At 42.0% G+C, this 115343-nt stretch carries 104 protein-coding genes and 3 tRNA genes (1 of these 107 cut by a window edge); 44 read left to right on the top strand and 63 right to left on the bottom strand.

Annotated features, from left to right (window positions below; all coding sequences use genetic code 11):
* The 4 genes from NZ848_RS00985 to NZ848_RS00970 all read right to left on the bottom strand — a co-directional run.
* Positions 1-590, bottom strand: partial view of a PVC-type heme-binding CxxCH protein gene (locus NZ848_RS00985; RefSeq protein WP_259014005.1) — the beginning only. 2419 nt of this gene lie to the left of the window's left edge; the window shows 590 of its 3009 coding nt (coding positions 1-590); the start codon lies at positions 588-590; its stop codon lies beyond the left edge, outside the window.
* An 87-nt stretch (positions 591-677) separates the two neighbouring features.
* Positions 678-1787 carry a C40 family peptidase gene (locus NZ848_RS00980; RefSeq protein WP_259014004.1) on the bottom strand — a complete coding sequence of 370 codons (1110 nt, stop codon included), beginning with the start codon at positions 1785-1787 and terminating at the stop codon, positions 678-680.
* An 81-nt stretch (positions 1788-1868) separates the two neighbouring features.
* Positions 1869-2891 carry a thiamine-phosphate kinase gene (thiL, locus tag NZ848_RS00975; RefSeq protein WP_259014003.1) on the bottom strand — a complete coding sequence of 341 codons (1023 nt, stop codon included), beginning with the start codon at positions 2889-2891 and terminating at the stop codon, positions 1869-1871.
* Between the two features lie 97 nt (positions 2892-2988).
* Complete coding sequence (locus tag NZ848_RS00970; RefSeq protein WP_259014002.1) at positions 2989-3426, bottom strand: hypothetical protein; 438 nt, start codon at positions 3424-3426, stop codon at positions 2989-2991.
* 231 nt (positions 3427-3657) lie between these two features.
* Here NZ848_RS00970 and NZ848_RS00965 point away from each other — a divergent pair, with 231 nt between their 5' ends.
* Entirely contained in the window at positions 3658-3888 is a 231-nt protein-coding gene (locus NZ848_RS00965; RefSeq protein WP_101727488.1) for a cytochrome b5 domain-containing protein, read from the top strand.
* A gap of 72 nt (positions 3889-3960) precedes the next feature.
* Positions 3961-4206, top strand: coding sequence for a hypothetical protein (locus NZ848_RS00960; RefSeq protein ID WP_259014001.1), 246 nt, complete (start codon positions 3961-3963; stop codon positions 4204-4206).
* Positions 4207-4232: 26 nt separating this feature from the next.
* Here NZ848_RS00960 and NZ848_RS00955 read toward each other — a convergent pair whose 3' ends face one another.
* The gene (locus tag NZ848_RS00955) at positions 4233-5039 is read right to left on the bottom strand and encodes an MOSC domain-containing protein (RefSeq protein WP_259014000.1); all 807 of its coding nucleotides are present in this window, start codon (positions 5037-5039) and stop codon (positions 4233-4235) included.
* A 191-nt stretch (positions 5040-5230) separates the two neighbouring features.
* On the opposite strand from NZ848_RS00955, the gene NZ848_RS21490 reads away from it, so the two are divergent.
* Positions 5231-7234, top strand: a complete 2004-nt coding sequence (locus NZ848_RS21490; protein WP_309600815.1) for an OmpA family protein — start codon at positions 5231-5233, stop codon at positions 7232-7234.
* A 75-nt stretch (positions 7235-7309) separates the two neighbouring features.
* Here the strand turns inward: NZ848_RS21490 and NZ848_RS00945 are convergent, their stop codons facing one another.
* The 4 genes from NZ848_RS00945 to NZ848_RS00930 form a co-directional block, all read right to left on the bottom strand.
* A complete protein-coding gene (locus NZ848_RS00945; protein WP_259013999.1) occupies positions 7310-8365 on the bottom strand; it encodes a 3-oxoacyl-ACP synthase III family protein in 1056 nt (351 codons plus the stop codon).
* A 224-nt stretch (positions 8366-8589) separates the two neighbouring features.
* Positions 8590-9492 (bottom strand): DUF4349 domain-containing protein, encoded by a 903-nt coding sequence (locus NZ848_RS00940; RefSeq protein ID WP_259013998.1) that lies wholly within the window; start codon positions 9490-9492, stop codon positions 8590-8592.
* Between the two features lie 101 nt (positions 9493-9593).
* A complete protein-coding gene (locus NZ848_RS00935) occupies positions 9594-11159 on the bottom strand; it encodes a hypothetical protein (protein ID WP_259013997.1) in 1566 nt (521 codons plus the stop codon).
* A gap of 69 nt (positions 11160-11228) precedes the next feature.
* Positions 11229-12689, bottom strand: a complete 1461-nt coding sequence (locus NZ848_RS00930; RefSeq protein ID WP_259013996.1) for a TonB-dependent receptor — start codon at positions 12687-12689, stop codon at positions 11229-11231.
* Positions 12690-13070: 381 nt separating this feature from the next.
* On the opposite strand from NZ848_RS00930, the gene NZ848_RS00925 reads away from it, so the two are divergent.
* The 6 genes from NZ848_RS00925 to NZ848_RS00900 all read left to right on the top strand — a co-directional run bounded on the left by NZ848_RS00925 (position 13071) and on the right by NZ848_RS00900 (position 21525).
* Positions 13071-13379, top strand: a complete 309-nt coding sequence (locus tag NZ848_RS00925; protein ID WP_253533196.1) for a hypothetical protein — start codon at positions 13071-13073, stop codon at positions 13377-13379.
* 123 nt (positions 13380-13502) lie between these two features.
* On the top strand, positions 13503-14795 hold the full coding sequence (locus NZ848_RS00920) for a TolC family protein (protein WP_259013995.1): 1293 nt from the start codon (positions 13503-13505) through the stop codon (positions 14793-14795).
* A 34-nt stretch (positions 14796-14829) separates the two neighbouring features.
* Complete coding sequence (locus NZ848_RS00915) at positions 14830-15933, top strand: efflux RND transporter periplasmic adaptor subunit (RefSeq protein WP_259013994.1); 1104 nt, start codon at positions 14830-14832, stop codon at positions 15931-15933.
* 33 nt (positions 15934-15966) lie between these two features.
* The gene (locus tag NZ848_RS00910) at positions 15967-17256 is read left to right on the top strand and encodes a carbohydrate porin (RefSeq protein WP_259013993.1); all 1290 of its coding nucleotides are present in this window, start codon (positions 15967-15969) and stop codon (positions 17254-17256) included.
* Positions 17257-17322: 66 nt separating this feature from the next.
* On the top strand, positions 17323-20433 hold the full coding sequence (locus NZ848_RS00905) for an efflux RND transporter permease subunit (protein ID WP_259013992.1): 3111 nt from the start codon (positions 17323-17325) through the stop codon (positions 20431-20433).
* Between the two features lie 204 nt (positions 20434-20637).
* A complete protein-coding gene (locus NZ848_RS00900) occupies positions 20638-21525 on the top strand; it encodes a M23 family metallopeptidase (RefSeq protein WP_253533178.1) in 888 nt (295 codons plus the stop codon).
* A 127-nt stretch (positions 21526-21652) separates the two neighbouring features.
* Here the strand turns inward: NZ848_RS00900 and NZ848_RS00895 are convergent, their stop codons facing one another.
* Together NZ848_RS00895 and NZ848_RS00890 are read right to left on the bottom strand one after the other, a co-directional pair.
* A complete protein-coding gene (locus NZ848_RS00895) occupies positions 21653-22099 on the bottom strand; it encodes an RrF2 family transcriptional regulator (RefSeq protein WP_253533177.1) in 447 nt (148 codons plus the stop codon).
* A 139-nt stretch (positions 22100-22238) separates the two neighbouring features.
* The gene (locus NZ848_RS00890) at positions 22239-24683 is read right to left on the bottom strand and encodes a TonB-dependent receptor plug domain-containing protein (RefSeq protein ID WP_259013991.1); all 2445 of its coding nucleotides are present in this window, start codon (positions 24681-24683) and stop codon (positions 22239-22241) included.
* Between the two features lie 357 nt (positions 24684-25040).
* Between NZ848_RS00890 and NZ848_RS00885 the strand changes: the two genes are divergently transcribed.
* The 4 genes from NZ848_RS00885 to NZ848_RS00870 all read left to right on the top strand — a co-directional run bounded on the left by NZ848_RS00885 (position 25041) and on the right by NZ848_RS00870 (position 28574).
* The gene (locus tag NZ848_RS00885; RefSeq protein ID WP_259013990.1) at positions 25041-25403 is read left to right on the top strand and encodes an HPF/RaiA family ribosome-associated protein; all 363 of its coding nucleotides are present in this window, start codon (positions 25041-25043) and stop codon (positions 25401-25403) included.
* A 291-nt stretch (positions 25404-25694) separates the two neighbouring features.
* Complete coding sequence (locus NZ848_RS00880) at positions 25695-26858, top strand: glycosyltransferase family 87 protein (RefSeq protein ID WP_259013989.1); 1164 nt, start codon at positions 25695-25697, stop codon at positions 26856-26858.
* Entirely contained in the window at positions 26840-27799 is a 960-nt protein-coding gene (locus NZ848_RS00875; protein ID WP_253533172.1) for a glycosyltransferase family 2 protein, read from the top strand. The genes NZ848_RS00880 and NZ848_RS00875 overlap by 19 nt, the downstream gene beginning before the upstream one ends.
* Complete coding sequence (locus tag NZ848_RS00870; RefSeq protein WP_259013988.1) at positions 27774-28574, top strand: polysaccharide deacetylase family protein; 801 nt, start codon at positions 27774-27776, stop codon at positions 28572-28574. The genes NZ848_RS00875 and NZ848_RS00870 overlap by 26 nt, the downstream gene beginning before the upstream one ends.
* Positions 28575-28593: 19 nt before the next feature.
* Here the strand turns inward: NZ848_RS00870 and NZ848_RS00865 are convergent, their stop codons facing one another.
* Both NZ848_RS00865 and NZ848_RS00860 read right to left on the bottom strand, forming a co-directional pair.
* Positions 28594-29115, bottom strand: a complete 522-nt coding sequence (locus NZ848_RS00865) for an acyl-CoA thioesterase (protein WP_101727249.1) — start codon at positions 29113-29115, stop codon at positions 28594-28596.
* Positions 29116-29154: 39 nt separating this feature from the next.
* Positions 29155-29739 carry a TPMT family class I SAM-dependent methyltransferase gene (locus NZ848_RS00860; protein WP_259013987.1) on the bottom strand — a complete coding sequence of 195 codons (585 nt, stop codon included), beginning with the start codon at positions 29737-29739 and terminating at the stop codon, positions 29155-29157.
* Between the two features lie 41 nt (positions 29740-29780).
* Between NZ848_RS00860 and NZ848_RS00855 the strand changes: the two genes are divergently transcribed.
* Positions 29781-30311 (top strand): DinB family protein, encoded by a 531-nt coding sequence (locus NZ848_RS00855; protein ID WP_259013986.1) that lies wholly within the window; start codon positions 29781-29783, stop codon positions 30309-30311.
* Between the two features lie 118 nt (positions 30312-30429).
* Here the strand turns inward: NZ848_RS00855 and NZ848_RS00850 are convergent, their stop codons facing one another.
* The 7 genes from NZ848_RS00850 to NZ848_RS00820 form a co-directional block, all read right to left on the bottom strand.
* Positions 30430-31284 (bottom strand): pirin family protein, encoded by an 855-nt coding sequence (locus tag NZ848_RS00850; protein ID WP_259013985.1) that lies wholly within the window; start codon positions 31282-31284, stop codon positions 30430-30432.
* A gap of 32 nt (positions 31285-31316) precedes the next feature.
* Positions 31317-31883: an NADPH-dependent FMN reductase gene (locus NZ848_RS00845; RefSeq protein ID WP_253533162.1), complete on the bottom strand. Its 567-nt coding sequence runs from the start codon at positions 31881-31883 to the stop codon at positions 31317-31319.
* A gap of 26 nt (positions 31884-31909) precedes the next feature.
* Positions 31910-32626, bottom strand: coding sequence for a pirin family protein (locus NZ848_RS00840; protein WP_259013984.1), 717 nt, complete (start codon positions 32624-32626; stop codon positions 31910-31912).
* 86 nt (positions 32627-32712) lie between these two features.
* Complete coding sequence (locus tag NZ848_RS00835) at positions 32713-33384, bottom strand: DUF2461 domain-containing protein (RefSeq protein ID WP_259013983.1); 672 nt, start codon at positions 33382-33384, stop codon at positions 32713-32715.
* 58 nt (positions 33385-33442) lie between these two features.
* Entirely contained in the window at positions 33443-34426 is a 984-nt protein-coding gene (locus NZ848_RS00830; protein ID WP_259013982.1) for a 2-hydroxyacid dehydrogenase, read from the bottom strand.
* On the bottom strand, positions 34423-35295 hold the full coding sequence (locus NZ848_RS00825; protein ID WP_259013981.1) for a hypothetical protein: 873 nt from the start codon (positions 35293-35295) through the stop codon (positions 34423-34425). Before NZ848_RS00825 ends, NZ848_RS00830 begins: the two co-directional genes overlap by 4 nt.
* A gap of 51 nt (positions 35296-35346) precedes the next feature.
* On the bottom strand, positions 35347-36567 hold the full coding sequence (locus NZ848_RS00820; protein WP_259013980.1) for a hypothetical protein: 1221 nt from the start codon (positions 36565-36567) through the stop codon (positions 35347-35349).
* Between the two features lie 154 nt (positions 36568-36721).
* Between NZ848_RS00820 and NZ848_RS00815 the strand changes: the two genes are divergently transcribed.
* The gene (locus NZ848_RS00815; RefSeq protein WP_253533137.1) at positions 36722-37300 is read left to right on the top strand and encodes a thymidine kinase; all 579 of its coding nucleotides are present in this window, start codon (positions 36722-36724) and stop codon (positions 37298-37300) included.
* A 46-nt stretch (positions 37301-37346) separates the two neighbouring features.
* Positions 37347-37418: transfer RNA gene (locus NZ848_RS00810), tRNA-Arg, on the top strand.
* A 315-nt stretch (positions 37419-37733) separates the two neighbouring features.
* Here the strand turns inward: NZ848_RS00810 and NZ848_RS00805 are convergent.
* The 3 genes from NZ848_RS00805 to NZ848_RS00795 form a co-directional block, all read right to left on the bottom strand.
* Positions 37734-39386: a dipeptidase gene (locus tag NZ848_RS00805; protein WP_259013979.1), complete on the bottom strand. Its 1653-nt coding sequence runs from the start codon at positions 39384-39386 to the stop codon at positions 37734-37736.
* A 64-nt stretch (positions 39387-39450) separates the two neighbouring features.
* Positions 39451-40788, bottom strand: coding sequence for a phosphatidylserine decarboxylase family protein (locus tag NZ848_RS00800; RefSeq protein WP_253533133.1), 1338 nt, complete (start codon positions 40786-40788; stop codon positions 39451-39453).
* A gap of 610 nt (positions 40789-41398) precedes the next feature.
* Positions 41399-41785, bottom strand: coding sequence for a hypothetical protein (locus tag NZ848_RS00795; protein ID WP_253533131.1), 387 nt, complete (start codon positions 41783-41785; stop codon positions 41399-41401).
* A gap of 681 nt (positions 41786-42466) precedes the next feature.
* On the opposite strand from NZ848_RS00795, the gene NZ848_RS00790 reads away from it, so the two are divergent.
* The 3 genes from NZ848_RS00790 (at position 42467) to NZ848_RS00780 (ending at position 43792) form a co-directional block, all read left to right on the top strand.
* Entirely contained in the window at positions 42467-42787 is a 321-nt protein-coding gene (locus tag NZ848_RS00790; RefSeq protein ID WP_253533129.1) for an ArsR/SmtB family transcription factor, read from the top strand.
* Entirely contained in the window at positions 42784-43275 is a 492-nt protein-coding gene (locus tag NZ848_RS00785) for an SRPBCC family protein (protein WP_259013978.1), read from the top strand. Before NZ848_RS00790 ends, NZ848_RS00785 begins: the two co-directional genes overlap by 4 nt.
* A gap of 76 nt (positions 43276-43351) precedes the next feature.
* A complete protein-coding gene (locus NZ848_RS00780; RefSeq protein ID WP_253533125.1) occupies positions 43352-43792 on the top strand; it encodes a VOC family protein in 441 nt (146 codons plus the stop codon).
* A 238-nt stretch (positions 43793-44030) separates the two neighbouring features.
* Here NZ848_RS00780 and NZ848_RS00775 read toward each other — a convergent pair whose 3' ends face one another.
* Positions 44031-44417, bottom strand: coding sequence for a hypothetical protein (locus NZ848_RS00775; RefSeq protein WP_259013977.1), 387 nt, complete (start codon positions 44415-44417; stop codon positions 44031-44033).
* Positions 44418-44799: 382 nt separating this feature from the next.
* Entirely contained in the window at positions 44800-45474 is a 675-nt protein-coding gene (locus tag NZ848_RS00770; RefSeq protein ID WP_259013976.1) for a hypothetical protein, read from the bottom strand.
* A 217-nt stretch (positions 45475-45691) separates the two neighbouring features.
* Here NZ848_RS00770 and NZ848_RS00765 point away from each other — a divergent pair, with 217 nt between their 5' ends.
* The gene (locus NZ848_RS00765; protein ID WP_259013975.1) at positions 45692-46426 is read left to right on the top strand and encodes a polyphosphate polymerase domain-containing protein; all 735 of its coding nucleotides are present in this window, start codon (positions 45692-45694) and stop codon (positions 46424-46426) included.
* A gap of 67 nt (positions 46427-46493) precedes the next feature.
* On the top strand, positions 46494-47159 hold the full coding sequence (locus tag NZ848_RS00760) for a DUF4956 domain-containing protein (protein WP_253533117.1): 666 nt from the start codon (positions 46494-46496) through the stop codon (positions 47157-47159).
* Positions 47160-47165: 6 nt separating this feature from the next.
* Here NZ848_RS00760 and cysC read toward each other — a convergent pair whose 3' ends face one another.
* Positions 47166-47681, bottom strand: a complete 516-nt coding sequence (cysC, locus tag NZ848_RS00755) for an adenylyl-sulfate kinase (protein ID WP_259013974.1) — start codon at positions 47679-47681, stop codon at positions 47166-47168.
* Positions 47682-48270: 589 nt separating this feature from the next.
* Between cysC and NZ848_RS00750 the strand changes: the two genes are divergently transcribed.
* From NZ848_RS00750 to NZ848_RS00740, 3 genes are read left to right on the top strand one after another with little or no spacing between them, the layout of a single operon-like run.
* Positions 48271-49614, top strand: a complete 1344-nt coding sequence (locus tag NZ848_RS00750) for a glycosyltransferase (RefSeq protein ID WP_259013973.1) — start codon at positions 48271-48273, stop codon at positions 49612-49614.
* Positions 49598-50380 carry a sulfotransferase family protein gene (locus NZ848_RS00745; protein ID WP_259013972.1) on the top strand — a complete coding sequence of 261 codons (783 nt, stop codon included), beginning with the start codon at positions 49598-49600 and terminating at the stop codon, positions 50378-50380. Before NZ848_RS00750 ends, NZ848_RS00745 begins: the two co-directional genes overlap by 17 nt.
* On the top strand, positions 50367-51194 hold the full coding sequence (locus NZ848_RS00740) for a sulfotransferase domain-containing protein (RefSeq protein ID WP_259013971.1): 828 nt from the start codon (positions 50367-50369) through the stop codon (positions 51192-51194). The genes NZ848_RS00745 and NZ848_RS00740 overlap by 14 nt, the downstream gene beginning before the upstream one ends.
* Before the next feature lie 51 nt (positions 51195-51245).
* Here NZ848_RS00740 and NZ848_RS00735 read toward each other — a convergent pair whose 3' ends face one another.
* Positions 51246-51395 carry a hypothetical protein gene (locus tag NZ848_RS00735; RefSeq protein WP_259013970.1) on the bottom strand — a complete coding sequence of 50 codons (150 nt, stop codon included), beginning with the start codon at positions 51393-51395 and terminating at the stop codon, positions 51246-51248.
* A gap of 261 nt (positions 51396-51656) precedes the next feature.
* Positions 51657-51806 (bottom strand): hypothetical protein, encoded by a 150-nt coding sequence (locus tag NZ848_RS00730; RefSeq protein WP_259013969.1) that lies wholly within the window; start codon positions 51804-51806, stop codon positions 51657-51659.
* Positions 51807-51930: 124 nt separating this feature from the next.
* Between NZ848_RS00730 and NZ848_RS21545 the strand changes: the two genes are divergently transcribed.
* Positions 51931-52122: a sulfotransferase domain-containing protein gene (locus tag NZ848_RS21545; protein WP_390890841.1), complete on the top strand. Its 192-nt coding sequence runs from the start codon at positions 51931-51933 to the stop codon at positions 52120-52122.
* A gap of 210 nt (positions 52123-52332) precedes the next feature.
* On the opposite strand, the gene NZ848_RS00725 is transcribed toward NZ848_RS21545, so the two are convergent.
* The 4 genes from NZ848_RS00725 to NZ848_RS00710 form a co-directional block, all read right to left on the bottom strand.
* Positions 52333-52479: a hypothetical protein gene (locus NZ848_RS00725; protein WP_259013968.1), complete on the bottom strand. Its 147-nt coding sequence runs from the start codon at positions 52477-52479 to the stop codon at positions 52333-52335.
* 230 nt (positions 52480-52709) lie between these two features.
* A complete protein-coding gene (locus NZ848_RS00720) occupies positions 52710-53339 on the bottom strand; it encodes a hypothetical protein (protein ID WP_259013967.1) in 630 nt (209 codons plus the stop codon).
* A gap of 14 nt (positions 53340-53353) precedes the next feature.
* Entirely contained in the window at positions 53354-56020 is a 2667-nt protein-coding gene (locus tag NZ848_RS00715) for a hypothetical protein (RefSeq protein WP_259013966.1), read from the bottom strand.
* A gap of 48 nt (positions 56021-56068) precedes the next feature.
* On the bottom strand, positions 56069-57862 hold the full coding sequence (locus tag NZ848_RS00710; RefSeq protein WP_259013965.1) for a hypothetical protein: 1794 nt from the start codon (positions 57860-57862) through the stop codon (positions 56069-56071).
* Positions 57863-58464: 602 nt separating this feature from the next.
* Between NZ848_RS00710 and NZ848_RS00705 the strand changes: the two genes are divergently transcribed.
* A complete protein-coding gene (locus NZ848_RS00705; RefSeq protein ID WP_259013964.1) occupies positions 58465-58974 on the top strand; it encodes a DinB family protein in 510 nt (169 codons plus the stop codon).
* A 15-nt stretch (positions 58975-58989) separates the two neighbouring features.
* Here NZ848_RS00705 and NZ848_RS00700 read toward each other — a convergent pair whose 3' ends face one another.
* Together NZ848_RS00700 and exaC are read right to left on the bottom strand one after the other, a co-directional pair.
* Positions 58990-59340 carry a DUF779 domain-containing protein gene (locus NZ848_RS00700; RefSeq protein WP_259013963.1) on the bottom strand — a complete coding sequence of 117 codons (351 nt, stop codon included), beginning with the start codon at positions 59338-59340 and terminating at the stop codon, positions 58990-58992.
* Between the two features lie 55 nt (positions 59341-59395).
* The gene (gene exaC, locus NZ848_RS00695; RefSeq protein WP_259013962.1) at positions 59396-60919 is read right to left on the bottom strand and encodes an acetaldehyde dehydrogenase ExaC; all 1524 of its coding nucleotides are present in this window, start codon (positions 60917-60919) and stop codon (positions 59396-59398) included.
* Between the two features lie 181 nt (positions 60920-61100).
* Here exaC and NZ848_RS00690 point away from each other — a divergent pair, with 181 nt between their 5' ends.
* Positions 61101-62012, top strand: a complete 912-nt coding sequence (locus NZ848_RS00690; protein WP_259013961.1) for an AraC family transcriptional regulator — start codon at positions 61101-61103, stop codon at positions 62010-62012.
* 79 nt (positions 62013-62091) lie between these two features.
* On the opposite strand, the gene NZ848_RS00685 is transcribed toward NZ848_RS00690, so the two are convergent.
* From NZ848_RS00685 to NZ848_RS00670, 4 genes are all read right to left on the bottom strand, one after another.
* A complete protein-coding gene (locus tag NZ848_RS00685; RefSeq protein WP_101727218.1) occupies positions 62092-62574 on the bottom strand; it encodes a universal stress protein in 483 nt (160 codons plus the stop codon).
* A 110-nt stretch (positions 62575-62684) separates the two neighbouring features.
* Positions 62685-64061: a HAMP domain-containing sensor histidine kinase gene (locus NZ848_RS00680; protein WP_259013960.1), complete on the bottom strand. Its 1377-nt coding sequence runs from the start codon at positions 64059-64061 to the stop codon at positions 62685-62687.
* A complete protein-coding gene (locus tag NZ848_RS00675) occupies positions 64058-64753 on the bottom strand; it encodes a response regulator transcription factor (RefSeq protein ID WP_253533085.1) in 696 nt (231 codons plus the stop codon). The genes NZ848_RS00680 and NZ848_RS00675 overlap by 4 nt, the downstream gene beginning before the upstream one ends.
* A 163-nt stretch (positions 64754-64916) precedes the next feature.
* Positions 64917-65315, bottom strand: a complete 399-nt coding sequence (locus NZ848_RS00670) for a hypothetical protein (RefSeq protein WP_259013959.1) — start codon at positions 65313-65315, stop codon at positions 64917-64919.
* Positions 65316-65530: 215 nt separating this feature from the next.
* Here NZ848_RS00670 and NZ848_RS00665 point away from each other — a divergent pair, with 215 nt between their 5' ends.
* From NZ848_RS00665 to NZ848_RS00655, 3 genes are all read left to right on the top strand, one after another.
* Positions 65531-65719, top strand: a complete 189-nt coding sequence (locus tag NZ848_RS00665) for a hypothetical protein (protein ID WP_253533081.1) — start codon at positions 65531-65533, stop codon at positions 65717-65719.
* A 159-nt stretch (positions 65720-65878) separates the two neighbouring features.
* Positions 65879-66712: a UDP-2,3-diacylglucosamine diphosphatase gene (locus NZ848_RS00660; RefSeq protein ID WP_259013958.1), complete on the top strand. Its 834-nt coding sequence runs from the start codon at positions 65879-65881 to the stop codon at positions 66710-66712.
* The gene (locus tag NZ848_RS00655) at positions 66709-67893 is read left to right on the top strand and encodes a glycosyltransferase family protein (protein ID WP_259013957.1); all 1185 of its coding nucleotides are present in this window, start codon (positions 66709-66711) and stop codon (positions 67891-67893) included. Before NZ848_RS00660 ends, NZ848_RS00655 begins: the two co-directional genes overlap by 4 nt.
* A gap of 99 nt (positions 67894-67992) precedes the next feature.
* On the opposite strand, the gene NZ848_RS00650 is transcribed toward NZ848_RS00655, so the two are convergent.
* The 4 genes from NZ848_RS00650 to NZ848_RS00635 all read right to left on the bottom strand — a co-directional run bounded on the left by NZ848_RS00650 (position 67993) and on the right by NZ848_RS00635 (position 74648).
* On the bottom strand, positions 67993-69060 hold the full coding sequence (locus NZ848_RS00650; RefSeq protein ID WP_259013956.1) for an alkaline phosphatase family protein: 1068 nt from the start codon (positions 69058-69060) through the stop codon (positions 67993-67995).
* Positions 69061-69125: 65 nt separating this feature from the next.
* Complete coding sequence (locus NZ848_RS00645) at positions 69126-69698, bottom strand: phosphonate degradation HD-domain oxygenase (protein WP_101726629.1); 573 nt, start codon at positions 69696-69698, stop codon at positions 69126-69128.
* Between the two features lie 77 nt (positions 69699-69775).
* Positions 69776-71368, bottom strand: a complete 1593-nt coding sequence (locus NZ848_RS00640) for a SusD/RagB family nutrient-binding outer membrane lipoprotein (RefSeq protein WP_259013955.1) — start codon at positions 71366-71368, stop codon at positions 69776-69778.
* Positions 71369-71438: 70 nt separating this feature from the next.
* Entirely contained in the window at positions 71439-74648 is a 3210-nt protein-coding gene (locus tag NZ848_RS00635; RefSeq protein ID WP_390890840.1) for a SusC/RagA family TonB-linked outer membrane protein, read from the bottom strand.
* A gap of 444 nt (positions 74649-75092) precedes the next feature.
* On the opposite strand from NZ848_RS00635, the gene NZ848_RS00630 reads away from it, so the two are divergent.
* The gene (locus tag NZ848_RS00630; protein WP_259013954.1) at positions 75093-75896 is read left to right on the top strand and encodes a protein-glutamine glutaminase family protein; all 804 of its coding nucleotides are present in this window, start codon (positions 75093-75095) and stop codon (positions 75894-75896) included.
* Here NZ848_RS00630 and NZ848_RS00625 read toward each other — a convergent pair.
* From NZ848_RS00625 to NZ848_RS00610, 4 genes are all read right to left on the bottom strand, one after another.
* Positions 75886-76971: a phytase gene (locus NZ848_RS00625; RefSeq protein WP_259013953.1), complete on the bottom strand. Its 1086-nt coding sequence runs from the start codon at positions 76969-76971 to the stop codon at positions 75886-75888. The genes NZ848_RS00630 and NZ848_RS00625 overlap by 11 nt on opposite strands.
* A gap of 61 nt (positions 76972-77032) precedes the next feature.
* Positions 77033-78289: a right-handed parallel beta-helix repeat-containing protein gene (locus NZ848_RS00620; protein WP_259013952.1), complete on the bottom strand. Its 1257-nt coding sequence runs from the start codon at positions 78287-78289 to the stop codon at positions 77033-77035.
* A 28-nt stretch (positions 78290-78317) separates the two neighbouring features.
* On the bottom strand, positions 78318-81056 hold the full coding sequence (locus tag NZ848_RS00615; protein WP_259013951.1) for a TonB-dependent receptor: 2739 nt from the start codon (positions 81054-81056) through the stop codon (positions 78318-78320).
* A 223-nt stretch (positions 81057-81279) separates the two neighbouring features.
* Positions 81280-81774, bottom strand: a complete 495-nt coding sequence (locus tag NZ848_RS00610; protein ID WP_253533063.1) for a YMGG-like glycine zipper-containing protein — start codon at positions 81772-81774, stop codon at positions 81280-81282.
* A 450-nt stretch (positions 81775-82224) separates the two neighbouring features.
* Between NZ848_RS00610 and NZ848_RS00605 the strand changes: the two genes are divergently transcribed.
* The 3 genes from NZ848_RS00605 to NZ848_RS00595 all read left to right on the top strand — a co-directional run bounded on the left by NZ848_RS00605 (position 82225) and on the right by NZ848_RS00595 (position 84790).
* The gene (locus NZ848_RS00605) at positions 82225-82965 is read left to right on the top strand and encodes an HAD family hydrolase (RefSeq protein ID WP_259013950.1); all 741 of its coding nucleotides are present in this window, start codon (positions 82225-82227) and stop codon (positions 82963-82965) included.
* Positions 82966-84108 (top strand): TIGR03364 family FAD-dependent oxidoreductase, encoded by a 1143-nt coding sequence (locus NZ848_RS00600; RefSeq protein WP_259013949.1) that lies wholly within the window; start codon positions 82966-82968, stop codon positions 84106-84108.
* Between the two features lie 199 nt (positions 84109-84307).
* On the top strand, positions 84308-84790 hold the full coding sequence (locus NZ848_RS00595; protein WP_253533057.1) for a DUF4494 domain-containing protein: 483 nt from the start codon (positions 84308-84310) through the stop codon (positions 84788-84790).
* A 61-nt stretch (positions 84791-84851) separates the two neighbouring features.
* Here the strand turns inward: NZ848_RS00595 and NZ848_RS00590 are convergent, their stop codons facing one another.
* Positions 84852-86147, bottom strand: coding sequence for a DUF5690 family protein (locus tag NZ848_RS00590; protein WP_390890839.1), 1296 nt, complete (start codon positions 86145-86147; stop codon positions 84852-84854).
* Between the two features lie 222 nt (positions 86148-86369).
* Between NZ848_RS00590 and NZ848_RS00585 the strand changes: the two genes are divergently transcribed.
* Both NZ848_RS00585 and NZ848_RS00580 read left to right on the top strand, forming a co-directional pair.
* Positions 86370-87482 carry an AI-2E family transporter gene (locus NZ848_RS00585; protein ID WP_259013948.1) on the top strand — a complete coding sequence of 371 codons (1113 nt, stop codon included), beginning with the start codon at positions 86370-86372 and terminating at the stop codon, positions 87480-87482.
* A 130-nt stretch (positions 87483-87612) separates the two neighbouring features.
* The gene (locus NZ848_RS00580) at positions 87613-88851 is read left to right on the top strand and encodes a hypothetical protein (RefSeq protein ID WP_253533051.1); all 1239 of its coding nucleotides are present in this window, start codon (positions 87613-87615) and stop codon (positions 88849-88851) included.
* A 144-nt stretch (positions 88852-88995) separates the two neighbouring features.
* On the opposite strand, the gene NZ848_RS00575 is transcribed toward NZ848_RS00580, so the two are convergent.
* From NZ848_RS00575 to NZ848_RS00565, 3 genes are all read right to left on the bottom strand, one after another.
* Entirely contained in the window at positions 88996-89544 is a 549-nt protein-coding gene (locus NZ848_RS00575; RefSeq protein ID WP_259013947.1) for a hypothetical protein, read from the bottom strand.
* A gap of 69 nt (positions 89545-89613) precedes the next feature.
* Entirely contained in the window at positions 89614-91374 is a 1761-nt protein-coding gene (locus NZ848_RS00570; protein WP_259013946.1) for an Ig-like domain repeat protein, read from the bottom strand.
* Between the two features lie 66 nt (positions 91375-91440).
* A complete protein-coding gene (locus NZ848_RS00565) occupies positions 91441-94251 on the bottom strand; it encodes a TonB-dependent receptor (RefSeq protein ID WP_259013945.1) in 2811 nt (936 codons plus the stop codon).
* A gap of 246 nt (positions 94252-94497) precedes the next feature.
* On the opposite strand from NZ848_RS00565, the gene NZ848_RS00560 reads away from it, so the two are divergent.
* Positions 94498-95205: a thioredoxin domain-containing protein gene (locus NZ848_RS00560; protein ID WP_259013944.1), complete on the top strand. Its 708-nt coding sequence runs from the start codon at positions 94498-94500 to the stop codon at positions 95203-95205.
* A gap of 43 nt (positions 95206-95248) precedes the next feature.
* Here the strand turns inward: NZ848_RS00560 and NZ848_RS00555 are convergent, their stop codons facing one another.
* The 5 genes from NZ848_RS00555 to NZ848_RS00535 form a co-directional block, all read right to left on the bottom strand.
* On the bottom strand, positions 95249-97642 hold the full coding sequence (locus NZ848_RS00555; RefSeq protein WP_259013943.1) for a PA14 domain-containing protein: 2394 nt from the start codon (positions 97640-97642) through the stop codon (positions 95249-95251).
* Positions 97643-97650: 8 nt separating this feature from the next.
* Entirely contained in the window at positions 97651-99159 is a 1509-nt protein-coding gene (locus NZ848_RS00550; protein ID WP_259013942.1) for a DUF1501 domain-containing protein, read from the bottom strand.
* A 7-nt stretch (positions 99160-99166) separates the two neighbouring features.
* Complete coding sequence (locus NZ848_RS00545; protein ID WP_259013941.1) at positions 99167-101077, bottom strand: DUF1800 domain-containing protein; 1911 nt, start codon at positions 101075-101077, stop codon at positions 99167-99169.
* Positions 101078-101474: 397 nt separating this feature from the next.
* Positions 101475-102542 (bottom strand): M48 family metallopeptidase, encoded by a 1068-nt coding sequence (locus NZ848_RS00540; RefSeq protein ID WP_259013940.1) that lies wholly within the window; start codon positions 102540-102542, stop codon positions 101475-101477.
* Positions 102543-102564: 22 nt separating this feature from the next.
* A complete protein-coding gene (locus tag NZ848_RS00535; RefSeq protein WP_259013939.1) occupies positions 102565-103539 on the bottom strand; it encodes a KpsF/GutQ family sugar-phosphate isomerase in 975 nt (324 codons plus the stop codon).
* Positions 103540-104024: 485 nt separating this feature from the next.
* On the opposite strand from NZ848_RS00535, the gene NZ848_RS00530 reads away from it, so the two are divergent.
* Together NZ848_RS00530 and NZ848_RS00525 are read left to right on the top strand one after the other, a co-directional pair.
* On the top strand, positions 104025-106406 hold the full coding sequence (locus tag NZ848_RS00530) for a RecQ family ATP-dependent DNA helicase (RefSeq protein WP_259013938.1): 2382 nt from the start codon (positions 104025-104027) through the stop codon (positions 106404-106406).
* 245 nt (positions 106407-106651) lie between these two features.
* Positions 106652-106987, top strand: coding sequence for an RNA recognition motif domain-containing protein (locus NZ848_RS00525; RefSeq protein WP_101726651.1), 336 nt, complete (start codon positions 106652-106654; stop codon positions 106985-106987).
* A 145-nt stretch (positions 106988-107132) separates the two neighbouring features.
* Here the strand turns inward: NZ848_RS00525 and NZ848_RS00520 are convergent, their stop codons facing one another.
* The 6 genes from NZ848_RS00520 to NZ848_RS00495 form a co-directional block, all read right to left on the bottom strand.
* The gene (locus tag NZ848_RS00520; protein ID WP_259013937.1) at positions 107133-107762 is read right to left on the bottom strand and encodes a 3-keto-disaccharide hydrolase; all 630 of its coding nucleotides are present in this window, start codon (positions 107760-107762) and stop codon (positions 107133-107135) included.
* 160 nt (positions 107763-107922) lie between these two features.
* Entirely contained in the window at positions 107923-109299 is a 1377-nt protein-coding gene (locus NZ848_RS00515) for an L-serine ammonia-lyase (protein WP_259013936.1), read from the bottom strand.
* Positions 109300-109368: 69 nt separating this feature from the next.
* Positions 109369-109761: a hypothetical protein gene (locus tag NZ848_RS00510; RefSeq protein WP_253533027.1), complete on the bottom strand. Its 393-nt coding sequence runs from the start codon at positions 109759-109761 to the stop codon at positions 109369-109371.
* Between the two features lie 4 nt (positions 109762-109765).
* Entirely contained in the window at positions 109766-110176 is a 411-nt protein-coding gene (locus tag NZ848_RS00505) for a VOC family protein (RefSeq protein WP_101726655.1), read from the bottom strand.
* A 46-nt stretch (positions 110177-110222) separates the two neighbouring features.
* The gene (locus tag NZ848_RS00500; RefSeq protein WP_253533023.1) at positions 110223-110672 is read right to left on the bottom strand and encodes a helix-turn-helix domain-containing protein; all 450 of its coding nucleotides are present in this window, start codon (positions 110670-110672) and stop codon (positions 110223-110225) included.
* 18 nt (positions 110673-110690) lie between these two features.
* Entirely contained in the window at positions 110691-111116 is a 426-nt protein-coding gene (locus NZ848_RS00495; protein WP_259013935.1) for a DsrE family protein, read from the bottom strand.
* A 337-nt stretch (positions 111117-111453) separates the two neighbouring features.
* On the opposite strand from NZ848_RS00495, the gene NZ848_RS00490 reads away from it, so the two are divergent.
* The gene (locus NZ848_RS00490; RefSeq protein WP_259013934.1) at positions 111454-111921 is read left to right on the top strand and encodes a redoxin domain-containing protein; all 468 of its coding nucleotides are present in this window, start codon (positions 111454-111456) and stop codon (positions 111919-111921) included.
* A gap of 65 nt (positions 111922-111986) precedes the next feature.
* On the opposite strand, the gene NZ848_RS00485 is transcribed toward NZ848_RS00490, so the two are convergent.
* The gene (locus NZ848_RS00485; RefSeq protein WP_253533011.1) at positions 111987-112325 is read right to left on the bottom strand and encodes a phage holin family protein; all 339 of its coding nucleotides are present in this window, start codon (positions 112323-112325) and stop codon (positions 111987-111989) included.
* 72 nt (positions 112326-112397) lie between these two features.
* Positions 112398-113018: a bifunctional phosphoribosyl-AMP cyclohydrolase/phosphoribosyl-ATP diphosphatase HisIE gene (gene hisIE, locus NZ848_RS00480; RefSeq protein ID WP_101726660.1), complete on the bottom strand. Its 621-nt coding sequence runs from the start codon at positions 113016-113018 to the stop codon at positions 112398-112400.
* 253 nt (positions 113019-113271) lie between these two features.
* Between hisIE and NZ848_RS00475 the strand changes: the two genes are divergently transcribed.
* The 4 genes from NZ848_RS00475 to NZ848_RS00460 all read left to right on the top strand — a co-directional run bounded on the left by NZ848_RS00475 (position 113272) and on the right by NZ848_RS00460 (position 115227).
* Positions 113272-113344: transfer RNA gene (locus NZ848_RS00475), tRNA-Gly, on the top strand.
* 72 nt (positions 113345-113416) lie between these two features.
* Positions 113417-113502, top strand: a tRNA-Leu gene (locus tag NZ848_RS00470).
* A 302-nt stretch (positions 113503-113804) separates the two neighbouring features.
* Positions 113805-114731 (top strand): RHS repeat-associated core domain-containing protein, encoded by a 927-nt coding sequence (locus NZ848_RS00465; RefSeq protein WP_259013933.1) that lies wholly within the window; start codon positions 113805-113807, stop codon positions 114729-114731.
* Positions 114732-114870: 139 nt separating this feature from the next.
* Positions 114871-115227, top strand: coding sequence for a hypothetical protein (locus NZ848_RS00460; RefSeq protein WP_259013932.1), 357 nt, complete (start codon positions 114871-114873; stop codon positions 115225-115227).
* Positions 115228-115343: the final 116 nt, after the last annotated feature.

Here is a 115343-nt window from a genome sequence, read left to right as displayed (position 1 = left end):
CCTCCATTAAAGTACAACTTACCATCAGGCCCGAACGTAAAGGCATGAATGGCGTGGTCGTGCTGTACCCCTTTCAGGTTAGTAAAAATCACTTCCTTTTTATCTGCCTTGTCGTCTCCGTTTTCATCGGTGAACAAAAACACATTAGGGCTGCAAGACACAATTACTTTATTGCCCAAAACAGATACGCCTAAAGCCGAGTTAATCTCTTCACCCTGATAAAACACAGTGGTTTTATCAGCTTTTCCATCTTTATCTGTATCTTCCAGAATCAAAATTCTGTCGCCCTTTTTGTTATATGGATTCTTAGGATTTAGCTGATTGCGGTAATTGTAGCCTTCGCAAATCCAGACCCTGCCTTTGGCGTCAATATCCATGTTGGTGGGGTTCATCATCATTGGCTCAGAGGCAAAAAGTGTTACCTCCAGCTCAGGGTCGGCCAGCTTTACGCCATCCAGTGCATATTGCACTTTCCGTTTATCTTCTTCTGTCAGTTTGGCATATTCTTCGTCTGAGAGTTTCCCTGAGTCTTGCCTAAAGGCAACTGATAACAATAGAACAGTGATAGAAAAAATGATTGATTTTTTCATTGCAGGTAAATACATTGTTAAAGGCTTTGAATAGATACTTTAAAAGTACGGAATTGGTGTCAATCTGACAAATAAAATGTACGAGGACTAATTTTTGAGAGAAACGATACCTTTGTCAGTTCCCAGACCCAGGATACGCCTGGCACGCAGATAACGTGCCGCATTACCGGCATCATAGCGAGTACTTTCTTTATCAAAACTACTGATGCGCACCATACCCGAAGAATGTATAAACTCATTGTTGCCTATCCACATACCTACGTGCACTACTCTTTCGGGTTTATCGGCAGTAGATTTTTCACCAAAAAACAGCAGGTCGCCTACCTGTAGGTTTTCAAAGGCTACTTCTTCGCCTACAAAGGCCTGCTGAGAGGCATCTCTTGGCAGCAGAATGCCATTGGTCTGAAAAACCATGCGCATATAACCGCTGCAATCTACACCTTTCCATGAGGTACCACCCCACAGATACGGCAGGCCCATCATGCGGTAAGCAGTTTTTGTTAATGACTCAGGGCTTGGTGAAGTTATTTTCTTCCATTCCTGATAAGAGACTGCCTCGTGTTTCAGCACAAATCCTTTGCGTGCATCCGGATACGCCACCTCAAAATAATTGGCCAGGGTGTCTTTTACGGTTAGCAGGTTGCCCCAGGTAAGGTCAGAAACCGTTTGAGTGTTTTCATCTGCCTCGGTGAACGCAAAGCCGAATGGCTTGGCAAACATCAGTTTTGGTTTACTACTATATACTTCTATATCTGTTTTAACGAATCGCTTAATGGTAGTACCTTCTACCCAGCCAATGTAGTTATCGGGCGTTTGTACCAGATACCAGTAACGGTCTTTATCAAGCACTTTAAGTGTAGTACCCAGCAGGGCCTGTGTTGCCAACTCGGCTGCTTCCTTGGGTTGCGTGCGGATATTAGCCACCGATACATTTACAATTGCATATATTTTATCTTCCAGTTCTTTTACATCAGGCAAAAGCTTTACTTCGTCAATCAGCTCGAAGCCATTATTTTTCAACCTGCCCAGCAATTCTTTTTTGGCAAGGGGCAAATTGGTCTTGCCTCTCAGTTTGTTGCTATCCAGCTCAACCTGAAAAACAGCTACGCGTTTATCAGGGGCATATTTTTTCTTTACCTGCTCAATTATAGCCGGTACTGTTGGATGCGCAAGGGGGGCTTGCGCTACCTGCGCCATAAGAACAGGGCTCAGGCAAAGAAAAACAAGTAAAAAGGTAAGTTTGCGAAAAGTTTTCAGGTTGCAATACATGTTCTATGACTATTGTAAGTGATTCCACCCCTGGGCTGTGATACCCACTTTTGAGCCGCTGTTCAGTACCAGTTCTACGGCCTTGCTTTCTGTCATGTAGCCAATAGGCGTTATATCTGTTACATTCTTGATTTTATCAAAGTCAGACTGTTTGATGGTAAACAGCAGCTGGTAGTCTTCTCCTCCGTTTAAGGCCGCCGTAACCGGGCTCAGCTTAAACTCGGTTGCCGTTAGCATGGTAATATCTTCAATGGGTAGTTTCTCTTCAAAAATAAGCGCCCCAACGCCCGATTGTGTGCTTAGGTGGATAATTTCAGAGGCCAACCCGTCTGATATATCAATCATAGAAGTAGGTACTACACCTGCTTCAGCCAGCTCATGCACAATGTCTGTTCTGGCTTCGGGTTTCAGTTGTTTACCCACCAGATACGATTTCTCTTCCAGGTCTGGCTGCATACCCGGGTTAGCCAGAAAAACCTGTTTTTCTCTTTCCAAAATCTGCAACCCAAAGTAAGCAGCGCCTAAATCGCCGGTTACGCACAAAATATCATTCGGTTTTGCTCCGCTTCTGTAAGCTACCTTGTCTTTATCTACAAAACCGGTTACGGTAACAGAAATAACAAGGCCCGAGCGTGACGAGGTGGTATCGCCTCCTATTAAATCAACCTGATAGTCCTCACAGGCAAATTTAATGCCTTCATAAATTTCATCAACTGCCTCTACCGACATACGATTGCTCAACCCTACACTTACAGTTATTTGTTTGGCAATGCCATTCATGGCGGCAATGTCAGACACATTCACTGCTACTGATTTATACCCTAAATGGCGAAGCGGAACATAGGCCAGGTCAAAATGCACCCCTTCCAGCAACATATCTGTCGAAACAAGCATGTATCGATCGCCCGTGTCAATCACTGCTGCGTCATCACCAATCCCTAATACAGACTCAGGGTTTTGCAAACTGAATTTTGTTTTTATGCGGTCAATCAAACCAAACTCTCCTAATGTATTCAACTCTGTTCTTTCCATGCTATTTGCTGTTTTGGCAAAACCTTTTCACTATTTTTTCACAAAGATAAAAAAAGGTGGACTTCGCAGCCCACCTTCCTTCAAAAATCAATCCCTTTTATTGCGTTACAAGGGTATATGTATTTATGGTGCCACCGGTCTTTGCACTGGCCGATGTGCGCGTCAATATCAATTGGGTATCGGTAATTGAGTCAATTGTAAACTCAATTGTTCCGCTTGTACCTGTCGGAGCAGGGTTCAGGTTTTTCAAAATCAGCTTGGTGTCGCCCACTACTTCATACTGACCCGAAAAAGCGTTTCCGTCGAACTCAATATAAGTAACCGTTGGAGAAGACAATAACCTTAACTGAAAGCCCGAGTAGCCGGGTCTTGTGTTACTGGCAGCACCCTTACTATACACAATGGCGCTTCCTTCCTTTACTGTACTGGCAGACCAGTTTTTCTTGATTTTCTCGCTTACCGGTACAACTTTGTCTCCACCACAAGAAAAAATAAAGAAACTACAAGCAAATAAAAGAATGGCAATTTTTTTCATAGAGTAAATTTTTGAATTTGTTTTTCAACCTTTTTTAATCAACATCATTTTGCCCTGAGAGCAACAGCAAATATGGCTTAAATATAAACCAAAAAAAATTCTTGTTAATAAAATAGACGTAATTTTTAAGCTATTGGTTGTAGATAAATTTTAACTGATATGAATTAATCTGTTTTAAGTTGCCTGCATTCATAAATCTTTACGAACTTTGTAAAAAAAATTGTATTAATCTTGAAAGAATACACCAGAGGCCAGCTGGCGCTTCGCAACGGGCAGGATAAAGAAGAAATATGGGTAGCTTACCAGTCGGTTATTTATGATGTGACGGAATCAAGACTATGGCGGAACGGGAAGCACTATGAACACTGGGCTGGCCAGGACCTGACCGACGAGCTAAAAGACGCGCCGCATACCGAAGCCGTTTTTATGAAGTTTAAAGCCATAGGCAAGCTCATTCAGTAATTACGCGTTAATTCCATTCAAAATCACGCATTCGCTCATTCACTAATTCACTAATTCACTCATTAGTTTAATATGAAACTCATAGAATCAATTATACTTTTTGCGAGTCTTGCTTTTTTGGTCATGTTTGTAGACCAGGCACTTTATAAAAAAGTAGCGCTTAAAGACAGTTACTTTTTTCTGATGTTTTCGGTAGCCGGTTTTTTGTACTACACCTACCAGAGAGGCCTCAGAAAAATAAAAGAAAAAAAGGAAGCGGAGGCTAAAAAGAAAGACGACAAGCCAAAGAGTATTGAAAAACGCTTAAGAAAAAAATAAGCAGGTGGGGGTCACCTGCCTTTGTGCTATGCTTCGGGTAATATTTCATCGCCAATGCGAATCTTTCCTTTTTCAATTACCAGTATATTCTGCCCGAAGAGAATCTTGTTGCCATTGCGCCGGTATTGGTTCAGCGTTTTTAAAGGTTCCTTGCCTTTTTCTGCCGTTTCAGGGTTAATTGTGGTTAATACGCAACGGGCGCATGGTTTTACACCTGCCAGCCTGGCGTTTCCTAAAGAGAAAAACCTGAGGTTATCTTCTTCGTGCGGCTCTCCGCCACTGAAAACCAGATTAGGACGAAAGCGTTTCATTCCTATCGGCTCGTCCAGCTTTCCGTTCAGTAAATCTAAACTTGCCTGCCCTACTAACAATAGCGGGTAGGCGTCGGCAAAGCTGGTGTGTTCTTCATGCGTAATTGAGTATTTAGGGTCTGTAGGGCGTATGGAATCATCAGGCTGATAATACAGATATGTTTCATTACCCAGCACTTCAGTAAACCAGACATCGGCTTCATTGCTTACCCTTACGGCTTTTACGGTATCATCCCAGATAGTTATCATACGGGTATCGTCAGTCTGCGGTGTAAAAGGCACTTTTAATGGAGCAATTGCTAACTTCCGATGGCTTACCCGCAGGCCGTCGGCCTCAATGGCCACATCAATCAATGCCATTTGTTCGTTTTCACGTTGAGTTCTGAACACATTATCACCGTCAGCCAACACCCATCGGCGGTCATACTGCAGGCCGCGGTCTTCGACCTGAGCTTCCTGAAGTGAAATACCCCCCAGTGATTTAATAGGGTAAATGTTTATTTCGGTTAATATTTTTGCCATCTTTACTTATATTTTTACTGACACAACATTTCGGGTTCAAAAACGTTTGTGTTATTAGGTCAAACATCTAAATTGAAGAAAAATTTACGGCATTAAAGCCCCGTAATTTTGACAAGATTGACTTACAAAACAAACTTAGAGCTACAATCTATAAAATTGTGGGCAAGTATGTTAGCCCAACCATTTAAATGATGAAAAAAATACGCTATATCATTACCTTTCTGCTCCTTTCGAACGGTGTTTTTGCGCAACTTCAGACTTATAAAAGAGGCCTGGCAAGTTTTGATAAAGGCCAGTACGACCTAGCCATCAAAGACCTGTCAAAGGTAACCAATATTGCTGAAAGTGAAAAAGCCAACCTGAACTACAAAATTGCAGAGGCTTATCGTTTGTCGAACCGCTGGGTAGAGGCCATTCCGTATTACGAAAAGGCCTTTGAAGCCAAACTGATGATACCCGAAGCTCACTTTCATTATGCATTTGCCCTGAAAGCAGCCGGAAAATATGAACAGGCCCTAAAAGAGCTGCAACAATTTATAGATGCCAAAAGCACCATAAAAGCCTATAACGAAAAAGCCTACAGAGAGGTAAACTCGCTCAGGCTGATAGGCGAACTGAAACAAAAACAGACAGATATAACTTTTAGCAATTTGTCTGCAATCAACACTGCCGGGGCTGAGTTTTCTCCGGTTGTGCTGGGCGATGAACTGATTTTTACTGCGTCGCGCAAAAGCAAAACGTATTCTAACGGCCTGCCTTATGTAGGTTTATACAAATCAAGATTTGCCCGAACCATGGAAGAAATGAGCAAACCTGAGAAATTCAGCAATGCCATTTTTGACGAAGAACGCAACGAAGGCACCCCAGCCTTTTCGCCTGACGGTAAAACCATGATTTACGCCCGGGGCAATACCGGCAAAAGAAAAGACTTTTCTCCAGACATGGATTTATACATATCGCGCTATGTAAATGGCACCGGATGGACAGAACCCAGTTATGTGAGCGCTTCTGACTCGGCCAGTTGGGATGGTTCTCCGGCTTTCTCGCGCGACGGCAAAACTATTTACTTTGCCTCTAACCGTCCCGGTGGATTTGGGGGTATTGACCTTTACAGAGTTAATATGGATGCTTCTGGCCGTTTTGGGAATCCGGTGAATATGGGCAAGGAAATCAATACCGCAGGCGACGAAATGTTTCCTTACGTATCTGAAGACGGAAAACTGTACTTTGCATCTGACGGACACCCAGGCCTTGGCAAATTAGACCTTTTTGTGGCTATTCGCTCAGGCGGTAAAATTACTGTTGAAAACATGGGGCTCCCTTATAATTCAAATATGGATGATTTCGGGCTGGTAATGCGTAAAAACGGCGATGTATTCTTTAGTTCAAACCGGGCTGGAGGCAAAGGCGATGACGATATTTACTACTACGAAGCACCCAAACAAACCGAACTGGCAGATGCAACGCCTTTGATTCCGAGGTCAACACCAGATAGCTTGTCGAAACCTCTGGAAATAAAAACCGTGAGGTACTTCCTGGCAGGTACTATTTATACCAAAAATGCCAACAATCAAAATGTACCGCTTGACTCGGCAACGGTAAAGATTCTTGCTACCGGACAAGATGAGCCATTAAAAGAAATCATTACGCAGAAAGACGGCAAGTTTGGCCCGATAGCAGTGCAGGAAGACAACGACTACGTAATATTGGGTAGCAAGAAAAACTACCTGGCCAAAAGAGAAGACTTCTCAATGTATGGCCGTACCATACCGCAGTCGCTATTAACAAAAGCCATTACGGATACTACTTTCTTTACCTCGCTCAATCTGGAAGAAATTACTTTAGACAAGACGTTCAGGGTTGAGAATATTTACTACGACCTTGATAAATGGGATATCAGACCGGATGCGGCACTTGAACTGAATAAACTTGTGCAGATACTGGTAGACAACCCTACCATTAAGATAGAGCTAGGTTCTCATACCGATGCTCGTGCTACCGAGATATATAACCTGCGCCTGTCGCAAAGACGTGCCGAGTCTGCGGTTAATTATATCGTTTCCAAAGGTATAGACAGGGCGCGTATTACAGCCAAAGGTTATGGAGAAAGCGAACTGCTTATCAGAAACGCCAAAACCGAAGACGAGCACCAGACCAACCGCCGAACCGAGTTTAAGATTATTGAAATTGAATAGTATTTATACCAGATAAAACAAAAGACCCCGAATTTCTGCCCGGGGTCTTTTGTTTTATAAGCATTTCAGAAACTTTTACCAGCGAATCAGAGCAGACCCCCATGTAAATCCACTACCAAATGCAGCCAGACAAACCAGGTCTCCGTCTTTTACTTTGCCTGCTTCCCAGGCCTCACAAAGGGCAATCGGAATAGAAGCCGCTGTGGTGTTACCGTATTTCATGATATTATTAAATACTTTTTCGTCTGGCAGTTGCAGGGTTTTCTGAACAAACTGTGCGATACGTAAATTGGCCTGATGCGGCACCAGCATATCAATATCGGTTGGTTTAAGACCTACTTTGTTGAGGGCCTCCATGATTACCTCCGGAAACTTGGTAACTGCTGTTTTAAACACCAGCTGACCATTCATATTCGGGTAATAGGTTTTGTTCTCAATCAGGTTTTCGTACACGAAAATTTCGCCATACAGCGCATCAGGAAAACCGAACTTCTCTTTACCCAGATGATACCCGCCATGGCTACCCGGGCTTATCAGTGCCAGTTCTTCAGCATAAGTGCCATCAGAATGCAAATGGGTTGTTAATATACCTTTGCCCTCTTCTGTAGTTGGTTGTAATAATACAGCACCAGCGCCATCACCAAAAAGAACGGCCACATTTCGCCCACGGGTTGTGAAATCCAACCCCATTGAGTGCATCTCAGACCCAACCACCAGCACATTTTTATACATTCCGGTTTTAATGAACTGGTCGGCTACTGACAAAGAATAGATAAACCCTGAACACTGGTTGCGGATATCAATAGCGCCCATTTCTTTGTGTGCAATACCCAGTTCTCTTTGCAGCAACACACCGCAACCCGGGAAATAATAGTCGGGGCTTAGCGTGGCAAAAACAATAAAATCTATCTCTTCGGGTTTTATGCCTGCTCTTTCGCAGGCTATTCTGGCGGCATTGGCACCCATAGTGGTGGGTGTTTCTTCATGCTTTTTTCCGTATCTTCTTTCTTTAATACCCGAACGCTCTTGTATCCATTCATCCGTAGTATCCATTACTTTCATCAGGTCAGCATTTGTTACCACCTGCTCAGGCACGTAAAATCCTATACCTGCTATTTTCGAATTTACCATATTTGTTGCTTTTTGAATCCTGCCACGAAATTACAAGAAAAACTCACAAATGTTCAAGATATTCTTAGAATAGTACTTGACCGTTTTTAGATTTGCTTTTTATTGTTTATATTAATACTCACTTACCCAAATGCTTCATTGCCCGGCTGCTAACATCAATATGCTGCTAGGTATCTGAAACCTACACCGATAATTATATTTTCTGCCTAATTTAAAGTCATTACCTATGGGCGTTCAGCATAGCCTGTTTTTCTGGTTCGCAGAAGCCAGATCATTCCTACAGCTACCAGAATAAATACCCAGAGTTTCATGAGAAGAACTATTGCATCCTCCAGGAAAACCCATCCTGTCATTAGTGAATTTTGGATACGAACCCAAAAACCCGTTCTGTAGGTATCCATTCTTTGGTTGTTTTCAACCATTGTTTTATCAAGAAAAGCAGGCTGGTAAAGATGAATAGTAATAGTGCTTAAATTGACCTGCTCTTGTATTCCAAGCTTTTTTAGTTTGCTCTCATCTGCACTCATCTGATGAGCCAACAGCGTTTCTTCCGCCTCTACTGCTGTCTCTATGTCACCTTTCCGATTCTGATGAACCTTTATGCTCCGCGCTACAAACTTTCCATGTCTTATCGCTGCCAACTCACTCGATAAGATTCTTAAACTTACTTCTTCTGCCTCTATAGTACGGTGGTTTATATAAAGTATCATACCATTCAGGTCTTTCAGAAGGCTCTGCAAATTCCTATTAGGTATCCTGAGGGTAATATTATTTGTAATATTTACCGAACTAATTTCCATTAAAGAATCCGGACTTATGATAATTGTTTTCTTATCTTCTACCTCTGATTGCATGTGAGCGTAACTCACGAACCCATTATACTTAAGAGCCAGCTCTTCAATTTGCTCTGACGATTTCCGCACATCTTTTACCTTAAAATCTAAATCAACCTTTCGGATGAATTGAGACCGCAACAGGGAATCTTGTTTTTCTGGAGCGATTTCGGAGCCACCTGATAAATCAGGTTCTTCTGTTTTTGAATCGATGTCTCCCTGTCTGGCGCAAGCCATAAAAAAGCAGCCTATTGCTCCCAATAGCGCTGCTTTATGGTTAATGGTAAATCGCATGATTTCTGAAGTTTTTGATTATAACTCAAAAACGTACACGATTTAAACTAATTGCAAAATTTTAAGATTTTTTTAAGAATTATTTAAGACAAATTTAAGAATCAAGGTTTCGTCTGTTCTTCCGGATTAAAATCTTTAAATGTTTTCTTGATATTAGTGTCAGTTGGCTTGTTTTTAGGCTCCCATGACGCATCAAGGTCAAGCACCACCAACCCTTTCAGGTTCATGGTACTCATGAAATCATCAACTTTTCTGATGAAATCGGGCCCTCTGCGAGACGATTTCAAAGAGAAGTCACGTGCAAAGATATCTCCCTTGGTCTGAATCTCATTCTTTTTCTCAATTACGTAATTCAGCCTGTCTATCAGGTCTTTCATTGATTTACCAATTACCTCGGTTGCCTCCAGTGTACCAATAGTTAACACGGTAGTACCACCTAAAGTAGATGCCAGTCTTTGCTGTTCCGGTTGATCTTTGGGTATCAGAAAAGACGACAGGCTAGTAGTAGCACCCAACGATGCCGTTACAATAGACCTGTTCTTCTTACCTTTTTTAGCTTTAATATACAATTTCTTCAACTCGGCTTCTTTCTCTCTCAGTTGCTCCATCAGTTCCCAGCCTCTCAGTAGGGTTCCCCTGTACAGATTATAAAGCTTCAAATCGGCTTCAGCTTCGTTAACAGCGTTTTTTACGGTAAACTTAATGGTTTTTACAGCCCGCTTTCTGGTTTTGTCAATCACAAAGAAATCAACCGTGAACGACAGCGTGTCGTATGGGTCTTTCACAAAATCATAACTGGGTTTAAAAATAAACTCATACTGATTAGCCGTGTTTTTTACCAGCATATTTTTGGTAATATTCTGGTTATCAGTCAGAAAATCAAACTCCTGAATATCGTCATCGCCGTTCGGGTCTGACAAATAAAAACGCAGGCTCACCGTCTGGTTCTCTTTCAGGAAAAAGTTACTCTCTCTTGGCACCACTACAATTTCCGGAGGCAGGTCTATCTGGGTTGCCTCAACTTTCAGCCTGCCTTTCACCTGTACTTTTGAGGGCTGGTCTTCTGCATAAAACTCAATGTATAGCGGCTGATTCTTCAATTGCTTAAACTGTGTAAGCGAGGGTGTCCAGGACACTTCTCCCTGCGACGACATCTTCATGCCCTCGGGCAGCGTTTCAAGCGAAGGTATAATAACTATGGGGTCGTTGTCTTCGTCGTAAACAAAGTAGCGGTCAAACTTATAGATATTGGTTGTGTTGTATTGCACATAAAACGGGTTCTGGTCTTTTACAATCGGAGGGCGATTGGTATGCTGTATTCTGAATTCTACCTTGGCCGACACCACGTCTTTAGATGAGTCACATCTGGCCTCAAAAATAACCTGTTGAAATTTAAAGCCTGTAAGGCGGTCAACCAGGTCATAAGAGGGTGTCCAGGAAAATCTGCCGAGCGAATCCAGTTCCATCCCATCTACCTTGCCCTGCGGAATTGAAAACTTGAAGTTTCCACAATCTTTACCTTCAATTTTTAACTGAAAAGCAACCTGGGTGCCTTCTTTTAGCTGGTTCCAGTCGGTACCTGAAGGTAAAACAATTTTAGGTGAGTCTTGTGCGAATAAGTGCTGAAAAAGTACTAAAAAACTAAAAATCAGTAGGTTAGTTCTCATTTTAATCATACGATAAGTTATTTAAAAAAACCGGATACAGAAAGAGAATCGCTTCTCTGCCTGCACCAATTACTTTTCTTCTGGTGCCGCATCCTGTTTGCTTTGGCCGGGTATAACTACGCACGGAAAACCAAACAGACAACGGTCTTTTATCATTTTTATTACTTCATCCGGAACGTTTTCTTCCCAGCCTTCTTCTCCCTGCTTTATTAGTTGCAGCGTTCTGTCTGTATTGATGGCCAGGTTCTTGTCGTTATAATGATGAATGTCTTCAATTTTATTATTGGCTATCAGATACCTGTACAAATCAATCAGGTGCATGGGTGGTGTAAACCGCATGCCACTCATAATTTTGCCGTTCTGATAGGTCGGATACACAAAAACTTTCAGGTTGCGGCTGAATAACGTGGCAAACGATTCAAGAATGCCACCTGCTAAATCAGTATAATGCTTTTCTTCAAAAATGTATTCCAGATTAGGATAACCTATAATCAATCCCATTTTAAGTTTGGTAATTTTTGATACATAGGCAGCCAGCTTATAGTATTCCTGATAGTTTGATATCATTACCATGTGGCCCATCGAACACAGAATATCCACGCGGTCCAGAAAATCCTTCTCGTCTATCTCAGCATCGTTTTGTTTCAGCCCCTGAAGGGTAATTTCGCACATCACCACAACCTTGTCTTTATCAACGTCAGGCTCACGCATAAACTGTTTCGTGCCGTTGTCGAGCATATCCAGATGCACATTTACCAAAGGCCTGAAACGACCTCTCAAAACCAGCGCGTGTTTTCTGAAAAGTACCTCAGAAGGTTGCAGGTTTTCACCATCGGCGCCAAAAAGAGCAATATCAGACAATCCGTGCATTACCAGACGAAGGCTCATCAGTCGGTTATCGACATGCTCAAAGTCTGGCCCTTCAAAGCGTATCATGTCTATCTGAATGCGGTCTTTAGACAAATCATCCATTAACGACAACAAAAGCGTTTCGGGGTCCTGGTAATAATAAAAACTTCCGTAAACCAGATTAACCCCCAGAACGCCCAGTGCCTGGTGCTGTAAAACGTTGTCGTTGTCCAGCATTTTTACGTGTATAATAATATCATTATACGCACCACCCGGGGTAAGCTGAAACCTGAGACCCATCCAGCCGTGGGCTTCGTTGGTTTTGTGGTAATTAAGCGCTGCAACTGTGTCAGAGAAAGCAAAAAATGTAGAGGTTTCTCCCCTTTTTTCGTTAAGCCGCTCAATAAGCAAACCATACTCATGGTCAAGCATGCTCATCAGGCGTGGTTCACATACATAACGGCCGTTTTCCATTGCGCCATAAATGGCATCAGAGAAGGTCATATCGTAGGCCGACATGGTTTTGGCAATGGTTTTTGATGCCCCCCCGGCCTTAAAAAAGTTGGCGGCTACATCCTGCCCGGCGCCAATTTCAGCAAAACAACCGTAAATCTGTTTATTGAGATTGATACGCAAAGCCTTCTGTTTAGTACCCAGGTTTTTCTCGTATATGGTTTCCATTTTTGATGTCTTTTTACGCGTGTTATTCATCTCACACACCATCATTTTTTCTCTACAAAGGTAGACCTAAACTTGTACTTTTCCAAGTATAAATCTTAATTGAAGTAGCTGTCACTTAAACACAAAACGATCTTAAAACAGAGCATATTTAATCAAAAAAGACTTTTTAATAAATTTTTAACGCATGTTTGACATGGGCTTTGCCTTCATTGCTCTAATTTTGAATTTGAAAAAACTCGCCTTGTGTTTGGTAATAAACCAATCTAAGGATTCGTTGAACATTAACAGGCAGTTGTTTCATTCCGGATTCCGGGAATGTACTTCCTATTATAAAAATTCTGATTAGAAATGTTAAAGCGGGTTTTATACATAATACTGTTTATGAGTCTGAGTGGGCTACTCCATGCCAACCAGCGACATACAGTTTCGCTTTATTTTCCTGTCAAAAAAACTGTTCATCATACCCACGGGATACCCCCGAGTGCCGACGATTTCTTTAAGGTTGACCCACAGACCAATTACTGTTTTTTACGTACCGTAGTAGACGAACAGGATTGGTACACCAACCATACGTTTCAGCCGCATACTTTCTTAAAAGAGAATGTTTTAAAAGACCTATTCGTTCAAAAAACGCTCAATTTTTTAAAAAACAGATACATTTATCTGCTCAACTGTATCTGGCTCATCTGATTCCCTGCCCCCACTTATAAGAGTTCCCACGCCTGAGTGCACTTTACAGCCAACCCGTCATTTGCGTTTCAAATGACACAGTTGTCTATTGTGCTTACTATTCATTATTATATCCGAATTACCGTGAAAAGAATAAAAAACATTGTTTTTCTATGGCTTTTCTGTATAAAGGCATTTGCCGCCACCGATTCCCTTAAAATCACGCTGAAAGATTTAGAAGGAATTTTCTTGCAGAAAAACGCATTGCTGATGGCTCATAAATTTGATATTGAAGCCAACCGTGCAGCCATTATACAAGCCCGCTTGTGGGAGAATCCAACTTTAACTGTAGAGCAGATGCTCTATAATAATCAGACCAAACGCATTCTGCCTGTACTGGGCCTGAATGACGTAAAAGGCCAGCCTACCACGCAGCAGGCCATTCAGCTACAGCAGCTTTTTTATCTGGCAGGCAAACGCACCAAACGCACAGCCATGGCAGAAACAAGCACACAGATAGCCGAAGATAACTACTATGATGTGCTGCGGGGCTTAAAATTTGAGCTCAGAAGTAATTTCTACGACCTCTATTATCTGCAGAACATCGTCAGAATATATGAGGAAGAAATTGGCTCGCTTGAAAAAACGCTGGCCGGCATGAATACACTGTTGCAGAAAGGTATTATTCCGATAAAGGACATTACACGTATAAGGGCCCTGTTATTTACACTTGAAACCGAGCAGAAGGACCTCAGACTTGAGATGCTTGAAAAACAGGTAAATCTGCGCACCATAACCGGAACCAGAAACGAAGTGTACTTTGTGCCTCAAACAAACAGAAATGCGGTTGATGCCCTTGATGTACGGTCGCTTACGCTTGATAATCTGTTGGCAACAGCTTTTGAAAACAGACCAGATCTGAAAATGCAGCAATCGGCGCTGGGGCTCGAAGAACAGAATCTCGTTTACCAGAAGGCTTTAAAAGTACCAGACCTGCAAGCCGGGCTGCTGTATGACCGCGCCAGTAGTAGTGTACCCAATTACTTTGCCGCGACTTTCCAGATAAACCTGCCCTTTTTTAACAAAAATCAGGGCAACATTAAAGCTGCAGCGTATAGGGTTCAGTCTGTTCAAAAGATGGTAACCAGCCAGGAAGACAAAATAACCGGCGACATTCAGTTGGCTTACCGCAGAGCGCTGGAAACCAATGAACTATATAAAGGATACGACAAAGCCTTTATGATTGACTTCGACAAACTATTCGACAACGTAAAACTGAATTTTGAAAAGCAGATTATCTCAATGCTTGAATTTGTTGATTTCTACGAGTCATACAAAAGCAGTGCCGTGCTTATGAACCGCCTGCAGAGCGACCGTGTAAGAGCAATAGAAGAAATCAATTTTATGGTCGGAAAAGAAGTAATAGGTATGCCCTAAAAAGGCTATTCTGTTTGCGTTAAAAACTAACACAATGAAAAAAACAAAAAATATAATATTCATAACTGGCATTTTTATCACAGCTGCTCTTGGTTTACAGAGTTGCAAAACCGAAACAAAACCAGAAGAAACCGCCAGAGAGAGCTTTGTGCTGACAGACACCATGATGACAAAACTGGGTTTCGACGAGGTGACATCCAAGGTACTGCTGTCTGAAGTGAAGCTAAGCGGTAAAATAACCGCCAATGAAGACAAAGTAGCCAAGGTGTTTCCGCGCGTAGACGGCAATATTGAAAAACTCAATGTTCAGCTGGGCGACTATGTTCAGAAAGGCCAGATACTGGCCATAATACGTAGCCGCCAGGTAGCCGAAATGGATAACCAATTAAGCATGGCCATGTCTAATCTGCAAATTGCCAGAAAAAACCTGGGTGTTGAAGAAGAACTGTTTAAAGCAGGCCTGGAACCGGAACGGAATCTGGTAAATGCCCGGCAGGAAGTACAAAAAGCGGAGGCAGAGCTGAAAAGGGTGCACGAAACCATGAAAATTTATGACCTGGGTAAAGAGGCAACCTATCAGATAAAATCACCGATATCTGGTTTTCTGATTGAAAAAAATGCCGTTGAAGGCATGGATTTCAACATTGAAAACATTGATAATTTCTTTACTATCTCTGACCTCTCTGATGTGTGGGTGTTAGCAGATGTGTACGAAACTGATATTAACAAAGTTAAAATTGGATATACCTGCGACATAACCACGCTGGCAGACCCTGACCGGAAAATTAAAGGTAAAATAGACAAGATTTTTAACGTGCTTGACCCCGAAAGCCGGGTACTGAAAGTGCGCATCCGTCTGCCGAATCCGGGCTATACCCTTAAACCGCAGATGTTTGCCATTGTACGGGTGTATCATGAAGAAGCCCAGACCATGCCGGCTATACCTGCCAAGGCTATAATATTTGATAAAAGCAGGCAATGGGTGATGGTATTTAAAGACCGCCGGCACATAGAAACCCGCCAGGTGAAAGTATTCAAAACCGTTGGCGACTACGCCTACATAGAATCAGGCCTTGCCCTTGGCGAAAAAATCATTTCAAACCAGCAACTGCTGGTTTATGATGCGCTTAACAATTAGCAATTAACCGTAATATTTTACTCAATGACAACAATGAAACGGCATTTATCTATCCTTGCCATGCTTTTAAGCATCCCGGCGTTTTCACAATCGCAGGCCGGTGCCAACCAACGCTTTAATTTCCATTTTCAGCAAACGGTTGTTACGCAGTATCAGCCTGGTGTAAAAGCGGCATACTCGGGTATCAATAGTTTTTCTACCAAAGAAGAGGCTCAGACATCTGTAACCTCCACATTTTTTATTGGTGTAAAACTGGGCAAATATACTGAAGTATACTTTAACCCCGAGCTGGCAGGCGGAAGCGGATTAAGCAGAGCTACCGGTATTGCCGGTTTCCCTAACGGAGAAACCTTCCGGGTGGGAAATCCGAAACCGACAGTCTACATAGGCAGGGCATACATAAGACACTACATTTCATTGAGTAAAGAAACCGAAACAGTAACCAACGGTATCAATCAGCTGGGTGGCCAACGCCCGGTAAAATATCTTTCGGTGGTGGCCGGTAAATTCTCGCTGGCTGATTTCTTTGACGGCAACACATATAGCCACGACCCCCGCACCCAGTTTCTGAACTGGTCGTTAATGAGCAACGGAGCCTATGATTACGCCGCTAATGTAAGAGGCTATACGCAAGGCATTATGCTTGAATACGTGAGCCCCGCTTTTTCGGTTCGCTACGCCGCGGCGCAGGTACCGGCAGAAGCAAACGGAGCCAGGCTGGATAAAAATATCGGCCAGGCGCTGTCTCATCAGGTAGAATTAGAAAAGCCCTTTGGTAATTCAAGACTACGCCTGCTGGGCTTTATTAACAAGGCCGATATGGGTAAATACACTCTGGCCACCCAAATGCAGATGCCAGACATAACCACCACACGGATGTATGGCCGGACCAAAGCAGGATTGGGGGCCAATTTTGAGCATAAATTCTCTGACGACCTGGGCCTTTTTGCCCGCTACAGCCTTAACGACGGCCACAATGAAACCTGGGCATTTACTGAAATAGACCGCTCATTAAGCGCGGGGATAGCCTTACAGGGTTCAAAATGGCACCGCCCCGAAGACACTTTCGGCCTGGCTGTAGTATCTAACGGAATATCTAAAGACCACCAGGCATATCTGAATGCCGGAGGCGTTGGCTTTATGGTAGGTGACGGTAAACTTAACTATGGGTCTGAAGACATCATTGAGGTTTACTACCGATATTATTTACACGAAGACCATTTCTGGATTTCGCCCGACTATCAGTTTATTATGCACCCTGCCTATAACCGGGACAGAGGCCCAGCCAATGTTGTAGGAGCAAGAGTGCATGTTGAATTCTGATTTCCGGTGAATATATCCTGAAACGGATTTATAAAACACTGAGCAGGCTCAACAAGCAACATTCTTATGAATAAATTCATTAAAAATATACTGGCGTTTTCTCTTAAGAATCGCTTTTTCACCTTCTTCTTTGTGGGTGTGCTCTCCATTGCCGGAGTAGTAAGCTACCTCAATACCCCCATTGAAGCCTTTCCCGATGTAACTAACACACAAATAATTATCGTAACCGAATGGAAGGGCCGCAGCGCCGAAGAAATCGAAAGGTTTGTTACGATACCCATTGAGGTAGCTATGAACTCCGTACAGCGGAAAACCAATGTACGGAGTATCACCATGTTCGGGCTTTCAGTAATGAAGATTATCTTTGAAGATGACGTTGACGATTTCTTTGCCCGGCAACAGGTAAACAACCAACTGAGAACCGTTAGCCTGCCCGAAGGGGCAGAGCCTGAGGTACAGCCCCCGTACGGCCCTACCGGAGAAATTTTCAGGTACACACTCCAGAGCCCTACGCGTGACTCAAGAGATTTATTAACGATTCAGAACTGGATAATCGACCGCCAGCTAAGGGCTGTTCCCGGTGTGGCAGACATTGTGGCTTTTGGTGGCCGCGAAAAAATTTATGAAGTAATGGTAAACCCATTGCTATTGCATAAGTATGATATTACGCCACTGGAGGTTTACAACGCCGTAGAAAAAAGTAACATAAATGTAGGTGGCGACATTATTGAAAAGAACGGCCAGGCTTATGTAGTAAGGGGTCTGGGGCTACTCACAAAGACTGAAGACATTGAGAACATCATTATCGACAACATTAATGGTACGCCTATCTACGTAAAAAATGTGGCTCAGGTAACTGAATCAAATTTCCCGAGGGTAGGTCAGGTAGGGCTTGATGATAACGATGATGCCGTTGAGGGTATTATTGTTATGCGTAAAGGTGAAAACCCAAGTGAGGTACTGGCGCGTGTAAAAGACAAGATTGAAGAACTGAACACGAAGGTGCTGCCACCAGATGTAAAAATGGTTACGTTCTATGACCGCGACAACCTGATGAAGTTCTGTACCGAAACCGTTTTACACAACCTTGCAGAAGGCATTGTGCTGGTTACGGTTATTGTATTGCTTTTCATGGCCGACTGGCGGACAACCGTTATCGTTTCAATCATTATTCCGCTGGCATTGTTGTTTGCCTTCTTCTGTCTGCGGCTAAAGGGCATGTCGGCTAACCTGCTTTCAATGGGGGCTGTCGATTTCGGAATCATCATTGATGGCGCCGTAGTTATGGTTGAGGGGATATTTGTGGCGCTCGACCATCTGTCCCATAAGGTGGGTATGGAAAAGTTCAATAAACTATCAAAGCTGGGTTTAATTAAAAAAACCGGAGCTGAAATGGGGAAAGCCGTTTTCTTCTCAAAACTAATCATCATTACGGCACTTTTACCTATTTTCAGTTTCCAGAAAGTAGAAGGCAAGATGTTTAGCCCCCTGGCCTGGACACTCGGTTTTGCCCTGCTGGGTGCGCTTATCTTTACACTTACATTGGTACCCGTGCTTTGTTCTATCTTATTGAGAAAGAATGTACGCGAAAAAAACAACCCGGTGGTGCGGTTCTTCGACAAGTACATTACCTCCTGGTTTAACTGGACCTACGCCCATAAACGCCTGAGTGTATTTGTTTCTTTTGTTTTTATGGTCGTAACCTTTGCCTCTACAGTTTTGCTGGGTACCGAGTTTTTACCACAATTAAATGAAGGCGCCCTTTGGGTGGGCGCTAAAATGCCCATGAGTATGTCGCTCAATGAAACCGTAAAAATGGTTCATACCCTGCGCGACAAACTGAATCAGTACCCAGAGGTAAACGGCGTTCTTTCACAGACAGGCCGCTCAAATGACGGCACCGACCCATCTGGTTTTTATTATGTGCAAATGCAGGTGAACCTGAAACCCAAAAAAGAGTGGACACGGACAATAAGCACTGATGAACTGATAGAAGAAATGGACAAAGACCTGCGGCAATTTCAGGGTATCAATTACAACTACTCACAGCCCATAATAGATAACGTGGCAGAGGCCGTAGCAGGAATGAACGCCTCTAATGCCGTAAAGATTTTTGGAAACGACCTTGACGAGCTGAATAAATATGCAGATGAGGTACTAGATGCCATTAAAGATGTGCAAGGAATTAAAGACATAGGGGTAATCAGGAATATAGGCCAGCCCGAAATGCGTGTGAACCTGAATATGAAAAGAATGGCCTTCTATGGAATACAGACCAGCGACGCACAGGCCGTAATTGAAATGGCCATTGGCGGCAAAACTGCCTCTATTATGTATGAGGGCGAAAAGAAATTTGATATCAGGATAAGGTACCTGCAGGAATACCGGAAAGACGAAACTGACCTGAGCAGCTTGCTGGTGCCTACAACCAGAGGCACGAAAGTACCGCTGAAAGAGATTGCCACTATTGAAACCGTAACCGGGCCGGCATCAGTTTACCGCGACAAAAATAAGCGCTTTATTGGTGTTAAGTTTTCGGTAAGGGAACGAGACCTGGGCAGCACCATTGCTGAAGCCAAACAACTGGTGGCAGCCAAAGTAAAACCCGGCAGAGATATTGGTATAGAATGGACAGGTGAGTTTGAAAATCAGGTACGGGCCAGCGAACGGCTGGGGCAGGTGGTTCCATTATGCCTGCTGGCTATTTTTGTAATTTTATTTGTGATGTTCGGCAATGCCAAAGACGCAGGTCTGGTGTTAGTGAATGTGCCTTTTGCCCTGATAGGCGGCATTCTGGCACTACATATTACCGGTACTATTTTTGGTATATCGGCCGGGGTTGGATTTATTGCGCTATTTGGTATCTGTGTGCAAAACGGGGTTATTCTCATTTCTGTTTTCAACAAAAACCTGGCTTCCAGAATGTCGCTCGATGATGCCATCAGAGAAGGTGTAAAATCCAGAGTAAGGCCCGTGGTAATGACAGCCCTAATGGCTGCCATAGGTTTGCTGCCTGCTGCCATCTCAACCGGAATCGGCTCAGAGACACAGAAACCCCTGGCTATTGTCGTAATTGGCGGGCTTATATCGGCAACGGTACTTACGTTGCTCATCTTCCCAATCATCTACCGTTTCTTTTACAGGCATAATTTACATACCATCAAAGACCTTGATTAATTGAAACAGTACCGCCTGAAAGCCGGATAGCCCCAACTATCCGGCTTTTTTTGTATAAAAACACGAATGACTATTTAAAAACATATCCGGGGCAGCCTCAGAATAAAATCATTATAAAAGTTATAAAAAAATAGCTTTATTTGTGCGTTGGTATTGGTTTTACCAGAATATTCTATTTCAATACCACCCATCCCATTGAGAAGTATGATTAAAATTTTTGCCTTCTGTCTCAATTTTCTGATTCTACAGAAAGACACCTCCGGTATAACCTATGAAAGCTACGTACAAGCCATTCAGGATTATAAACCTCTGCTGGCAGATATAAGAGAATACAAAATTACACCAGAAGATGCCCGCGAAAGATTTCAGTCTATCATGCTTACCCTTAAAAAAGCGTATCCGACAGCTGCCTATGATTCGTCAGCAGTAAGTATTATTTTTCCTTTACAAGGCTTTGACTATCGCGCTGTTGGCGGCCGTGCTGGTAACGGCTATAAAGACAAAGGCTATGATTTGTTCGACCAGAACGCCAAAGGCAGCCACCCGGCACATGATATATTTATTAAAGATAAAAATCAGGACTGCAAAGATGACCGCACAGGCGACTACGTGGGTATTTTATCAGTCAGTGACGGAATTGTGATAGGCACTGAAACCGAATGGCAGCCCGGTAGCGAGTACAGAGGCGGTAATTATATCTGGGTTTATGATACAGTGTCTGGTGGTTTATGGTATTACGCGCATCAGAAAGAGATTTATGTAAAAACCGGCGATACCTTAAAAGCCGGGCAAAGAATATCAATTATAGGCCGTACCGGATACAATGCCTATATGAAACGCTCAGACACACACCTGCATTTAACCTATTTGCGGATTGATGATGAGGGCAATCCATTTCCGGTAAATACTTACGGCTGGCTGAAAAACGCAGCTACCCTGATTGACCCTAGAATTGCAGCCGATTTAAAGCCTTTTGCGTACTTTGCTGAACCTAAAGCCCTGAAAGTAAATCCTAAGAAATTAAAAGCGCCTGCCATTAAGACCCATAAAAGTGGCTATTCGGGTAAGAAGAAAAAAAAGAAGAAAAGATAACAGGCAAGAAAGACCCCTCTTAACACAATAATTCTTCTCTGCCAGCAAAGAAGAATTATCAACCAGTATGCCCTTCATAAATTTAAGAACCCGCTTTGCGTGCGCAAGGCTGTATCTGTATCAAAATTTAAGTATTATTATGCGCGGGCAGCAACGGGGCTTCCTCCATCAGGTCTTTTAAAGTGGTATGTTCATAAACAGCCAGATTGGCGTCTCTTACTTTCTCCATAATTGGTCTGATACGGCACGTCACTTCATCGTCGCAATCGTCGCACTTGCCATAAAAGTGTAACGACACACATAGCATTGGTGCAATAGGGCCATCTATTATACGCACTATTTTAGCTATGGTTACCTGCTCAGGAGGCAACCGGAGCTGATACCCCCCACCTTTCCCCTTCTGGCTATGCAATATTCCGTTATTACGCAATTCAAGCAATATAGCTTCCAGAAATTTTTTCGGAATGTTTTCTTTTTCGGCTATTTCGGCAATAAGAACCGGGTGTTTTGATTCAAATCTTTCAGAAAGCAGCTTTAGGGCTTTTAATGCGTATTTTGCTTTTTTTGAAATCATCTATAGAGTGCTGATGTGTATTTTGGTTGGTTTTAAAGCTATGAGCCTGGCAAATGTAAAATTTTTTCCTGGTTTTGCAATAAAACTGCCAATTCTATATTGCCGAAATAGGTAACGGCTCATATTTATGCCAAGTTAGCTATTTTTTAACTAAATAACCAGCTTTTGCCCGGGTGGGTACGCCATCATAAGACAGCCCCTCAAGCCTGATGCTCACTTGGGCAGATGCATCGGTGTTAAAAAATGAAAGTTTGGCTTGCCCGTTTTCATCTGTTTTTACAACCGGCGCCCAGAAAATGGTAGACCGATAATCAGGCCTGGTATCTGACTGAAAATCTTCCGGACTGGCTTCATTATAGCGCGGCGCATAAAACTCTTTGGGTATTGCATAGCCGTTTACTTCGGCTACCTCAATACCGGTTGTAGGCCCCACCGGGCCCGAGCCACCCCGTTTGGTCAACACAGAAATAACACCGTTACCACCGCGAGAACCATAAATTGTTTCGTCGGCACCTTTCAGCACATCTACGCGGTCAACATCAAAAACTGGTATAGATAATATCATTTGTTTGTCAACCATCATGCCATCAAGCAAAAACGCAGGCTCAGATGAACCGGTAATTGAGCTCAGCCCTCTGATAGTAACTGACGGATTCATGGGGCTGCCGGATACCTGCACACCCGGCACCCTTCCTCTCAGCAAGTCCAGAACGTTACCATACGAATTCATGTCGGGGGTAATTTTCAGTGTATTACTGGCGTGGCTGTAAAGCACGCGGTCTTCACGCTCTATATGTTTTTTGGCTTTCACTACCACTTCCTGCAAAAGCCGCTCGCGCTGGTTTTTCAATATGCGGGCAATTTCAAGTGCTTCACGCGTTCTTTTCAGATAATCGGCCAGGTCAGACTCATCAAAGGTTATCGGATTAAACGGAATAGCCACCACCTGCACCTTGGGCGATACCATCTTGTTTATAAAAATCTTGGTATTGCGGTTTAATTTACCAGCCACTGCCTGCACCAGTATTTTGGCCTGCCCGCTGTAGTCCAGATCAGAAATCAGGAATGAGCCATTGGTAGCGGCCTCACCAACTCCAAAATGGCGTTTGTCGTTGTCCAGCCACATCATGTAGGTCAATGTCAAGGGTTTTTCAAACAATTTTCCGTTTGGCCGGGTTACTTCGCCGGTAATACTCAAACCCTGTTCATGTAAAAACCTGGGGTCGGGAATCGATGGCTTCAGGATATCGTCCCACCTGAATCTGCGCCATCCCTGTGTCATCAGCAGCACATCAAGGTGCCTGCGTACCTCCGGTTTGTTTTGCTCAAAATAATAGTCTGGTTGTTCAACTTTCCCTCTTACGTCAGAACTCAACAATAAATAATTCATGATGTTCTCTTCATTGGGTTGCAGAAGCACCTGCCTGCTATCAGAAACAACTACTGAAAAATTACCTCTCACGGGGCTGCCATCGGTATTTGTAGCCTTTATATTCAGCTTTACTTCTTCTTTGGGGCTATACGCACTTTTATCGGGCGTAATACGCACATTCACATCGTCTTCATGAAAAACATATACGAGACGCTCGCAGCGAGGCCGCCCCGTTTCATCAAAAACCGTAAATTGCGCCACTCCTTCAGGAAACTTGTCTTTTGGTACTTTAAGCGCCACCGATTTATTACTGACAGGCGTGCGGGCTATGTAGTGAATAACCCCCTGCGACTGCCCGATAATCACCATCTGGCCACTTTCTTTGGTTTTATTGTAATTATGGCCGGCATACAAACGCATCAGGTTGTTATCGGCCACAGCCTCTACGCCCAATACATAGCCGTTTTTTTCTATTGGCGGAAACGCCACTTCTTTTTCCATAATATTGCGGTACCTTATTTTGGCCAGATAGGTTTCTCCGGGTTCAGCTTTAAAGCCGAATTCCCCCATGCCCAGATGCTGGCTCTCAAAGCGCATTACTGTATCTCCGGCCTGCGTAAACACTACGCCATTTACATCTACGCCATTTCCGGTAACATCAGTTGCCTTAAATGCCACCCGGTTATTGATGCCCTCAACAATCTGGCCGCCTTCCGGAAAAAACCTGAAATCAATCTCGCGGCTATCATACTTGACGGGGGTTACCTCCTGCCCTACTTTATGCACCTTAAAGTCTTTTACAAACATCAGATCTTCGTCAAAATTGCGCATCCAGTTGGTATATGCCCGCAAACGATAGTAGCCACTATGCAGCGAATCAGCCAGTTCAAAATCTCCGGCGGCAGTGCCATCTTCCAGTTTCAGTATTTTTCTTTCAAGCACTTTTCCAAACAGATTATCTATCAGCTCTACATACAATGGCACACTTTTCTGGTTGAACTGATTAGTCGAGGCATCAACGGTATAGGCTTTCAGCCAGACGGTTTCACCGGCTGTGTAATAAGGTTTATCAAGGTGCAGATATACTTTTTCCTGTGGGTAAAGGCTGGCATATTGGTTAAATTTACTCACAATGGTATCAGCCAGATCTTCGTTAATTACAAACGAAAATAAGATGGTAGAAACAGCAAAAAACAGAATGGTTCTCTTCATTTTATAAAAAAGTTGAGGCTTTATCAGGTAATCAGGCTGTGCGCCATAAACACAGCCATCCGGATTTAAAACATACGCTCAGGCAGTTAAAGCTACACAGGTTTAGGGTGTGTTCCAAATGTTTTAGGCATTAAAACGCTGCTTGCGCATCATTATTGAAATTGCAGGAAGATATAATTTGCCTCGGTAATTTTATTGAAATAATTCTTGACTTGTATTGTTTTTTTCTCTACGTTAGTACTAAGGAAGTTCTTTGAAAGATTAAAGCATGCCATGAAGGTTTTAGCGAATTTTTCGCTAGTACCGCATGGGAGACTTTAAACAATTTATCTATTGTTAACTTTAAATTTGTGAGTTATGAAGATTAATGTGCAAGCAGTTCATTTTGATGCTGACCCGGGATTGGTTAGTTTCATTCAAAGCAAGTTAAGTAAATTAGATACCTTCTACGACCGAGTAGTGAGTGGCGAAGTGTTTTTAAAGCTCGACAAAGGAGAAAAAAGTAAAGTGCATAAAAAATTAATTGAAGTTAAACTGATTGTACCCGGCCAGACCATCTATGTAGAAGAAAAAGGTGATACTTTTGAAGAAGCCACCGACATAGTGGTAGAAACCCTGAAATCGAAAATCAAGAAATTCAAAGATAAAAAGAACATTGTTGAACATAAAAAGCCTGAATTGGCTGCGGTAGAGGAAGAAGTAACCGAAGACGAATTTTAAATAATTAGTTATATCTGAAAGAGGGCAAGCAATTGTCCTCTTTTTTTTTGTGCTGTTCTAAGTGATTTAATAGCTGAAACGTATAGCCAAGCGGCTTAATAAATCTACCAGCCACTTATAAAAGCCATCAAAATTATGTTAGCCTTTAATAGCCATTCCTTTTTCTTCTTTAGTTTTATTCCGATTTCGGCAATTAATAATAAATTAAAACGTCGCAAATTCTGTAATAAACATTATTAGTTCAAAATCATTTCGTTATCTTGCATTGGTTTTTGCATATTTCTATTATTTATGAGAATAAAAAAAGAGATACCACTTCTCTTGTGGTTTATCTTGGCCGCAGTAGATGGCCTCATTCATTTTTTTAGGGAATCGTACAACAATTACGCAATCTATAAGGGTGTTTTCTTTCATCTTATTCATCAGACTAATCTCTATAGTCTTTATCCGAATGAATACAATGACAGCAACCACTACGGGCCATTCTTTGGGCTGATTGTTGCGCCTTTTGCTGTTTTACCTGACTATGTTGGACTGACCCTCTGGACGACCTTCCACGCCTTGGTTCTATACATTGCTTATACCAAATTACCCATCAGAAAAAGCGACTTATGGATAATATTGATGATATGCGTGGTTGACCTGAACACCTCGTCGCACAATGTGCAGGTAAACCCCAGTATTGCAGGCCTTATTATTTTATCCTGGTATTTTGTTAAAGAAGAAAAGGATTTCTGGGCAGTGTTGTTTGTAATGATTGGTGCCTTTGTAAAACTTTACGGCATTGTAGGGCTGGTTTTCTGGCTATTCTCTAAGCATAAACTCAAATATATTTACTCGGTTGTATTCTGGGCTGCTGTGTTGTTTGCACTGCCGATGCTCATTAGTTCGCCAGGGTTTGTAGCGCAGTCTTATGTTGACTGGTACCACAGCCTGGTAGAAAAAAACCTATCTAACCAAACGGGTTCAGAGGGCATAGGCAGCATGCAGGATGTGTCGCTCATGGGATTGTTTCGCCGTGTAGGTGGCCTTCAGGTGTCAAACCTGGTCTTTATTGTTCCGGGTCTGTTATTACAGCTGGCTCCGCTGGCACGTATAAAGTTATATGACAACCTCGTTTTCCAGCTTCGCTATCTGGCATCGATTCTGATATTCGTGGTAATATTTTCATCGTCTTCCGAGTCATCTACCTATATAGTAGCCATATCTGGTGTAGCTATCTGGTTTATTACCCAGGACCACCCCATTAAACGGCCAATTTGGATTCTATTCGGCCTGGCACTAGTGTTCACGTCTTTATCAGCAACAGATATTTTCCCTTACCATATCAGGCAAATGTTTATTATTTACTCAATAAAGGCATTTCCATGTTGCCTGATATGGTTTACCTGCGTATACCAATTACTAACCGAAAAACATTACCCAATTGAAAAAAAATGGATATTTCAAGGCTAAAAATCTGCATTCTGACGGCAGCGTATAACGAAGGCGAGAATATTCTTGTCTTTTATGATGCCGTGAAGAGCGTGATAGACACTTTGCCCTACACGTTTGAGTTTTGCTTTGTGAATGACGGCAGCTCTGATAATACCCTGCGTGTAATCAGAAATCTGGCCAGAGAAGACCACTCTGTTAAGTATCTGTCGTTCTCCAAGAATTTCGGTCAGCAGGTAGCTCTGAAAGCCGGAATTGATACCATTGAGGCCGATGCCATTATTATGATGGACAGCGACCTGCAACACCCGCCCACCATGATACCTGTGCTGATTAACGCATGGGAACAAACGGGAGTTAATATTGTAAATACATTGCGTGAAGAAGACCGCGATTTATCGTGGTTCAAAAAGAAAAGCAGCCAGTGGTTTTATAAAGTTTTGAATAACATCAGCAATTTATCTTTGGAACCAGGCCAGGCAGACTTCCGGCTGATTGACCGACAGGTAGCCAAAACCCTCAGGGAATCAAAAGAGCAGGATGTTTTTCTGAGAGGCATGATACACTGGATTGGCTTCCGCCAGACCAACATACCTTATAAGCCTCAAAAACGCTTTGCCGGCGAAAGCAAATATACCCTTAAAAAAATGATAAGACTGGCTTTGGCCGGTATTACGTCGTTCAGCGTAAAACCACTGCATAGCGCTATTTATCTGGGTTTTATTATTGCTTTTGGTTCAATGTTGTATCTGCCTTATGTATTATATAGTTACTACAGCGGCCATGCAGTTGACGGCTGGAGTTCGGTTCTGATGACCATTGCCTTTTTTGGAGGTCTGAACCTGTTTATTTTAGGAATTATTGGTTTATACATTGGTAAAATACTGATTCAGAATAAAGAACGGCCTTTGTATATTATTCAGGAACATAATATTTATGAAAACAGCTATTCTCAGTTTTGATGTTGAGGAGTTTGATATGCCCTTTGAGTTTGGCGGACACTCGAGCCTGCAGGAGCAGATTGCTACTTCAAGCGCGGGTTTACAAAGTTTAGTTACTATTCTGAATAGATTTAATGCAAGTGCCACATTTTACTGCACAGGTATTTATGCTCTTGCAGAGCCAGACAACATCAGGTCTTTAAGTGTGGCACACGAAGTGGCATCACATAATTATTATCATTCAAGTCATAAAACCGACGACCTGCGCAATTCTAAACTGGTGTTAGAAAACATTACGCAAAAAGAAGTTAAGGGGTTCAGGATGCCTCGCATGGCGCCCGTATCTGATGCGGATTTGCTGGAAGCAGGTTATAGTTATAACGCATCATATAACCCGACTTACCTGCCGGGCAGATATGACTACAGACATATACCGCGCACCATTCATCAGCAGAACGGACTAATTCATGTGCCGGCTTCGGTTTCGCCGCGCTTGCGTTTACCGCTGTTCTGGATTGCGTTTCACAATTACCCTTTGTCTTATTTTTTTCATTTATGCAAAAAAGTGGCCGAGGCAGACGGGTACCTGCACTTGTATTTCCACCCATGGGAGTTTACCGATTATACCAACATGCCGGATGGAGCCAAATACCCTTTTTACCTGCGTAGAAACAACGGGCTGAAAATGCAGAAAAGATTTAACCGTTTATTGAATTTTTTAAAGCAGGAAGGGTTTGCTTTCAAAACTACATCGTGGTTGCTTGAACAGACCAGCTTATTTGCCGAGCCCATATAAAAAACGCATAGGCAGCAGCCTATGCGTTTAATTGAAATATCTCTTTCAGTTCGTGTGCTTCTTCGGGTTTCATTCTCCCTGCCAGCACAAGCCTTAGCTGTCGCCTGCGAAGCGCACCAGCATATAATTCTTTTTCTTCGGCTGTTTCGGGTTCTACCGCAGGTACTTCTATCGGCCGGCCGGTCTGGTCTACTGCCACAAAAGTCATAAAAGCCTTATTGGTATAAATCCGGGTTCCGGCAGGTATATTTTCAGCCCACACGTCAATCCCTACTTCTAATGATGAGTTAAAAGCCCTGGTTACTTTGGCTTGCAGGGTAACTACCGAGCCTAAAGGAATGGCTTCTTTAAAAGAAACATTATCGACCGAGGCCGTTACCACTATCCGGTTACAGTGCTTTTGTGCCGCAATGGCTCCGGCAATATCGAGCATTCTCATTAAATTCCCTCCCATCAGGTTTCCCAAGGTATTGGTGTCGTTCGGGAAAACCATCTCGGTCATTACTGTAAGCGAATCTTGTGCTTTACGTACTTTTTGCATAAACTGTTTTTTCAAAAATATGGTTTGTTGATTTGGTTTTTATAGTTTATCAAGTCTGATGAACAATTCGTTCCCTGCCCGCGGCGGAATAGAATTGTAGCACCTCTCAAAAATTACAGGCTGAAAATAAGGCTTGAACATCTCAAGGTATTCTTCTTTTGAGCCACCAAATGGCGGCCCACCCGCAAACGTAAAATCAAAAATTACACCTGCCAGCCTGCCTTTCGGCTTAAGCAGATTATACATCTGCTCAGCATATTTTGATCGTAATGAAGGGTCTAATGCTGATAAAAACGTTTGCTCAATAATCAGATTATACTGCCCCTGATGCGTGAAGAAATCCTGATGGATTACCCTACAACTGCCATTTTGAATGTAAAATTGTAAATTTCTCTGCAAACGTTCTACTAAAACCGCCGAAATATCAATGAGTGTGATATTGGTAAAACCTTGTTGCAGCAAATATTCGGCCTCATAAGAGTTACCACATCCGGGAACCAGAATGGCTATTGACCTATCCGTCAGTTGGTCAAAGTAGGTTTTCAAAGGTGTGGAAACATAGCCAATATCCCAGCCTGTCTGGCCGGTTTTGTATCTTTCGCTCCAATATTCCTCTGTAAGCATTGTTCTGTTCGTTTAAAAAAGGAACCCTATCCACAAAGCAGATGTTTGCCCATCATAGCATCAGCATCAACCACAAATATACCAATAAAATGAAATCCGTTGCCGATTACCTGCGCCAAACCCTTGTGCAAGTGTTACCTGCGCTTCAGGGGATTACGGAAGAAGAAGCCGGAGCAAAACCCCAACCGCATAAATGGTCGAAAAAAGAGATTCTGGGGCATCTGATAGATTCTGCCAGCAACAACCAGCATAAGTTTGTGAGAGCAATGGCACAACCGCACGTGGAATTTGTGGGTTACACGCAGGACTCATGGGTAACCCTACAGGCATATAATAACCGAAACTGGCAAGAGATTGTGTCTTTCTGGTATGCCTATAACCTGCACATAGCGCATATAATAGAGACCGTGAACGCAGATTATTTGCAGCATACCATCCGCATTGATGGGTGTAATCCTTTTACACTGGCCTTTATTATGGAAGATTATGTGGAGCACCTGAAACACCACCTGAAAGTAATTCTGCCTGATGCAGGTTTAAGCAGCCAGTTTGAGAATGTTTATAGTGCATAAAAAAGGTGGCTTCTGGCCACCTTTCCGGTTTATTAGGCGGCGATATGCGGTTTAATTACCTGTAAAAAAGAAAAATCCCCGGCAAGACTTAATCTATACCGGGGATAAATAGAACCAATTAATCTTCCAATACACCCATTCGCCCTAGTTCATAATCTTCAATAGCCTGCTTCAGTTCGGCTGGGTAATTCATTACAAACGGGCCATAGGTAGAAAGCGGCTCCTGAATGGGTTCTCCGGCCAGCAGCAACAGCTTGCCTTTGGTAATGGCCTCAAAGTCTATGCCTTCTCCTTCGTGGTCAAAAGTAACCATATTCAACTTTTCAACGGTGGTTTCGTTGGTTTTTATCTGTCCGTCAAGCACATATAAAAGTGCATTATAAGAAGCCGGAATTTCAAAGAAAGTTCTGGCACCTGCCTCAAAATTAACCATCATGGCCAGCATAGGCGAGAAAGTAGAGGCTGGTCCGGTTTTGCCTTTGTAATTACCTGCTACCAATTGCATTTCTATGCCTTCTTCTGTCAATACCGGCATGGTGTCTTTGGTCAGGTGCTGGTACTTGGGCTGTGTCATTTTGTGCGCGCGGGGCAAATTAACCCAGAGTTGTACTAACTCAAAATTCCCTCCTGCCTGCAAGAACTCGGCAGATGGGCCTTCAGAGTGAATAATTCCCTTGCCTGAGGTCATCCACTGCACATCACCGGCATTCAGGAATCCTTCATTGCCCAGCGAATCTTTATGATGAATTTTTCCCTGAAACAAAAAAGTAACTGGCTCAAACCCACGGTGAGGATGCGGGCTCAAACGGGGGTTGCTATGAGCGGGGCTATGATACGTAGGTACAGCATGATGTAATAACAAAAATGGACTCACCTGCCTGATATCCCTGGCAGGTAAAGGTTGTTTTACCAGCATGTGGCCTACCTGAACATCATGCCCCAAACTGATGTATTGAATGTTACGCGCTTTCATTTTGGCAATAATTTAGATGGCTTTTGCCGGGGCTAAGCATGGGGTTCTACCTCTTTTGGAGCTACTATCCGGTTTACCAGCCAAAGGTATTCGTTGGTAAAAAGCTCAATGGCTTTAAAAAAAGCTGGGTCTGTCAGATTGGCCTCGGCATCAAATTTTTTGTCTACGGCCGGTACAATCAGCATGTGTGGCGAGGCCACACCGAATAAAGCTGCCACCAGATTTATCATTTGCTGGCTGGCCCGCATGCCTCCCATTGCTCCGGGCGATGCCGTTACAATGCCGAAGGGTTTATGTAATTGCTTCGGGAAATGGTCTAACAGATTTTTCATTGCAGGAGAATACCCACCGTTGTATTCGGGTGTTACCAGAATAAAAGCATCTGCCGAAAACACACGTTGTGCCAGTTCTTTCCATTCTTCCGGAACGGCATCTATTGATGTCCATACCTTCTGAACAAAGGGCAAATCGTGTTCTTTCATGTCAATAATGTTCACCGAAGCATCTGTTATTCCGCTCAGATGTTTCTGCAGATACTTTGCTACGCGAACCGTAACACTTTCTTTTCGTGGGCTTCCTGAAATGATTTCAATTTTCATTTTTCTTAAGTTTATGGACAAGACCATCAGAAAGACATCGGAACGTCAATCAGAAGAATCTCAGCGTTTGTTTTGGCTTTGATATGTATATCGGTGGTTTCACTTATACCCAAGGCGTCTCTGCGCGCCAGCTGCTGGCCGTTTATTAGGGCTTCTCCGTCTATTAAGAAGGCGTATACACCGTTATTATTTAGTTTAACAGAATAATCTGCCTGTTTATCGGCGTCCAGATTAATGAGTGAAAACCAGGCATCCTGATTAATACCCATCGCTCCGTCATTGCTACCTATGGGTGAAACCAGTGTCTGAAATTGATTAACCCTGCCTTCAATCGGAAACGCCCGCTGGTCATATCTGGGTTCTATGTCTCTAACCTTCGGAAAAACCCAAATCTGCAAGAGGGTCAGCGCTTTATCTATGTTTTTGTTTCTTTCTGAATGGTAAATTCCCGTGCCAGCCGACATCACCTGCACTTCGCCTTTGCTGATGCTCCCGAGGTTACCCATGCTATCTTCATGTTCTAATTCACCCGAAAGCGGAATGGTTACAATCTCCATGTTGTCGTGCGGGTGCATGCCAAAGCCACGGCCGCCTGCTATTTTATCATCATTTAATACCCTTAGCGCACCAAAATGCACCTTTGCCGGGTCGTGGAAACCCGCAAAACTAAATGAGTGCCAGGCATCTAACCAGCCATGGTTCGCATGGCCTCTTTCATCGGCTTTATAATATATGGTTTTCATAAATTTAATACATTTACATTCAATGTATATACATATATAATTTATAAAAAGTTCAACCCTTGATAATTACTCATCACCACTCAAAATTATCCTTTAATGGCTCTGTTCAGAAAAACAATAAAGGGGTAGATAGCCTCAAAACCTTGCAGAACAGCCGGCACAAAGTCTTTTTTGAGCGCCTCAGCTACCTCAAAAGTATCTGAAACCGTAAAGCTTTTCAGTTTCAGCAACTCAATGGCCGGGTTAGACTCATCGTATCCTTTCGGCGGGCGGACAGTAGCAGCTTCTCTGTCCAGGCCTGCAGGGAAATACTTTTTAAAATCCGGGGCTTCGGTAATGCCTTTTATTTCTTCAAAGTTGTAATCAATTTCGTCACGAATCTTTTTTAACTCATTGTTTTCGGGCATCCAGATACCCCCGGCAAAAAAACACTCATTGGCATCAATATGCAGATAATAACCTGCACCGCCAGACTTTTTGCCACCGGCTGTAAACCATGCACCGAAATTAGTTTTATAGGGCGACTTATCTTTTGAAAACCGTACATCACGGTTAATTCTGAAAACGCAGTCTTTAGCTTTCAAATCCGTCTCCTCAATACTTTTATCAAACTTTCCTAAACCTTTAATGAGTAAATCTACAACCTCAATAAAGTTCTGCTTGGCTGTTTCGTAGGTTTTACGGTTGGCATCAAACCAGGGCTTGTTATTATTCTCTTTTAAGTCTGCTAAAAACTGAATAGTCTGAGGCTGAATCATATCTGTTAAGTATTGAGTTTAGCTATAAAATCAATATCCGGCAAGTAAAAGTTCCCGGCTATTTCACTTCGTTTGCCAATGGCTTTTGGTGCTCAAAATCGCTTATATTTTGCAGCGTAACCAGTGCAATCTGGGTAAGGGCCTCTTCTGTAAGAAACCCCTGGTGCGAAGTAATAATCACATTCGGGAAGGTCATGAGGCGTGCCAGCGTGTCATCTTGCAGTATCTGTTCCGACAAATCGTTGAAGAAAATATTCTCTTCCTGTTCATACACATCAATGCCCAGGTAGCCTATAATTTTATTTTTCAGCGCTTCAACCACGGCATGGGTGTCTATCAACCCGCCCCGGCTGGTATTAATGAGCATCATACCTCTTTTCATTTTTGCCAGCGAACCCTCGTTAATCAGATGTCGCGTGGTATCCAGCAGGGGGCAATGTAATGAAAGGATATCTGCCTCTGCCAGAAGCTCATCAAAAGGCACATAAGTTACTCCGGCGGTTATCAGCTCCGCATCATTGTGTTGGTCGTAGGCCAGTACTTTACAACCCAGCCCGAGCATAATACGGGCAAACACCCCACCAATTTTACCCGTACCTACTACCCCAACGGTTTTACGGTATAAGTCAAATCCGGTCAGTTTTTCTAAAGAGAAGTTTCCTTCTCTAACCCGGTTATATGCCTTATGGGTTTTGCGGTTCAGGGTCATTACCAATGCCAGTGCGTGTTCTGCCACTGCATAGGGCGAGTAGGCCGGCACCCTCACAATCCTGACGCCCTCATGAGCCGCGGCCTGCAAATCTACATTATTAAAGCCGGCGCATCTGAGGGCAACCAGTTTAATACCCAGTTTTTTAAGTTTACTTATAACCGTGGCATTCAGATGGTCGTTTACAAACACACAAACGGCCTCTGACCCTTCAGCCAGACGCACAGAATGTTCGTTCAAAGCCACCTCATAGAATTCAATCTGATGCACACTATTGTATCGCTCAAACGAATCTTTGTCGTAAGGCTTGGTACTAAAAAATGTTATTTTCATTCTGATAAGTTTTGTTTGATACTTTTAAGCTGATAGGCCAACGATAGGTGATGAGAAAACCCTAATAAAGAATGATTACTGGCGGCGTAATCAAAAATAAACTGTTTTGACTGAAAACCAAAACCGAAATGCACATTATTGATACGCGAAGTAATACCCGAACGGATATAAAAGTTTTTAACCAGTTGATACTCAAGCCCTGCTTTATAGACCAATGGCAAAACAATATCTTTTTCTGCCTCGCTCACCAACAGCAATTGTTTACCCGGCTGGTAAGAAAACCCAAACCGTAAAACCGTAGGAATTCGTTGCGAAAGAAAGAGCCTTGCCCCGGTTAAATTATACGCATGAAAGCCCATATTAACCGTAGAGCTCAATTTAGCCATTACCCCAAACTGGGTAAGAAATGTTTGTTTAACAGCAAAATTTTCGATAGCGGCCTGCAGGTAGGATACTTTCAGGCCCAGCGCTACCCTGCCGGTGCTTTTGGCCAGCGACAACCCTAATTTTTGTTCGTTATAAAGTTTATCGCCAAACCGCTCTACGTCAAGTCCTGCTTTGGCCCATTTGGCCGAAAAATTGCCTCCTAAAGCAAATGTCTGCAGCCCCGCCATATTATACCGGCTATGGTAAGCTGTACTGATAAAATGGTGGTCAAGAAAAGCCAGCCCGGCCGGATTATTAAAAACAGATTGTTTGTCGGCAACGGCTGTAACAGCATTGGCCATGCCCCAGCTTCTGGCGCCTATAGGAAAAGGCTCGCCTGATGCATTGCATTGAGAAGTTCTAAACAGCGTGATTAGGGATATGAGAATAAGGCTTATCTGCGAACAAAGAAAAACCCTGTACTTTTCTCCAATTTTAGCCAAAGCGTTAAAATTTTGGAGCAAAATACAGGGTTAACGGCACAATTCAAAGCATTAATTGAACCTGCGCTTCACTATATCAATAAATTCTTCGGCCTCTGCGCTTTTGATGTCCCACAGGTAGCGTGGAACATACTTTTTAAGAATCAGTTCTTTGGCTTCGCTGAAATCCTTACATAATTCAATTTCATCAAGTGCGTTTGAGAATGTCTGAATATTACCACCAAAAAGGTTATTGGTAAACAAAAACCGCTGGTTGAGCGAAATGGCAGCGTTGATACCCTCAATCCGGTTATGCTGGTGGTGGTCAAGTATGGTACGGTTAGCCTTGGCCTGGTCATTAAGACTTTTTCTTTCTGTGCCCAGCTTTTCATTCAGCCTTACCTCTTCCGTATCTTTCGCTACTGTTTTTTCATAAGAATCACTCATTTTTGAGATAACGGCTCCCAATTTTTGTTCAAATATGGGTGGGGGCACGGTTTCTGCGGCCACAACTCTTGCAGGCTCGGCCTGCGGAGCATAAGATTCAACCTCCTGAAAAACAGGAGCTGCGTCAGGTATCGGGGTCTCAATCTTCTGTTCAATAACTGGTTTGTTCAATTCGGCTTCAAAAAATGAAGCGATAGCATCCGTATTTTGATGGTCTGGCGCTTGTTCATCATTAGAAGAAGTGAGCTCGGCTGGCACAGGAACTTTTCCGGCAAATAACGCCAGATAAGGCTCAGGGCTTTCCACCTGCAAAGGCATTTCATCTATCCAGGCCATGGCCTGATTAGCAAACACAAACTCACTGCCGTTGAGTTTTTCTAACAATTGTGGCAGTATCTCTTTATTTATCTGAATATACTTAACCACACCTGAAACACTCTGATGAGTAAATCTGAAATCGGGCAGATTGCGCATCAGTTCTTTAAAAAACGTTTGCGGCTCAAGAATCAACACCAGTGTTTCGGCCACTGCTTGTGCCAGCATGGGTTCAAAATGTTCTTTTTTCACAGATATAAACTGCGAAACAACATTCATAAAATTCTTTAATGCCTGTTCTACTTCCGGCGCATTGAAATCAAAGAAGGGGCTTCGCATTCTTTCGGTGTCTGCCTGCCATTTCTCATATAATGCTTTTATAGTGAGCAGATTTACCTGCTGAATACTACTTAATGAAAGAATCTGCTTGCCAGTAATAACTTTATTCTGAGCAAAAAAATCATTGCACAATTGTGCGGCATAAGCCTTACTGTACCGTTCGACGGCGGACAAATTCAATTTGTTAGACATTCTGAAATTTGTTTGTTTTGTATTAAAATAGTTAGGGTGCTGCCAGGTATAAAACAGCCCGGAATTTTGCAGAAAACTATTTTTTGTTATCCAACTGTAAAATTACTGCAAGTTTTTTGCCAGTTTTACTAAGAACGAAAAAATAAATTAAATAATGTTTATTGAACCAAAAAGAGGCAGGATACAAGGGCAGAAAGCAGGCTGGGTAGAGGTAATCTGCGGCTCTATGTTTTCAGGAAAAACCGAAGAGCTGATCAGGAGGTTGAACCGTGCTAAAATTGCCAGGCAAAGGGTTGAAATTTTTAAACCAGCCATTGATATCCGGTATCATGATTCTGATATTGTGTCGCATAATCAGACCAGCATTCGGTCTACACCGGTTAATACTTCGGGAGAAATACTATTAATAGCCAGCGATTGTGAAGTAGTGGGGCTTGACGAAGCTCAGTTTTTTGATGAAGGCATTGTAGATATAGTGAATTTACTGGCCGAACAAGGCAAAAGAGTGATTGTAGCCGGTTTAGATATGGATTCGAAAGGGGTGCCCTTCGGCCCGATGCCGAACCTGATGGCCATTGCAGAATATGTAACCAAGGTACATGCCATTTGTGTGGTATGCGGCGATATTGCCCATTATTCATACAGAAAAGTAGCCGACCCGCAGCAGGTTTTGTTGGGGGAATCTGACAGTTATGAGGCCCGCTGCCGGCGTTGTTATCATTTAAATCCTTAAATAGTAAATAAAGAAAGATTTTTGTATTTTTGCAATCCGGTTGAAAGTTCCCGTAGTTCAATGGATAGAATGTCAGATTCCGGTTCTGATGATGGGGGTTCGAATCCCTTCGGGAACACATTTTATTTCTATCAAACCTGATTTAACGAAAATAGCCAGCGAAATCAAAGATTTACTGGCTATTTTTATAATTATTCGATTATCTGTCATTTCTCGACAAATAAAACATCGCCTGATTAGTAGCTGATTTCAAAGAAACTCCAGAAATTTCGCTACACCATTTCTTATAACAGCGGCTCGTTTCTTGGGCCAATCTTCCAAGTCATTCGTGCACGTTCAATTAAATCCCAGCTTAAATGACCTTTCTATTGGTATAAAGTTCGGCTATTGGTTCTCAACTTATGCAACTCCAATCTAATCTATCCTGGCAATACTACCGCATATCCATATTGTAGCTGATGGGGCCAGCCTGATAATTGGTTAACCCCAACCAGGGTGATGGATATCCAATCCCGATAGCGCCTTCATTTTGCGGGCGGCTTGGTTTGGGGTTGATATACCCGTCTGAGTATTTGGCGATCAAAGTATCTGCAAGCGCCCACCATTCCTTAACTATTTCATTTGCATTGGCTTTGCATAATTCGGTTAATTCCTGGCTCGAAGCGCTTGATTGAAATATTTCATCCCAATATTTAAGAAGTTCTACTTGCTGATTCTCCAATTTCAATTGCAAAGGCTGGATGTCTACCTGACACATTCTCTGAAAATTGAGCCTGGCCCAGTTAGCAACGAAATCAAAGCTCCACCAGGCCGCATCACGACTAAATTGCTGAGGGTCGCCAATTTGAAACGTGGTAGGTAGTTGTTCTACTTTGCTCGGAAACGGCACAAAACAGGTAGTATAAGAAACATCTGACCCAAACCAGCATATACCTTTTGTAAGTTGCGGGGCATCTGGTCGGGTTTGGAGTACATACGTATAACCCTGATAGAATACAGAGATGGGGCGTTCCCAGGCGCCATATAATTTATGGTTTCCTATATCATAACTGGTGCCGTCATAGGGGCCAAAGAAACGCGTCGGGTCTCCATAAGGCCCGGCTGCAATACCCTTTGTCATATCAAATTGGGTACCTTCATAATGATCACGGTATAAGGCAAATACTTCTCTTACCTCCAATTGCTTTTTTGGCTGAATGCTAAACGGATAGTCTGTGGTATAACCATCATTTACCCAGGGGCTTAATCCAAGGTCAGGATTAGCCCGGTCAAAGACACGCCATACCCTCCGCAGCGAATAATATGGATGATTGTATTCACCGTCACTTATAGCAACCAACCAATCTACCGTTCCGGTTTCTGAAGCCCAACCAACCTTTCTGAGGCCGGGCAGCAAACGATTTGAGAATAGCTGATCTTCTGAATCTGGCCTGATTTCCCGGATTCGGAATTCATTTGCAGCCACGAAAATAGTGCCATCAGGTACCCGCTGTGCTATCCAGGCAGAATGGTATTCATTATCTGGTAAAGCGCACATTTCAAACACCCAGGCTTCTTTTTCATCAGCTACAAGCAAAGTTTCTCCGGTCGAGAAATAGCCATATTCATCAATAAGAGCCCCCATTAATTCTACTGCCTCTCTAGCTAATTTGCACCGCTCCAAAGCAATACGAGATAGCTCAGCACTGTAAAACAAACGACAATGGTCGCCACTTTTTTCTGCTTGTTCTTTCGTTATGGGGTTGGGCGGCATGAATTTGGCCCCATTTGTACACTCGCCAAACATCAGATTATGTTCATTCATGATTCCGTAACTCCCATCAAAGTAAGCGTAGGTATGCTCTATCTGAGGTATTTGACCTATAATCGGGGTTTCCGGCCAGTCTTTCAAATTATACCCCGGGCCTCGCTCTTTGCTAACAATACGTGGGTACCCGTCGTTGATGCCGGCAACTATACCGCGCATGCTACCAGGTGCATGATTCATAGCCGGAACATAGATGAAACGCTGATCTGAAAGTTCGTTGTCGTCAGAATGCGTTACAATCATAGAGCCGTCGGCTGTAGCTCCGGGGGTAATAATCATTGTTGTACACATAATTTTTTCAGTTTGATCTATGATTTCAGAGAACTCACCATCTTCGGTACTTTCAGCATTTACAATACCATTGCCCTATTTGTGAGCCAATGTTAGTGCCATAATTGCTGGCGCCAGCACTACTGCCGGGCGGAGGTGGCTGCTGAGGGTAAGGATTCCCATCGCTGTCCATAAATATCAATTGCTTGTCGGGTAGATTTTGATAAATGACCACAAAAGACGACCCACCATAATGGAACATACCCATTTCCTGGCCCTTTGTTACATGAGCTCCCTTTTTTAGTTGTTTGTCAAAAACAACACTTGACACCTCACTCATACCCAATGGTATACAGCAAACATTTCCATAGTCTTCAGTTTCAAATACAATCAGACCCTTCGCATTAACTTCGGCCAGATACGGAGTAGACGCTGTTGTTGCGCCTCCATAATCGGGCAGTACCAATTTGCTAAAAAAGCAACCGGGAATAACAATGGGGTCAAAAAGTACCTTGCCATTTACTGGTATCCACCAACGATGGAAATTGTATGGATTAAGGTAAGTCTGAAACACATACCCATTCTCAAACATCTCGTCTAATTTGTACGACTTGATAATTTCATTTTGGCGGCGATCAGGCGAACTGAAAATGTCGTTCAGCGAATACGGCATACCTTTGAGCCAGAACACATCTCTTTTCTGAACTTTCGGTTGCCAGCAAAACAGTGAACCATCATTTGGGCAAATAACTACCTGATTGGTATTTGGGCTTGCAATCGGTCTGGATTTTTTTGGATCAAGGAAATCACGCGTAAAGAATGAATCCCAGGATTTCCAGTAAGGTAAAGTTTGAGAATCTTTTTTCCATAACGGAAAATCATATTGCTTTTTAGCGGCAGGTGAAAGCCATTGCTCATTTTCTTTACTGAAGCCTACAGCAGAGGCAGGTGTAACAAGAAATTTCCCCCATTCTTCCAGAATAGCTTTCATTTTTTCATTGAACTTTGGAATGCGGAACATGGTACTGCCCCCAAGGGTAGCGTCAATTCCAACTACGATAGCTGAAAACGGAAGGCCAACTAAATCATTGTTAATGAATTGAGGCGCAAGGCTAAGAATAGTATTAAAGGCATTCAGCAGGGTTTCCAAATCAGGAATTCGAGGAATAGGCGCTTCCTTAGTTGACTGATGCGCATGAATAATGTTATCATTTTGTTGAAAAGCATTGTTTGCCAGATAAGTCAGCACCTCATCGCCTTCAATCAGCTTTTTTAGAGCTTTAATACTAGGTGCCAGGTTTTTTGGTTTTGTATTAAGAACCGATTCAAAAAATATCCGGAATGATTCTCTGTCTGGGTTGGGTATCCAACCACTTTGAATATTAAATGGAACGTAAGATTGCGGTAACATAGAAGTATTGTTTAAAAGGTTATCCTACTCATTTGGCTTTTCGGTTTTGCCCCGCTTTTTTAAAGTGGTAGCTGGTTTCCACTAGCTATTGTAATATTTTACGTTTTTTTAACAGGAAAATGCAGTGCCTGAGCAGAAAAACAGACTGAATGCAAAGGATACAATTCTAATTTATGTATCCGCAGTTTATGGTTGAGTGTTGATTACTTTTTACCCCATCTGGAATACTAAACCAACCATCATACCTAAAGCAAAAGCGTTTTAAAATGCAATATTGCCTGTAGAAAAGAACTTTGTTTTAACATGGCGAACGGTAGTCTTATTGTACCTGAAGTACATTGTAACTATCTGATTATCTGCAAATAGATATATACAATCAGGAGCTTATTTGAGTGTAAGCTCAATCTATCTCAACTGTGGTTTTACCCGGCAGCAGAGGCATTCGGAAAATGCTTTCCCTCCAAAATCAAAAAAGAAATCAGGTCTTTGAAAATCCATTAAATTAATCGTTAAGGGGAGGCTGTCTAATAAAGTACTAAGGCCACATAAATATGGTAATATAGAACTCTTTCAAACAGCCTCTTTACTGTTTCCTGACAAATTAACAGGGTTATACGTTGGCCATAGCCCATAGTTCACCCAATCCCTGATAGCCGTCCTGAAGCCATACTTTGTCAAATGCGTGGCTTAATGTTTTGCCTACCTCAGCGCCAGCGCAGTTGAAAGAAACATTTCCTGAACCATGATCTATCATGATCCACTCTTCGCCTTCGCCCTGAATACCATTCTGTAACCCTACATTACCAAAGGCATGGCTAAGAAATTTTCCGGTTTCAGCGCCCAGACAGGCAAGTGCCACGCGTTGGTTGGGCAATTGTTGTAGAATAAACACTTCACCTTCTCCCTGAACACCGTTCTGAAGCCATACTTTGTCAAATGCGTGACTAAGGAATTTACCAGTTTCTGCTCCAAGAGCTCCTAATGTAATAGTTGCCATTATGTTAAATTGTTAATTGTTATCCCTACTCTTTTATGAGGCTTTTCAGTACCCGCCTGCAACCCAAAATGACAATTGACCAATTGGAATCGCACATTTAAGATTACACAACAAAGTTCAACTATTTCTTAGATTATTTATAGAGTAGAAACCCCGATTCCATAAAGTAAAACTACCTGATTACCAATACGGTACATTTACGCAGTACAGAACCATATATGCGCTAGCGAGGGTTCTGAGTAGATTTACCTACTAAAACAAGATTCCCATTAAATTTTGCCAAACCATGGGCTATGAACCGGAATGAATATTAAAATATCTGTAATCCAGGCAAGGCAGCGCAGGGTGGTTGCGCATGTACCAATAAAATTGGTAAATCTCTGCCCTTCAAATGCCGGCATCAGCGGCTCCTGTCTGTAATGAAACCACTCAAATTAATAGTCCGTTTTTCTTTACAAATACCCCTTTAATGGCTCCTGTCTGTAATGAAACCATCCAAATATAATTACGCCTATCAGTATACGAACCACGAATGAAAAAACATGGCTTTGCCGACTACCCTATATAGCTGCATTGGCAGGTTTATAAACCCTTACCCGACAAATAAAGGCAAAATAATTTGTGCAACTCAAAAGTTGCACATACATTTGCAACCTGAGAGTTGCACAATTAAAATCAAGAATGAAACAAGATATATTTCAGGCCATTGCCGACCCCACACGCAGAGCGATTTTGACATTACTGGCTATTCAGGCACTAACACCCAATGTTATAGCCCAAAAGTTTGATATGACCCGACAGGCAGTCTCGAAACACATTAAGGTATTGCACGAATGCGACCTGGTTAAACCAGAGCAAAGCGGCCGGGAAATTTACTACCATTTTAATGCTAAAAAGATGCAGGAATTTGACCACTGGCTAGCCCAGTTCAGACAAAACTGGGAAACCCAATTTAACCAGCTTGACCAACTATTATCAACTATTAAAACGAAAGAAGAATGAACAACGATTTGCTATTTGATTTTAATGTAGACAAAACTGCAAAAACTGTTTACATCAGCCGGGAATTTAATGCGCGGCAATTGCTGGTATGGGATGCCTTTACAAAAGCCGAACTACTTGACCAATGGGGGGCTCCGGCACCCATGCGCGCGAAAACCAAGTATATGGATTTTAAGGTAGGCGGACGCCGGTTTTATGCAATGGTTAGCCCGGACGGGCAGGAGCGCTGGGCTGTGCAGGAATTTACGTCTATTACCCCGATAACCAATTTTAAGATGTATAACACGTTTGCCGATAAGGATGAAAACCGGGAATTGCCGGGCTCTGATTGGGACTACAACTTTAGCGAGCAAAATGGTATTACCAGAGTTGATATAACCATATATAATGAATCGTTTGAGCGTTTAGAGAAATTGTTAGAGGGCTTCAAAATTGGTTTCAACATGACCCTCAGAAACCTGGAAGAACTCCTGGAGGCTTTATCGTAGACCCCCGCTTTTCATATACTCAATGCAAAAGAGAGGGTATTTAACCAATTAGAAACAAATTTTAACAATAAAAATTATGAGAACAATTAACACCTGGATTAACTTCAACGGCAATGCTGAAGAAGCTTTTACTTTTTACAAATCAGTTTTTGGCGGCGAATTTTCCAGAATAATCCGCTTCGGCGATTTAGCAAGCGACGAATTTCAGGTAGCTGAAAATGAAGCTAAAAAAATAATGCAAATTGCCTTGCCTTTAGGTAAATACAGTGCATTAATAGGCAATGATGTTCCTGAGTTTATGGGTAGGGTAAACGAAAACGAAAACAGGTCGAAAATAGTGGTAAATGCTGAAAGCCGCGAAGAGGCCGACCTGCTATTTAATGGTTTATCGGCTGGGGGAAATATTGAAGGCCCTATTGACCAAGGCCCCTGGGGAACCTATGCGGGTATGTTCAGAGACAAATATGGTATTGAATGGATTGTGGAATTTGACCCAAATTATGTGGCGCAGGCATAACCTTCTTGCATAAAACCGGGGTTAATGTAAACTAAATATTTACCTGCAAAAGAGGTTTAAATTCTTAAAAATACAATAAAGCTGGGTTACGCTATTAGAATCGGTTTAGCTTTTTCAAATCGTTTCAAAAATGGCATAAGCATTTTTTGTTTGCCATGCCACGCCCTTTATCTAAAAATTGAAAAAGCCTGAATGCCGAAACATCCAGGCCTTTCTATTTTATTCCTGACTAAAAATTTTAAATGCTTGATTTTGACCACAGTTCTCCTTCTCCCTTATAACCATCCTGAAGCCCTACCTTACCATTCGCATGGCTTAACGTTTTGTTATTCTCGCTACCTGCGCAGTTGAAAGAAACGTTAGGTAATTCGTGTTCTACCATCACCCACTCTTCTCCCTCACCCATTATACCTTCTTTCAGAGTAACCTCGCCAGAGGCATGACTAAGGTATTTACCAATCTCTGCGCCAACGCAGGCAATGGCCACACGGTCTCTTGGCAGTTTTTGAATTACAAAAACTTCTCCTTCTCCATGAATTCCGTCTGTTAGAGATACTGAATTGTTTGCGTGGCTTAAAAATTTCCCTTTTTCTTTTCCAAGAGCTTGTAATGTTACGCGTGCCATAGTGTTAAATATTTAGGTGTTTGTTCTTACTCTGTTTGAAAGGCTTTTCAGAGACCGCCTGTAAATCAGAAATTGAGAGAAACGTGAGTTTGCTCCCAATAACTTTTTTATGCGGCAAATTTTACTTAATTCTAAAAATATTTTTAGAGTAAAAATACGGATTCCGATAAGTAAAAATACCTGATTTGCATTTCGGTACAACGCAAAACAATAGTGTCAAACGCTAAATACCATTTAGCCCTGTTTTTTTGAAGAATTGGTGGCATTGGCTGCCAGAAACAGCTGCCCGGTTATGAGTTGTAGCGTCTAAAGGCGCCTGAGAATAACGGCTCAGTGTAAAAACTGATTTGTGTGTGTCTAAAGGCGTTTGCCCGAGTAACAATTATTCATTCATCAACCTGCGTATCATAGCCAGATGAGAAAAAAGCACAATGGGTACAACGCAGGCAGGTAACCACACAAACGGAAAATGCAAGACAGCCACATTGGGCTGCTCAAACCCAAACTGCTGGAACGAAAAAGGCGCTGACAAAACAGCGGTAGAAACAACGTTTATTAGTAAAATAAGGCAAATAAAATTCCACATCAACAATATACCTGTGCCAATACGCTGCTTAACGTAGGCTAAATAATAAACAACTAAGGCCGTTATACCCGAAAAAACATCAAAATTCTGCCCTTCAAATGTAATAATCACAGGCACTTGCTTGTAAAGAAACAACCAGAATAAAACCATTTCAACCGGAATACGAGCCACATGCAACAAAATTAACGATTTCATGTCCAGCTGGTCTATCAAACTTCTTCCCTTTTTGGTAGCGAAAACCAAAAGTATCAACAATAAAGGTGGCAAAACTGCCAGTAGAAATCGCGGAGGCGTTGCCTGGGTATGGGTATAGAAGCCATTTACTGACAGAAAAGAATGCAAAATCAGCCATGAAAACGCTACAAGTAAAATACTGACAGAATATGCCGGAGCAGCCTTTGCTAAAAAATAAACACAATAAAAGGTACTAAGACCCATAACCAAAGGTATGTATAATGGCAGATTTTCCATTTATGCTAGCAAAGTTTAGTATCCAACTTATCCCTTTCGCCCGGAACACGGGCAAGGCAAAGAATCTTCTCCAAATTAGTTTATCAGACCTTGAAATGCAACCTATTACCAGATTTTTGCATCTATCTGGCAATTATTCAACCTCACCGGCCGATAACTGTTTTTGATTACAAAAAATATATGTACTTTAATAGGCGTTTTAAGTAATTGCATCAAAATGACTGAGCTTCAAACATTTAAGGGTATTTCGTTAACCGACATGGAGGCTGTAAAACTACTTAACCGGATAGACAGCAAGTACATTTTTCATGAAAGTGAACTGCCTGCAATTCTGAAAGAAATTGAGCCGTATTACAACATACTTGAGATTAACCGGAACAGGCAGCACCGCTATGAATCTTTGTATTTTGACACCCCCGATTACCAACTCTATTACCAACACCATAACGGAAAGCCCAACCGCATGAAAGTACGGTTTCGACGCTATACAGACACAGGTCTTACATTTTTTGAAGTAAAAAATAAAACCGGCAATAGCCGTACCATAAAATACCGCGAAGAACGCAGTTGCGTGAACGATACCCTTCAAGCCACAGACTACACGCTTTGTAAGAGGCTTTCCATTGCGCCTGAGCAATTACAACATCAGCTCTGGATATACTTTGACCGCATCACTTTAGTAAGTAAAGATTTTTCGGAAAGACTGACCTTCGACCTGAACCTGGCCTTTCGCAAAGCCGGCAGCAGCAGTACGTATCAGAAACTGGTTATAGCTGAGGTAAAGCAAGACAAAAACTCGGTTATTAGCCCCATCGTTCAGAGCCTCAGATGCCGTTACATCAGTTCATCTAATTTCAGCAAATACTCAGTTGGAATTGCCACACTCGGAAACGTCAAAAGTAACTCGTTTAAACCCCTGTTATTAAAGCTGAACAAAATCTTAAAGCCCTGATACCTGGCAGGTTTCAGTAACCTTAACACCCAATATTACCAGCTCACTTATTTTAAAAAAACAATACATGGAAGAATTTGAAGGTACCAGCCGAACAATAAATCAGTTTTTGGGCAATAGCTTTGTTTTTGAATTTGGCATGCGCTTTCTGCTGAATATGACCGTAATTCTGTTGCTTGTTCGGGGAATTTATTATAACCGTTATAAAAACAAAGACTTTGTTTTTACTTTTTTCCTGTTTAATGTGGTTAACTTCCTGATATGTTTTTTACTAAGCGCCACAAAGCTAAAGATGGGCTTTGCATTTGGTTTATTCGCTATTTTTTCAATCATCCGTTATCGAACAGTTACCGTGCCGGTACGCGAAATGGGCTACTTCTTTGTTTGTGTGGCCGTAGGCATTATCAATGCGCTGACCCCGCTGGGTTCGGGCAATTATGAATTAATCATTGCTGATATTCTTCTGGTTGGTGTTACTTTCGGTCTTGAACACGGGCTGAATATCAAGCATGAGAATTTCAGAGAAGTGCGCTACGAGAAAATAGACCTGGTGGTACCCGCGCGGCGCGAAGAAATGATAGAGGACCTAAGAAAAAGAATAGGTTTACCTATACACAGAGTTGAAATTCTGCATGTTGATTTTCTGAGAGACGTGGCCCGTGTGCACGCCTTTTATTACTCAAACGAGAACGAAAACAAAAGTGCGGCTTATGGCAGCAGCAGCGATGACTAAGCCTACTTAAGACTTGTAAAGCTGCCAGATGGCTGAGGCACATTCTGTTACGCTGCTTTGGGTTGTGTCAAGTTCTATCTCGGGTTTCAGGGGTATATCATACGGAGCCGATATACCGGTAAAATTGTCAATCTGCTTGCTGATTGCCTTTTTATATAGCCCTTTTGGGTCTCTTTCAATGCAAGTCTCTAATGGCGTATTAACAAATACCTCTACAAACCTTTGGCATAAAGCTCTTACACTTTGCCTGATATCATCATAAGGAGAAATCATAGATACTATCACCGGATGCCCCTGCTGCTCAAATAAAGCGGCAAGCCGCCCGATGCGCAGGTTATGAACTTTTCTTGAGGCTTCATCAAAGCCCGCCTGCTCAATGGCAGAACGTATCTCGTCACCATCCAGTAAAACCGGATTTAGATTGTTCCTATGAAACATTTCAATCAGTTCTCTGGCAATAGTAGTTTTTCCTGCACCACTTAAACCTGTTAACCATATCACAGCTGCTTTTTGAGACACCATATTACTAAAACACTTGTTTTTGACCTTTCGGAATAAAAGATTTATAACACAAAAAAGAGCTGCAAATTTATATAATTTTCCAGTGGCATCTATCCCATTTAAAAAGAATTCTCTACTTTTGTTTCAGAAGCACAACAGGCAATACTTTTTCAATCATGGCATTTCTTTTCAGAAGGAATACTCTAATAAAACTTAACAATTAAGCAAAAGTTGTTATGAAATCCGTTTCCACGATGGATTCCTGCAGTTGTATAAAAAAATTACAAGTTTATCTTTTGGAAGTGTGAAACTTGAATAAACCACCAACTGACTAACCACCAAAGATAACCCCGTTAGCCAAGGTTTAGCATCATTTAAGTATGGCATTATGGCCACGTGTTATAAAGAAGATGTTCTGCTGGCTTTACCTGTACTTTCATACATACACCGGATACACGCCAAAGCGGTTTAATTGACTAATCAGCACCTATTTGCCTGCTTGATAGCATAGACAGAGGAATGAGGTTAATAAAGTATGCCCATTTATTGTTGCGCACCATCACAGAACAAAATTTATTTGTTGATTTTTTTGCAAAAATAAATACCTGCCATGCCCGAGCGTAAAGCCGTTTTTATTATGCCAATGCTTTTTGGCCACCTGAACCCAACTATCACTATGGCCAATGCTTTGGGAAAGCATGGATATAAGGTATTTTATGCAGGAAGCAAGCAGCTTGTGAGGTTTACATTAAAGAATAATTTCAAGTTATACCTTCTGGAAACAACTGCCTTAAACAGGCACAATTTGACTCCTGAAAATAAAAGCGGATTGAGTAAATGGTTTGCTACTGTGCGACACAATTATCTGGAAGACGCTTACCACCTCAGAAAAGCGGATCTGAAAAAACTAGTAGACGAACTGAACCCCGATGTGGTTTTTCTGGACGAGTTCTGCTCATTAGATTTTATCATGCTTTACAGCCTGAAACCATCTTTGAGAGTATTTATTCTGCAAGGCAAAATGGGTATGTACTACAATAAGAAAAGCCCGCCGGGTAATTACTATGCTTTCCCTGATAGCATGGGCAACTACCTATGGAAATGGGTACTCTTCTACCTAAGCATGAAACGGTATTATAAAAAGTGCCTCTATATGGGCAAAAATTTTGAAAGCCGGCTTGAAAAAATTATGAGGGCAGAGCAAATACCTTCTATGTACACAATCAACTATAAAAAATTATTTACGACTTCATTTACAAATATACCCGAAATACTCTTCTATGCTACTGAGTTCGACTTCCCGGATGTTTCTCCTTTGCCCTGGCAAACACATTTATCACCCGGCGTTGCATCAGAAAGAAGAGAGTTTGTAACTGAAGAAGTGCTGCAGTTTCTTACATTGGCAAAAGCCAGTGAACAAAACCGCATTGTTTATTGCTCGTTAGGCACCGTAACAGACATTCATTTGACTGAAAACAGCGCAAGAGCCAGTTTTATTGATAAAATTATGCAAATAGCAACAGCCAATGCCCATCTGTTCTTTATTATCAGTTTTGGTGAGGATTTGCAAAAACAGAAGTATTCAAATATTGGTGTTAAAAACTTATTGGCATTAAACTTTGCGCCTCAGCTTCATATATTAAAATATGCTGATATATTTATAACACACGGTGGAAGTAACTCTATTTTTGAAAGCATCTACAGTAAAACCCCTATGATTGTTTTTCCGCTGAATAATGAATGGGACCAGAACGGAAATGCAGCCAGGGTAGTTTTTTACAGGTTAGGGTTGAAATCTGACTTGGAAGCATCTGCAGAACGTATTGCTCTACAAATAAACTATTTACTGGTACATAATTCTTTCAAGAACACAGTATCGGCTTTTGCAAACAGATTAAAAGAAAAATACACTGATGATTATATAATCAATAAATTGAATGAAATCGGAATATAACCTAAACAAAAGAATAGATTTTATAGGTATCGGTGTTCAGAAAGCAGGCACCACTGCTTTGTATTATTATTTAAATAAGCATCCGGATATATTGATGTCTAAATACAAAGAGTTACATTATTTCAGCAATCTAAATATTGACTTTGAGGAAGAAAGCAGAATAAATTATAGCAATTACCATCAAAACTTTGATTGGACTACCCCCGGCATAAGAGGAGAGATAACTCCTCGTTATTGTTATCTGGAACGCTGTATTCCGTTAATACATCAGTATAATCCTGCTATTAAAATCATTATGATATTGAGAAATCCTGTAGAACGGGCATATTCGCACTGGAACATGAGACTCCATAATACAGAAATGGGTAATAGGACGTTCGCAAACTACCTAAAAGCAGAGATTTTGAGAATGAACTTCGAAAACAAATTTAACCAAATGCCGGAGGATGACTATATCAGACGTGGATTTTATAGTAAACAAATAAGGCATATTTTTGATTATTTCCCTTCTCAGCAGGTTCTTATATTAAAATATGAAGATTTCAGAGATAATCAATACCAGCACCTGCTTAGGATATTTGATTTTTTAGGTGTAAACGGGGATAATTATAAATTTGAAGAAAAAAAAGTTCACCATATTCATTATGAAGAAGAAATAGATGGCTTTTCACTTAATTTATTAAATGACATATATAAAGAAGAAATTGAAAAAGTAGAAAAACTTCTAAACTGGAATTGCACCGATTGGAAAAATGACAAAATATAAATTAGTGTGGCTCGCTTCTTATCCCAAATCAGGCAACACCTGGGTTAGGAGTTTCTTTACAGCCCTTCTGAAAAATGAGGATTTCAATATCAATAGTCTTGACTTTGATGAACTTTATGCCAATAAATCCCTTCTGCAGAAACTGGTTCAAAGAGACATATCGACATTCAATGATTTTGAATTAGAAGCGTTGCGTAGAAAATTTTTAGATTTCTATGCTCAAACCAGAGAAGCTCCTTATCTGCAGAAAATTCATGACCAGTTCTCTTATTCAGTTCATGACAACCTGCCGGTTTTTCATTCACAACACCCAACGGCCGTTATTTATATCATGAGAAACCCTTTAGATGTAACGCTGTCTTTTTCAAGGTATCTGGACATCAGACCTGATGAAATAATTGACCGTTACATCTGTAAATCAGGCTCAACAATATATATGGACAATTACTTTCCTAGAGTGATTGGAACCTGGGATGAACACTTTTACAGCTGGTATAACCAAAAAATGCTGCCTGTACATCTTGTAAAGTACGAAGAAATGAAACTGAACCCGCATAAGGCATTTAAAGAAATGATTAATTTCTTAGGCCTCGATTTTTCTGATGAGGCATTTGGACAGGCCATCAATAAAACTGATTTCAACTCCCTAAAAAAAATGGAGAATGAGCAAGGTTTTAGAGAAAAACTATTATCTCACGTTCCATTCTTCCATACCGGAGAACCAAATCAGGGCAAAATAAATTTAACAGAAAATCAGATTGAGAAAATTTTCTCAATAAACAATAAAGCAGCTGAGATATACGATGTTATTTAAAAAAGGGCTTTATCTTAGGGAACCGCAAAAAATAAAGCCATTTATTAAATATCAGGAGGGATAGGAATACGCATTAACTTCCTCGGGCCAGGGATAAGAGCCAGTATCAATTTCTAATTTTTTCATTTCTGGCTTAACCCAAGCCTTTTTTGGTTTTTCCTGTACTTCTAATTCATCACTTTTTTGTTTGACAGCTTCCATTGTTAAAGTAGTTGATTGTTATTTGGATTAATTAATTAAACCCTGTTTTTGGAGAGAACAGACACTTTAAAAGTTACAGACATAGATAAAAAGTCCTCAGCATTTTTGTTAAAACTCAGGCAAAGCAGAAATTTGTATTCAGAAAAACTGCTTTTTAATCAGATGCACAATCTATATACAAAACAACAAAAATTAAAACCTGATATATACAAAACAACAAAAATTAAAACCTGCCGTTAAATTTCATTGCACTTTACAAACTTACTCCTTTGGCATAATAATAAACTTAGCCGTATTGGTTAATACTTTGCCACCGTTAATACCCAACACGATAAAAAATCCATACGGGCTGGCAATCAAAGCCTTTTTAACAGGATAAAACTTCCGGAACGACAACAAATAAGTAATCATATCCAGTATAGTTTGTGTTCTATGACTCTTTGGTCTTTTCTGATTTATAGATCAAAACAATACTTGCCAGGCCCAAATCTGACACAGGCGATACATAGTTAGAAAAAACAATAGTCGGCCTCGTGTGATTAGAACCTGGGATGAACACTCTTACAGCTGGCATAAACAAAAAATGCTACCGGTGCATTTTGTAAAGTACGAAGAAATGAAACTGAACCCGAATAAGGCATTTAAAGAAATGATTAATTTCTTGGGCCTCAATTTTCTGATGAAGCAATTGCACTGGCCATCAGTATACCTGATTTCAAGTCCTTAAAAAAATGGAGACAACGCATGGCTTCAAAGAAAAACTGGCACCTAATATGCCATTTTTTCATACCAGAGAAACAAATCAGGGTAAAATAAATTTAACAGAAAATAAGATTGAGAAAATTTTCTCAATCAATAAAAAATCGGCAAGTATATACAAGCAAACTTAAAAGGTGGATACTTCTTTCTGTAAATCTAAAATCACCCAAAAGGGAAATCAGGAAAGATTACGATATCCAGAAGTCTCACGACCTGCCGGTGAACCACTATCAACATCTAAATTTTTCATTCCGGGCTTAACCCAGGCCTTTTTGGGTTGCTCCTGTACTTCTAATTCATCACTTTTTTGTTTAGCAGCTTCCATTTTTAAAAATAGTTTATTGTTTTTGGATTAGTAAATTGAACTCATATTCAGAGGAGAACAGACACTTTAAAAGTTACAGACATAGATAAAAAGTTCTCAGCATTTTTGTTAAAACCCAGGCTAAGCAGAAATTTGTATTCAGAAAAACTGCTTATAAATCGGATGCGCAATTTATATACAAAACACCGGAAATTAAAACCTGCTGTAAAATTTCATTACCCTTTACACCCTTACTCTTCAGGCATGATAGCAAACTTGGCCGTATTAGTTAATACTTTACCGCTGTTAATACCCAACACGATAAAAAATCCATACGGGCTGGCAATCAAAGCCTTTTTAACAGGATAAAACTTCCAGAACGACAACAAATAAGTAATCATATCCAATATCGCTTGGGTCTTATGGCGCCAGTTGGTTTTTTCTGATTTATAAGCTAAAACAATGCTTACTACCCCCATACCTAGACCTAACACCGGAGACACATAATTAGAAAAAACAATAGTGAGCTTCTTTTTGCTGTCTGAGTTTTGCTTCAAAAGGTAATAAAAAGATATGCCTATCCCTAATGCATGCAAAGCCACCAGGCCAAAAATAAGCCATTTAACGGTTTTGTTTTTCACTTTAGTGGCAGGCTCAAAGTACTCGTCATAATAATATGCGGCGTTTACACCCAGTTTTACAGCCGTACAGCCATATATAATGTATTCAGGAATCTTGAGATTATCAAGTAGCTCTTTTTCTTTAGCCACCTGCGTTGCCTCATCAACAAATTCCTTAGGAGTAATTAACAACTCAATTACGCTGCTAACCAAACTTGCACTGCTGGCTATATAATTTTTTAATACTTTAAAATCGCTCATGTCAATAATGTTTTTTAAAGTGAGAAATCAAACTTAAGTGCTGTTTTACCAGACTCAATAAATTCGCTTGAGTTTAGCTTTTTGAAGGGAGCCTCGCCCACCCCAATTTTATAGGCCGCAGTGGTTGGTATGGCAATTAACAGACAAATCAGGTCCAGGATGCTTAACTCCGCACCAGCAATGGTTTGATACAAGGCAGAAAAAAACGGAATATTCAATGCCGTGCTTAATGTGGCTCTCACCGCCATTACCGTAGCCTTAAGCGTTTTGAAAAGCAGTTTCACTAAATCTTTAGCCAGTTCAAGCCCAATATTGGCCAGCGAAAGGGCGATGTATTTCAGAAGGTCAAGAATGGGTAACTCGCCCATAAAGAAAGCGTAGAACTTATCAGCCACACCGCTCAGTGAATTAACCAGCAGGTCTTTGTATTTCAGCAGGGTAGGCAGAATCTCATCAAAAGCACTCAGGAAGGCATCTTTTATCTGGCCGGGCATTGACTGAATGCTTTCTGACTTACCCTGCTCAAGATAGCTTTTCTTAGAACCCACCCAGTTTGTTCTGCTGTCTGTTGCCGAATCGCTGTCCTTTTTTCGGGGGTCATCTATGCTTTCAATACCCAAATCAAACTGTATGTCTTTCTGGATATTTTCAATAAAAGAAACCACTACTTTTTCAAATGCGCCTATTTCTTCTTCAAAGCCCGTAAACAAATTGAGGGTATATCCTTTAAGCGCGTTCTTGGTGGCAATAATATCGCTCCAGTTAAACAAAAACGCCAGATACTCAAACAAGTCTTTAAAGAACGACTTCACGCTGTTAAATACTTTCTCTACAAAAGCCACCACTTTTTTAGCAGTATCTACCAGAAAATCAAAAACCTGACCCGCTATTTCAATAATTACTTTATAGATTTTCCCGGCGGCTTCTACTACAAATCTGGTAACGGTTTCAAAACCACGTTCTACTGCATGAAATACGTCTCCGATGGCATTGCTTAACCAGTTACCTGAACTACCCCTGGTATTTGAGACAGCCTGAGTACTTAATGTCACTGCTGCACCGGAGGCAATTTGTTCGTTGGCATCGCCCATTTGGGCTATGGCTTTGGCCATTGATGCCAACTCTTTCTCGCTTACGCCAGTAATAAGCTGTTTACCGGTTTGGGTTCTGGCTTTTTTAAGCGCATCGGTGGTAGAAAGCTGCGTTTTTATTTTAGTCATAATTCCGGATGATGGCTCAATTTCAATGGTATCATCCAGAAAATCACCCGATAGAATTATTTTACCTGCCTGTAAGGATTTAACCGGATAAATGATGTTGACCATCTGGTTCTGGGCGAGGTCCAGGGTAACGGGTGTTTCATCAATAAGAAAGTACCTGCGGTTATTGATGTAAACAACGATGTTTTCGTCAGACGATATGGCTACTTTCCTGTCAAACATCTGTTGCATTTTTTCGGCTGTAAAGCCTAGTTCAATGGTGTAGGACTCTATTTCGCGGCTGAAGTTCATGTTATCAATATGCAAAAACTGTTCATGCCATTGGGTACTTACTTTATCCTGCCAGAAATGCAGCAGGCCATCTTCTTTTTTATCTTTTGACTGCCCCAGCAAATAAAGCTGATTAATGAGGTTGCGGCCTTTTACGCTTTCAAACTCTTCAATATCACCCTGCATCTGTAATGGGGGGGGCCAGGCTTTACCCACTATTGAATTGGCTGACGCCGCATCATAAGTACGGTTATTGATATAATACAAGCCCGATTTGTTACTCTTTTTACCAATAACCCAGATGGCAACGTCTTTTTTAAATCTTGAAACGTCTATCTTATAAAACTTCAGTTCATGGGCTGATGAAACAATTTCTTCTTTTCCGCTATACGGATTCTGGAACCTGAAAATGCCTTTGCCAGATGTATACAGCACGCTGTTGCCGTTGTCGTCCGGCAGCAAATCAAAAGATTCAATTTCTGCCCCGGTATCAAACCTGTATTGGGCAGCCGTTCCGTATTTATCAGCTTCTAAAGCCCTGAACAACAGTGTGCGGTTCTGCTGCACAAAATACAGAATAAACACGCCATAGCTGTTACCCAGCTTGCCTAGGTTTATCTGTTTAACTCTGGTGGCGTTTTCGGGCAATGAATACGCAACCGGTTGATTTGCATACTTAAAATAATAAAAGTTGGCATCGGTGCTGGTATAGTTTGCACTGAAGAGCAGGCCTTGCTCGTCCATCGTAATGTGGTCAATGATGCGCTCTTTGCGCTCAATTGTTTTTTGCTGCCAGTTATAGGTTGGTTCCCATAAATCGTTATTAATAGAACCTATTGTGATGGCATCAGAGACCAACAGTTCAGATAACCCTCCTTTACGACGGGCATAGCTGATCCTGAACTGACCCTTGGTCTGATTTTCATATATACCAAATGCCGTTACTTCATAATTTGAGTCTGAAATGGTATGCATTCGCCAGCCAGAGCTCGCTGTATCTGAGTGCACCAAAACCTGAAGCTGGCCGCGTTTGTCTGTAAAAAACAAAAAGGCTTCATCTTCGTCTGCTTTAACGCAACGTAAACCTTTACCGGAATCAATTATGCTTTCGGGTACATAATTCTGCATGAGTTCACAGTGGTAGTTAACCGTTATGCCCGATTTTTGAGGTAAACTTTCTTTATGTTCCATTGCTTTTAATCTTAAGATTGTAATTAATCAGAGTTTAACAGATAGGTTTTATTGGGCTTTTGGAGCGTAGGCAATATCAAACAAAACCGCATCATCTTCATCTTTTTTTCCGGTAAGAAGCCTGATGGTTTTATAAGTAAAAGTATTGCTGCCCGGCAGGACAATACGGCTATTGAATGTTGACAAATTGCTTATGTCAATATTCGAGAAGATAGCGTTCGATAATTTTATTTTGAGAGATCCTTCTCTTAAGGCAGCAATAATCACCGCCCCCAAAACACCTAAGGGATTAAAGAAATCAAGGAAAATATCAAATGCTTTATCCCAACCATCTTTGTATTGAGGTTTTTCAACATCAGCCCCAATCTGTGGCGCTTCATATTTTGATTTCAGGTCAATTTTCCCGTCGGCCGATGCTGTAAGAATGACCGAAACTTTTCCCTTTTTGCCAACCTTGCCTTCTATTGCATAAGCTCCGCTGGTTGAAAAAGGCATATCAACACCAATAGTTGAACCAAGGTTAATAAGGCCTATCAATTTGTTTTCCTTTTCTACATGCTTGTTGCCTTCAATAACTACATCAAAATTAATCTCTAAACCCCAGGCCTCCTGCCGTTGTGCCGATACCTGTTGGATACTGCTCAGGTCAAGCCTGAAATCAAACCATGTATCTCCACCCACGCACTTCACTCCTCTTCGGTTGCCCCAGTCGTTTATATGATACCCTTCCAAAGTACGGCTCAGATTATTCTTGAAATTGGCAACCATAGCGGGCCACAGGTTGTCTTCTACGTATTTTTTAACAAAGGTTTTGTAATCAATGGCAAATACCCCATTAACGGTCTCCCTTGATGCATCTGCCCTGTTTTCAATCAGACTCTTCGGCAAGCTGCCCCTCGTTAGGTCGGCCGGAAAAGCATGATTATCAATCTGCATCATAAAATTGAAAGACTTGCAGCCACCAATACTGCTATTTGTAGTGGAATAGGTAATACCCGTAGGCTTAAAGAGCGAGTCGGTAAGTGTCTTTTTAGGTATAAGTTTATAGCCTAGTATGTAGGGGTTCTCTTCTGTTTTCAGGCTCTTGAAATAATTATTCATAATTAACTGCAGCCAAGCCGAACCGCCTTTGTTTATTTCGTTGCTTCTTTGCTCGTCATAATCGCTTATGTTGGCATTCTGAAAATCCATAAACAAGGCTTCAATGGTAAATACATCGTCGGTAATGCCTTCTTTTATCAGCAACTGCCTGTCTTCCACACCCATCGCCATTTCTTTGGCTTTTATAACCCGGTTACCTATGGCAACCCTAAAGGCATAGCTTAAATTTTTAAAGTCTTTTTCAATAATGGTCTCGGCCTTCAGTTTATCATCGTACTCACGAGAGTAAATAGTGCCCATTTCAAGATTAACAATAAAAAACAGCCTGGCGCTGTCGTTGTCGATAATATCTATCTCAAAAGACCTGACTTTTGCCTCTAAAGCGCAGTCATACACTTTATAAACGGCTCTTTTGTCTATTACTTCTTCCATATCCTCCAGCTTGTCTCTCAGCTTGCTCAATTTGTCTTTGTCAGGTTTTTCTTTGGCCTTTTCTGACTTGATATCTGCTTTAAGCTGCTGAATCTTTGTTGCTGTTTCTAAGTCAAAAGCACTTTTCCAGAGTTTAATGTTGGTTCCGAAAGCATCGGTTTCATTAATGATTTGTTTTCCTTCTTTATCAGTCAGAAAACACCAGTGAGTAGGAATAACATTAAACATCATTAACTGCTCAAACTGAGAGTTAATCTTGTCTACTGATAAGGCCAGGGCCATATCGAATAATCCTAAGTTTTTTTTCATAGTTTATAAAGTGAATTTTTTTGGGGGGTGTAAATAAGCCTGATTGAAAAGCTGTTTTCAATTATCTCAATGCTAAGAATAATGTACTTAAGAGTTTCAAAAACAAAATAAGCCACAACTAACACACGGCCATCCCGGCAAGGATAGCAGCAGGTTATTGACAAAAAGAAAAGAGCAGCCTGTGCAGCAACATTCGTCATTTCTGAATGCCACTTTACCGGGCCAAAAAAGGCAATTGATTTGATTTATGCACTCGGCGTAGAAAGTAAACTACTGGTCTTCAAAAGCAGATGGCTTGAATCTTTTTTAAGAAAACAGTTGAGCAAACGCCTGAGGACAAAAAGGTTTTGAGCACAAAAAAGTCAGCAAAACATTTACGATTTATGCGCAAACACCTTCGGGGTACTTTAATTAGTCAGCATTAGATTCAGAGCAATAAAACTTGGTGTGGCCTTTTTATTGTTCTAAACCATCGCAAAGTAAATAAATTTTCAGAAAGTGCAAATCTGTTAAAATAAAACTTAGCAAACGGTTAAATTAAATGAGCCGGTGTTTTGTTGATAAGCAAAGACAGTATCTTAGAACCAGAAATACCTAGATTAATGAATAATTTACCGAAACCAGAAGTATGGCTCAGAGGCGCCTTACCTGATGTGCCTGCGCTTTTACAACCCATTGCCCATGCTTTGCTACAGGCGCAGGAAGAGGTGCAGGAACTGATGGCCGGTTTTCCTGAACATCTTTTGTGGGAAAGGCCCGCGGGTGTGGCCGCGCCTGCGTTTCATTTACAGCATCTTACGGGGGTTCTGGACAGGCTCTTTACTTATGCCAGCGGTAATGCGCTTAGTGCTGCGCAATTACAAGCCTTATCGGCAGAAGGGAAAGCAGATGAGCGCATCAAATTAAAAGACCTGCTGAATGCATTTGACCTTCAAATTGAGCAATCGCTGGCAGCATTGAAGCAAACTGATGAAAAAACACTTACTGAAACAAGAGAAGTAGGCCGCGCCAAACTGCCATCAACCGTGATAGGCTTGCTGACACATGCGGCTGAACACACCACCAGGCACGTAGGCCAATTGCTGGTGACAGTTAAAGTATTGGGCAGGTAATTAAACGCAGGGGGATTACAGATTCTCGTCAGGGGTTAATAACCTTGATTTGATTACGAATCTGACGCCAAGCGGAATTTCAAGCGAAAAACTCGCACCACGGCCCTTCACAACATCTAAAGTAAGGTGGGTGTGCTTCCAGTATTCAAACTGGTCGCGAGACATATAAAAAGGGCACCCGGCCACATAGCCCAGCAACACATCGTTGTCGTCTATGTACATTTCACCTCGTTGAAAACACATAGGGGCTGAGCCGTCGCAGCAACCGCCGCTTTGATGAAAAATCAGGTTGCCGTAGTTTCCTTTTAGCTTTTCTACCAGCTCGGCAGCCTCTGGGCTTATCGCTACTCTTTGCAAGCGTTCCATAGTTTTGACTTAAAAACAAGCAGGAGGGGTTTAGCCCCCCCCCCGCCCGTTTGTATTAAAAGAAACCCAGTTTGTTTTTGTCGTAAGAAATAAGCATATTTTTTACCTGACGATAATGGCTCAGCATCATCTTATGTGTTTCGCGGCCTATACCTGATTTCTTATACCCCCCAAAAGGCGCATGAGCCGGATACGCATGATAACAGTTAACCCAAACCCGGCCTGCTTTTATTGCTCGCGCTACCTTATAAGCCTGATTTGTGTCGCGTGTCCAGACACCCGCACCTAAACCATACAATGTATCATTAGCAATTGCCAGTGCCTCGGCCTCGTCTTTAAAGGTGGTTACACAAACAACAGGACCAAAAATTTCTTCCTGAAATACCCGCATTTTGTTATTGCCCCTAAAGATTGTCGGCTGAATGTAGTAGCCCCCTTCCAGGCCTTCATTGTAGGCCGACCCGCCACCTGTTAGCACCTCTGCCCCTTCTTCTTTGCCTATGGCAATGTAGTTCAGGATTTTCTCATACTGGTCGTTAGATGCCTGCGCGCCCATCATGGTAGTTGGGTCTAAAGGGTGCCCTTGTTTAATGGCCTTTGTACGCGCTACCACTCTTTCTATAAAGGCATCATAAATACTTTCTTCTACCAGGATTCTCGACGGGCAGGTACATACCTCGCCCTGATTCAAGGCAAACATTACGGCTCCTTCAAGGCATTTATCAAAGAACTCATCATCGGCATCCATAATGCTTTTAAAGAATATGTTCGGCGATTTACCGCCCAGCTCGAGCGTTACCGGTATGATATTCTTTGATGCGTATTGCATAATCAACTGCCCGGTGGTGGTTTCGCCTGTAAAAGCAATTTTATTGATTCTTGGGCTTGATGCCAACGGCTTGCCGGCCTCTATACCAAAACCGTTTACTACATTTATAACACCCGCCGGCAGCACATCCTGAATCATCTCCATCAGTACCAGAATACCCACCGGCGTTTGCTCTGCCGGTTTCAGCACAACGCAGTTTCCTGCTGCCAATGCCGGAGCCAGTTTCCATGCTGCCATCAGTAATGGAAAATTCCAGGGTATAATCTGGCCTACTACGCCCAGTGGCTCCAGAATATTCATTGATACCGTGTTTGCATCAAGCTCACTAACCGAGCCTTCTTCTGCTCTGATAACCCCGGCAAAATATCTGAAATGGTCTATTGCCAGTGGTAAGTCAGCAGCCATCGTTTCTCTTATCGGCTTTCCGTTGTCCCAGGTTTCGGCTTTGGCCAGCGTTTCAATGTTTTTCTCCATTACATCGGCTATCTTCAAAAGAATATTGCTTCTTACAGTAGCCGAAGTGTTATTCCAATAGGGCGCTGCTGCCCAGGCGGCATCCAGCGCTTTTTCAATATCTTCTTCTGTTGACCTGGCAACCGATGTAAAAACTTTTCCGTCAACCGGAGACACATTGTCAAAATACTCCCCTCTCACCGGTGGTATCCATTTACCGCCAATAAAATTTTCGTACTGATTTTTAAATTCAGGAATAGCGATAAGGGTTCTTTCCTTTTCGAGCAATTCAGCCATAGTTTTGGTCGTTTAATAGTGTAAGATATAATTCTTGTGCAAAATTATCTTGCAAAATTCATATTTAATTCGCCTTTTCTACCAAAAAGATGAACAATTCTCTAATTCTTACAAAGTCGGTTTCATTTAGATAAATTATATTATATATTTGAATAGTGACATTTCAACAACCTATTAAATTATGGAACTTTCAGAGTCATTTTTGAAAACAAGACGGATTGAAACACTGGTTGAAAACAGGTCTACTTTTACGCTGAATCATACCGAACTCAGTATTTTTGAGACCCACCAGATGGCTGAAAACGTTTACCTGAAGTTTTCTGACCCGGTGCTGGCCAGTATGATTTCAGGCAAAAAAATCATGCATCTGAACCAGCACATGGATTTTGACTTTCTGCCGGGCGAATCGGTAATTCTGCCGTCTGATGAAATCATGTGTATTGATTTTCCGGAAGCAAGCCTTAAGAATCCTACTAAATGCCTGGCTATGGCTTTTGATCAGGAAAGGCTCGACAAAGTCATTAATAATCTGAATGAAATACGCCCCAAAATAGATAATCAGGAATGGAAGTTTACCAGCAACAATTTTCATTTTACAAACGATATTGCTATTCAACAGATATTGCAGCGTCTGGTATTTATATTTACCGAACAGCACCCCTCTAAAGATATATTTGCCGACCTGATGATTCAGGAGTTAATAATCAGGATAGTTCAGACAGAAACCAGGGTGTTGTATTCAAAGAATGCGGCAAGGCTGGCGTCAGACAACCGCATTGCCCATGTGATAAACTATATTAAAGAAAATATACGCGAGCAGATTCAGGTAGAGCAACTTTGCAAACTTGCCTGCATGAGCGAATCTAATTTTTACAGGGTATTTAAAGAAGAAATGGGTATATCGCCCATTGAGTTTATTATAGAAGAACGAATCAAGCTGGCATCGAGCCTGCTTAAAAACCCCGAGTTCCGTATCAAAGATGTCTATTTTGAAAGCGGCTTCAATAGTTTGTCTTATTTCAATCGCATATTTAAGAAAAAATACAAGGTTTCTCCAAGCGAATACAAGCATCAGGCGGCGACCATCGGTTAATTAATTAGCCGACGAACTGCTTCGCCGGCTCAGGTAAAAGCTGTATGTAATCAATTATCAGTTCTTCATCGCCTTAAATTCAGTAATTAAAAAGGTACTCCAGGTGGTCGCGCTCCGAAGCAATAGTGGCGCCTAAAGGCCAGTCAATCTCGGTATATTCAAAGTTTCCCTGTCTAATAATGCTTACCAGGTCAAAGGCCTTTTTGGGCATTTGCAACTTATAAGACTTCGGGATAAATACCTCATCTACCTCATGGTTTTCAATAAACCGGCGTAGGCCTCTGCGGCTACGGTTATGAAAAAGCTTCATTTCAAGATTGACAATCTGAAACTCAAAACGGTTTTTTAAAACCTCAAGTGCTGCCTTAAACTCAGGTGTAATTTTACTGGCCAGCTTGGTTTGTGGTCTGTAAAACAAAAGTTCGGTGATGGAGTCCTGAAGATATTCGGCATAAATAAGTATGACACGATGTGGCCCGCCCGAGCTGTTCTCCAGTGCATATTTTAATGTGTTCAGCGATGCCACGCGAAAGTCAATCGGAATTAAAATAGTTTTCTGCATACCTCCTTCATTTAATGGATGATTGAGGTACAAAAATCAGCAAACAGCATTAGTGCCGCTTAAGAACCACATTAGAATGTTATTAGAGACATTAGAGCCGGATTAGAAAATTATTTAACCAGCCTTGCTAACGGAAAACTGATTTGAACGCTGGTACCGCTGCCTGCTTTTGAGGTAAGCACCAAAGTGCCGTTATGTAATTTAATAATATTACGTGCCAATGGCAGGCCAATACCAAAGCCCTCAAAAAGATGAGTGTTTGATGCCCGGAAGAAAGGGTCATATATAAAGGGGAGGTCAGACTCCGGTATGCCAATTCCCTGGTCTTTAATAAAAAGCATCACCTGCTCCTGGCTGCTGCCGATATGTACAGAAACAGGCTTATTATGTGAGTATTTACAGGCATTGTTCAGCAGGTTGGCCAAAGCCAGATGCAGCAACTGCTTGTTGCCGCTCACTTTCAGTTTTTTGTGGTCTTCGGGCAGCAGGCTCAGGTCGAGCATTATTTTATTTTCAGGGTTCAGCCGGTCTATGAGGGCCTTTACTTCCCACACTACTTCATCGAGCCGCACAATTTCAAATGCTACGTTTTTCCCTTTGTAACCCGTCTGCGCCAGAAACAGCAAAGACCTTGTTATCTCGTTCAGGCGCTCGGCTTGTTGCAGCACATTCTGCAATACTTTCTGGTATTCTTCAGGTTTGCGTTCTTTGATAAGCGCTACGTCGGCTTCACCAATAATTGCGGTAAGTGGGGTAGCCAGTTCGTGCGAAGCATTGCTGATAAAATTCTTCTGGGTTTCAAAAGCTGTTTCAATCCTGTTCAGCAGGTCATTGAAAGTACTGGCCAGTTCGCTTATCTCATTATTATTCTCCGGCTCTTTCAGCCGCAAGTGTATGTTTTCAGTGCTAATTTGTTTTACCTTGTCTATCATTTCCTTGATGGGGTCAAAGAAGTGCTTGGAAAAATAAACTGAAAGATAAACCGTTACCACCACCGTAAACAATATACCCCAGAGCAGAATGTTTCTTAAGAATTTAAGATGATGCGACACAAACCTGTTGTTGGCCGATACAATAACAATATAAGTGGCGTTTTCATGCTGCAATTTTATGCCGCTGTAAAAAACGTTCCCTTCCTGATACCGTGCCCGGCCCTCTTTCATAATATTATTTAACAAAGAGACTGGTACCTGATGTGCTTCAGACAATTCTTCAAAGTCGGTTTTTGCACTCACTTTTAAGATATACTCTTTTTCTGCTTCCAGTTTTTCCAAGTGTTGGTCGCGTATTTTCTTAAAAGTTTCAGCATTGGCCGTATCAATTTTCAGATTGTACTTGGCACCTATGCTTGCTCGGGTTTCTAAGCGCTTATAAAAATCTATATAAGAATACTCATTCAGAAAAAAGTAAATGCCAATACTGAACGACAGCAAAATAAAGCTGTTGAACAATACCAGCGAAAACGCTATTTTGGTTTGTGTTTTCATGCTTCTTTCAACACATAACCCATACCAATGACAGTATGAATCAGCTTTTGTTTATAGTCTGAGTCAAGTTTTTTGCGCAGATAATTGATGTAGACATCAACCACGTTTGTGCCCAGGTCGAAGTTAATATCCCAGGCACTTTCAAGTAAATCTAATCTCGACAAAACCTTGCCGCGGTTTTTCACCAGCGTAAGCAGCAGCCTGTATTCAGTAGCCGTTAATGAAATGGTATTGCCCCCTCTTTCTACGGTTTTGGCGTCGTCATTAATTTTCAGGTCGGCCATTACATAAATATTCTGCACGGGCTCGTTTAAGGCCTCATTTTTAAGAGCCGTCCGGCGTAGCAGGGCCTTTATTCTGGCGCTCAACTCAATAAACTTAAAGGGTTTTACCAGATAATCGTCTGCGCCTGTGTTAAGACCGAGTGCAATGTTTTCAGAAGTACCCAGTGCGGTCAGAAAAAGTATGGGCATCAGCAAACCACCGGCGCGCAGTTCCTTACAAATTTCAAGTCCGTTTTTATCTGGCAGCATAATATCAAGGATTATCAGGTCAAAAGTACCATTGAGCGCCATAGTAGTGCCAGAAGTGCCGTCTAACGCTACCGACACCTCATAGTTGTCTTCAGACAACCCACTTTTGATAAAGCTGACCACACTGATTTCATCTTCAATCAGAAGTATTTTTTTCATAAATAGTTGTAAGGCACAGAAAACCGCCAGCCGGCACTGTGCAGGTAGATATCAAGCAAAGATAACAAATTATTGAATTTTGCTAATATCTGCAAACCTGAAAGGAAGGCATAAAAAACCGGGCTTTCAGAATAAAGTCCGGCCCGGAGTACGGTAGATATATTTAACGGAGTGTCTTGGTTTTCTGAACGAGTATCGTTCTGAGGCTGTTTATTTTCCTGATAGCCCCCTTTTTATTGTTAACAGCCAGCAGGTTATAGATAGATTTTGCCTGCGCGCTTGCCTCCTGCTCTGTAGTTAAGTTGGCAAGGGCCAGTTCTAGCTGATATAACAGGCCGTTTACCTGCACCACATCGGCATCCATCAATATGGCTGCTCTCAGATGGCTGACGCTTTTTTCAAGCTCTACGCTGTTTTCATACTCTGCCACCTTTGCTGACGTGTAACTCTCGGCCTTAAAACCTTCTTCTGGTATACCGTTAAAGGTATAGTAAAGCACAATAAGCATCAGGCCCAGCACTGATAGAAAATTCTGTAAGTAATTCTGACGAGTGATAACCATAATTGTAATTGGGTACTTAACGCAACAAAATTCACTCTTTTACATTAAATGGAGTTTACCGTATTATTAAGAAAAAATGAATTTTTTAAGATTACAGCCCAAACTGAACTCGTTTGGAATACCCGGCAGGCCGGGTTGTTAGCAGTTTCTTAATATTAGGGCAATATTCAGTTTAAATCTTTGTATGACCTTTGTGGTATCAAAATGAAAGAAAAATGAAGAAAATACCCTATCAGTTAAATCAGAACCATTGGAAATATAGCAGCAAAATTACCAGTGGGTTTAATGAAGAGCGCATTTATGACGACTCAGATGATGAGTTCTTTGAAGAGGCTTTTGAAGGTAATGAGTTTGATGAGTATGAAGATGATTACTCAATTCAGGAAATGAAATGGGCCGCGTAATAGCTTAAGAAAGATATTTGTACATATGGTAATATAGTTTGTTTAGGTTAATTGATTGAAGATTAGCAGAGGAATTTTTCTTCTGCTTTATTTTTTTCTTTACATTTTGGTAATATCCTCTTAATCAATACTTTATAATCATTTCAGAAATTTGCTAATATGAACAAGGGCAAACATTTTCGTACAATTGTGCTTTCTGACCTCCACTTAGGAACAAGTGGTTGTAAAGCTAAAGAGGTAACCGAATTTCTGAAACAATACCGCTGTGAACGCCTCATTCTGAACGGCGACATTATTGATGGCTGGCAGTTGAAGAAATATGGCAACTGGAAGAAAAAACACACTGCTTTTTTTAGAGTTGTGCTAAAAAAAATGGACAAACATGATACCAAAGTTATTTATCTGCGTGGTAATCATGACGACTTCCTGGACCAGATTCTTCCATTAGTTGTTGGCCGTCAGTTTCAGATACGCCGCGATTACATCCTGAAATCGGGCGATAAAAGATTCTACGTAACACATGGCGACGTTTTTGACAGCATAACCACTAACATGAAATGGCTGGCGCATCTGGGCGACCTGGGCTACACATTGTTGCTATGGCTTAATAAAAACTATAATAAATATCGCGAATGGAGAGGCCTGCCTTATTATTCGCTTTCGCAGCAGGTGAAACAGGCTGTGAAACTAGCAGTGAATTATGTAACTGACTTTGAAGAAAAACTGGCCGAGCTTGCCAAAGCCAAAAATTGCGACGGTATCATTTGCGGGCATATCCATCAACCGGCTATCAGAGATATTGGCGGCGTATTGTATCTTAACTCGGGCGACTGGGTAGAAACGATGTCGGCCCTGGTAGAAGACTTTGACGGCAACTGGAGCCTGGTATATTACTCTGTAAGTGATTGCCAACCCGATGAAGACCCTGCCGAAGAGCCTGAAACAACTAAAGACGAAAGATTTGTTTTACCACGAATAGCCGCTGCATTATGAGGTTTCTGTTAATAGTGCAGGGAGAAGGCCGCGGGCATTTAACCCAGGCGATATCGCTTACAGAAATACTGGAAAGTAACGGCCATACAGTTGCCGGCGCATTAGTAGGCACAGCCACAGGTAAAGAAGTGCCCTCATTCTTCAGCGATAATTTCAGGAAGCAAATATTTCCTTTCTCAAGCCCTTATCTGGTTTATAACAATAAAACCAGGGCGCTTGATATTACAAAAACCATCAGCAATGCTTTTATTAAGCTGCCTGATTTTCTGAGAAGTCTCAAAGAAATAAATAAGGTGGTAAAAGCGCTTACACCTGATGTAATCATCAACTTTTATGATGTGCTGGGTGGGCTGCATCAACTTTTGTTCCGCCCGAAGCCAACTATGGTATGTATTGCGCACCAGTATCTGCTGCTTCATCCTGATTTTAAACACCCCGCCAATCACTGGCTTGACAAGCTACTCGTAAACACCAACACCCGTATTACTGCACTTAGAGCCACCAAAAAGCTGGCGCTTTCATTTACGGAGTTCACAAATCATGAGCCGCAGAAAATAGCAATTATCCCTCCTCTGTTGCGCTCGGAAATAACAGGTTTAAGCACCGACAACCAAGACTATCTGCTGGCATACGTAACCCAATTTTCGTTAGCAGAACAATTAATGGAATGGCACGACAAAAACCCTGATGTAGCTATTCACTGTTTCTGGGACAACCCCAATTATACAGACACTTTCCACTATTCGCCCAACCTATATTTTCATAAAATTAATGGCAGGAAATTTCTGGCAATGATGCAGAATTGCCGCGGGTTAGTTACTACTGCCGGTTTTGAATCAGTTTGCGAGGCCATGTACTTAGGCAAACCTACGCTTATGATTCCGGTTCCCAAACACTACGAACAAGCCTGTAATGCACTTGATGCCCACCGGGCAGGTGCTGGCATTACTGGCACCAGTTTCGACTTATCGGCTTTTATTGACTACCTGCCCACGCATCAGAACATCCGCTTTGATTTTCAATTCTGGTATAACAGTGGCTCTTTCAAATTTCTGCGCGAAATAGAGAACCTGAACCACCAGCCAGCCATGCAATGGCGTAACACCCGCCGCCGTGATGTGCTGCCACAGCTAATCAGACGCTGGGCTCTGGCGGTGTTTGCTCCACTGACAAGAAATTAAATAGTGGGTTACCTTCCTTGTATCCATTATTCAAAATACCAAAAAATAAAGACGAGTCTACCCGGCTCGTCTTTATTTTTTTAATAAGTGCAGATAAGATTACTTCATTATTTCCTTAATTTCTTTCCCTATTTCTTTTCCGTTTTCGAAATTAAAGCCCAGGAATTTAGCTGCCGTTTTAGCAATCTGATTCTGATAATACTGGCTTTCGGTTTTAATCTCTCCCAAGGCCGGGGTATCGGGGCCTATCACTGCAAACCATATCTGGTAGCAATCTGGCACACGTTGGCCGTGGCTGGTCCACTGTGCTTTGTTTTTATCGCCCCTGCCGTGGTCTGTTGTAATAATAAAAGTGGTTTTGTCTTTATACTGAGGCGTGCTCTGGCAGTACTTCCATAAGTCGGCAATGAATTTATCTACGGTGTTGGCAGCAAAAAGATACTCATCATATTTGGCTTCATGTGCAAACTCGTCGGTTTCATCAAACGACAAGAAAAAAACTTTAGGTTTGTGCTTCTTGACATACTCTTTGGCCATAAAATAAGTAATAAAGTCATGTCTGTCGCTGGCAAGGCTTTCGTAGTTGGCCAGAATTTCGTTCAGCAATTGCTCTTTCTCATTTACAGCGCCCTCAACAGGGTCTTTACCCGAATTTACCGGAATACCACTACGCGGCTCATTAATAATAAAAGGGAACACATCCCAGGTTGAATAAGCCGCCACTTTGCCGTTGAAACCCTTTTGCTGGTTCAGAAACTCAAGCACGGTTACATTTTCATTCAGTTTTTTATTGTTTGAATTGACTTTGTCGTCTGCATACCCGGTCAGAATCTCATTATAGCCCGGGTACGAGAACCAGTAAGGGTTCAGCACGTTTACTTTACTGTTTTGCCAGCGGTTACCGTATAGCTGGCCTTCTTTGGCAATAGTGTTCCAGAAAAAAGGCAGCAGTTTTTTTCTTCTTTCTTCAAGGTTATCAGACCCAAAAGTGGTTTTTAGCCGGTCGCGGTTTCTGGTAAATTCTTTCTTGTTTAAAAGAGAAGAGTCTAAACCTCCAAAAACTTCCTGCCAACGGAATCCGTCAGTTGTAATAATAAATACGTTTTCGGTTTTGGTCTGGGCAAAGGTTTCTGCAGCCAGTAAAAGCAACAAGAGAATTTTTTTCATAGTTGATAGATGTTTTTATAACAGATAGCAAACAAGGTAAGCAGGTTTCTTACCTTGTACAAAACCTATACTTCTTTAGCGCTTAAATAGTTTTTACAAATGGCCAGAAAATGCTCAAGGTCTGGCAACGGCAGGTTTTCTACCTTGGCGGCCTCGTCCCATCTTCTCATGCGGATGATTACATCAAAATAAGGATTCTTCTCAAATGCCCCGGCCTCTTCTTTTTCCATTCTGCCACCCTGAAACTCAAGTGTTTGCCTGCTGGCCTCAGATAAGTTACTGTAATAAGCCGGGTTGGCATAGCATAAATAGCGTTTGGCATTAACGTGGTTTTCAACCAGAACGGCTATTTTTTCAGAGAACCCACGTTCTCTCAGCCAGTCGGCGGCTACACCTTCATGGTCTTTACGCCCATAAACGGCCATCAGTTCTTCTTCTGATGCTGCCGGCAGCAAATGCCCGATATCGTGCAGAAAAGCGGCTATCTGCACCTCATCATCAAAGCCTGATACCTGCGCAAGAATAGCGGCCTGTGCGGCATGTTCATACTGGCTGATGGCCTCGCCATAATATTCTTCATCTCCCTGCGACAGGAAGATGTTTCTGATTTCATCAATTATACTGCTGATGTCTTTCATATCACTTACCTTATTATTGAAAGAAAAGTAGCAGAACAATGTCCTGCTACTTTCAACCTTATTTACACAAATCAATATTATTTCAAAATCCAGACTATATCGTTGATATCATCTTTGCCTGCGTACTGGCTATTGATAGCATCATTATAGTTTTTGGCGTTGGTAGTGCGTTCAGAAATCGGATACTGCCAACGAACCGCAATACGGTTGGAGTTACCGTTACCCACACCGCTTTCAAATTTAGGGAAACCCGTACGTCTCCAGTTAAAATATGCTTCCATGCCAGAGTTCATAAAGAAGGCGGCATATTTCTGGCTGATAATCTGCTCTAAGCCGGTAGCATTTTTACCAGCGTATTTTACAGCAGCCTGGCTGTAATAAGTATCAAAGCTAAAGTTAATGCTATAATTAGCAAGGTCGGCGGTTTCTCTGCCACCTGTCTTTGAGTAGGTCATGGTGTTGGCGCCATCTTTAATACCATAGAAATCAAGCGACGACTGAATACCTTTTTTATACCAAGCTTCGCCGTCTCCGCTGGCCCAGCTACGATGATACGCCTCTGCAATATTGAAGCACATTTCAGGATACCCTACAATGAAAGTGTTTTCAGCCGTATAATTACGGTAGTAACGGTAACGATTCTGGAACGAATACAAACCCGGAGCAAAACCAGCGCCATTGTTTCTACCGGCCTTGTCGCTCATGTCGGTTAAGTCTTCTGCCGAGCTTGCGCCTACAAATGCAGTGTAGTCTGAAGGCAATTTACCTGCTTTCAGTTCAGCGCCAGCCGGTTCGCAGGTTACCATTACGCGTGGGTCACGCAACGAAGACAACAAGCCAACATAAGTTTTTGCCATGTTCTGGCGGGTGGCATCAAAGCCAAAGTTGTCAGGGTTTGACGGATACTTGTTAAACTGATTGTATTTAAACTCCAGGTTATCTGATAAGCTCTCTAACAACGGAAACTTGCTTGGGTTACCCATCATCTCTGCAAAGCGGGCCTTGATGTTCAGGTCGCCATCGGTTTCTTTTTTGCTCAATGAAACCAGCACTCGCAGTTTATATGCGTTCACGGCTTTTTGCCATTTGCGCAGGTCACCGCCGAAGTAAAAATCCCCAGGAACGGTTTGTCCCTGTGCAATCAGAGTAGCCAGGTTTGCATTGGCTTCGTCAAGCCAGTTAAGAATCTGAATATATACCGCTTTTTGGGTATCATATTTCGGGGTGGTATTATCAATACCTTTCAAGGCTTCAGAAACCGGAAGGTCACCCACACGTTTGGTCATTTCTTCAATAAAGAAAGCTCTGAAGAATTTACCAAGCGCCGAGTATCCGTTTACGTCTGCAAGTCCGGCACGTTTGGCCTCTTCTTCCATTTTCACTACGTTTTTAAGGGTATTGTAGTGATTCGGAGTGGCTGTCCAGGTGTACTCGTTGTTGGCGTAGTAGTTGTAGTTAGAACAGTAAAACTGGTTCCAGCGCATTTCGGCGCTGAAAGGGCGGCCGGTATTACCTGCCATATCAGCCTCAACGCCCTGTAAAACAAGCGATGCAGGCACATGAACCGGGCGGTTCGGGTCTTTTTCAAGGTCTTCAAACGATTTTTCGCAACTGCTCAGCGTAACAGCCAAAACTGCGAAAACTCCTGCGAATAACTGATGTATCTTCATTGTTAAATGTTTTTATCTTGATGTTATTGAAATAAGGCTCATCTACATGAGCTGCCGGCTAATACCATGCTTAGAAAGTAAAGTTCAGGTTGATACCGTATCTTCTGGTTGATGGTGTCTGAAGACCAGACCCGCCATTGGTAATATACTGGTTAAGGTCAATGTCTTTTTTCTCGGCAAAGTAAAGCAGGTTTCTGCCTACTAATGATACCGAAGCATTTCTGATTGATTTCCCCAACCATTTCTCAGGCAGGTTATAACCTATTACCACTTCACGCAACATACCAAAAGAGCGGCTCATCAGGTTACCTTCGTCGGTATTATAGTAACGGCTCACGTAGTCTTGCACAAATTGTTTGGTGTCATTGGTTCTGTATATCAGTTCTTCGTAATTGGTTACTTTACCGTCAGCATCATATTTAATTGGCACAGCTGGTTTATTGGCAAGCAACACGCCTTCGCCTACATACGCTTTTACGCCCAGGTAGTCCTGCTCACGAGCTATACCCATTGCACCCTCTGTTATACCAATATGACGACCACCACGGTAGGTCTGGCGTTGGATGTAGTTTGAAATAACACCGCCGATACGACCGTCGAACTGGAAGCTCACGTTCACGTTTTTATAGCTGAATTTGTTATTGATACCAAACACAAACTTAGGATTAATATAACCCAGGAATTGCGCTACCGGAGTTGTAATTGGACGACCCGAAGCATCGTTAATGATTTGCCCGGTAGGAGTTCTTACAAAGGCCGACCCATAGAATTTATCAAGACGGTCGCCTACTTTAAAGAAGGTGTTCAGGTTCTCAACACCCGGATATATTTCGGTAAGTTTTTCCTGATAAGTTGAGTAGTTTACAAGCACGTCCCAGTTTAAGCCGTCGGCACTTTTAAGAGGTGAGCCTGTAAGAGCAATTTCCCATCCTCTTTTCTGCGTTTTGATACCATTCACCAAAGCTGCCGAATAACCGGTAGTGGTAGAGATAGGCAATGAGAAGATTCTCGGGCCTTCGTCAGAAATAAAGTAGGTTACATCAAGACCGATACGGTTCTGCAATACTCTGAAATCAAGACCAAGTTCTGTTTGTGAAGTAGAGCTTGGTTTCAATGATGGGTTGTTCAGCGTACCTGTAAAATAAGCAGCCGGTTGGTTGTTATAGGCAAATGGCGTTGAATAAACTGCCGAGTTACTATAAGCCGGGCCGTCATACGGTGAGTAATACTGGTCGCCATATCCAATCGGGTTGCCGTCGCCCAAACTTGGGGTTGTACCAATGGTGCTACGTGTTAAACCATCTTTTACGTTGGCGTATGAAGCACGCAGTTTCAGGAATGAAATAGCTGATGGTACACTCAGGTAGTCTGAAAGAACAGTTGAGGCAGAAACAGAAGGATAAAAGAATGTATTGTTACCGGCTGGTTGTGTCGAGAGTTTATCAACACGGCCGGTTGTTCCGATAGTCAGGAAATTCTTATACGTGAAGTCAGCCGAATAATAAGCCGAATTTACACGCATGGCAGAAGCAAAGTTGGCTGTGCGAACCGGATTGGCCGAGTTGCTGAAGTTATACAAGCCTGGTACGTTCAGGTAATCTGTAGACCCATACTGAGAATCATACTCAAAAGTACGGATATTACCCCCCGCCCATACTTTGGCATTAAGGCCACTAAACAGGTCTTTATCAAATTTAATAAGTACGTCGGTATTGTTTTCAAACAGGTTACGACGGTCTTCGCGGTAGTCTCCACGGCGTTCGTCACGGCCATAAGCTCCGGCAGAGTACGGCATTTTTTCGTTGCGGAACAGGTTCCAGGTGGTAACCTGCGAACGGAACGTCGCCTCAAGGTAGTCTGTAAATTTATAGGTTAATGCAGCCTGGCCTATGATATCGGTTTTGTAATGGCCTCTTAACCACTCATAACTCATAAAATACGGGTTATTGTAACGTTGGTATTCTGCGTAAATCTGCTGGATACCTTCTTTACCCGGTTGCCAGTAGTTGCGCATGTCGTCAACATTCCAGTCGGCACCCGCCCAAAGGGTCATGTTATAGATAATTGAATTGGGGCCGTAGTTTACATCCGGAATATTTGGCGTGTACTGCTTGTTATATTGCAGATTTGAAGTAAAAGAAAGGCGGTTTGAGAATTTGTAATCAGCACTTACATTGAAGTTGCTAATATTCAGTTTGGTGTTAGGAACAATGCCTCTTTGAGAAATCTGAGAAGCAGAGAAACGCAGGTTATACTTCTCGCCAGTAGCTGAAACAGCTATGTTATTAGTTGAAAGAATACCCGCCTGAAGGAAACGCTCAAGGTTGTCTTTACCACGCGCAACCCATGGTGTGCCCTGTCTTATGCCTGTTTTGGGGTCAACCGGGCTATCATACTGCGGTATCAGCTGGCCTTCAAATTTAGGTCCCCAGCCACCGTCATAGTCACCGTCGTTTAATCCACCACCTTTACCGTCAACAAATGCATAACGGCCGTGGTCTCCCGGGCCATACAAATCCTGTACTTTCGGAATGGCATAGAAACCGTTGTCAATCATGGTTGAAGAGTTCAGTTCAACCGAATACCCGCGTTTATCTTTAGAACCACGTTTGGTGGTAATGAGAATTGCACCGTTTTTACCACGGAAACCATAAAGCGCCGAAGCAGATGCCCCTTTCAGAACCGAGTAAGTTTCAATATCATCAGGGCTGATGTTCCAGGTGTCAGAGTTGATAGGTACACCGTCAACCACAAAAAGGATTTCGCTATTACCGCGAAGCGAGATATTTGGCTTGCGCAATAACTCAGGTTGAGTACCGATGGTTAAACCAGCAACTTTCCCCGCTAGTGCATTAATGGCGTTTGGCTCGCGTGCTTTAATAGTGGCGGCACCATCAATAGATTGAATAGCCACCCCGATGCGACGAATGTCTTTTTTGATACCAAGCGCTGTAACCACTACTTCGTTAAGGGCTTTGGTGTCTTCATTCAATGTAACATTAATAGTAGTCTGGTTACCTACTGAACGCTCTTCGGTTAAGTAACCAATGGCCGAAAAAACCAATACTGAATTGGCACCCACACCAGTAATCCTGAAATTTCCGTTTGCATCAGAATTGGTACCCTGTTTAGTACCCTTTAACATAACGCTTACTCCGGGGAGTCCCTCGCCGGTGGCAGAGGATACCTTCCCGCTTACAATAGTTTGTGCATAAATTGCCCTACTCATTAACAGGCTGCTCAGAAGAACCACCATGCATAATAGGAGATGTTTTTTCATATACTTTTGTTTTTGACGTTAAAAAAGATGTTAATCGTTTAGATTTAAATAATAACTCGTCAGCAGGTTTTCAGGCTGCAAAAGTACGCCTGTAACATTCTGTGAATATTATGTCTGAATTAAGCTATTGTTAAGTCGGTTAGGGAAGCAAAAAAAGTCAGCAATACAATTAGGAGAAAATTATGAAATAAATGACAATTATCAAGAAGATTTTTTTGCAGCACCAATTATTACAATGGCCAAGGCAACGTAAAGTAAAATACAGCCTGCGGGCATAAACCCTTAAACCTGAAAGTATGCCCCATTAAGACCGCGTCATAGACGCTTTTGTAAAGCCCCGGCTCTTAACTTTAGCCTTACAATTACTTCACCAAATCATAACATACCAACCTTTCTTAATTTATCTGCATACTTGTAGTTTTGAGTTCTAATCAATGCACAAAAATGCTTACTGCACTTCAAATAAAAACTTTTGCAGGGTCTGAGATTCAAAGCATATTTAATGAAATTAAACATTTTCTGTATCCGTCCTACCGATACCTGCAGGGCAATTGTCATTGCAATGCCCATTTGGGTTCTCTTTTGTTAGCAAAGCATGCTGTTCCTCACAAGAAAATATGGGTTTTTGCACCATGCCGATACTCCGAACACTCGCGTGAGGTTTTCCGGATTCAGGACCCTAACGGCATGGCTCCGCTTGGCCATATACGTTGGGGTTACCACGTGGCCCCAATGATTGAGTGGCAGGATCAGGAGCTGATTTTTGACTTTAATTTTTCAGAAACAAAACCGCTGAGCCGCGAAGAATGGCTGGGGCATATGAACACCCCTAACTATAAATGTGTGATTACGGAAGCCGACCTGTTTTTGTTTTATTCAAGCCCTTCGGCATTAAAGCCTGACAAGAGCCTGTTTAATGGCAACTTCTACCCCATAGAAGGCCTATGCCAGCAAAACAGGTGGTTTGAAAAAGGCCTTGCCGCTAACGAAACCGCCCTGCTGATGTATCAGGAGGTAATTCAGGTGGCTCTTCAAAAAAAGGCCAATGCCAAACTGATAAACGAGTACAAGTTTCTGATTGGCAGCATTAATAATTTTGAGTGTGTGTTCAGAGACAAAAGCACCAACAAAAGAATGACGCCGGAGTTTCAGGAAAAACACCATGATTTAATTCATTATTACCGAGGCGTGTTTGAAGACAATGTAGAAAAATGGTCTGAATCAATTAAACAGATTATCAGGGCTTAATAGTCTTCAGTTCTCTCCCGGCTATGTCTTCCCATTTGTAAAGGTGAAAAGTTCTGTCATCGCTCATGGCTATAAAAAAACCCTTTTGAAAGGTTTTGTTCAGCGGCAGGGCAATGGTTTCAGAACCGTCACTCTGGTGGGCCTGCACTTTTACAACTTTTAACAACCGGTGCTCGTATGGATTTTCTCTGGTGCCTTCCCGACTGAAAATATGGAACTTATCTGCACCCTGATCCGAAACCAGAATATACCCGGTAGTTTTAGAGAGTCTATACAGCGATATTCCCTCGTGGTCTTCCGTAAATCCGGTGGTGGCAAACAGGCTTAACTGGTTATTACCCTTTTCTGGGTCAGCAAAGTACTGCCTTACACCCACTCCCTCGTCTGAATAATACACATAGCCCAGTTCATCATCAACCATAATTGATTCTATTTCTTTTTTGCCGCTATATAAACCAAACTTTCTTACAAGGGTGGCTTTCACCCGGCCGCTGCCATCATCATTTAACAAATATTGCCCTAAATAGCCTCCGGCTGTTGGCCCGGTTTTCCGGCCTACAATGGCATATATCTGGCCTTTTTTAGTTTTATATAAAGCTATTCCCATCAGGTCTCTGAAACCCGCCTCATTTTCATTCTCAAAAACAGCTATGCCCCCGTTATCAATGGGTTTCATATCAGGCAATGAAAAAATCCTGAGTTTATGCGTGTAGCGTTCGGTAGTTACCGCAATGTCGGTGGCCACGCCATTTAAAACAAGCCCATATTCAATATCCACATTATTAGGTCTTTTCAGCCCGCGCACCACTTTGTCTTCCTGAACTTTGCCTTGTAAATCAAAAACATAAAGGGCGCCATCCTGGTCTTTGTCTGTTCCTAAAATCAGGCTTTTGCCGGGGTCTTTCGGGTTAATCCAAACTGCAGGGTCATCTGAGTCTCTTCTCACGCTATCGGTTACATAAACCGGCGCAATAACCGATTCAGCAGCCGAAACATTTTGAATGGAAGATGGCTGCTGCCTGTTTACACAAGATAATAAGAGCAGACATAAAAAGGGCACTAAACGGATATTCATAATGGGAACAGATTAAACCCCAAGCCAAATCTGTACCTGGCCTGGGGCTTTGTCAAAAATATTATTTTACATTGAATGCTCCTGAGTAGGTTGAAGGCTCCGGCGACTTGTACAACTGGCCATTCAGCGTTAAACCATTAGCAAAATTTCTTTTGAAATTAGTAATACCTTTACCCAGTACTGGTGAACCTGTTTGGAGTCTGAAATCCCAGTTGGAATCGAAATTACTATCTTTTGCGGTACTTACAGGATAATTAACAAATTTCGGGTCATTGTCTCCGGCCGTTTTACTGATTACATCACTGGTACCGGCAATGATTTCTGAACTTGGCTGAAACTGGTTTACGCCATCCTGATAGAAACCGTAATAATAGGTATTTGTAAATACTGAACGATTATCCTCAGGCTTTTTAGTATCTCTTTTAATTCCGAACCGGCAATTAACCAGCAGGTTGTTATGTAATTCTACATTGGCGCTTGCCTCTACCCATATTGATCCGCCTTTTACTGAAGGTCTTCTCCAGCCATTGTTTACAAACGTATTATTGTAGCCTACAATAAATAACTGCGGTGTTCTTTCGCCAACATTTGATAACTTTAAACCATTGGTATTGGCGTTATAAACCAAATTGTACGCTACATCTGCATTTACGCCCGATTTAAGGTTGATAGCATCTCCTCCACTTTCGCCGGTGGTATGAAAAATGTTATTAGCAAATATAACGCTCCCGCCCTCAATATAGGTGGCGTCTTCTCCAAAATGGCGGATAGTTGAGTTTTGAACCACCAGTTTACCACTTACATTAGAAAACCAAAGGGCCGGAACGCGCTCGCCGCTGGCTGCTTTATATAAACCCTGCTTTACTGAAGTTGAGGCTTCGGTAGTGGTGGCGCCACCATATTCTAAAATGGTGTTATCCAGTAATAATTCTGCACAGGTTTTAGAGGCCAGAATACCACCCCACAAACGCCCGAAATTATACTTGCCGGTTCTGGCGGCTTCTATAACTGTAAACTTTACAGGTTTTTCTTTAGTACCAACCGAGTATAGATTACCATGCACAATAAACTCTGGTTTGGCTACTGTATCCATTACTACAGTAACTCCTTCCTGAATAATCAGGCTTTTACCGGCAGGTACCACGATGTCGCCTTTTACGGTAACTATCGAATTTTTAGCCCATGTACCAGACACTTCTCCTGTTACGCTCAGCTCATCCGGTTTGGTACCTGTCTGAGGGTCGTTAGTAACTTCATCTTTGTCGCAGCTGGTAATAAATGCTGAAGCAAGCATTAATAAAAAAAGAACTCTTTTCATTTTCGTTGGAATTTGCATTGAAGGATAATTACATTTTAAATCTTAAGCCTATCAGGTAGTTTCGCTGGTAATAATCTTCCCGTATCAGGGTTTTATTTTTGCTGTTTATATCCTGATAAATATTGGCGTTCTGCGGATTGGTATTCTTAATAAACACACGCATGGGGGTATCAAGCAGGTTATTTGCCTTTACATAAATAACCCAACCTGAGCCGATTGCTTTTTCGACCGAGGCATCCATCTGCACAAATGCGCCCTGCCATAAGTCGTTGTTCAGAAACTGAGATACCGTATTGATGCGGTCGCCGGTGTAAGAGGCCGCCAGTTGGGCATCCCAACCTGCTTTAGTGTCTTTGAAGAGTAATGAAATATTACCCACATTGGCAGCCTGCCCGTATAAAGGGCGTGTTTGCGCTATATTTTTCGAGCGCAAATTGCCATTCTGGTCTCTTTCTCTGATAATCTTCTGGGTAGTTATTGAAGAATGGGTGTAGGTATAATTGGCCTTTAGGCCAAATTTCCGGAAGTATTTGATGAGGTCGAGTTCGAATCCATAGTTGGTGGCATTACCATAATTACCCGGCGAATAAAACACATCTTGCCCACGGGTGGCGTCTACACTAAGCGCATACTCAATGGGGTCTTTAATATACTTGTAAAACAAACCCAGCATAGCCTGGTCTGCCTGCGTCGGAAAAACCTCATAGCGCAGGTCAAAATTATCAGCAATGGCTCTTTTTAAATCCGGGTTCCCTCTTTCCTGAAACTCTTCATTGACTACCTTACCCGGCACAAGTTCAAAAAACCCGGGGCGATTGATTGACCTGAAGTAAGAACCCCTGACAAACTGTTTGCGTTTTAACTCATATTTCAGATTCAGACTCGGCAGTACATCTGTATAAATCTGTTCTCCCTTGGGTCGAAGCTCCCCTAACGGAACCCGCATATCATAGCCCTGATTGGTATGTTCTACCCGTAGCCCGCCAATTAGCTGCAAACGGGTAAGCTGCCATTTGGCCATTACATATTCTGCCAGAATTTGCTCTGATGCCCTGTACGAAAGTGCATTAGCTACCGAACCACGCGGATTCTCCAAATTCCATGCGATGTCTGCATATTCCTGATAATCTTTTCCATAAAGTGCAAAAGGATTTGAAGGCTTAAACACATAGTTATTGTAGAAATTATTGCGGCTTTTATTTCTGTATAAACCTCCGGCTGAAATATCCGCTTTGCTCATTTTATAAACCAGATTCAGGTATCCGGCCAAATCATAATCTGCGTTATGCTCCCATCTTCTGGTATATTGCTGAGGATACGTGCGTGTCTCGGCAAAGTTCTCGCGTTTGCCTAAAAGCTCAATGCTGGTGTTATCAGGCACCTTATTGGTAGCTAAGGAATATACCGCCGACCAGTTGAGGTTCAGTTTTCTGAGCAGCTCATGGCTACCCTGCAAAGTGCTGTTAAAAATCTGCTGTACTGTCAGGCGAGACCGCGTGCTGTAAGAAAGCCCTGCATTGCCTTGGTCAGGGTCGTATCCGCCTGATGAATATTCGGTGTTTTTGGTATCTCTGACCTGCTGATTAGACAAATACAGATAAGCATTATACCATTGAAATTTATGTCGGATGTTGGGTTTGTAATCCAGCTTTGCATGTAGCCCGTACCGCCCCTGCTGTTCAGCGTATTTTCGTTCAGCAAGGCTTGTGAGGCGGGAAGACAGCTCGGTGTCATAAACGGTTGATGAGTAAAAAAGGCTGTTACTGCCTCTATAGGTATTCTGGAAACTACCCGCAACCACTGCACCCAGTTTGTTATTCAGAAAACGGTTACCAAAAGAAAAACCCCCGACAATATTGGGCAAAGGTTTTGCAGACCGATACTGAATAGTGGTTTTAGGAAAATTAGCTACTGTGGCAGAATAGTCTTTCCCGAATTGTTCGTAAGGAGACTTAAAATTGATATCCTTTAATGAATAACTCATAAAGTCTCTGTTCAAAAAAAGCTCGTTATAACCCGTTGCCAGATTTAACTTTATTTCGCGGTTGTCAGGTGCGTCTTTCATAACCATGTTCACCACACCTCCCACCGCATCACCTTCCAGGTCAGGTGTCAGGGTTTTGGTTACTTCAAGCCGCCCCAGTAATTCTGACGGAAAAATATCCAGTGGCACATACCGGTACTTATTATCAGGGCTCGGAATCTTAACTCCATTTACAAGTGTATAATTATAACGCTTATCCATTCCACGCAGAATCGCGTACTGGCCATCACCGTTGCTGTTTCTCTCAATAGAAACACCCGACACCCGCTGAATCAGATTGGCCACTGTCAGGTCAGGCGATATTTCAATGGCTTTGCCTGACACAATGTTCATTAGCTGACTGGCGTTTCTCTCCAACTGCCGGGCCATTAACTCAGTTGATTTATCAGCAGTGCCTATCACCACCACCTCATTGAGCGTACGCTGGCTGTCGTCTTCCAAGGTAATGTTAACAACCATATCTGCCTGCAAAAGCTTAACTTTTAATGTTACCGGCTGATACGACACATAGGTAACCTGTAGCTGATATTCGCCGGCCGGTACATTTTTAAGCATGTAAGACCCATCCAGGCCCGAAATGGCATAAAAAGGCTGGTTCAGTAACCTTATAGAAGCGCCAATTAATGGTTCGCCGGTGGTTTTGTCTGTAATTACACCCTTAAGTGTGAAAGCAGATACCTTAAATGCAGTTAAAAGAAAAACTAGGATAAAAATTCTGGCCATCAGGCAGCATTATTAATTACTATGGTAATAAAAATGCAAAAGTCGATAGCAAGAAAAAACTAATGGCTAAGAGATTGTGAAGATATTATTAATAAAATCGGCAAAAATTAAATTACTGTAAACTCTCACTGCCCGCGGTAGAAATGACGGGCCATTACCACAAAAAACCCCGGTAAATGAAGGGTATCCATTTACCGGGGCTGCGTTTCAATCAAAAAAAACCTTATTGCTGTTGCTTCTTCTGTTGCTGTTTATCTACTATAACACCAGTAATGGCTCCGGCACCCGCGCCTACACCGGCGCCTATCAGCGCCCCTTTGCCTTTTTTATCTTTAGCAATAGCCACACCCGTTAATGCACCTACACCGGCGCCAATCAAAGCACCTTTGGCCGCATTACTCATTCTCTTTTTGTTAGAGGTCTGAGAAACCGGAACGTAATCTGCAGACGACCCGCTGCTGCCATTAGAAGCATATTTATACGATGACCCGCTTTTTGCTCTGGTTGCCTTTTGGGCTTCCAGTTTACGCTCCTCTTCTTCTTTCACCACATTCATCGAGTCTATGGTAGCTTGTTTTACGCGCTCAAGTTCTACCACCTGGTTCACCGAATCAATGGCTGCCTGTCTTGCGGCTTGTATTTCTTTTTCTGTGTTTGCCTTATTATTACAACTCATTGTAAACCATACAAGTGAGATGCCCAACAATACATTTTTCATAAGCTTTTAATTTAGTAGTATTTTTTTTGACAATGGTTATTCAGAAAGGCTTAATATTTAATGTTCTGCCGCCTGCCTATTTGCAGACTACCAATAAAAAATGTAAGCCGGGCATAAGCCGTCCTACTTGGCCTGAGCATCAAAACAAGCCATAAAACACTGAATACAAGACACTTAAACACAAACAAAAAAATGAATATTGCACAGTAAACTGCACCAGATATGCCAGACTAATGTGTAATTTCGGGGAAGTTTTTCCACAAAAAAGCATATCAATACGTATAAGCTGATGAAAACCCTTTTACAAAAAGTACAACTTCGAAGACGTATCAGCTTGTTAAGCAGATAAAACCAGGTATCAGGAGGTTGGTTTTGTGCCACTTTGGCTTAACAAAAACATAATATGTTTAATCGAAACAAGTCATTTATTTTTGTCAAAAACATTACCTTATGTATCCAATCAGATTAGTCGTTTTTGATATGGCCGGTACTACCGTTCAGGACAAAAAAGAAGTAGAAACCTGCTTTGCCAGAGCCTGTGAGTACGTTGGTCTAAACGTTACCGCTGAAAGAATCCTGGCCCTGCAGGGTTACTCAAAGATTGAGGTTTTCAAAATGTTATGGGAAGAAAAAACAGGCAAAGACCACCCCGAATATCAAGAAAACGTTATCTATTCTTATGACTATTTCAGGCTGATTCTGGAAGAACACTATCGTACACATGAGGTGCTTCCGACAGAGGGATGTCTGGAACTATTTGATTTCCTACGTAAGAATAATATTAAAATAGCGCTTACCACCGGCTTTTACCGGGTTGTAACCAATATCATACTGGGTAAACTGGGCTGGCTGGACGGACTGGAGTTTAACTATGTGAATACTTCTGGCAGGTCTGTTATTGATGTATCTATCGCCAGCGATGAGGTGCCTAAAGGCCGGCCAGAGCCATACATGATACAAAAAGCCATGAAATTAATGGGCGTAACAGACCCCTACGAAGTAATTAACATTGGCGATACCCCTTCTGACCTCAAGTCAGGCGTTAGAGCCGGATGTCGCCTGTCTTTAGGTGTGGTTAATGGTACACATACCCGCCAGCAGCTGAGTATTATACGCAATGATGGTCTTCTGGACTCTCTGAAAGACCTGAAAGACACTATCATCAACCTGGGCGTTCTTAACGAAGCATAAATGAAAAATTTTGACTTAATAGTAGTAGGTAGCGGTATTATGGGGGCTTTTCATGCTTACCATGCAGCTAAAAAAGGCAAAAAAGTACTGATTATTGAAAAAGATAATTTTCCGGTTAGCGCTACGGTTCGTAATTTCGGACAAGCCGTGCCATCAGGTTCGGCCGGAAAATGGTTCGATTATGGCCGCAGAAGCCTGGAAATCTACAAAGACATACAACAACAGTTTGATATATCTGTCAGAAAAAACGGCACCATTTACATTGCCTCTGACGACACCGAATGGCAGCTGGCTAATGAACTCTTTGATATTCATCAGCGCCAGGGTTATGAATGCTCTTTGCTGTCGAAAAGACAATGCCTTGATTTATACCCGGAACTGAAGCAGGACTACGTGCGAGGGGCCATTTATTACCCTAACGAAGTAAGCGTAGAGCCGAACCTGCTTATTTACAGAATTATACAATACCTGCAAGAACAACTGGGCGTTATGTACCTTAACAACACCAGTGTTATCAACTGTACCGATATTTCTGGCAAGGTGGTGGTTACGACCGCAGGCTCACAGCTTTACTCGGCAGATAAAGCCATTATTTGCAGCGGATATGTATTCAACCTGCTTTTTCCTGAAATATATGCTCAAAGCGGTATGGTTGTGAGCAAACTGCAAATGCTACAGACCGTGCCATTGGCCAACGTAAGCATTAAGGGCAACATACTTACCGGGCTCTCTATACGCCGTTATGAGTCGTTTGAGCAATGCCCTTCATTCAAAAACATCACTACTCCTGAACATTACTCAGAACTAAAAAAGTGGGGTATCCATATTCTGTTCAAGCAGGCCATTGACGGTTCTGTTATCATTGGAGACTCACACGAATACGCTCCCGTAGGCCGTACCGATGAACTAGGTTTTGATACCCAAAACCATATCAACGAACTGATGCTAAAAGAAGCCGCGCGTATAATGAGTTTCCCGGTACGTAAAATTGCCCGTGCCTGGGCTGGATTTTACGCCCAGCACCCTAACGATATTTTTGAGTTTGACATAAGCCCCAATATTCATATCCGCACCGGCATTGGCGGTAAAGGTATGACAACCAGTGCAGGCTACGCCGAAAACATGATTGCGTCGCTTCTATAATCCGGCGTGGCATGAGTATTCGTGCCACGTTCTAAGCTTTTACCGCCCTTTTTCAGTAGTGTTTCTTTCTTCTTGCTTGCAAAGCACACCTGCCTGCTCAGTCCTATAATTTTATTATCAGATTTGTACGGGTCTTTTCAATAGCCTCTGTAATTTTGCAGCACAAAAGTTTTCCATTCATTAATAATCCATTTAGAATATGTCAGCTTGGTATCAAGGAAAGATTCGCTATCAGATTGTAGACGAAAAAGACAAAACAGTGAAAGTGACCGAAGTATATTTAGTAGATGCCGTGTCATATACCGATGCCGAAGCCAGAATCTACTCAGCCGTGGCTGCTAACGTGCCCGAGTTTCATTTGTCAGGCCTGGCCCGCCGGAAATTCCATGAGGTTTTTTTTGTAGAAGACGGCGCCGAAACCTGGTATAAAGTAAAGGTAAACTTCATGAGTTTCGACGAAAAAACACAAAAAGAAAAACGCACGCCATTTAATATGCTGATTAACGCCCAGAACCCGTCTGAAGCCTATAACCTGATTGCTGAAAGACTGGGAACAGTAGAAGATTACCAGATTACCGATATCAACCTTACCAATATTCTGGAAGTACTACCTTATGACGAAGTAGACGAAAAACTGAAAAACGGTAATTTCAAGCCTCTATCTGAGCTATCGGCCAACTAATAAGCCCTCATAAAAAAGGTATTTTTTGCAAGCAGAAAATACCTTTTTTTATGCCTGCCAGCTACACCATTTCAGATTCGGGAGACAGTTTCCACCACACACGGCCGTTTAAATGTTTGTTTGTAAAGTAAATGAGCTGTATAATCAGCAAAACAAACGACACTACCGAAATAATATAACTGAACGTTATAAGTACGTTGACAAACGAAATCTGACGCAGAAAAAACTCACGGTAAAGCAAAAGACAAACGCTGCCCAGATACCCGATGGCGTCGCAGATATACACCAGAAAGCCTACATTTCCTTTTGCTTTAAAAAGGGCTATCAGCCGCTCAAAAACAACGGTCTGTATTAAAAGATAAGGTAAAAACAAACCAATGCCCAGGCTCAGCATCCACAATTTTGCTGAAATCAACTGTTGCTGAAACGCCCATGTGCTACCCCCACAGGCCATTACAGCCAGCAGCATCATCAGCGTAAAGGTCAGGTACGAATAAAAATTATTTCGTATAAACGCTATCAACGCTATCAGACCCACCACAACCAGGCCAATAGTGGTTTCAATCTCTGAAAATATTACCTTACTAAACCCAGGCTCAATCTCGCGCCATATTTCTACTGCAAAATTATCTCTGAAATCTCTCATGGTTGCCATCAGCAAGTACATACCCACAAAGCAGAACAGCCCGATACCAAACTCCCTCACAATTTTGTTTTTATCGTCTGCTGTCATGGCCACGCGCTTGTTACGCAGTTTCAGGTCTTCTGCATTAGGCGGGGGTATCTGAGCCAGCATCCAGACAAAAAACAGAAAAAACGGCAAAAAGATAAGCCCGATTATAAAAGGCAGATGAAACTCCTGAAAATGAAAAGTTTCCTGCAGGTACAGGTAAATGGTCTTTAACACGCCAGAGGTCATTACCAGATTCAGGCTTAACCCTAAGGCAAGAAATTCCGTTAGTTTCCGGCCCTCCAGATAGCTGAAAATCACACCCCATACCATGCCCAGAGGTAACCCATTCATGAATAGAAATATAAAATTGTAAGGAAAAGGCACAAACCCAAAAGCCAGCAGTGCAAGCTCGGCAAAGGCTATCAGGCCAATAATAAGCCATATACGGCTTTTTGATTTTAGCTCGGCTATTACTTTAATACCTATTATTTTAGACAGCATATAGCCAAAAACCTGAGCAATAATCAGGATACTCTTATAGCCTAAGCCCCATAACTGATAGTTTTCATAAAGCCCGGTAGTAAATGGCTTCCGGAATGCATACATACAGAAATACGTACCAAAAGCAGCAATAATGCACCAGATTATTAATAATACCTCAGATTTTTCCAGGATTTTCTTCACAGGTTTCATTACTTAATTGAACCTGTAAGTTCGATATCCAATATAAACTCATCGTTACGGAAATATTAAATAAACTCTATGTAGAATTAATTCTACATAGGCTATACGTACTAATCCACATAAACAGCCATATTTGTGTGCATTATACTACCTTATTAAACTGGACAATTTTTTTGAAGTAACCGGTAGACATATCAGTCAGAAACTTAATCAAACAAAACCATGGACCTGAATTCTATAAAATTACCTGTTTACCTGAAATTTGCACAAATTGTGATGGGGCTTGTGGCTTTTTTTTATATTCTTTACGTTGGCCAGAACATCATTATACCATTTATTCTGGCCGTGGTTATTGCCATACTGCTTAACCCTGCCGTTAATTATTTATGCAGTAAAAAATTGAACAGAATTCTGGCAATCAGCCTGGCTATTTTTGCGGGATTTATTCTCTTAGCCGTAGTACTGTTTTTTATTGGCTCGCAACTGGTTATGTTCAGCGACACTTTCCCGCAGTTCAAGCAAAAATTTGATGCGCTGTCGGTAGAAGCTGTTAACTGGGTAACCCAAACCTTTGGCCTCAGTAAAACCAGATTGCAGGAAATGCTAACCAATATAAAAACCGAAGGCATGAAGAATGGCACCGTGGTAGTTACCAAAACCCTAGGGGCCATGAGCAATATTTTTGCGTTGTTTGTGCTGCTACCGGTTTATATATTTCTGATACTATTCTATAAATCGCTGCTGCTTGAGTTTATATCGATGCTGTTTCATAATGCTAAAAAACATATTGTAGAAGAAGTTCTGGTTGAAACAAAAGCCCTTATTCAAAGCTACCTGATGGGCTTGCTGATTGAAGCCGTTATTGTATCGGCGCTTTTCTCGGTTGGTCTTTTGTTGCTGGGCATTGAATATGCTATTCTGATAGGTATTATTGCTGCCATACTTAACCTGATACCTTATATCGGTAACCTGATAGCGATGGTTTTCCCGATTACTGTGGCGCTTACCAACAAAGAGCCTACTTATGTTCTATGGGTAATTATCCTTTTTTCAACCGTGCAGTTTATTGACAATAACCTGATAGTACCTAAAATAGTAGCAAGCAAGGTAAAGGTAAACGCGCTTATTTCTATAATAGTGGTGCTCATTGGCGGAGCCCTATGGGGTATTGCAGGCATGTTTCTTTCTATACCGCTTACGGCGATACTAAAAGTAATTTTTGACAGAATAGATGACCTGAAGCCTTTTGGTTTTCTGATTGGCGACGACCAGCCACCCGTCAGCAAAATTGCCTTTAATCTTAAAAGTGGCAGCAAAAGGTCTAAAGCTAAATAAGATTAATTGCAATTACGACGCACAATTTTGCTGTCAATTACAAGATAAAGATATTATCTTAAGCTGGTTATTAATTTAAGCTAATATCTTTACATTTGTTATTAAAACTTAAAAGCTGTACTACTCAAATATGATAAGGATCTTTACCTTAACTTTAGCTGCCTCAATTTTAACAATTAAACTGTTTTCACAGGACATTTACAGACCTGCAAAAATTGTTAATTTAAAAGGTGATACTTCTCAAGTAATACTTTCAAATTTCTCCACCACATCAAAAATCAGTTATAAATTAACTTCAAATGACAAGGCTGTAGAGGTATCGCCAAATTCAATAAAAGGCTACATTACTAATGGCAATATTTACTTATCAAAAGAAGTGTATTCCTCTTCTTACAGAGTCGACAACTCTTTTAGTGAATTCCCATTCATAAAATCAGGATCGTTGATTTTAAAAAACAACCAGGTTCAACCGCATAGAGAACATTTGTACTTAAAATTACTTGTAAAAGGTGAAGTTAGTTTATATCAACTAACCACCCAAAATGATATAAATCAATTCTATATAGAAAAGGATGAAAAAATGCATGAGTTACCTCCTGTTTATTATGATTTCAAACCGGATAGTATCCGTAATAATGGATTCTTTATCATAAAAGGTCAGTATTATCAAACTAACAGGTTTAGAGGTGGATATATTGAGCAAAAACCTTTTACTGATACCTTAGATAGCATTTTGTTTGAAAACAAATTTGCACTGGAAAACGGCATTAAACAGTCTTTAAAGACCCTTAATTACACAGCTAAAGATTTAATTGCCTTCATTGTAAACTATAATACATTATACACCGAAACAAAACCTGAAATTATTTTTCAAAAGAAAAAATTAGGTAAGATTTATTTCGGTTTTACGGCTGGAGGCACAATTCCTATCAAAGACCGTTTTACAAGTGCTGAAACAAAATTCACAAATGCATGGAACTATAACATTTATGTTCTCATCCCAAATTACGGTAAAAACCAAAATATTTTTTACAAATTGGGTTTCCATTATTATAGTTATTCTTTGCTAAACACCGATAAAAATACTACTCAGAAAATCGAACGGGAAATTGCCTCAATTGCTTTAGGGGTTCGTTATGCATCATTAAAAGGAGAATTTCGCCCTTATGCCGGATTCTCGGCAACTTTCACTCAGCAAAAGGCTGACGGAGTTAAGCTTCTTCCCAAATTTCCACTTGTTTTTGAACTAGGTGGAATAATTCCGCTTAAAAGAACCAATATTGTTTTTCAAACAAATTTTTCCCCATTACTTAATCATAAACAAAACTGGTTTAAACAATTGAGTTACGGTGTCGGTCTGATGTTCTGAATTGTTGCAAAAGCGAGACTAACTCAAAAAGAAAAAGTCAGAAGCAACGCCTCTGACTTTTCTGATTTAACACCAATATGAATCTGCTGATTCAATTCTCAACCAAAGGGCTGATAATCTTCTAGTTATAAAACTAATGTCTTTTTATTGTATAGATTCAGAAGTGGGTGCCACCCATTCATTCAGTTTTTTATCATAAACCAAATGGGCATCCGGCCATTCTACGTAATGCTTCATGGTCAGGTATTTATTCAGGTTTCCGGTCTTTATCAGTTCTTTGAACAAGAATCTGCCTCTTTCCTTTACCAGTTTTTCGTCCAGATGAGGTGTATTAACTACCTCTTCAAAATTGGTCGGCATCAGGTTTTTCCCTAGTTTGTATCTTCCTATCACTCCGCGCTTATAGGGTAGATTACCTACTGGGCGTATCACAAAAAAATAATGGGTGCTATCCGGGCCGATATAATAGTTTTCAATGCTGAATTTTGGCAGAGCTGCAACATAGAAATTCCTGAACCGGGGTTGGAATCTTGTCTGATTGGTTGATTGAGGCGCCTTACTATAAATATAGGTTACGATATTTGTCAGTAAAGTATCTTGTTGTGCTGTGTCAAAATAATGATTGACCTTATACTTGTCTGCCTGGCACGAAACCGCAATCAGACAAATAAATATCCATAAACTCTTTTTCATATTGGTGTTGATGTAAACTTAAAAAACAAGGGGCGGGTACTCCCTACCCCTTGTTTCTTCAAAGAAATATTACTTGATATAAACTACCGCGCTAGGGTTAAACTCTGCCCAGGTGGCTGTCCAGTCTGTATCTTTAAATGCACCTACGTAATCGGTAGCAGTAAAGAACGCAGGCAAGGTTACAGTTGTAGTACCTTTAGTGATAGCATCTGTTGCAGATGTAGTAATAGTAAACGTTGGGCGACCCGCACCAAATACAGTATTGCTGATACCAGTGGTGGTCCACGAAGCTAAGGCTTTATTACCCGCCAAAGAAGCAAACCACTCAGATGGCTTTTGTGTACCAATAGTTAAAGCAGCAGCAGGCGTAGAGGTGTTTACGTCACGCACTGCAAAACCTTGCGGTTGTGTAGCAGCACCTTGTCCGTATCCATTGGTACCCCAGCCAGTTACACCGGCAAGAACCACATTGTTTAATACCAACGAACCAGCAACTGCGTTAGCGGCAGTAGTAGAACCGTCAATATAAACACCATTAGGGTAACCCGTAACAAATGTGTTATAAACCTTGATTTTATTGTTACGACGCAAGTGCATACCATTCTGGAACAATGTGCTGATAAATGTCTCCTGGCTTTGTTTGGCACCAATCAATGATACGTTAGCCAATGTTGGCGATGTGAAAGGCTCGGCTGACGTTCCCTGACCATCGTTATCTACTTCAAATCCGTTTGAACCAGACTGGTCAGCACTTGTAGCGCCACGCAGACCCACTGCAAACTGAATGTTTCCTCTAAAACCGTTGTCCATATCAAAATCATCGTCAAGACCTCTGTAAGCTACCAGATATTTTGCATTTACAGTACCACCAAACCACTCGTAAGAGTCGTCGCCACCATAAGAAGCCTGTAAATACTCTAGTGATGTACCACTACCTACTGAACCAAAAGTAAATGAGTTGATTTCCTGATTCGGGTTGATAGGCACACCTGCATATTCAACACGAACATATTTCAAGCTACCAGAGTTGTCAGCATCATCGCTGCCACCATGCCATGCTTTGTAGCTACCTTCAAGCTGAGCAGTACCACCAGGCAGGTTGTTTTTTGCTTTACCGCAAATTACCAGGCCACCCCAGTCGCCGGCTTCACGCTCACCTACACCACGTTCAGATGTAAACACGATAGGCTCAGAAGCTGTACCGTTAGCAATAATTTTGCTACCACGTTGGATAATCAAAGTACCTTTGGTAGAACGCTCACCGATAATAACTGTACCAGCCTCAATGGTAAGGGTTCCGGTTGCAACTCCGGCAGCAGCGGTTTCGGTGGTGTCGCCACCTACACGTACAAAGCCAGACAATTTGTAGATTTTATCTTTTGTCCAGCTGATGTTGCCGGTTAAAAGTCCTTTTACTGTAACCACTTGTTTAGGCGGAACAGCCGTTACTTTTACTGTAAATGTAACCGGAGCTGATGCCTGGTTCTTAGTGTCTGTTGCAATAACAGTAAAGTTTACTGTTGTACCAGAGGCCAGACTTTCAATAGTATATTCTTTCGTGTAATTGTCTGAAGTTGCTCCGTCTGTATAAGTTTTTGTATCAAAAGCGGCTCCGTTTTTCAAAACTGTAAGAGTTTTCAAACCAGCCGGTGCACTGATAGAAGCCGTAACGTTTACTTTTGCTCCTGGAACACCAGATGCCTCAGCACCTGCCGATGCAGTTGGCGCCGGGAAAACTTCTTCATCTTCTTTACATGCGTTCAGTACAAACACAGCCGAAACTGCCATTGCACTTGCTGCAAACAATCGAGATAATCTGGAAAATTGCATGATTATTGGGGTTTTAAATGTAAATCCTAAAATGTTTACTTGATATATTGATATTCGATTTGCTAATTATTTGCCACTCAAAGTGTAGCTTACACCCAGAGAGAATAATCTGCCTGGTTTGTATTGCTGCATGATTTCATCATTTTTACGGTCAAACTTACCGTCCTGATTACCGTCTTGCAGAATTAAGGCTGCCTGATTGAAGATGTCGTTTATACCACCTTTGATAACAAATCTGCTACCTACACCCTTAGAGAAAGTAAGGTCAAGCACGTTTCGTGGCATTTCGTATAGGTCGGGGTATCCCAGAAAACCTACGGCAAAAATTCTTTTGCCTATTACGTTGTAGAGAATATTTACCTGGAAATCTCTTTCCTGATCATTGTAGTTTATACCTGTGTTTACGATGTAAGGAGACTGCCCCTGCAACGGACGATTATTTGATTGCCCCACCGCACCTTCCCTTAGTTTTACTTTACTTACAATCAGAGTGGTATTAAAAAGCACACTTACCCTTTCAAGGAATCTTGAAGAAGTAATACTTGCCAGCCCTTTCTTTATTTCAAGCTCAACCCCTGTACTTCTGGCACTCTGGGCATTTTTATAAATAAAGGTTTTGGCACCTAATGAGCCACTACCTGCTTCTACTTCAATTTCAATCGGGTTTCTGAAATCCTTGTGGAATACTGCAAAACTAACTACCTCGGCAGGTGTAGGGTAGAATTCCCAACGGGCATCAAAATTATTCACTGTTGAAATCTTAAGGCCGGTGTAGCCTTCATATACTACGTTGAAATCAAAATCATAGAACGAGAAAGGCGCCAGCTCTCTGAACTCCGGACGGTTAATGGTTTGTCCGTAAGCAGCTCTTACAAGCATTTTCTCATTAAAGTTGTAAGAAAGGTTGGCCGATGGCAAAATACTTAAAACCGGGTTTTTAACCGATACCTTGGCTCCGCCAATAAAAGCACTCTCTAAGCTTTGCGTATTGTCTTCTGCCCTAACACCACCAATGATATTCAGCTTTTTGCTTAGCGGAATATTGGCATTTGCATAGTAGGCCAACAACTTGTTACCCGCAGTGTACGAGTCGTTCGGGTTAGTCTGCTCGTCAATTCTGATACCGTTAGTGCCGTTAATATTATTGAAAATAACGTTGATAGGTGCTGTGAATAACTCTCCGTTAAAGTTTGAGCCACGTACGTAGCCCAGGTTTCTACCATTAAAGCTACGGTCTTTCTTCTCATAGAAAACACCGGCTTTCAGTTCCATTTCCGTTTCTTTTTCTTTAGAAAGGGTTACTTTCTGTGTCAGGTTCACAGCGCCGGTATAACCGTTTTCAAGCATTTTAGAGAACCATCTTCCCAGGAAGAACGCCTGCGCAGTACCTATTGGAATATACACAGACTTAGTGCCGCTGGAAGGGTCAACATCCGAACGGTAGCGGCGGTAGTCTGGCTGGTCACGATACGAATGATTATAACCAACTACCCAGTCGATACTGGTTTTGCCATTGGCAAGTGTGTGTTTTCCGGTAAGCTGGCCGGTATAAATACCCCGGTAAACCTGATTGAACGAGTGGTTATCAGGATTATAGTTGGCCTCAATGGCACGGCCTGTACGGCGTGTATAATTGGAATTGCTTAACTGATTAAACAGGTTCTTGAACTCAATAGAATGATTGTCGCTAAGACGAAACGCCCAGTTGTGCATCACACCTACACGGATATTACGGCTATATTGCTGGTCGTTAAAGTTATAGATCGGCGATTGCGTATTGCTGATGTTGGCATTGAAATCGTTACGGTCAATCAAAAAATTGGTACGGGTGTCAGAGTAATTTACTGCCGTAACGTTACCCGCTTTTACTCTTCCGATCGAAAATTTGTAGTTACCTGTAATACCAATTCTTTGGTCCGGCGTTGCCGTAGAGTTTTTGGCAATCCATTCATTTCTCAAAGAACGCCCTGCGGACTCAAGCGCAGCAGGGTTATTGAGTACCTGACTAATGTTGGCCGGAAAATACTTAGGCAGGTCGTAATATCCGTTATTGAACCCTGTCCAGTAATTTTTACCCTGGTTAGGCTGATAAAAGTCTCCGAATGTTGTATTACTACGGTAAGAAGTGCTGTAATCAATTACCAATGAGTTTTTGTCAGGGATATTCTTGGTAAAGATTTTCACAAGACCACCTGCAAATTCACCGGGTAGCTCAGCCGAAGGACTTTTATAAATCAACATCCTGTCAATCTGAGAGCTGGGAATAATATCAAATGAGAAAGACTTAACGTCTGTCTCCATACTGGGTGTAAATGCATTATGAAGCATTACATTGTTGTAACGCTGGTTAAGACCTCTGATATTGATAAATCTGTCTCCAACAATAGTAATACCCGGTACGCGCTTCACTACCTGGGCTGCGTCACGGTCTAGGGTTTTGGCAATCTGCTGTGCCGAAATACCGTTTACCACCATCTGGGCGGCTTTTATTTCTGAAATAACCGACACCTCAGTGTTAGTCAGGCGGCTGGCTGTAACTTTTACTTCCTGTAGTAAGGTTTTTTCTTCTTCAAGGCTGGTGTTTATTTCTGTTATGTTTCCGCTTACAACCGCTACATCAGCCAGAACCCTGTCCTGATACGAAACATAGCTGATAACCACTTTTACTTTTCCGGCCGGTACTTTCGCTATCGAAAAGAAACCGTTAATATCAGTAACTGAACCTAAGGCTGTACCTTCAATTTTAACAGTTGCGCCAATGAGGTCTTCGTTAGTTTTGGCATCCTTGATTGTTCCGCGAATGGTTCCCGTCTGGGCAAAGGCAATAATTGTAGCAAATAACAAAAAAAGAGTAGTAGAAATTTTCTTATTGTTCATATTGGTTTCCGTGTCTTATTTTCACGGTGCAAAACTAGCTTGTCAATATTAAGCAAATGTTAAGTCAATATTATGTGTTAATTATGTTTGGCAAAACCCATAATAATTGCCTTATTTTCAAGATTATAAAGCCCGGCGCCCCAAGGCAAAGAATTTATTATAACCTGAATAGCGATTGTGACGTTTATCACGTTTAAAACCCGAAGGATAGTTTATCTTTGCTGTCTGTTAAATCATATTCAAGAAATGAAAAGACAATTGTATACCTGGCTATTTGCCCTTATAACAACCACACTGGCCTGCTCTGAAAGCCACAGCCAGACCAATAATCTGCCAGCAGCGGCATTTTCGGAGAAAATCAAACAAACGCCCGGCGGTTTGGTGCTGGATGTAAGAACACCGGAGGAGTTTTCGAAAGGACACCTGAAAGATGCCCGCAATGTAAACTGGAAAGACAGCAACTTTGCTGCTGAAGTAGCTAAGATTGATAAAGCCAAGCCTGTTTTTGTGTATTGCCTTGTAGGTGGACGCAGCGCAGCGGCGGCAGCCAGAATGAGAGAAATGGGCTTCAAAAATGTGTATGAGCTGGAAGGCGGCATTATTAAATGGCGGGCAGCCAACCTGCCTGAAACCACTGAAGCCGGTAGCAAGCCTGTAAGTCTAACAAGGCAGCAGTTTAATCAAATGCTTAGTTCGGATAAACTGGTACTGGTTGATTTTTATGCTGACTGGTGCGAACCCTGTAAAAGAATGGAGCCTTATCTGAACGAGATTGCTTCAGAAATGAAGGATAAAGTGCAGGTATTACGAATCAATGCAGATGATAATGCCGAATTGTGCAAAGCGCTGAAAGTTGACGCCCTGCCCGTCTTGCAGCTTTATAAAAACAGTAAAATTCAGTGGACCCACGAGGGTTTTATAGCCAAGACAGATGTAATTAAACAACTGAAATAACAAATAAGCCTGAGCGCAGTAGTGTTCTCAGGCTTATTTTCGTCTATTTCGTAATTTCGAGCTTTTCTCTCAGCACTTTGTCTGCCACAAGCAGCTCAATCCAGTACTCTCCTTTTGGTAGTTTGTTAACGGGCAGCATTTTAATCTGTGTACCCAGGTTTTGTGAGTAGCCTTCAATCAAAGTGGTAATAATCTTCTCATTTTTGTCTTTCAGGGTCAGTTTCACCTGCGACGGCTGATTAATCCGGAAAACAATTTTCCGCTGCTTATCAATATGAGTAGTGTCTGATTTAAAATCGGAAACCGTTTTATCGTCAACTGCCATTCTCGATTTCTGATTGTTTATAAAAGACTGCTGCACGCAACCGGCAATGTCGGCAGTAAAGACCGAATTTTTGTTCACCTCAAACCCCGGCAATAACACAATACTATTACCTGCCGTAAAAGAAATATCTTTTGAGGATGTAGAAACGGTAGTTTGTGCCACAATTGTTCTGGCAGCCTTGTAATCGCCCGAGGTAATAGAACTCTTCTGCAAAGCCAGCGAGTCTGTGGCGCAATTAATACTTACCCCTTTGCAATTACAGTTATTGTCAAACTTATCATTCTGGGTCAGTGGGTCTCCGTCATCGCAGGCTGTTCCTTCCACATCGCAGAGCGAGGCATTGAATGTGATTTTACTGAAACCGGTGCAAGTGGCATCTCCCCAGTTATCTTTTGCTGAAACCAGTATATATCTTGCCCGTACGTCATTCATATTAGGGCCCTCAAAACCGGCGTAGTCGTGGCTGCCCGGTGCCTGCGGCCAGGTGTAATCATTGCCAATTGGCTGCCAGGTTTTGCCGTCTGTTGAGTAATCAACATTTACACTTCTGAACCCTTTACCTGTCTCGCCCGGAACGTTATAGTTCCAGACCCTTGTATCATGAAACACATATAGCTTAGAAAAATCATACAAAATCCAGCTCTTGTTACCGGCTCTGGCGGCATTTGGATTTGCCTTTTGAGTACCACAAGACAACCAGGAGGTTTCGGTGGTAGAGAGGTTGTCTGTTACCCCCTGCGAATCAAACATTTTATACCTGGCGGTTTCGTCTATGCAGTCGGGCCCTGAGCAGGGCGTGCCTACACATTCGCAAATGCCATTGATTTTGTCATTATTGGTATAGGGGTTGCCATCATCACAAGGGGTACCTTGTGCAATGCAGGCTAACTCACATTTGTAGTCGAACAAATAAAAAGCAGGTATGCGCTTCCAGACCTTTTCTTTATAGAAAGGTGTTTTCCAGTAAACATTAAAATGGTCTCTGCTGTTGTTTTCTTTGTTTCTGATTTCATAATAATAGTACTTACCGGCCTGCATATAAACAGGGCCAATGGTTTGGGCCGGGGCATTGTTATGCTCGGTTTCATCAACGCCCTGCATTACCACAGCTTTGTATGTCTGTTTGTGTTCAATTGAGTCATTTTTGCTGAGGTAAAAAATCGTCTGGTTGTCGCCGGTTACATTAAACTCATAATTGCCAGACACCGGCACCGTAATAAAGCCCTGCACGTAGGCACCATAGTTATCAGAAGCATAAATGGGTATGGTGGGTATAGGCCCAAACGCCCCTTTCAGCTTTTCTTTTCTATCAGGCGATAACGGAAATTTAGGCGAATTAACAAGGTCATTTTCAACATAGCTGCCTTTAATGTTATCATAATAATAGGCTTCTGCCAGACCACGCTCGCCCACACAGGCATTTGCAGTTGGGGCAACTCCCACACAGTTGCAGAAGCCATCCTGCTGGTCGTTTTTGGTAAGGGCATTGCCATCATTGCAGAGCGTACCTCTTGGGGGGCAGGCCTGCCCGCAGTTGTATTCGTTTATATTGTTAAAATCAATGATGCTCCAGGCTCCGGTGGGGTTTGAGGCCTTCTTCCACCATAAGGCAAGGTGGTCAGCGCCTGAGGCCTCAAAATTATAGGATTCAAAATAATAATACTGCCCTGCCTTCAGCTGAATAGCCGCTGAGGTCTGGCCTGCCTCTTTACTGTTTTCTTCAGTACCAGTAGCTGACGTAACCTCTGCTATTTTTACTTTATTGGCCGGGTTCTGGTCTGTACTTAAGAAAAAAGTACCTTTGTCGTCGCTGGTAATGTTAAAAAGATACGTTTCGGTTTGCTGAACTTTAATAAAACCGCGTATCATACCAATAAAATAATCGGAGTAATTGACAGGGGCTCTCAGTGAACCCAGTATCTGTGTACCATCGGGCTTGTCGGGGTAGTTTTCAAGAACCGACAAGTCTGTTATGTCTGGTGCACCCTGAACGGCAAAGTTTGCCCAGTAAGACCACTTTACCTGCCCGCCCGGCCCAATGCAGTTTTGCGCAAACAGGCTGCCGGCCGATGTAAACATAATAAAAAACAGTAGTGTAAACGTTCTATTCATAGCATCACTCAATAGGTTAAACACGATTGCGGCTTATCTTCAGTAGAAATGGCACTACCATTCATATTCATAAAGCCGATAGGATAATTGCCCTGGGCATACGCGTAAAAATTACCGATATTGGGCAGCACATAACATAAATCTGCAGGACTTACCCCATACCATAGAGCCATTTCGGCGTATAGTTCATCTGTTGAGACAGACGGAATAAAGTTACCTCTGAACGAAACGTTCTGGCTGTTGTTGTTCAGATTCATACTCGGGTAGGCCCCGTATATTTTACCTCCATTTACACTGCCACCCATAACAATTGAGTTGCCACCCCAGGCGTGGTCAGACCCCATGCCGTTTGATGTAATGGTACGCGCAAAGTCTGAGATAGTAAAGGTGGTTACATTTTCTGCTATGCCCAGCTCAACTGTGGCATCATAAAATGCCTTTAATGCACTGTTTACCATCGGTAGTCTCTGGCTCAGGCCGGTTATCAGGTTGTCGTGCATATCCCAGCCGCCCAGTGTTACAAAAAATATCTGTCTTTTGGCTCCAAGGCTATTGCGTACACTTATTACTTTAGCTACTGCGGCCAGGTCATTGCCTAACGACGAATTAGGAAACTGCGTGGCAAAGTTGGGTATTTTCTTCAAGGCATTTCTGAAAACATCAAAAGAAGAAGCGGCGTTTTTTGAACCCGTGGCATAGGTTTGCTGCAAAAGGTTAGCATAGGTATCACTAATCAGGCTGTCAATAGCCGAATTTCTGAGGTCACTGATCATACCTGAATTGCCCCACCATGACGAAGGCACCAAATCAAGACCTACTGTATTGGCACTTAGATTATTGCTGATTGAATACTCGGAAATGCTTTCGCCGGTCTGGAATACATTTTTACCTCCCAACGAAATATTCATTGATATCTGGTTGTTGGCATTACTGCCATTAAGCAAATCTGCAATGCGCCCACCAACCCCCAGGGCTTTTCTGCTTTGCGGAACAGAAGTTTGCCACTGCATAATCTGGTCTGAGTGAGAATAGATACCTTCCGGTAGTTTTTTCTGGCCACTGCTGAACTCGGTGGCATTCATTACCGGCTGAACCAAAGTTCCGACATTGGCCATAAATGCCAGTTTGCCACTATTATAGAGGTCTTTCAGCCCGCCCATAGCCGGGTGCAACCCAAACGAATCATAGTGACCTGAAATACCCCTGAAGCCGGTAGAGTTTGCGTTGCTTAACGGTAAAATAGAACTTTGAGGGATGGCCAGGTCAGCCCTGGTAGTGGCATAGTCATTATAGCCGTTGTCTACCGTTCCGTTCGGTATCAACAAATTATAGGAGTCAAGACCACCCGCCAGCAACACACACACCAATGCTTTGTAGTCTTCTCCCAGGTCGGTCTTCGAGAATCTCTTATGCCCTATGGCACCGTTAACTGACCCCAGGCTTGTAAGCGTGCTTAACAGGGTGGTAGCTCCCATGGCTGCACAACCGGACTGTTTTAAAAAAGCGCGTCTGTTCATAGCTTCATTAATTATTGATGATATACTCGGGTGAAGCCATTATTAAATAGATGGCCACTCGCACTCTTTTATTGGCATCATCTGCATTAGGCTCACCGTTGGCAAGTCTCAGCGGCATACCTGATACAGCTCTTTTTATGATATCCATACTCTTTTTAGACAGCCTGCCGCTGGCAAGTATAAGGTTATACTTATCAAGCAACTGCACAAGTCTGTCATTACGTGTCAGCGGGAAATCGGCCGTCAGGTCAAATCTGGGTCTCTGGTCGTTTTTAACGGTTTCTGCGCTGTAATATCCCATATAATCAATTGGTTCATCTCCGGCTATCCAGTTGTTCAGGGCGTTCAGATAGCCGGTCCAGGTCTGGGCATTAAATGTCTGAAATTCCGGGCCATATTTATCTGTTTCCTTCATGGTTCCATCAGGCACGTAATCAGGAGAGAAAAAGTTGAACACACTAGGCGAAAAAAGTGGCAGTTGCCCCATTCTGTCATAAGCCCGGCGCATGGTATTTCTGTAAATACCGCTGGATGATTTCAGATTAAGACCTTTAATAAGATTGGTATATCTGATAAACGGTTCTTTAAGAACACCCGTATATCTGTTGCTGAGGTCGCGGGCCTCAGGGTCAAGCAGAATTGCTTTTATTACCGCTTTTAAGTCGCCTCTCACTCCTTTTCCATTATCATTGAAAACAGAGGCCACCCGCGCAATATAGGCCGGCGTAGGGTTAGAAGAAACCATACGCTGAATAAGCCTGCGTGCCATAAAAGGCCCAACATTCGGATGATTAAAGATAATATCAAGAGCATCTCTGATATCCAGTTCACCTTGTTCTACCGGCCGCGCTTCAATGGTTTTGCCTAAAAATGTTTTTGGACCCTGCTCATGCGCATTCACAATTCTTGGTGCAACAGACCAGGTTCTCAGGTAGGCATCGCTTGAATCAACGGCATAAAACTTCAGTTTCCTGGTATAACTCCAGATGTCTTTATTTTTTTCGCCTATGTAACGGCTGTCAGCCCATGACAACCCCGTAAATACTTTGGCAAGGTTGGCTATATCGTTATTATTATAGGTAGGAATAGCCTTGCCGCTGGCGTCTTTTTTCTCGGTTCCGTCCAGGTTCAGCTGAAACAAACCTATCGAAAACAATTGCATGATTTCACGTGCATAGTTTTCGTCCGGATATATTTGTTTACCTTTATTGATATCAGTAGCGTGGTTGTTCATATAAGTAAGGTAAACCGCCATTGCCGGATGATAGGTAATGCGCTCAAGCAGGGTACGGTAATTGCCAAAGGCGCCGTCGAGCAGAAGGTCGTAATAACTGGCCAGGGCATACGGGTTTGAATCAAAGGCCGACACCCTTGAAGTAACAAATATCTGGCTTAAACCCATAGCCACTCTCCAACGCAATACATCGGGGGCAGTCATGAATCCCTGAAACCAGCAGATATCAAAATGTCTGTCGGTTACATAGGTATTAGATATTGTTTTTGAAGGATCGGTTCGTCTGAGCGAATCCACAATAGACTGATGCAGGTTTTGCAGATAGGCCTCAATCCTGAACGAATTGGGCATATTCAATTGCTTGTTAACCCAGGATTCTACACCAATGGCGGCCACGTTCTCAATTTCGTCGTAGGTTGCGCCAAGCGTAGCCTGAGATAATAATCTGGCTGCAGCAGTTTTATTGGGCAAAAAGCCCGAACTTAACAAAGTGGTGATGCCATCCTGGCTACCCACTGCAGAAGACGAAGAAACAGTTACATTCTGAATATTACCTTTGCCGAAGGTTATTCTACTCTGCGCTTTTAAGTTGTTGGAAAGACAGGTTAAAATAACTACCAAAACAAAAGACACTCTTGCATGTGTGGCATTCCTCACTCCTAATAGCAACGTAAGTACCCTCATCTCAGACCAATTAAAATTTGACAACTAAAAAAAGGCTTGATGTCATTCTGGCCTGCACGCATAGAAAACAGAAACTTCCTATACAGAAGCCGTCGCTACATCGTTACTCAGTTTTTACTTTTTGGGTTGTCTGAATGCAATTGAATTCGGTTTTTTAAACACCATTCTCTTGCATTATTTTTTACTTGGTGCATCAATTGGTTTCCATGGCACAGCTAAAAGAATCAATTCGCAGGGTTACTTTTGTATGAGGTCTCAGACATAGTGTCTATGAGCAAATGTAGAATAAAAATTCAAAAAGCAAACATTAATTTCAAAAAAAAAATACAATCTGAAATTGTTCTAAATTTCAAAAATCTTTGTTGAGTTTTCGGGGAAGAAACGCCCCGATTTTACATCATTTAAGCAGGCGCCAGGCCTCTTCAATGGCCTTGTTCCGGGTTTGGCTTGCGGGTATAGGCTGTTCCGTTATATAAGTTATTCTTTCTTCAGTAAGTGGATGTGAGCTAAGGTAGGCTGGTACACCTTTGCTACGATTTTCATTTTCTTGGGCTTGCAGTCTTTGCATCAGGCGGAGCATCCCCTGGGTATCCAGGTGGTTGTTTGCCATTAGCTGTAGCCCTTTCAGATCTGCTTCTTTTTCCATACTTCTCGAAAAACCCAGCTGATGTATTTCGTCGGCTTTGCTTAACAATAGATTAGCCAGGGTGCCGTCATCACCAAAAACAAAAGATAGAAGCACCGAGCCAGCCATGCTTCGGGTTAGTGCGTTCAAAGAATGCCTTTCCTTTATATGCGTTACCTCATGTGCCAGCAATGCTGCCAGCTCTTCAGGGGTTTTAAGTTTATCGATAATGCCGCTGTAAACCACTACATGGCCACCCGGCAAGGCAAAGGCATTTACATCTTTGTTTTCAACAACTGTAAACCTGAGCGGATATTTGGTTTCAAAATCAATACAACCGGCAAAACCGGTAAGAGCGGCCGTGGCTTTTTTATCAACCCGGGCGTTGCCCATCAAACCCTGATAGAATTTTTCACCTATGGCTACTTCTGCCGATACCGGTATTTTGCTGACAACAAAAGAAACCACCACCGGCAGCAACCAATAATACAGCGCCAGCAGAAGGCCCGCTGCCACGCCTGCCATGATAAGTGCTGCTTTTAGAAAAGCCTCATACTGCCTTACCTCTTTTGTGGGCTTACCGCTAAGCCCGGGCAGATACGCTTTTAAAGCAATTGCCAGTGGGGAGTCTGACGGGAACTCAAGATGTTGATGCGGGAATGCCCCGTACTGAAGCATGGTTTTACCCTTGCCCATAAATGCGCTGAACTCTATTTCAGTTATTGCCCATACAATATTGATGTTTGCATCATTTATGCGCAAGGAGTTACCCCAAACCTCAACCTGCACCTGATGCGGCCTGGAGGTTTGTCCATCATAATAAGTAGCGGTATATTGCATGTTGTTCAGAGCCGGCGTAGTTTTATAAAAGACCTTCCTTTAGTAAATCGTGCAGGTGCACAAAGCCCAGAAGTTTACCTTCTTCAACCACCACCAATTGCGTAATGCTTTTCTCCTGCATTAGTGCCAGTGCATTGACTGCATATTCGTCCGGGCTGGTGGTTTTGGGGGTGGCAGTCATAATATCAGTTGCTTTCAGGCTTGTAAAATCCTGCTTTTTATTCAGCATTCTGCGTAAATCACCATCAGTTATTATGCCCAGTAACTGGCTGGATGCATCAATAACGGCAGTAGCCCCCAATAGTTTTGATGTCATCTCAAGAATAACCGTATGTAAATCAGCATCCGGAGAAACGCTTGGCACTGCATTGTTGGGGTACACGTCTCTTACTTTCAGGTACATTTTTTTACCCAGGCTGCCCCCCGGATGGTAGCGTGCAAAATCGCTGCTGGTGAAACCCCGCATTTCCAGCAGGCAAATGGCCAGGGCGTCTCCCAACGCCAGTGCGGCTGTGGTTGAAGTAGTAGGCGCCAGATTAAGCGGGCATGCCTCGCGCTCCACATAGGCATTCAGAACATAATTTGCATGGCTGGCCAGGTAGCTTTGGGTATTGCTTACCAGGGCAATCATCTGGTTGCCGTGCATTTTCAGCAGCGGCACAAGTACCTTTATTTCGGGGGTATCGCCGCTTTTAGAAATACACATCACCAGGTCATCTTTCTGAATCATCCCCAGGTCACCGTGTATCGCATCGGCCGCATGCATAAAAAGAGCGGGGGTACCTGTAGAATTCATGGTAGCCACTATTTTCTGCCCAATAATTGCACTTTTCCCTATCCCGGTTACCACAAGACGGCCTTTACAGGCTAAAATAGCCTTCGCACATAATTCAAAATCATCATTAATATAACTTTTCAAAGAAAGTATTGCGTCTGCTTCATGTTGCAAAACTTTTTTCGCTACGCTTTGTAAATTTTTTTCTAACTTCGTCTTCACTTTTCAGAGGGGGTATTTACAGGCAAAAGTAATGCTTGTAGGGCTTGTATCAAAAGATTAGTGCAATAAGAACACATTGCCTGCTGTAGAATAACAATTACAACAAAACTAGTTTAAATCATTAAATGAATCAGGTTAAAAAAAACCACGCCGGAAATTTGTAATACTCAATTAAAAAAATAGTATCTTAGCAAAGGCTAAAGTAATTATTCTGAACTAATTCAAACTTTATAGTACCTTTTGCCAGGCTAAACATACCTTAAGCAAACTGTTTTGTAAGTATTACGAATTATATCGCTGTTGTTGATGCTCATACCCGGCATGGCCTGAACCGCCTCACAACCACAGCAATTATTACTACAGCAAATCTTTACTAATGGCATTTTTTCTGATGACTGGCTCATCAGGACAATCAACATAAAATTGCTCAGATACTGACCTATTTTTAAAATATTGTAAATTTTCCGGATAGCAATTTTGCGTTTATGGTAGAACCAATTATTAAACAATCATTAAAGGAGAAACTCAAAGAAATTTTCGGCTTTGATGCTTTTCGTGGCGAACAGGAAGCAATTATCAATAACATTGTAGCAGGAAAAAATACTTTTGTTATTATGCCTACCGGCGCTGGGAAATCTCTATGTTATCAGTTGCCCGCTATGGTACTTGAGGGCACTGCTATTGTAATTTCCCCGCTTATTGCCCTGATGAAAAATCAGGTTGACCAAATGACAGCCTTTGGTATCAATGCTCAGTTTTTAAATTCAACACTGAATAAGGCTGAGATGACCAAAGTGAAGAACGATGTTTTAAGCGGTGAATGCCGTTTACTTTATATAGCTCCGGAATCTCTCACAAAAGAAGATAACCTGTCTTTCTTACAAAAAGCCAAACTTTCTTTTGTAGCAGTAGATGAAGCCCACTGTATATCTGAATGGGGCCATGATTTCAGACCTGAGTATCGTAGAATCAGAGGAATCATTGACGATATCAATCCCAATCTGCCAATTATTGCATTGACGGCAACCGCGACGCCAAAAGTACAGCAGGATATCAAGAAAAACCTGATAATGGACGAGGCCCCCGTGTTCAAGTCGTCGTTTAACCGCAAGAACTTGTACTATGAGATTCGTCCGAAAGTAGATTCGAAGAAGCAATTAATAAGGTATATTCTTAACAATAAAGGTAAGTCGGGCATAATTTACTGCCTCAGCCGTAAAAAAGTTGAAGAAATTGCCAACCTGCTGAGCGTAAACGGTATTAAGGCCCTGCATTACCATGCCGGACTGGATGCCGACACCCGGATGAAAAATCAGGACGCGTTTCTGAATGAAGAAGCTGATGTAATTGTGGCAACAATTGCCTTCGGGATGGGCATTGACAAACCCGATGTGCGCTTTGTGATTCACTATGATGCGCCCAAGTCGCTGGAAGGCTACTATCAGGAAACAGGAAGAGCCGGCCGCGACGGACTGGAAGGAAACTGCCTGATGTTCTACAGCTTTGACGACATTTTAAAACTGGAGAAGTTCAATAAAGATAAGACCGTTACTGAAAGAGACAACGCCAAGGCTTTGCTGATGGAAATGGTTGCTTACTCTAACCTGGGTATCTGCCGCCGCCGTCAGCTACTAAGTTATTTTGGCGAATACTCTGAAAAAGACTGTGGTTTTTGCGATAACTGCCTGAAACCCACCAAGAAATTTAAAATTGAAGATGAAGCCGTGCTGGCCTTAAAAGCCATTCAGCAGGTGGGAGAAAGGTTTGATATTCAGCACATTGCTGATGTTCTTACAGCCAATACAGCCAATGCTTACATCCGTAGCTATGAACACGACAAGCTGGCCGTTTATGGTAAAGGGAAAAGCATGTTTGTTGAAGCAGAGGATGAGGATGACGAAGACGACGAAGAAGAAGAATTAGAATTGGCTAATGATGACGATATGGACGAAGAGGAAGACAACGCCCCTGTTGCTACCAAAAGTCCGTCTCACTCACCTAAAAAAGCCGAAAAACCCACAAAAAAATCTGACAACAAAAAGACCCCTAACGATTACTGGGTGTCTATCCTTCGTCAGATGATGGTGCTTGGCTTTATTGAAAAAGATATTGAAAACGCTTATGGGGTAGTAAAATTGTCGGAAAAAGGCAAAAGCTTTATTGCCGACTCTTACCCTATTACGATATCAGAAGACCATAACTACGAAAATACCGAAAGCAGTGACGACGACGACGTACAGATGAACGGCGGGCCGTCTGGCGGAGGTGGTGCGTTTGACTCAGCGTTGTTTGAGTTGCTGAAAGCGCTTCGTAAAAAAATTGCCAAAGAAAAGAACGTGCCGCCGTATGTGGTTTTCCAGGACCCCTCACTGGAAGAAATGGCAACCACCTACCCAACCACCGGACAAGACCTGGCCCAGATAAACGGGGTTGGCCTTGGCAAAGTGCAAAAGTTTGGGAAGCCTTTTCTTGAGCTGATTTCAAAATACGTAGAAGAAAACGAAATTGAAACCACGCAGGACCTGGTTGTAAAATCGGCTGTCAATAAATCAAAAATAAAGATTTATATCATTCAGCAGATTGACCGCAAGATTGATCTGGACGAAATTGCAGAGTCGAAAGACCTGACAATGCCTGAACTGATTGAAGAAATTGAACACATCTGCTATTCTGGTACAAGGCTGAATCTGGACTACTACATCAATCAGGTAATAGATGAGGAACATCAGGACGAGATTTATGAGTATTTTATGGCCGCAGAAACCGATAATATCCGTGCTGCACTCAAGACTTTTGAAGGCGACGATATAACTGAAGAAGAATTAAGATTGATGAGAATAAAATTCTTGTCGGAAATGGCAAATTAATTCTTTATATTTGAAGCGATAAAGCATTTGCCATTATTAATCGATTATACAACAAAATCATGAAAAGTGTGAAAGGAACGATAATGTGCTTCACACTTTTTTATTTTTTGACAGGCAAAGATTAAGTGATAGTAATTTATTAAAGAGCGGTAGGTTTTAAAGCATGCCCATAAACAACTGATTTTTTCAAAAAGATTAAATAATATAATTTACAAAAATTTATCAATTAAAATCCTACTGGTATCATGAACATTTTTGTTGGAAGTCTTCCGTTTAGAATCGAAGAAAGTGAATTAAAACAATATTTTGAAGAATTTGGTGAAGTAAGTTCTGTTAAAATTATTATTGACAAAGTAACCGGAAGAAGCAAAGGCTTTGCCTTTGTTGAAATGCCAGACGATGCAGCCGCTTTGAAAGCAATCAGCCAGTTGAATGGTTCTGATATCGGTGGCCGTACTGCAGTTGTTAATCAGGCTGAAGAAAGAAGAGAAAGACCTGCCGGTGGCGGTGGTGGTTTCAACCGTGGTGGTGGCGGTGGCTACGGCCGTGGTGGTGATAATGGTGGCGGACGCCGTTATTGATATTCCTGAGCGGATATCCCAAGATATCATTCAAATTAGCTTCCATTTAATGGTGTGCCTGCTTTTCTATTTAATATACAGGCCGGCATTATGCAATAAAAAAGCCTCCTAGCAAATGTTAAGAGGCTTTTGTTTTGATAACGTCTCAGGGCAGGGGTTTTACCATTATCTCTTTATAATATACTTTGCTTTTGGGGTCATGGCCCTGTAAGGCAAAGGTTCCGCTGCTTATTCGTCTGCCTTCTCTTCCTTTAGGTAATTCGGCAGGTTCGTCATATTCAACTACTGTCTTATCGTTAATCTTTATGGTAACGTGCTTGTCTTTTACTATGATATGCTCGGTATACCATACGTTATCTTTTACCAGGGTGTCTTTCACGTCTTGTATACCGTAGAGGCTTCCGGTACGGCGCCAATCGGTATGCGAGTTATTAACCTGTACTTCATAGCCTTTATCGGGCCAGCTGGCTTGCTGATATTGGGTATGAAAATAAATACCTGAGTTTGAACCTGGCGTGGTCATTACCCTTGCCTTAAACTCAAAGTTTTTGAAATCATGATTATTAACCGGCCCTACATAAAATAAATGCGCTACCGGGCCATTTACCGCAATAGTACCATTTTCAATGCTGAACGTACTGGCGTTATCTCCCACTTTCCAGCCCTCTAACGATTTGCCGTCAAACAAAGAGTACCAGCCTTTTTTTGCTTTTTGGGCAGAAACAGCGTGCGTAAGCACCAGCATAATAGATGCCACATAAAGAATTCTTTTCATAGTTAAATATATAGTTTAGATGGGGCCTGTATGATTGGTACATGGCCCGGTTGAATATATTCAACAATTTACGAAAGTAATTTTAATTCGCAATCCGGCTGTGAAGGAAACTACCGGTATACAGCATATACTTGATAATCAGTGGTTCTCATACCCTTATCTAACACTCAGTAGCACTTAGTGCGAGGCCTGCCTGCGAGGTCTCTTTATATTTTTTAGACATATCTTTGCCCGTAGCACGCATTACTTTTATTACGCTGTCGAGCGATATTTTCTGGTATCCCGTATTGCCGGATGATGCCAGCAGATAAGCGTTATAAGCCTTGATAGCCCCCATGGCATTGCGCTCTATGCAGGGTATCTGCACATAGCCTCCTATTGGGTCGCAGGTCATGCCCAGATGATGCTCAATTGCTATTTCTGCTGCGGCCTCAACCGTATCTACCGGCCGGCCGGCGCAATAAGCCAACATAGCTGCTGCCATAGCTGAGGCAGAGCCAATCTCACCCATGCAGCCCATTTCGGCACCTGATATACTGGCATTATGCTTAATCAGGAAGCCCACGGCGGCCGCGGCCAGCATGCCTTCCCGCAGTTTTTGTTTATCGTAGTGGTAATGATTACGCAGCAGGTAGGTTATGCCCGGTATTACACCCGATGCACCCGAGGTAGGAGCAGTTACGACAATATTTCCGGCAGCGTTTTCTTCAGATGCCGCCATGCAATAGGCGTTCAGAAAAACCATGAAGCTATCGGTGGCAGAGGCATGGCTTTTAGCCTGGGCATACAATACCGGGGCTTTCCGCCTTAGCTTGATACTACCCGGTAAAAGGCCTTTATGACGTAAACCTCTTTTCACGGCCTTATGCATGGTCTCCAGAATATCATCTATCTTTTGGTATATCTCTTTCCGGCTGGCTCCGGTCAGGGCCATTTCATTGGCTATCATCAGGTCGGTAAGTGATATCTTTTCTTTAGCCAGATGCTCCTTCAGTTCTTTCATGGTAGAAAACGGATAGGCCGGCGTTTTGGCTGAAGCCGCCTGGGCCTCTTCTCCTTTACGCTGAATAAAGCCCCCGCCTACTGAATAGTATTCTTCCTGCAGCATGACACCCTCAGGAGCAAGCAGCTGAAAAACAAGTGTGTTGGGATGCGGAGAATCATAACGCCCTTTCTGAAAGATGATGCTGCCGGCACTTAAAACAACCGGGCTTTGGTTGATAAAGATGGAGTAAGTATCATCAGCATTTTTCAGCAATGCGGTAAAAGCAGTCGGCTCGCAGTTGTCGGGCAGCCAGCCCAGAAGACCGGCAATAACGGCACGGTCGGTACCATGCCCCTTTCCGGTGGCACTTAATGAACCATATAAATGTATTTTTATCTGAAGCGGGCATGCCAGCAGCGAATCGGGCAAAGCCAGGGCTCTTTGCAGGAAATCGAAGGCGGCTTTCATAGGCCCGATGGTATGCGAACTAGATGGCCCGGGGCCTATTTTAAACAGGTCAAATACAGAAGTCGATATTGCTTCCTTTAGCATTTTATTGAAGATGAAGTAAATTCTGCCACGAATGTAACACCATTTCCAGTAAACCACCAAACTTCTACCCTATTTGCCTATCATTTCAGTTGGCCGAGCGCGCAGCGCACTCCAGGTTTCGTCAATGGCTATCTGCGAAACAGCCTGAACACCTGCCAGCTCCAATGCCAGCCACACGGTTTCCCGTTTTATATCACTTTTGATCTTCCCTGTTCCTTTAGGGTAACAAGCCCAGAACAAACAATCGTATTTACCTGCATTTTTTACTGACGAACAAAGTTGCTCCAGCTCTGCCTGCCGGGTGGCAAACACCTGTACGAAGTCATATACTTTGCCTGCCTGTGGCTGATTGTCGAAAGAAGTTCCCTCCAGTAAGGCCAGAAAATCAGTCGGTGCATTCATAATCAGCAATGTATCGGCTGTATTCAGCCGTAGTTTTTTAAAAATAGCGCTGGCATCCATTTTCTTATGATTTTTGACTCAGGCTGAACCAGTTGCCAGAATCATCTTTAAACAAAGCTTCTATACCGTAAAATTCTTCTGTTGGGGCTTTGGTAAATTCAACGCCTTTGGCTTTTAATTCTTCAAAAGTGGCATAAATATCTTTACATTCAAATACCCCAAAACCAAATGTTCCCTTTTTTACCAGGTTGCGCATTTGCTCAGCTGATTCTTCATCAAACACCATTCCTGCCGAAACCGACATCAGGGTAATTTCCACATCAGGCTGGTCGGGAGGCGTTACCGTAAGCCATCTCATACCCGGCCCCATTGGAGCATCAGTGGCTACATTAAAACCCAATTTGTTTACGTAGAAGTCGTAGGCGCTGTCCTGATTAAGAACATAAATGCTTACATGCGAAATTCTGGAAATCATAGCACTGGTTGTTTAAATAAATAACAACATAAACTTCGGCAATATTTCAGAAACTCACCTCTTCAAAATTGCTTTTTTGCTTCCATTCTTTTGCTTGCGCAAAACAACCGGGTATGTAATGGAGAGGTGTTGAATTGATAGCCGATTGCCGCTTTAGTTGCTCCTGCTGATACACTGAAGGGGCCTTACCCACGTATTTCTTAAACAAGCCGGTAAATGAAGTTACACTTTCAAAACCAACACTATAACACACTTCTGAAACAGACACTTTTGTTTTTAATAAACCCTTTGCCTTGTCTAGTCTCACATGCGTAAGATACTGGTGAGGTGTTTTGGTATAGGTTAATTTAAACTGTCTGATGAAGTGAAACTTGGAGAAAAAAGCTTCATCAGCAATAGAAGCCAGGTCTATTGGTTCGTGATAATGCCTGTCTATAAACAGCTTGGCCTGTACGATTCTCCGGTAAAGGTACGCTTTCGGATATGAATTGAGCATAACTAAAGCATTTAGAAGTTAATGCCCTGCTTTCTGGTAACTCCAGCCCTCTTCCTGTTTCAGAACTGTTTCAGCAATTGCTGAGGGCACAAAGGAGGCTGAAGACAACATATCAGCCTCGGCTAATTTATAGCGCTTCATGGTGTTGCGGCACACGGCAAATGTAACGCCTTCTTTTTGTAGTTTTTCAATCTGTACGGCAAAGGGCGAGGTCTCTTTTCTGATAGCAGATATGGCCTGACCATGAATCAGCACTTCAACCTTTGTATCGGGCAGCTCACGCCACAGGTTTCTGATTTGCCTTAATACAGCAGCCTGGTCAGTGGTATCGGCACTGTTTAAGTCTATCAGCAATTTATGCGTTTTGGTTTGAGCCAAACTCACGGACGCAGATACCAGAGAAAAGCCGATAAGTAAAGTAAAAATCCTAAAAAAAGTTTTCATCTAATTATGTATTACGGGTTATGAATTGCAAAACTAAAATGAAGATACATTGCCGCAATTTAATGGTTCAGGGAAATCCATAAATAATTGAATTTACAGAGATTTGCACGTTTAATAACTGCATCTATAGGGTGCAAAGTACACATTTTCGATAAATCTTACCTTATCGCGACCATTAAAATAACAGAACACCAACAAGCCGCACCAGAAAAAAATTACCCATAGCCTGATGAAGATACTAAAGAAGATGATAAATTTGGGTTTGTAATACTGAACATTACGAACGGCTGTTCAGTTATCTGTTCTGAAAATATCTTTTATCTAAACCTCATCTAATATGGCTTTACAAGTAGGCGACCCGGCACCGGATTTTAAACTATACAACAGCGAAAAACAGGAGGTAACGCTTGCCGGATACCGCGGAAAAAACGTGGTTATATTATTCTTCCCATTAGCTTTTACCAGCGTTTGCACGGCTGAACTTTGCCAGACCAGAGATGACATTGCTTTTTATTCGGCATTAAATACAGATGTACTGGCTATTTCTGTTGATTCAATTTTTACTTTGGGTAAGTTTAAAGAAGAGCAAAAACTTCCTTTCCCGCTTTTGTCAGACTTCAACAAGGAGGTGTCGCTGGCTTATGATTCACTTTATGACACTTTTGTGTTTGATATGAAAGGTGTATCTAAACGGGCAGCTTTTGTGTTAGACAAAGATGGCATAATACGCTATGCAGAGGTTTTGGAAAAAGCCGGAGACATACCTGACTTTGCCGCAATTAAAGCCACCTTAGAAAGTCTGTAAGAAATTGGCTATTGCAATAACAGCCCTCTGTGCGTATAAAGATTTGCGCAGAGGGCTGCTTGTAATTAATCCTGGAATCCTCCCACGATGCTATTTACAACCGACAAAATGAAACCAAAAATAAGTGGTTGTAAGAACCCATCCACTTTAAAACCTGAAACCAGAGAGGCACACAAATACACTACCACCACATTTACAACCAGATAAAAAATACCTAATGTAAGAATGGTAAGTGGTAATGAAAGTAACTGCAGCACAGGTTTAACAAAGGCATTAAGAATACTCATCACAAAAGCAACAATTACTGCCGTAGTATAGTCTTCTACGTGTATTTTGCTTAGAAAATTAGGCATATAATACACCGCGGCTCCGCAGCATATTAAACGTACAATGTAGTTTAGCATAGCAAAGATTCCTCCTTACCCACAGGAGCAATGGTTTTAGGTTTGAACTCACATATCCCCTTTGGGTGGCAATCAAGAGCGCGGGGTATGCCTTTTTATTAAAACATCGAGTACTTCGTCGAACTCGTAGTTTTTCTGTTCTAAAAGTACTAAATAATGATAAAATAAATCAGCGGCCTCTCCCAAAAATAATTCTTTGTTATCGTCTTTGGCTTCAATAACCAGTTCAACGGCCTCCTCTCCTACTTTCTGCGCCACCTTGTTAATTCCTTTTCTGAATAAATGGCTGGTATAAGATTCGTCAGTCGGGTTTTGCTTACGCCCTTTTATCACTTCACGGAGATGATTCACAAACAGAATCTTCTTGTAGTCGGCACTGTTTAGCTCATTAAAACAGGTATCGGCTCCGGTGTGGCAGGTGGGGCCGTCAGGCAGGGCATGAATAAGAATGGTATCACCGTCACAATCAATCAGGACATTCTTTACATGCAAAAAATTACCGGAAGTTTCCCCCTTTGTCCATAACCGTTGCTTGCTTCTGCTATAAAAGGTTACAATGTTGTCCTGAATTGTTTTTGCATACGCCTCGGCATTCATATAACCCAGCATCAGTACTTTACCGGTCTGGTAATCTTGTATGATAGCCGGCACCAGGCCGTCAGGAGATTTATCAAAATCTAAATTATTATCCATTCCTTCAATTATTTTCTACAAAAGTACAGATGTTAAAAAAACTTATACCTATATCATACCGAAAATTTATGGACATTATGAAGAAGCCAGGAACGGCAAAAAAAATTTAAAAAAATATTCATTTCAAATACACTCATAATCAGCTATTTACAAAAATGTATCAAAAAAAAGTAGATTTTTTTTGATTACAGACTTGACAAATATCAAAAGACCCCCTATCTTTGCAGTCCCATCCAACACCAAGGAATGTTAAGCGGAAGTAGCTCAGTTGGTAGAGCGTAACCTTGCCAAGGTTAAGGTCGCGAGTTCGAGACTCGTCTTCCGCTCGGAAATTTCAGCACCCATCAAAAGGTGCTTTTTTTTTCTTAGGATACGTCACCATCCAAGAATGACCATCCGCCGGGGTGGTGGAACTGGTAGACACGCAGGACTTAAAATCCTGTGAGCCGAAACGCTCGTACGGGTTCGATTCCCGTCCCCGGTACTTGATAATCAGGGAGTTACATGAAAATGTGGCTCCCTTTTTTCATGTCCAATTTTTTCATGCCAAACATAGGCCAAAAATTTTGGGGATCAAGCATAAAACCTGTGGGGTGAATTAATTTAAGCATAGATTTTCGTAAGTTTGTAAAAGAAGAATGGGATATTCTCTACCCCTGTTCGGCTAAATTTTCTTAATTTAGCCAATGTGTTTAGCGTTCTCTGAACGCTCATTTGAAACATATAAGGTAAAAAAACACCCTCCGCACCAGTTGCCGATGTGTAGAAAAACCAAATGCAACGGCAATGAACCAGGCCTACCCTACGCTGGTAACGCAGGAAAACCACTATGACCCATGGGGTGTAGGCATTGAGCGAGAAGTTGTTGCTGATACCAGCAAGCTACCGAAATTTGAATTGAAAGACCGCTTTACTTACAATGGCAAAGAATTGCAGGGCAATTTGAATTACTTAGACTACGGCACCCGGATGTATGACCCGAGTATTGGTAGATGGGGAGTGATGGATCCGCTGGCGGAGAAATTTAGTAACCTCACATCATACAATTATGTGGGTGGTAATCCTGTTAAGAATACAGACCCAACAGGAATGTCTTGTAAGGGTTGTGGTAAAGATGGAGAAGATATAACCCCTCCTGAAATAAATGGTCATTATGCTTATATCGGGACTTGCCCTACTTGTCCTAATAGTAAAGAATATGATATTTATAGGGATAATAAAAGTTTATTTACTTACGATAGTCCAACAGGTATAGTTTATAATGGAGAAGGAAGTGCTTCAATTACAGCAAAGCGCTGGACTAGAGAAGACGAAGTAGCTTATCAGTTTGTCCATAGTTTCCAATATAATCCTCATGATGATAGAGACTACGGAGCTTGGCTGCCTCATGGTTTTGGGTTACAAGGAGGCGTCTCTTTAGGTGGTGCAGGTATGAATTTTTCTGGTTACGGCGGCTTATATTTTGATGATTATGGTGTTACTACTTACGGAGGGTATGAATTTAGTATGGGGAATGGCCCATTAGTTCCAGGAATATCAGTTAGTAGTATGGGGTATTTGAGTGAATATTATAATACCTATATTGGCAATATTGGTGCTTTTTATGGAAACTCTAAAACTAATGGAGCTTATTTAGGCCCACTGAGTGTCTCAATTCTGAGTCAGGCGAGTACGATTCTAAGGGAGCTCTACAAGCTGCTAAATCAGGCGTAAAGTCATATGGCCTTGGTTTTGAATTTGGAAGTAAATCTTTTGGGAAAGGACCAATTCCACTTGGAGGGATGTTTACTTCAGGTTCAAATACCTTCCTTTATAAAACTTTTGATTATAGAAAGAGACCAACTAAAATAATATGAAAAAGATAACTGTAGTTTTCTTAATTGCATTAACCAGTTGTAGAATTGGGATTAATTGCTCTGAATACAATTCTACTTTAAAAGCCCAGGAATTTAACATTAAGATTGATTCCCTATGGCAAGATGGTCCAAATAGGAAGTGGGTATTTGAAAATGCAAAAGAGAAAAAAAGATTTATGGATGGCGGTGTCTATGAATTGTATCGTAAGACTAACAAAGGTGATAGGATAGTTAAAAAGAAAAATACTTTAAGCATTACACTTTATAAAAATGACAGTAAAGATTCAGTAGAGGTTTTTAGCTTTGAATGTAAAAATAGTACTATTTATTACAATGGAGTGCCAACCGATTAAGAAGCTAATACTAATGGGGTTTAGTTAGGTGGATCCGTTGGCTGATAAATTACCGTTCTCATCTCCATATGTTTACGCCCCGTTCGGCTAAATGTTCTACATTTAGTCGGTGTGTT

This window comes from Emticicia fluvialis, from assembly GCF_024793945.1.
GTDB classification, from domain to species: Bacteria; Bacteroidota; Bacteroidia; order Cytophagales; family Spirosomataceae; genus Emticicia; species Emticicia fluvialis.
Note: the sequence above shows the minus strand (reverse complement) of the source record. Positions and strands in the feature narration are given on the sequence as shown.

Bases quoted from the DNA above. Each gene is read 5' to 3' on its own strand.
- NZ848_RS00910 (WP_259013993.1), top strand. From the start codon at position 15,967: ATGAAACGGCATTTATCTATCCTTGCCATGCTTTTAAGCATCCCGGCG.
- NZ848_RS00800 (WP_253533133.1), bottom strand. From the start codon at position 40,788: ATGTTACCGCAATCTTACGTTCCATTTAATATTCAAAGTGGTTGGATA.
- NZ848_RS00520 (WP_259013937.1), bottom strand. From the start codon at position 107,762: ATGAAAAGAATTCTTTATGTGGCATCTATTATGCTGGTGCTTACGCAC.
- NZ848_RS00560 (WP_259013944.1), top strand. From the start codon at position 94,498: ATGAAAAGACAATTGTATACCTGGCTATTTGCCCTTATAACAACCACA.
- NZ848_RS00930 (WP_259013996.1), bottom strand. From the start codon at position 12,689: ATGGAAACCATATACGAGAAAAACCTGGGTACTAAACAGAAGGCTTTG.
- NZ848_RS00880 (WP_259013989.1), top strand. From the start codon at position 25,695: ATGAGAATAAAAAAAGAGATACCACTTCTCTTGTGGTTTATCTTGGCC.
- NZ848_RS00665 (WP_253533081.1), top strand. From the start codon at position 65,531: ATGAAGAAAATACCCTATCAGTTAAATCAGAACCATTGGAAATATAGC.
- NZ848_RS00460 (WP_259013932.1), top strand. From the start codon at position 114,871: ATGAAAAAGATAACTGTAGTTTTCTTAATTGCATTAACCAGTTGTAGA.
- NZ848_RS00580 (WP_253533051.1), top strand. From the start codon at position 87,613: ATGATAAGGATCTTTACCTTAACTTTAGCTGCCTCAATTTTAACAATT.
- NZ848_RS00465 (WP_259013933.1), top strand. From the start codon at position 113,805: ATGAACCAGGCCTACCCTACGCTGGTAACGCAGGAAAACCACTATGAC.
- cysC (WP_259013974.1), bottom strand. From the start codon at position 47,681: ATGGTGTCTCAAAAAGCAGCTGTGATATGGTTAACAGGTTTAAGTGGT.
- NZ848_RS00725 (WP_259013968.1), bottom strand. From the start codon at position 52,479: ATGGAAGCTGCTAAACAAAAAAGTGATGAATTAGAAGTACAGGAGCAA.
- NZ848_RS00540 (WP_259013940.1), bottom strand. From the start codon at position 102,542: ATGCAATATACCGCTACTTATTATGATGGACAAACCTCCAGGCCGCAT.
- NZ848_RS00845 (WP_253533162.1), bottom strand. From the start codon at position 31,883: ATGAAAATTGAAATCATTTCAGGAAGCCCACGAAAAGAAAGTGTTACG.
- NZ848_RS00770 (WP_259013976.1), bottom strand. From the start codon at position 45,474: ATGGAAAATCTGCCATTATACATACCTTTGGTTATGGGTCTTAGTACC.
- NZ848_RS00485 (WP_253533011.1), bottom strand. From the start codon at position 112,325: ATGCTAAACTACATTGTACGTTTAATATGCTGCGGAGCCGCGGTGTAT.
- exaC (WP_259013962.1), bottom strand. From the start codon at position 60,919: ATGGCTGAATTGCTCGAAAAGGAAAGAACCCTTATCGCTATTCCTGAA.
- NZ848_RS00680 (WP_259013960.1), bottom strand. From the start codon at position 64,061: ATGAAAACACAAACCAAAATAGCGTTTTCGCTGGTATTGTTCAACAGC.
- NZ848_RS00760 (WP_253533117.1), top strand. From the start codon at position 46,494: ATGGAAGAATTTGAAGGTACCAGCCGAACAATAAATCAGTTTTTGGGC.
- NZ848_RS00635 (WP_390890840.1), bottom strand. From the start codon at position 74,648: ATGAAAAAACATCTCCTATTATGCATGGTGGTTCTTCTGAGCAGCCTG.
- NZ848_RS00925 (WP_253533196.1), top strand. From the start codon at position 13,071: ATGAGTCTGAGTGGGCTACTCCATGCCAACCAGCGACATACAGTTTCG.
- NZ848_RS00740 (WP_259013971.1), top strand. From the start codon at position 50,367: ATGACAAAATATAAATTAGTGTGGCTCGCTTCTTATCCCAAATCAGGC.
- NZ848_RS00630 (WP_259013954.1), top strand. From the start codon at position 75,093: ATGCTTACTGCACTTCAAATAAAAACTTTTGCAGGGTCTGAGATTCAA.
- NZ848_RS00490 (WP_259013934.1), top strand. From the start codon at position 111,454: ATGGCTTTACAAGTAGGCGACCCGGCACCGGATTTTAAACTATACAAC.
- NZ848_RS00505 (WP_101726655.1), bottom strand. From the start codon at position 110,176: ATGATTTCCAGAATTTCGCATGTAAGCATTTATGTTCTTAATCAGGAC.
- NZ848_RS00610 (WP_253533063.1), bottom strand. From the start codon at position 81,774: ATGAAAAATGTATTGTTGGGCATCTCACTTGTATGGTTTACAATGAGT.
- NZ848_RS00790 (WP_253533129.1), top strand. From the start codon at position 42,467: ATGAAACAAGATATATTTCAGGCCATTGCCGACCCCACACGCAGAGCG.
- NZ848_RS00595 (WP_253533057.1), top strand. From the start codon at position 84,308: ATGTCAGCTTGGTATCAAGGAAAGATTCGCTATCAGATTGTAGACGAA.
- NZ848_RS00735 (WP_259013970.1), bottom strand. From the start codon at position 51,395: ATGGAAGCTGTCAAACAAAAAAGTGATGAATTAGAAGTACAGGAAAAA.
- NZ848_RS00895 (WP_253533177.1), bottom strand. From the start codon at position 22,099: ATGATTTCAAAAAAAGCAAAATACGCATTAAAAGCCCTAAAGCTGCTT.
- NZ848_RS00705 (WP_259013964.1), top strand. From the start codon at position 58,465: ATGAATAATTTACCGAAACCAGAAGTATGGCTCAGAGGCGCCTTACCT.
- NZ848_RS00915 (WP_259013994.1), top strand. From the start codon at position 14,830: ATGAAAAAAACAAAAAATATAATATTCATAACTGGCATTTTTATCACA.
- NZ848_RS00645 (WP_101726629.1), bottom strand. From the start codon at position 69,698: ATGAAAGACATCAGCAGTATAATTGATGAAATCAGAAACATCTTCCTG.
- NZ848_RS00855 (WP_259013986.1), top strand. From the start codon at position 29,781: ATGTTTGCCCATCATAGCATCAGCATCAACCACAAATATACCAATAAA.
- NZ848_RS00585 (WP_259013948.1), top strand. From the start codon at position 86,370: ATGGACCTGAATTCTATAAAATTACCTGTTTACCTGAAATTTGCACAA.
- NZ848_RS00690 (WP_259013961.1), top strand. From the start codon at position 61,101: ATGGAACTTTCAGAGTCATTTTTGAAAACAAGACGGATTGAAACACTG.
- NZ848_RS00710 (WP_259013965.1), bottom strand. From the start codon at position 57,862: ATGAAAAAAAACTTAGGATTATTCGATATGGCCCTGGCCTTATCAGTA.
- NZ848_RS00850 (WP_259013985.1), bottom strand. From the start codon at position 31,284: ATGAAAGCGCGTAACATTCAATACATCAGTTTGGGGCATGATGTTCAG.
- NZ848_RS00940 (WP_259013998.1), bottom strand. From the start codon at position 9,492: ATGCGATTTACCATTAACCATAAAGCAGCGCTATTGGGAGCAATAGGC.
- NZ848_RS00835 (WP_259013983.1), bottom strand. From the start codon at position 33,384: ATGATTCAGCCTCAGACTATTCAGTTTTTAGCAGACTTAAAAGAGAAT.
- NZ848_RS00495 (WP_259013935.1), bottom strand. From the start codon at position 111,116: ATGAAAACTTTTTTTAGGATTTTTACTTTACTTATCGGCTTTTCTCTG.
- NZ848_RS00715 (WP_259013966.1), bottom strand. From the start codon at position 56,020: ATGGAACATAAAGAAAGTTTACCTCAAAAATCGGGCATAACGGTTAAC.
- NZ848_RS00960 (WP_259014001.1), top strand. From the start codon at position 3,961: ATGAAACTCATAGAATCAATTATACTTTTTGCGAGTCTTGCTTTTTTG.
- NZ848_RS00555 (WP_259013943.1), bottom strand. From the start codon at position 97,642: ATGAATAGAACGTTTACACTACTGTTTTTTATTATGTTTACATCGGCC.
- NZ848_RS00655 (WP_259013957.1), top strand. From the start codon at position 66,709: ATGAGGTTTCTGTTAATAGTGCAGGGAGAAGGCCGCGGGCATTTAACC.
- NZ848_RS00670 (WP_259013959.1), bottom strand. From the start codon at position 65,315: ATGGTTATCACTCGTCAGAATTACTTACAGAATTTTCTATCAGTGCTG.
- NZ848_RS00885 (WP_259013990.1), top strand. From the start codon at position 25,041: ATGAAGATTAATGTGCAAGCAGTTCATTTTGATGCTGACCCGGGATTG.
- NZ848_RS00900 (WP_253533178.1), top strand. From the start codon at position 20,638: ATGATTAAAATTTTTGCCTTCTGTCTCAATTTTCTGATTCTACAGAAA.
- NZ848_RS00510 (WP_253533027.1), bottom strand. From the start codon at position 109,761: ATGGATGCCAGCGCTATTTTTAAAAAACTACGGCTGAATACAGCCGAT.
- NZ848_RS00870 (WP_259013988.1), top strand. From the start codon at position 27,774: ATGAAAACAGCTATTCTCAGTTTTGATGTTGAGGAGTTTGATATGCCC.
- NZ848_RS00685 (WP_101727218.1), bottom strand. From the start codon at position 62,574: ATGCAGAAAACTATTTTAATTCCGATTGACTTTCGCGTGGCATCGCTG.
- NZ848_RS00935 (WP_259013997.1), bottom strand. From the start codon at position 11,159: ATGAGAACTAACCTACTGATTTTTAGTTTTTTAGTACTTTTTCAGCAC.
- NZ848_RS00805 (WP_259013979.1), bottom strand. From the start codon at position 39,386: ATGATTATTACCCCCGGAGCTACAGCCGACGGCTCTATGATTGTAACG.
- NZ848_RS00605 (WP_259013950.1), top strand. From the start codon at position 82,225: ATGTATCCAATCAGATTAGTCGTTTTTGATATGGCCGGTACTACCGTT.
- NZ848_RS00820 (WP_259013980.1), bottom strand. From the start codon at position 36,567: ATGTCTAACAAATTGAATTTGTCCGCCGTCGAACGGTACAGTAAGGCT.
- NZ848_RS00905 (WP_259013992.1), top strand. From the start codon at position 17,323: ATGAATAAATTCATTAAAAATATACTGGCGTTTTCTCTTAAGAATCGC.
- NZ848_RS00980 (WP_259014004.1), bottom strand. From the start codon at position 1,787: ATGGCGCAGGTAGCGCAAGCCCCCCTTGCGCATCCAACAGTACCGGCT.
- NZ848_RS00955 (WP_259014000.1), bottom strand. From the start codon at position 5,039: ATGGCAAAAATATTAACCGAAATAAACATTTACCCTATTAAATCACTG.
- NZ848_RS00795 (WP_253533131.1), bottom strand. From the start codon at position 41,785: ATGGCAACTATTACATTAGGAGCTCTTGGAGCAGAAACTGGTAAATTC.
- NZ848_RS00550 (WP_259013942.1), bottom strand. From the start codon at position 99,159: ATGAACAGACGCGCTTTTTTAAAACAGTCCGGTTGTGCAGCCATGGGA.
- NZ848_RS00750 (WP_259013973.1), top strand. From the start codon at position 48,271: ATGCCCGAGCGTAAAGCCGTTTTTATTATGCCAATGCTTTTTGGCCAC.
- NZ848_RS00745 (WP_259013972.1), top strand. From the start codon at position 49,598: ATGAAATCGGAATATAACCTAAACAAAAGAATAGATTTTATAGGTATC.
- NZ848_RS00830 (WP_259013982.1), bottom strand. From the start codon at position 34,426: ATGAAAATAACATTTTTTAGTACCAAGCCTTACGACAAAGATTCGTTT.
- NZ848_RS00660 (WP_259013958.1), top strand. From the start codon at position 65,879: ATGAACAAGGGCAAACATTTTCGTACAATTGTGCTTTCTGACCTCCAC.
- NZ848_RS00615 (WP_259013951.1), bottom strand. From the start codon at position 81,056: ATGGCCAGAATTTTTATCCTAGTTTTTCTTTTAACTGCATTTAAGGTA.
- NZ848_RS00625 (WP_259013953.1), bottom strand. From the start codon at position 76,971: ATGAATATCCGTTTAGTGCCCTTTTTATGTCTGCTCTTATTATCTTGT.
- NZ848_RS00500 (WP_253533023.1), bottom strand. From the start codon at position 110,672: ATGCTCAATTCATATCCGAAAGCGTACCTTTACCGGAGAATCGTACAG.
- NZ848_RS00620 (WP_259013952.1), bottom strand. From the start codon at position 78,289: ATGAAAAGAGTTCTTTTTTTATTAATGCTTGCTTCAGCATTTATTACC.
- NZ848_RS00575 (WP_259013947.1), bottom strand. From the start codon at position 89,544: ATGAAAAAGAGTTTATGGATATTTATTTGTCTGATTGCGGTTTCGTGC.
- NZ848_RS00565 (WP_259013945.1), bottom strand. From the start codon at position 94,251: ATGAACAATAAGAAAATTTCTACTACTCTTTTTTTGTTATTTGCTACA.
- NZ848_RS00775 (WP_259013977.1), bottom strand. From the start codon at position 44,417: ATGGCACGCGTAACATTACAAGCTCTTGGAAAAGAAAAAGGGAAATTT.
- NZ848_RS00650 (WP_259013956.1), bottom strand. From the start codon at position 69,060: ATGAAAAAAATTCTCTTGTTGCTTTTACTGGCTGCAGAAACCTTTGCC.
- NZ848_RS00545 (WP_259013941.1), bottom strand. From the start codon at position 101,077: ATGAGGGTACTTACGTTGCTATTAGGAGTGAGGAATGCCACACATGCA.
- NZ848_RS21490 (WP_309600815.1), top strand. From the start codon at position 5,231: ATGAAAAAAATACGCTATATCATTACCTTTCTGCTCCTTTCGAACGGT.
- NZ848_RS00700 (WP_259013963.1), bottom strand. From the start codon at position 59,340: ATGGAACGCTTGCAAAGAGTAGCGATAAGCCCAGAGGCTGCCGAGCTG.
- thiL (WP_259014003.1), bottom strand. From the start codon at position 2,891: ATGGAAAGAACAGAGTTGAATACATTAGGAGAGTTTGGTTTGATTGAC.
- NZ848_RS00860 (WP_259013987.1), bottom strand. From the start codon at position 29,739: ATGCTTACAGAGGAATATTGGAGCGAAAGATACAAAACCGGCCAGACA.
- NZ848_RS00785 (WP_259013978.1), top strand. From the start codon at position 42,784: ATGAACAACGATTTGCTATTTGATTTTAATGTAGACAAAACTGCAAAA.
- NZ848_RS00945 (WP_259013999.1), bottom strand. From the start codon at position 8,365: ATGGTAAATTCGAAAATAGCAGGTATAGGATTTTACGTGCCTGAGCAG.
- NZ848_RS00570 (WP_259013946.1), bottom strand. From the start codon at position 91,374: ATGCAATTTTCCAGATTATCTCGATTGTTTGCAGCAAGTGCAATGGCA.
- NZ848_RS00970 (WP_259014002.1), bottom strand. From the start codon at position 3,426: ATGAAAAAAATTGCCATTCTTTTATTTGCTTGTAGTTTCTTTATTTTT.
- hisIE (WP_101726660.1), bottom strand. From the start codon at position 113,018: ATGGATAATAATTTAGATTTTGATAAATCTCCTGACGGCCTGGTGCCG.
- NZ848_RS00890 (WP_259013991.1), bottom strand. From the start codon at position 24,683: ATGAAGAGAACCATTCTGTTTTTTGCTGTTTCTACCATCTTATTTTCG.
- NZ848_RS00780 (WP_253533125.1), top strand. From the start codon at position 43,352: ATGAGAACAATTAACACCTGGATTAACTTCAACGGCAATGCTGAAGAA.
- NZ848_RS00730 (WP_259013969.1), bottom strand. From the start codon at position 51,806: ATGATTACTTATTTGTTGTCGTTCCGGAAGTTTTATCCTGTTAAAAAG.
- NZ848_RS00765 (WP_259013975.1), top strand. From the start codon at position 45,692: ATGACTGAGCTTCAAACATTTAAGGGTATTTCGTTAACCGACATGGAG.
- NZ848_RS00525 (WP_101726651.1), top strand. From the start codon at position 106,652: ATGAACATTTTTGTTGGAAGTCTTCCGTTTAGAATCGAAGAAAGTGAA.
- NZ848_RS00600 (WP_259013949.1), top strand. From the start codon at position 82,966: ATGAAAAATTTTGACTTAATAGTAGTAGGTAGCGGTATTATGGGGGCT.
- NZ848_RS00865 (WP_101727249.1), bottom strand. From the start codon at position 29,115: ATGCAAAAAGTACGTAAAGCACAAGATTCGCTTACAGTAATGACCGAG.
- NZ848_RS00840 (WP_259013984.1), bottom strand. From the start codon at position 32,626: ATGAAAACCATATATTATAAAGCCGATGAAAGAGGCCATGCGAACCAT.
- NZ848_RS00530 (WP_259013938.1), top strand. From the start codon at position 104,025: ATGGTAGAACCAATTATTAAACAATCATTAAAGGAGAAACTCAAAGAA.
- NZ848_RS00720 (WP_259013967.1), bottom strand. From the start codon at position 53,339: ATGAGCGATTTTAAAGTATTAAAAAATTATATAGCCAGCAGTGCAAGT.
- NZ848_RS00640 (WP_259013955.1), bottom strand. From the start codon at position 71,368: ATGAAGATACATCAGTTATTCGCAGGAGTTTTCGCAGTTTTGGCTGTT.
- NZ848_RS00875 (WP_253533172.1), top strand. From the start codon at position 26,840: ATGGATATTTCAAGGCTAAAAATCTGCATTCTGACGGCAGCGTATAAC.
- NZ848_RS00515 (WP_259013936.1), bottom strand. From the start codon at position 109,299: ATGCTAAAGGAAGCAATATCGACTTCTGTATTTGACCTGTTTAAAATA.
- NZ848_RS00675 (WP_253533085.1), bottom strand. From the start codon at position 64,753: ATGAAAAAAATACTTCTGATTGAAGATGAAATCAGTGTGGTCAGCTTT.
- NZ848_RS00815 (WP_253533137.1), top strand. From the start codon at position 36,722: ATGTTTATTGAACCAAAAAGAGGCAGGATACAAGGGCAGAAAGCAGGC.